The sequence below is a fragment of the Streptomyces sp. NBC_00341 genome, from assembly GCF_041435055.1.
Lineage (GTDB): Bacteria > Actinomycetota > Actinomycetes > Streptomycetales > Streptomycetaceae > Streptomyces.
Genome location: NZ_CP108002.1, coordinates 227,917 through 341,502 on the forward strand (window position 1 = coordinate 227,917; position 113,586 = coordinate 341,502).

Here is a 113,586-nt window from a genome sequence, read left to right on the forward strand (position 1 = left end):
ACGGTCAGCACCCCGTTGTCGAGGACGAATCCGCCGTCCTGTGCGCGGGCCGTGACGGGCTCGCGGGCCTCTGCCGCGCCGCCGGAGGCCAGCGGTCCGGTCTCCGCGAGGACGGCCGTACGCCCGTCGGCGAGGCGCTGTGCGCCGGGGAACCCCGGGTCGCCGGCGAGCACGGCGACCTCGCGGCGCGCGTACGGCCCGGCGTTGAGCAGTGCGGGCCGGCCCGGCAGCCGCTCGGCCGCGTCTGCGATCAGCGTCTCCAGTTCGGCGTGGATCCCGCCGTACTCCCGCTCGGCCTGCTGGTGCACCCAGGCGATGGACGAGCCCGGCAGGATGTCGTGGAACTGGTTGAGCAGGACCCGCTGCCACAGCGATTCGAGCCGTTCGTACGGGTAGGGCGCGCCGGACCGTACGGCGGCGGTGGCCGCCCACAGCTCGGCCTCGCGCAGCAGCGCCTCGCTGCGCCGGTTGCCCCGCTTGGTGCGGGCCTGGCTGGTGTAGGTGCCGCGATGGTTCTCCAGGTACAACTCGCCGCGCCAGACGGGCAGTCGCGCGCCCTCGCGTTCGGCGCGCGCCGCCTCGAAGAAGGCGTCGGGTGATTCGACCACGACCTTCGGTGAGCCTTCGAGGTCGCGCAGTCGGCGCGCCTTCTCCAGCATCGAGCGGCTGGGGCCGCCGCCGCCGTCCCCGTAGCCGAACGGGACGAGGGAGCGGGTGGCGACGCCCTTGTCGCTGAAGTTGCCCTCTGCGTGGGCGTTCTCCCTGGCCGTCAGTGAGGCGTTGTAGCTGTCGACGGGCGGGCAGTGGGTGAAGATGCGCGAGCCGTCGATGCCCTCCCATTCGAAGGTGTGGTGGGGCAGCCGGTTCGTCTCGTTCCAGGAGAGCTTCTGGGTGAGGAACCACTCGGCGCCCGCCAGTCTGGCGAGCTGCGGGTAGGCGGCGGTGTACCCGAACGAGTCGGGCAGCCAGATCCCGGGCTGATCCACGCCGAACTCCTCGGCGAAGAAGCGCCGCCCGTAGACGAGTTGGCGGGCGAGCGCCTCACCGCCCGGCAGGTTTCCGTCCGCCTCGACCCACATGCCGCCGACCGGGACCCAGTTGCCGTCGGCCGCCGCCTTCTTCATCCGGGCGTAGATGTCCGGGCGCTGTTGCTTCATCCACGCGTACTGCTGGGCGGAGGAGCAGGCGAAGACCAGCTCGGGGTATTCCTGGGCGAGGGTGGTCATGTTGGTGAAGGTGCGCGCGCACTTGCGTACGGTCTCGCGCACCGGCCACAGCCATGCCGAGTCGATGTGTGCGTGGCCGACGGCGGAGAGGGTGTGCGCGGAGGCGTGCGCGGGCCGGGACAGCACGTCGGCCAGGAGCCCCCTGGCCCGCGCCGCCGTTCCGGCGACATCCGCCGGGTCCACGGCGTCGGCGGCGTGGCGCAGGGCGTAGAGGATCTCGTGGCGCCTGGTGGAGCTGAGCGGCAGCTCGTGCATCAGCTCGTCGAGCACTTCGATGTCGTGGACGAGGTGCCACACGTCTTCCTCGCGCACCGCGATGTCGGCCTGCTTGAGGTGGTAGAGCGGAGCGTTTCCGGCGGTCTCCAGGGAGCCGTGGTGCAGGTGGAGTCCGGCGCTGCCGACGATCGGCGGGTTGGCGGCCAGCTCGATCAGCAGGTCGACGGTGGCGCCTCCGGCGGCGGAGTCGTCGAGGAGCACGCTGCGGTTGTACGGGTGCAGGCCCTGGAGTGGCGTGCCCAGGCCGTCGTGGACCAGGCCCTCGGCCTGGCCGCCGGGCCCCTTGGACAGGTCGAAGTCGAGGTCGAAGACCGCCTCCACGCGGCGCCCCGACCAGTCGCCGGGAATGTCGGTGCGGGCCCGCATCCAGGTCGTCTGCCAGGGGCTGCCCCAGGCGTCACCGACCGTGAAGGGCTCGTAGTCGGCGCCCAGTGCCTCGGCGACGGGGACGGGCTCGCCGTCCACGCGCCAGGCGCTCAGGGCCAGCGGGCGTACGGCGCTGTAGACGGCGGGGCGAACGACCCGGTCGAGCAGCTTGCGGATCCGGGCCTCGATGATCCGGCGGTCGTCATGCACGGAGCTGGTCCTTCCAGGGGTCGTACGCGGAGTCGTCGGGGGCGGGCAGCCGGATGGTGTCGTGCGCGCCGTCGGCCCAGGTGACGTCCGCGAGCAGGGCGTCGCCCTCGGCGCGGGTGGTGACCTGGGGCAGGGCGCCGGGGCCGGTGCCGCCGAGGTGGACGAGGGCGACGTGGATCGCGCCGTCTGTGACGGGTCCCTCGGTCGCCACGACCGGGGTGGCGGAGGTGCCTCCGAGGGCGTTGGAGCCGGCTCCGGCCACCGAGGCCGCGCGGGGCAGCCCGTGTGCCCCGATGACGACGGAGACCAGCCCGTCGGCTCCCTCGACCCGGGCCGCGGCCCCCTCCACGGTTGCGGCGCCGGCCCCGGAGCGGGGATCGACGGCCAGCGCCCAGCCACCGACACGCAGCCGGTGACCGGCCGCCGCGCCGCCGTCCGCACGGTCCTCGGCACAGCCGTCGACCCGTACGGCGCGCACCTCGACGGACCCCCGCAGGGCCGACCCCGTGGTGATCCAGGGGCCCAGGGTGTAGGGGGTGTCGGGCCCGCCGAAGACGTCCCAGGTCGCATCCTTCGGCCAGTGCGCGCGGGACCGGGAGACGGCCGTGGCCCCGTCGATGGAGATCCTTTCCGCGGGGCGCCGGTGCGAGGCGCGTCCCGCCGCGTCCAGCAGGACGACCGCGTTGTCGAGCGGCTCCGCGTCCGCGCTGCCGCCGGGGACGGTGGGGTCGCCGGGGGTCTCAGGGGCGGTGTGCGTCGAGTAGGCGAAGCGGGCGTAGCCGGGGTCGTCGGCGTGCGGGCGGGCCGGGTCCGCGTGGTCGCCGCCGTGGTTGACGACGCGGACGACCCCGTCGGCGGCGGTGCCGGAGACGAGCCAGCCGGGCGCGGTCAGGGTCCGCGTGAAGTCGCCCTGTTCGACGGGCAGCGGGGGCGCCGCCTCGGTCCACACCGGGTGCTCGGGCGGCAGGGCGAGGCCGATGAACCCCTTGCTCGCCCAGTACGGGGACGCGGGGCCCGAGTACCCCTGCAAAATGCCGCGGAAGGGCCGGTGCCAGCCGAGTGTCAGCAGGCCGTGCTCGTCGGTGGCGCCGTGGTCGGTGAAGTGGTCCAGCATCCGGCCGGCGAGCGCCCGGGTCTCCCCCGGCGCGAGCGGTGTGGCGTCGAACAGTGCGCCGGTCCACAGCGGGGCGAGCGCGGCGTGCCGGTAGGTGAGGGAGCGGCCGTGGACGAGCGGTGAGCCGTTGCCGCCGATCAGGAGCCGCTGGTCCGCCAGGAAGCGGTGCAGCCTGGTCCGGTAGCGGTCGAGGAGTCCGGCGGGCGCGGCGTCGCCGAGGATGCGGCAGAACCACAGCGGGTACAGGTGCATGGCCCAGCCGTTGTAGTGGTCGAAGTTGCGGTGGGCGGCGCCGGTGAGCCCGTCCGAGTACCAGCCCTCGCCCGCGTACCAGCCGTCGGTGAGGGCGATGACCCGGTCGAGGTCCTGCTGGCGCCACTGTCCGCCGGCCGTGCGGGCGAACGCCTCGGTGACGCCCTGGAACCAGATCCAGTTGTTGCCCGGCATCGGGTCGCCCACCATGGGCGCCAGCCAGTCCAGGACCCGCTGCCGGACCCGGTCGTCGAGGCGGTCCCAGATCCACGGCCGGGTCTCGTGCAGGGCGATCGCGATCGACGCGGCCTCGACCTTCGCCTGGCCGCGTTCGGCGAAGGTGGGCCAGCGCTCCGGGTTCGCGGGGTCGGTGCCCGCGGCCAGGCCCGCGGCGTACCAGCCGGCGAGGTCGAGCGGGTCGGCTCCGCCCGCTCCCGCCAGCCGGAATCCGGCCAGCAGGAAGGTGCGGGCGAAGCCTTCGAGCCCGTCGCTGTGCGCGCCGTTGTGGCTCGGGACGCCGGGCAGGCTGATCAGGGCGTGCTCGTCGGTGGCGTACGGCCGTACGGCGAGCAGCATCCGGTCTGCGGTGCGCTCCCAGTGGGCGCGGTCCTCTGCGGGGGTGCGGTTCATGACTGGCGGCTCTCCCATGCCTGTTCGTACTCCGCGCGGATCCGGTCGCCGGCCTGCTTGCGCCAGTTCCGCATCGCCTCGTCCCACTCCTTGAGGGGGACGCGGCCCTGCATGATGCCCTTGCGGGTGTCGTCCAGGGTCTTCTGGAGCAGCGCGGACATCTTGGCGTTGGTCGGCGAGTAGAGGTCCTCGGTCGGATTGGCGAGCAGCCGTTCGACCGCTTCCTTCTGGAACGCGTACTGCGTCTTCACGATCTCCGGCCCGGACGGGTAGTACAGCGTGAAGGGCGCGTCCGTGGCGAAGATCGTCGGCAGGGTGACCTCGGCCTGGCCCTTCGGGGTGAGGATCGGGTCGGTTCCCTTGAGGGTGTGGTCCGCGCCGGGGACGCCGTACTTGCGCAGCAGGTAGCCGTCCGTACCGAAGGGCGAGGCGAGTGCGTTCATCGCGCGCAGGATCTGCTTGATCCGCTCCTTGGGCGCCTTCTTGATGATGAGCATGCCGTAGTAGGACTGGCCCTGCCATTGGACGCCCTCGCCGCCGTCCCAGCCGGGCGCGAGCAGGTAGCCGAGTTCGAAGCCCTTCGTGGCCGGGGCGTACATGGAGTAGTAGTCGTTCCAGGCCACGGGCCCGTCGGGGTTCAGGACAGTCTGTCCGGTGCCGAACCAGTCCTTCACCTTCCCGGTGACGCTGTAGGCGTCCGGGTGCATCACGCCGGCCTTGGTCATCCGGCGGACCGCGTCCAGGGTCTGCCTGGCCTCCTCGGTCTCGAACCACCAGGTGAACTTCCCTCCTTCCTCACGCCACTTGTTGGGTCCCCCGAGCATCTGCATCACGGTGTCGAACGCGGTGATGGGGTCGCCCATGGCGTACTGGCTGTGCTTGCGGTCGGTGACGTCCTTGCACAGCCGGAAGAACTCCTGCCAGCTCTTCGGGTCCGGGTCGAGACCGCGTGCGCGGATCAGGTCGAGCCGGGTGAAGATCGGGCCGCCGGAGAGCGGGCGGGGCATCGGTATCGCGTAGATACCGCCGTTGAGCACGCAGGGCGCCCAGGAGGGGGACGGGATGTTCGCGAGGTACGGGTAGTCCCGGATGCCGTCACCGGAGAGATGCTCGGTCAGGTCCTGGAAGAGCGCGTCCAGCATGCCCGGTGTGGCGGCGGAGTTCTGGCTCGGCGGCAGCATCAGCATGGTGTCGGGCAGATCGCCGCCCGCGACGGTCACGGCGAACTTGTTCGGGTAGTCGCTGACCGGTGAGATCTGGAAGTTGAGATCGCACCCGACGCTCCTGTTCAGGGCCTGCCACATGACGTTGTCCGTGACCGGCGGCGGCACCGGGTTGAAGATCAGCGTCATGATGTCGATGGCCGGGCCCTTGGCGGGCGGGCCGCCCGGCAGTGACTTCACCGGCTTGGCCGGGAAGTTGAGATACCCGGGCGCGACACCGGCGGCGGTGGCCGGCATGGATGTCGGGACGCCGTTGTACGGGATGTAGGCGGGCAGCGGGACCTTGGCGTTGGCGGCCTTGGTCGACACGGGGCGGTAGTCCCCGCAGCCGGCCAGGGTCAGGCCGGCCGTGACACCGGCGGCCGAGGCGAGGAAGCCGCGACGACTGAGTGATGAGTTCATGACAGTTTATCCCCTTATCCCTTCACCGCTCCGACCATCACGCCCTTGTTCATGTGGCGCTGGAGGAAGGGGTAGACGATCACGATGGGCACGATCGACAGCACGAGGATCGCGGCCTGGAGGGACTGGGCGGGCGGCAGCGGCGCCCCGGCGGCGACGTCCACCTGACCGCCGCTGAGCGCCGCGTTGTTGACGACATAGGTACGCAGCACGAGCTGCATGGGCCACTTGGACGCGTCGTTGATGTAGAGCAGCGCGTTGAAGAAGGCGTTCCAGTAGGTCACCGCGTAGAACAGGCCGATGACGGCCACCGCGGCTTTGGAGAGCGGGAGCACGATCCTGGTGAGGATCGTCGTCTCGGAGGCGCCGTCGATGCGCGCGGAGTCCAGGAGCTCCTTGGGGATGCTCATGAAGAAGGACCGCAGCACGATCACGTTGAACGCGTTGATCATGGTCGGCAGGATCAGCGACCAGTAGCTGTTGATCAGGCCGAGCTGTTTGACCATCAGGTAGCTGGGGATGACGCCCGGGGCGAACAGCATGGTCATCAGCAGCATGATGAGGACCGGCCGGTGGCCGAAGGAGCCGGGCCGGCTGAGCCCGTACGCCAGCATGATGGAGCAGACGAGGCTCAGCGCGGTGCCGACCACGGTGATGCCGACGCTGACCAGCATGGCCTTGGACACCAGGCCGCCGGAGAGCAGCGCCGAGTAGGCGGACCAGCTGGGGTTGTCGGGCCACAGGACGTAGCCGCCGGCCCTGGTGACCTGGCCGGTGTCGGCGAGCGAGGTCGAGATGATCGCGAGGAACGGCAGCAGGACCAGCACGACGCAGATCAGCAGGATCAGCGATTTGAGGGTGCGCCACGGCAGGGAGCCCGGCGTTTCCCCGGGGATGGCGCTGTAGGACCTGCGGGGCCTGCGGCGCACCGGGTGTGCGGGCGACAGTGTTGTCATGACTTGTACACTCCTTCCTCGCCGAACAGGTGGGCGATCTTGTTGGCGCCCAGGACGAGCGCGACCCCGATGACTCCCTTGACGAGGCCGACGGCGGCGCTGACGCCCCAATCCCCGCCGATGAGGCCGTGGTTGTAGACGTAGGTGTCCAGGACCTCGCTGTTCTCCAGGCCGACACCTCCCTGTTGCAGCAGGATCTGTTCGAAGCCGACGGACAGGGCGTCACCGAGGCGCAGGATGAGGAGCAGGATCACCAGTCCGCGCAGGGCGGGCAGGGTGACGTGCCAGGTCTGCCGCAGCCGGCTCGCGCCGTCCATGGCCGCCGCCTCGTAGAGGTCGTTGTCGACGCGGGAGAGCGCGGCCAGGAAGAGGATCGTGCCCCAGCCGGTGTCCTTCCAGATGACTTGGGAGGTGAGCAGGGTCTTGAACAGCTCGGGGTTCCCGATGATGTTCCAGGTGCCCATGTCGTGGGCCTGGAGGAACAGGTTGAGCATGCCGCCGTTGCCCAGCAGCTGTTGGAAGAGGGCGACGACGACCACCCAGGACAGGAAGTGCGGCAGGTACAGGACGTTCTGCACCCACTTCTTGACCCGTTCGCTCACCAGGCTGTTCAGCGCCAGGGCCAGCAGAATCGGCACCGGGAAGACGAACACCACCTGGATCAGGGTGAGTTCGAGCGTGTTGACGAGCGCGCGGACGAACTGGTCGTCGCCGTTGAAGAGGACCTCGAAGTTCTTCAGCCCGTTCCACGGACTGTGCAGTATGCCGATGTAGGGCTGATAGTCCTGGAACGCGATGACGTTGCCCAGCAGCGGTATGTAGTGGAACAGCAGCAGGACCACGGTGCCCGGGATCAGGAACCAGAACAGGGCGGTGTCGCGTCGGCGGCGTGGGCGGCCGGGCCGCTCGCGGCCCGCCTGCCCGCCCTCCTCGGCCGCGCGGGCGGCCGGTTGCTCAAGTGTTGTCATGACATCAAGCCCTTTCACCGGGGATCAGGCGTGGTCGGCCGCGTCTCGGGGCCGGCTGCGTGAGGTGGTGCGATGAGTGATGTGACGTCCATGGGGGGGTGGCGAGTGAGCGAGCGGTTCGCGCCGCCGGGTCAGGCCAGCCGCGGGAGTGCTTCGCGGGTGACCTCGCCGAGCAGCGGTTCCCCCGCCACCCAGCGTTCGGTCTCCTCGACCGCGTACTGTCCGAGCCGTCGCACCTCGCTGCCCTGTGCGCCGGCGATGTGCGGAGTGAGCAGCACGTTCGGCAGGGCCGACAGCGGATGGCCCACGGGCAGGGGTTCGGGGTCCGTCACGTCGAGGTAGGCCTCGATGCGGCCGGTCGTGCACTCCCGGGCGAGGGCGTCCGTGTCGACGACGGCGCCCCTGGCGGTGTTGATCAGCGCGCCTCCGTCGGGCAGGAGCGCGAGCATGGCGGCGTCGATCAGGCCCTCCGTCTCCGGCAGCAGCGGGACGTGAACGCTCACCACCCGGGACAGCCGGCACAGCTCGGCGAGGCCGGTCCGCCGCGCGCCGAGCAGGCGCGCGGTCTCATCCGTGACATACGGGTCGTACAGCAGGATCTCGTGGCCCGCGCCGGATCTGGCCAGTTCGGCCATCACCCGGCGGCCGATGCGCGAGGCGCCGACGATGCCCACGGTGAGCCCGTCGGCGCCGGAGCGGTCGGCGGCGCCGGGCCACACGCCGGGGTATCCGGCGGCCATCGTCAGGGTCCGGCGGGCGGCGAGGCCGATGAGGGCGACGGTGTAAGAGGCGACGGGCCCCGCATTGGCGTCGGCGGCCGAGGAGACCACGATGCCGCGTTCCCACACCGCTTCGCTCACCAGGGACTTGACGGTCCCGGCGGCATGGATGACGGCGCGCAGCCGGGGCGCGTGCGCGAGGACTCCGGCGGTGAGCCGGGGGCAGCCCCAGCCGCTGATCAGGATCTCCGCGTCGCCCAGGGCGGCCGCCAGATCGTGTCCGACGGGGGCGGGAGCGAGGCGGACCACGTCGGAGAGGCGGGTGCGCAGGTCTGCGGGGAGTACGGAATCGGCCACGGCGGGGTCCATGACGCAGACCGCTGCCGGCCGCTCGGACGGCTCCGGCGGTCCGGGTGGTTCGGGCCGTTGCTGCGGCTGCGGTGGGGTGGGGGGTTCTGGTGGGCCGGGTGGTTCCTGCGGCTCCGGTGGTCCGGGGTGTGCGGCTCGGGCTGTCATGCGGGGGCCCTCTTTCGGTCCTCTTTCGGTCCTCTTCCGGTACGTACAGGCCGTCCGGCCCACCGGGACGTCGGCGGCGGGTTGTGCGCCGCCGGCGTCCCGGCACGGGTGCCGCCGTCCCGGGCGGCAGGTCGTCAGGCGCGGGGCAGGCGCAGGGTGACCAGTTGGAACGGCCGCAGCGCGAGCACCACGCCGCCGGCGTTCTCCGCCGGCGGTTCGGCGTCGGTGAGCGGGCGCTCCAGGAGGTCCGTCGGGACGGCCCTCGCGGTGGCGAAGCCGTCGGCGCGCACGGTGGCGCGGGCCCGTCCGCCATGCGCTTCGTAGAGGCGTACGACCAGGTCACCGCTGCGGTCGTCGGCCAGCTTCACCGCGCTGACCACGACGGCGTCGTTGTCCACCGTCACCAGTGGCGCGACCTCGGCGGCGGTGCCGGTGACCCGGCGCTCCGGCAGGTTGGCCCGGTGGCCCTCGCGGACCGCGTCACCGATCGTCGCGCCCGGCACCAGTGCGTGGTGGAACCGGTGGACGCCCTGGTCGGTCTCGGGGTCGGGGTAGCGGGGCGCACGCAGCAGCGACGCCCGTACGGTCGTGGTCGTGCCGGCGTCGGTCCCGGTCCGCACGGCACGCGTCACGTCGTGGCCGTACGTCGCGTCGTTCACGATCGCGACACCCCAGCCCGGCTCGTCGACGTGCACGAAACGGTGGTTGCAGGCCTCGAACTTGGCCCACTCCCAGCTCGTGTTCTGGTGGGTGGGCCGGTACACGTGGCCGAACTGGGTCTCGGAGGCGTACCGGTCGGCCTTCACGTCCAGGGGGAAGGCCAGTTTCAGGAAGCGTTCGGTCTCGTGCCAGTCGACCTCGGTGGCGATGTCGAGCCGCTTGGCACGGGCCGGGACCGTCAGGTGCTGGACGACGCGGGAGTCACCGAAGGACCGCTCGACGCGCACCGCCGCTCCCTCGACGCCCAGTTCGGTGACGTCGGTGAGGTCACTGCCGACGTTCCGGTAGAAGGCGTCGACGTCCCAGGCGTCCCACTGGTTGGGGAAGTCGGGGTGCAGTTGGAGGAGGTTGGCCGCCTGGCCCGGCGCGATGGCCTCGCGCTCCGCGCCGTGGTCGTACACGGAGACGACAAGGCCGCGTCCGTCGATCTCGACCCGCAACAGTCCGTTGTCCAGGACGTATCCGCCACCGTCGAGCGGTACGGGAACTACCGCCTCTTTGTGGGCCGGCCGGGGCGAAGCACCACCGGCGGGTACCGAACCACGGTTGTGCGGTGCCGAGTTGAAGGCCAGATCGGTGCCGCCGGACGCGTCACCGGCCAGTGCGCGCTGCGCCCCGCCGATGATGTCCTCCAGCTCGGCGGCGAGCCGGGCGTAGGTCTCGCGCGCCTCGCGGTGCACCCAGGCGATGGACGAGCCGGGCAGGATGTCGTGGAACTGGTGCAGCAGCACCGTCTTCCAGATCCGGTCCAGTTCCTCGTAGGGGTAGGGGAACGCGGTCCGCACCGCAGCGGTCGTGGCCCACAGTTCGGCCTCCGACAGAAGGGACTCGCTGCGCCGGTTGCCGCGCTTCGTCTGCGCCTGGCTGGTCAGGGTGGCGCGGTGCAGTTCGAGGTACAGTTCACCGACCCAGACGGGCGGGTCGGGGTACTCGGCCTCGGCCTTGGTGAAGAAGCCGGCGGGAGTCTCCCACTCCACGGTCGCCGAGCCTTCGAGGCTGCCCATGCGCGCGGCCTTGGCGACCATCTCGCGGGTGGTGCCGCCCCCGCCGTCACCGAATCCGGTCGGTGCGAGCGACCGCGAGGCGACCCCCTTCTCCTTGAAATTCCGTGCGGCGTGGGCGATCTGCCGGCCGTTCATCTCGCAGTTGTACGAGTCGACGGGCGGGAAGTGCGTGAAGATCCGGGTGCCGTCGATGCCCTCCCACTGGAAGGTGTGGTGCGGGAACTTGTTGGTCCTGCTCCAGGAGATCTTCTGCGTCAGCAGCCACTTGGAGCCGGCCGCCTTGATGATCTGCGGCAGCCCGGCCGCGAAGCCGAAGGTGTCGGGCAGCCACGCCTCGTCGTTCTCGATGCCGAACTCGTCGAGGAAGAACCGCTTGCCGTGCACGAACTGACGGGCCATCGCCTCCGAGCCCGGCATGTTCGTGTCCGACTCGACCCACATCCCGCCGGTGGGCACGAACCGGCCCTCCGCGACCGCCTTCTTGACCTTCGTGTACACCTGCGGCCGGTGCTCCTTGATCCAGGCGAACTGCTGCGCCTGCGACATCGCGAAGACGAAGTCCGGCTCCTCCTCCAGGAGGGCCGTCATGTTCGATGTCGTACGGGCGACCTTGCGCACCGTCTCACGCAGCGGCCACAGCCAGGCGGAGTCGATGTGCGCGTGCCCGACCGCGCTGATCCGGTGCGCGGCGGGAGCGGCCGGAGCGGCGAGCACACCGGCCAGTTCCTCGCGCGCGGCCCGCGCCGTACCGTTCACGTCCTGGAGGTCGACGGCGTCCAGCGCCCGGCCGACCGCCCGCAGGATCTCCCAGCGGCGCGCTCCCTCGACCGGCAGTTCCGCCATCAGCCCGCCGAGGACCTCCAGGTCCATGACCAGGTTCCACACCGTCTCGTCGAACACGGCCAGGTTCATCTCGCCCAGGACGTACTGCGGCGCATCGCCGGCGGTGGCCCTGTCGCCCATCGGCGTCGGCTGGAACGGCACCCCGCTCGCGTCGATGTCGGGGTTGGAGGCGGCCTCGATCCGCCAGTCGACCTGCTCCCCGCCGGCCACCGGTGATCCGACCCGTACGTAGGAGTTGCGCGGGTGAAGGCCCTTGACCGGGGTGCCGTCGGGCCGGTGGACGAGGCCCTCGCACTGGAAGCCGGGCGTACGCGGGGTGAAGCCGAGGTCGAGCACGGCCTCGACGGTGCGGCCCGCCCACTCCGCGGGGACCGTCCCGGTGACCTTGAACCAGCTGGTCCCCCATGGCGCACCCCACGCGGTGCCCGGGGTGATGGGACGGTCCGGCGCCGTGAGGCCCTCGGCCACGGGGACGGGCTCGCCCGACGTGGACCAGATCTCCACGTTCAGGGGGGTGGTGACGGGGTGGACGGCCGGCCGAATGCGTTCGTTGAGGACGCGGTCCAGACGTGCTTCGACCAGGTTCCGGTCGTCGTGCATGAAGGGTGTCTCCTGTTGCTGCGGGCGGGCGCGGGGCTCGGTGGGTGGCGCCGGGCGGGATGTCTTCGGCCGAGTGGCGCCGAGCGGGGGTGTTGTCGGGGACGCCGCCGGCGGCGGACGAGGGCCGGTCAGAGGCTGGTGTCCGCCACCGGAGCGGGGCGCTCGCAGGTGGTGGTCACCGGCAGTGCCCGGCCCTCGTCCGCCGCGTCCATGAGCGTGAGCATGACGTCCAGGACATGTGCGGCGAGCTCTGCGGACGCGCGGTGCGGGCGGCCGCTGTGGAGCGCCTCGGCCAGATCCGCGAGACCCGCGCCCCGGCCCGCGCCCCGGTATCCGGCCGACACGGGCAGCGTTTCCCAGCCGTCGCCGCGGTGGATCTCGACGGGGCCGTCGAAGTGGTTCGGGTCCGGCACGGACAGGGAGGCGCCGGTGCCGTGCACCTCGATGCGGGGCAGCCGCGCGGCACGAACGTCGAAGCTCATCACCAGCGTGGACAGGGCCCCGTCCGCGTGCTCCAGGACGCCCGTGATGTGGGTGTCCACCTCGACCTGGAAGGTCTGCCCCGCGCGGGGTCCGCTGCCGATGGTCCGCTCGGCGCGGGGCCGGGAGGACGCACCGGTCACCTTGACCACGGGGCCGAGCAGGTGGACCAGAGCCGACAGGTAGTACGGGCCCATGTCGAGCAGGGGGCCGCCGCCGGGGCGGTAGTAGAACTCCGGATCCGGGTGCCACTTCTCGTGGCCCGCGGTCGTCATGAAGGCGGTGGCCGCGACCGGGCGGCCGATCAGACCGTCGTCAACGGCCTTGCGCGCGGTCTGCGTTCCGGTGCCCAGGACGGTGTCGGGGGCGCAGCAGAGCCGCAGTCCGGCCGCACGAGCCGCGGCGAGCACGGCGTCGGCCTCCTTGCGGTCGGCGGCGAGGGGCTTCTCGCCGTACACGTGCTTGCCCGCGGCGAGTGCCGTCAGCGCGACGTCCGCGTGCGCGGCCGGGACGGTGAGGTTGAGGACGGCGTCCACGTCGTCGCGGGCGACCAGGCCGGCGACGGTCGGCGCGAGGGAGACCCCGTCACCGGCCTGCTCCGCGACGGCCCGCGCGCGGCCGGCGTCGAGGTCGGTGACGGCGGTGAGCCGCACGGACGTCAGCCGTTCCAGCGTGGACAGATACGCGCCGCTGATCTTTCCCGCGCCGACGATGCCGATGTTCAAGGGCTTCAGCGGCACGCCCACAGCAGTCCCCTCTCGGTGAGCGTGCGGACCTGAGGCACCTCGAAATCGTCGGGCTTGTGCCCGATGGTCGAGACGAAGACCCGGCCTGCTCCCCAGGTCCTGGTCCACACGGCGGGCATCACAGCGGGCCCGTCGTGCGGTTCCGCGGCCGGGAAGGTGGTGGTGGCCAGGACGTCGATACGCGGGTCGGTGAGGACCCAGTACTGCTCGGTGTGCACGGAGAAGTCGTCGAGGCCCGCGATGACCGGGTGGTCCGCGCGCTCGGGCAGGAAGTTGTAGGTGTGGTCGTGGTAGCCGGGCGGGTGCATCACGAACTTGCCGCCGGTCAGCAGGTGGTAGCCGTGGTCGTGGAAGCAGTCGACGATGCCACCGTGCCAGCCGGCGAGACCGGTGCCCGCCCGTACGGCCGCGGACAGGTTCTCGCGCTGCTCGGGGGTGATGGTGCCCATCGTCCAGCAGTGCACGATGAGGTCGGTTGCGGCGAGTCTCTCCGCGTCCTCGTACACCGCGAGATCCTCGGAGGTCTCGACGGCGAACCCCTGCTCCTTGAGGAACGGAAGGAATCCGTCGCTGATCGTCACGGGCTGGTGCCCGTTCCAACCGCCGCGGACGACGAGCGCCCGCCTGGTGTGGGTGGTCACGGTGATTGCACGCTCCCATCGGCGCCGCACGTGCGGGGTGCGGCGGTAGGGGTCTGGGCGAGTTCGGCCGGCCGACCGGGGTGAAGCGGGGGTTACCGCTGCTCAGGCCGGTCGTCGGCTGGGTGCGATAAGAACGTACGAACGGCGAACATACTTTGTCAATACACTTTACGAAGTGCGTCGCAGAGGCTTCGGCCGGGCCGCCTCGGCCAGGCGTGATGTCAGTCGGTGATGTGGAACGTGGCCGGGGAATCGTTCCGCAGCGCCACTTGGCCCGGACGGAGATTCGTGACCGTGTTGCCCGCGAACGCTCCGGTGCCGGTGACGCCGGAACCGACCAGGATTCCCTGAGTCTCGGGACTGTCGATGGTGTTGTTCTTCAGCGTCACATCGACCCGCGTCAGGTCGATGAAGAGGCCGGCCCGGAAGGCCCCGCGCATCACGTTGTCGCTCAGGGTGACATGCGTATAGGCGTCGGGGAAGAGCGAGGTGCTGTTCGGGGAACCGATTCGGACCCCGTGCCGGACGCTGTTCCAGCCGCCACCGCCGATCAGGACGTTGCCGCTGATCGTGGCGGACTCCAGGGGGTGTCCGGTGTCCCCGAACACGCCGATGTCCAGGGCACTGTTCGAGGACACGCTGTTCACGAGGTTGTCGCGGACCTCGACGTTCTCGCCGCCGGCCACTCGAAGGCCGTTGGCCCACCAGGGCGCGATCGCGGTGTTGTTGAGGATCTTCGCCCCCGTCACCTGACCGTTGGTGCCGCTCGCGCCCGCGTCGGAGTACGTCGCGAAGGAGTCGTCACCGGTGTTCCGGGCAAAGTTGTTGCGGACGGTGATGTTGTCGCCCAGCTTGTCCGGATCCTTCGTGTTGCCGTTGTTGATGTTGAACCCGTCGCCGTAGCCGTCCGAGGTCCGGCTGTTCTCGATGAGGCCGTTCGATCCGGAGAGCCAGTTCGCGTCGGTGTGCCGCGTCCAGATCCGCTGGACGAGCCATCCGCCGGCACCGCTGGCGTTGATGCCGTAGTCCGCGCCGCCGGTGCCGCCGACCCCGCGCCACACGGCGTTCGAATCGATCTGGATGTCGCGCAGCGTGGTGCCAGAACCCACCAGGGTCTTCGAGCGCCACGACGTGGCCGGCAGCGGGCTCTTGCGGTACAGCGTCGAATACCACATCCCGGCGCCCTCCACCGTCACACCGGTGAAGTCGAGCGGCGTGGGTTCGAGGCTGTTCGTCAGGTATCTGCCGCGCGGGATCCACACCGTCTTCCCCTGCAGGCGGGCGGCGTTCACCGTGTTCTGGATGGCGACCGTGGAGTCCTTCCCGGACTCCGGATCTGCGCCATTACTGACCACGGAGAGGGAGTTCGCAGGCTGGGACCGCGCGGGTCCCACGTTTTCCAGGTCGACGGAGTCGATGTCGTAGACCGAGGCCGTGTTGCCGGTTCCCTTACGGAACGTGACGGCGCTGCCGGCCGGTACCGGGGTGCCCGAGATCCAGACGGGGAAGTCGTTGTAGAAGCGGTAGGGCATCCCGCCGGCCTTGGGGTCGTCCGGGTTCGTGGTCGCCTCGCGGTAGTTCCACGCCTGCGCGGAACTCAGCGTGATCGCCTGACGGAACGTGCCGTTGACGTACAGGTCCAGCGACGCGCTGGTGCCGCCGCCGTCCGGCGCGTCGGGGATCGAGGCACGGACCACGAGGGTGTTGGCGCTCCGGCCCGAGCTGTTCGGCACCGACACGGCGTCACCCGGGTTCGTGAGCTCGACCAGCGCGTTGCCCGACGCCTCGGTCTCCAGGGAGGCCGAGGTCGGGACCGTCGCTCCGGGCCTGATCGAGCGGACGCGGGCGGCGCCGCCGAGCGTCCCGGATTCGGCCTCGACCGTCACGAACGGCGTGGTGGCACCGGCCGTCTCGGCTATCCCGGCGGAGGCCCCCGCGCCGGCCCCCGCAGCGGCCTCCGCGTAGCCTCCGGCGCCGGGAAATACGCCGAACAGCGTTCCGGCGACAACGGCAGCGACGCCACCGAGCCAACGGGAGTGTCCTCGAAGTCTTCTGCGGTGCATGGTTCACCTCGTGTGGGAGTAGGCCATGGGATACGCGGCAGAGCCAGAAGAGCGGGCCGCACGACGCGACCGTGTTCCGTCACCCGACCGGGACCTGAGCACTCATCAGGAACAGCCAACAGCCTTGTGAATCACCGGAGTCGGCGGGACGCGGCAACAGGCGGGATCGCCCGAGAACTTAGGAACGTCGCCACGGTTTGTCAATACGTTGTACTAACGCGGTCGCATTCCGCTCAAGCGGCACCACGCGCACCCCTCGCCGCCTACGATGACCTGATGAAATTCGTCATGGTGCCGGGCGGCTGGCACGGCGGGTGGGTATTCGACTCCGTGGCCGTCGAACTGAACCGAGCCGGTCATCAGGTCGAGGCGGTGACCCTGGCGGGGCTGGAGCCGGACAGCCCGGTCGACGCGGACCGTCCGCCGAACCTCGACACCCATATCGACCAGGTAGCAGAGATCATCGACCGCTGTGACGGGACGCCGCTGGCGCTGTGCGGGCACAGCTACGGCGGGATGGTGATCGCCGGGGTCGCGGACAGGCTCGGCCCCCGCCTGGACCACCTCGTCTTCATCGACGCCTATGTTCCGGACGACGGGGATTCGTGCTGGTCCCTGACCAGCGACAGCTTCCGGGAGTTGTTCATCGCCGGTTCCCGCGCCGACGGCCGATGGGTCACGGTCCCCGACGGGCTCGACCCCCGCGCGCGACCGCACCCGCTGGCGAGCTTCATCCAGTCGGTCAGGCTGCGGGAGGACTCCGGACACACGCCGCCCGCCCGGACGTTCATCAGCGGTGGCGTGTGGCCGGACAGCCCGTTCCTCACCCTGACCGAACGGTTGCGCAACGACTCGGCCTGGCGGGTTCACGAACTTCCCGTCGGTCACAACATCGCCCGCCACGACCCCCATGGCCTCGCGGCCGTTCTGCGCGCACTGCCACCGGCCGGTGGGCGACCATGAATCCGATGCCGAGGCCGCCGAGCCGAGGGAATGATCCGACGGCCCGGCCCCGGCCGACCGGCAAGGCAGGCACGGCGCTTGGTGACAGCGAACCGACCCGTTACGCCTTGCGGGCCACAGCACACCACATGGGCAGGGTGTCGTCCGCGACGTCGGACGGGCCCGGACGCCAGCGGGTCAGCGTGACGAGCCCCGGTTCCAGGATCTCCAGGCCGTCGAAGAAGCGCTGCACCTCGGCGTGGGTGCGGGGAGTGGCCGAGGCGTGGCTGGCGGCGCGCTCGTTGTAGATCCGCATGGACTCGGCGACCTCGGGCGCGGTGACGTCGGCGGCCGGGTGCGACAGCACCAGGTGACTCCCGGGGGCCAGGCGGTCCAGCAGTCGGCGGGTGATGTCCCAGGGGTCCTCGGTGTCCTTGATGTACTGAAGGATCGCCACGAGCATGAGGCCGACCGGCTGGTCGAGGTCCAGGTTCCGGGCGGCCGCTTCGAGGATCGCTTCCACGTCGCGCACGTCGGCCTGCACGTAGTCCGTCTGTCCCTCGGGTCCGCTGACCAGGAGCGCCCGCGCGTGGGTGAGCACGATCGGGTCGTTGTCGACGTAGACGACACGCGATTCGGGGGCTGCCTGCTGCGCTACCTCGTGGGTGTTCGCCGCGGCGGGAATTCCCGTGCCGACGTCGAGGAACTGACGGATACCCAGACCCGTGAGGTGACGTACGGCGCGGCCGAGGAAGGCGCGGTTGGCCCGGACCGACGGCACGATCGTCGGGTTGGCCTGGGCTGCGAGCTCTGCCGCCTCCTGATCCACGACGTAGTGGTCCTTCCCGCCCAGCCAGACGTTGTACACGCGGGCGGGGTGCGCGCTCACGGGATGCGGTGCGGAAAGCGTGTTCTCATTCATTGTTCTGTCTCCTCGTGCGGCCGCCACAGCCAGCTCGAACTCAAGTACGGACACGGTACATCCGTGATCCACCGCTCATCACCCATCAGCCCATGTCACTTGGTTACGGGCGGGCCCGGCCCGGGAGTTGCGCCGCTCGGGCTCCGCCCACGTGGCGCTCCGTCACTCGTACCGGCACTTCGGTGAGTTCGCCTCGAGACGGGGTGAGCCGAAGGATCACATCCGTGAGCGGCAGCAAATCCGGACCGTTCGTGCCCGCCACGGCCCCGAGGTGTCGGCCCGCCGCTTCCCCGCTCTGCCCCGCCTTCTGGATTGAACTGGATCGAATTCGCCTCCTGCACCGCTGCCGCCGTGGGCGAGGTACTCACCGCGGGCAAGGAACTACGGTCATTGCATTTGCTGCCGTACAGGTTGTACTTTGCTCGCGAAAGTGAACTGACGTCCCGGACTCACGGGTTGACGTCTTCGCTCCGTCGCCCTCCGACGGTGTATCCGCATCAGTCCGAAGAAGGAAGAACGTGCCTACCAAAACGCTGTTGATTTCCACCGCCGACGGCCGGGCCGACGCGTTCGCCGCCTTCCCCGACGGTGACGAGCGGCACCCGGGCGTGCTGCTGTACCCGGACGCCTTCGGCGTGCGGCCGGTGCTGGAGGAGATGGCCCGCGAACTGGCCGGGCACGGGTACTACGTGCTCGTCCCCAACATCTTCTACCGGCACGGCGCGGCACCGGTGATCGAGCTTCCCGAGCACATCAGCGGCGAGAACCGGCCCGCGGTCTTCGCCCAGGTGATGCCCTTGATCAAGGCGCACACGAGCGAACGCGCCCTGCGCGACGCCGAGGCCTACCTCGGGTTCCTCACCGGCCAGGCCGAGGTCAGCGCCGGACCGGTCGCCGCGATCGGCTACTGCATGGGCGGGACCCTGGCGATGCGCACCGCGGCCGCACATCCCGATCAGGTGGCGGCCGTCGCCGGATTCCACCCCAGTGCCCTGGTCACCGACGCACCCGACAGCCCGCACCACGGCTTCCCCGAGGTCTCCGCCCAGGTCCACCTCGGCCTGGCCGAGGGCGACATGACCCCGGAGACCCTCAGGGAGCTCGACCAGGCCCTGGACGCCGCGGGCGTCAGCCACACCTGCGAGGTCTACCCGGGCACCACCCATGGCTTCACCATGTCCGACACCGACGCGTTCAGCGCCTCCGGGCTGCAGCGGCATTGGGACCGCCTGCTGCCGCTCCTCGACCGCGCGTTCGCCGGCCGCTGAGGCTCCGGGCCGGCCCCTGCGCTACCAGCGGACGGTCCGGCCCTCGTAGTCCAGGAACCGCAGTCCGCCCCTGGCCCTCTGGGACTCGATCGTATCGACCACGCCGGGGATGCTCTGGTCGGTCGTCAGACGCGCGGCGGGGCCGCCCAGGTCGGTCTTCACCCAGCCGGGGGCCATGAGCAGCAGGGTGCGCGGGTCGTCGGCGTGCCGTGCGGCGAAACTGCGCATCAGCTGGTTCAGGGCGGATTTGCTCGCCCGGTAGACCTCGAAGCCGCCCTTGTCGTTGTTGGCGACGCTCCCCTGGCCCGAGGACATCACCGCGATCGTGCCGTCCGGGGCGACGAGGTCCCGCAGCGCCTCGACCACCCGCATCGGGCTGAGCGCGTTGGTCACCATCAGGTGCACAAAGGTCTCCGTCGGCACGTCGGCAACGGTCTCCTCGGGGTCGTTGGTCACCCCGGCACTGACGAACAGCAGGTCGAAAGTCGTCGGCGCCAGGCGCTCGTGCAACGCCGCGATCTGCTCCGGAACCGTGATGTCGACCCTCTCCACGACCAGTCGGCCGCCTGAGGAGTCGGCCAGGTCATGCAGACCGGTCCGCCCGGTGCCCCGTACCGTCGCGGTCACCCGTCGGCCCCGGGCCAGGTACTCGGCCGCCAGCGCGTACCCGAGCCCGCGTGACGCGCCGATGATCAGAGCGGTCCTACCGTCAGTTACTGTCACGACGATGTGTCCCTCCTCGATGGCGGGTTCGCGGCGCGGCGGCCGTCGTACTCGATCACAGTATGTGATGACCGCGGTGCCGGCCTCATGGCGGTCGCCCACGTGCCGGCGATCCCGTACTCCTTGTACACGCGGCAGGATCGGGCCCAAGGTGTTCGGAGGCCGTGCCGCCTGCCAGGACACCCACGTCACCGCACTCCAGGAGACCCCACCCTCATGCTCGACAGAAACGACCTGCTGGTCATCGGTGAATGCGTCGCCGACATCGTCCGGCTGCCGGGTACGGCCGACCAGGTCCACCCGGGAGGCAGCCCGGCCAATGTCGCGTACGGCCTGGCCAGGCTCGGACACGGTGTCACCCTGCTCACCCAGCTCGGGCCGGACGCCCACGGGCGGCGGATCCGCGGCCATCTGGCCGGTGCCGGGGTCGAGGTCCGCACGGACGGTGCCACTGCCCCGACTCCGTCCGCCGCCGTCACTCTGGACGGTGCCGGGCGGGCCGCGTACACCTTCGAGATCACCTGGACGCTGGGCCCGGTCTCCTTGGAGCAGCCTCCCCGGCACGTCCATACCGGGTCGATCGCGGCCGTGATGGCACCGGGCGCGTCCGCGGTCGTCGCCGCCGTCGAGTCGCTGCGGACGGCGGCGACCGTCAGTTACGACCCCAATGTGCGGCCGGAGCTGATGGGGGACCACGAGGCGGCCGTGCGCGAGGTCGAGCGCTGTGTCGCGCTCAGCGATGTGGTCAAGGCGAGCGACGAGGATCTGGAGTGGCTGTACCCGGGTCAGGAGCCGGGGCGGGTCGCCGAACGGTGGCTCGCCGCCGGGCCGGCCCTGGTACTGGTCACCCGGGGCGGTGACGGGGCCCTGGCCGTACTGCCCGGCGGCCGGGTGTCGGTCGGCGCGCCGCCGGTCGACGTCGCGGACACGGTGGGGGCGGGGGACGCCTTCATGTCGGGCACCCTCCACGCACTCGCCGCGCACGGGCTGCTCGGCGTGGAGGGACGGGAGCGGCTCCGCTCGGTGGACCGGGCCACCGTCACCGATGTCCTGCGCCACGCGGCGGCCTCTGCGGCCGTGACCGTCGCGAGGGCCGGTGCCAACCCGCCCGACGTGCCGGAACTCGCCGTGGCGCTCGGCCGGACCGGCCGCTGACGCCCGCCGCTACCCCCAGCACCACTTCGGTTCCCGGCGGGCGGCGGCGATGAGCGGGCGGGCGGACTTGGGGCGGGGCTGGAGCCGGTTGCGCACGGACGGTCTTCCGGGGGCGGGCGTGCTGCCGGCGGTGAGGCTGCGGATGTGGTCCGTGAAGCCGGGGGCGGGCAGGGGCAGCTCGAAGTCGTCTATGTGGCCGACCGCCGCGGGTACGTAGTCGAGCACGGCTCCGACCATGGCGGGCACCGGGGCCGGGTCGGTCCTGAGCGCGCCGAGGATGCGCAGCGCTGTCGGCAGCAGGCTCGCGTCGCTGGTCGTCACGGCGTTGAGCGCGTCGCTGACGATGCCCGGCACGTCGTCGGCGGTGACGTCGGGCACGGCGTCGGTGAAGTCGTCGGTGGAGGGGGGCGCGCTCTGGATCTGCTCGGTCTGCTCGTACCACCAGCGGGCTTCACCGTGCTCGCCGAGTGCGAGGTGGTGGAGGTAGAGGCAGTAGGAGGCCGCGGGGTCGCCGGCGCCGGCCGCGTACTGCCACCAGAAGCGGGCGTTCTCCTCGGATTCCGCGAGTTGGAGGATGCAGCCGAGGACCCGTGCGCCCGGGGGTTCGGGGAGCTGCGGGGTGAGGAAGGTGTCCAGGGTGCTGAGGGCGGTGTTGCGGGTGACGACGGTCTGGCAGAGGGTCTGAAGGTTCTGGGCCGCTTCGTGCTCCGTCGGCTCCTCCGGTACGGGAACGGTCGACGGCGGCGGCGAGCAGGACGGGCCGGAGGCGTGGAGTCGGGCGAGGAGACGGGTCTCCGCGGCGTTGATGTCCTCCTGGGTGTAGGGGGTGGTGACGAGGCGTGCGCGGGAGAGGAACTCCGTGATGTGGCGTGTCATCGTCGCCCTTCCATGGCGCGGTCCGGTCCCAGGATGTCCCGCAGCCGGCGCGTCGCGTGCCGGACCGTGGAGCGCACGGTGGCGCTGGTGATGCCGAGTACGTCGGCCACTTCGGGTGCGTTGAGCCCGTGGAGGTAGGTCATCACCATGACGTCGAGCTGACGCTCGGTGAGCTGCCGCATGGCCCTCATGAGGGCGAGGGTCTCGGTGATCTGCCCGTACGGATCCACGGCGTCGCGCAGGGCGAAGGTGTTGAAGGCCTCGTCGTCGAGCAACGGGGGCCGGCGCCTGCGCGCGCGGCTGTGATCGTTGACCTTGTTGCGCATGACGGTCCACGCGTAGCCGGACGGGTTCTCGACGAGCAGGACCTTGTCCCAGGTGCGCAGAAGCTGCTCGAAGGCGCTGTCGATCGCTTCTTCGGCATCGTGGCGGTTGTGCAGGAACGTCTCGGCGTAGTGGATGTAGCGCGGCCGGTTCATCTGGTGGAAGGCGGTGAACGAGAGGTCGGGGAGCTGCTGGGCCATCGGCTCTGTGCCCGGACGCGTGCGGCTTCGGTACTCGGTCACCGGCCTTCCTTCCGGTCACGGGGACGGCGGTTCAGCTCGCTCACCCCGACCCGGACTCCCGCGGCCGCCAGGTGGCGCAGCAGGGTGTGGACGTCCTTGCCGAAAACGCGGATCGTGACCGCCAGGATCATCAGGTCACCTACGAGGTGGATCGTCACAGGCGCGAGCCTCTGTTCGTGCGAAGAGCCGGGCGCTTCCTCGAACCCGGGAAGTGCGCGGTCGTGCGCCCTTCACTCTCAACAACACCTGGCAACGAACAACTGTGCAGGCGTAATTCGGAGAAAGTGGCGGACCGGCAGAACCGGTGACGCGCGGACGTTCCCGCTTGCTCATCCGGCGTCATCAGCCACCCCGCGCCACGCACCCGCCGGTACCGTCACCAGCGCACACGCTCCACGGTCACCGCTTTGCATAAATTTGCGCAAATCCAGCAAACTCCGATCGTGACCCAGGTCACATCTCCGGCTGACTGTGCGTACCTGGCGCACAGTCAGGTGACCGCCGCTCGGTGCAGCGCGTCCCGGTCCGGGTTCAGGCGTGGGCCAGGGTCCTGCCCTCGGGCGCGAAGGAGAAGCCGAGCAGTTCCTCGACCGGGGCGTACACCTCGGGCATGTGCATGGTCGACGAGAGCAGCAGGTTCGCCGCCGGGGCGCACAGCACGCTGAGTCCCTTGCCGACCGCGACGTCGGCGGAGGCCAGCGGCGCGCCGTCCGCGTCGAACGTCGTGATCAGGTCGGGGAACGCGGCCCTGCGCTCGCCGCCCAGTTCCAGCGTCATGTACTCGTTGACGAAGTGCAGCGTGGTGCCCTCGGCGTCGTCCAGCACGGCGACGCCGACGTCCAGGCCCTCGCGCTGCTCGCAGCGGTACTCGCGGACGGTGCCGGTGGCGACGATCCCGCCGCCCAGGTGCCGCGCCGCGCCGGCCGGGCCGTCGGCCAGGAACCGGTGGCCGAGTTCGATGGCGGAGCCGATGGCGCCGGGCGCGCCGTGCCGCGTGGCGTAACCGACCTCGATCGCGTTCCGGGCGACGCCCACCCAGCCGCCCGCCTCCACCGACGCACGCCGGACCACGGACGACGTGGCCTCCAGCCCGCCGGCGACGGCGCCCTCGACGTACGTGTACGGCTTGCCGCCCGCATAGCCCTGGACGGACCGGTATCCGTCCTGCTGGTGCAGCCCCATCGCGCCCATCACGCTGGAGGGGTGGGCGCGCCCGTTGCAGGCCAGGTCGATGACGGGCAGTCCGGTCATCGCCGAGTGGAACCAGCCGTTGATGGTGGTCTCGGCGCCGTTCTCGTTCGTGTGGATCGCGGCGAGCGGGCGCGGCAGGTCGCGGCGCAGCAGCTCCAGGGCGCGCAGCAGATGGGTGGGCAGCACCAGCGGGTCCGCCGCCGCGGGCGCTCCCACCAGGGCGACGGTGGCGGTGAGGTCCTCGGGCGCGAACTCGTCGGCGGTCCACAGCTGCGGCGCACCCACCTGGAGGGCGAGTTCGGCGGTGCGCAGCCCGCGCCCGACGAATCCGCCGCCGCCCCCGCCGAGCACGGCGCCGCCGTACACGGCCGCGCGGATGTCTTCGTGGGTCAACTGTCGCTTCATGTTCCTTCTCTTCTTCTCTGAGGGGGCTGGTCGAGGGTTCCCTGAGGGGCTGGTCGAAAGGGCGTCGGGCCGGTGCGGGCGCTGTCCGGCTACTTGCGCAGGGCGTCGAACGCGCCGTGGCCGAAGGAGTAGAGGGCGTCCCCCGCGATGGCGCCGCCGGCGAAGACCTCCAGGTCCTCCTGGACGCGTGGGCCGAGCACCCGTGGCGCGAGCAGGCGGCAGACCAGGCCCGCCGCGACCATCCAGCCCGCCATGGGCGTGGTGATCAGCAGGCCGGTGGCCAGCAGGATGCCGAGCTGTCGGCGCGGCCCGCCCAGGAACTGGACCAGGGCGCCGGGAATCGCCCACAGGGCGAGATCGCGCGCGGTCTCCATGGAGGGACCGGCCTTGATCGCGGCGACATAGGCCGCGTCGATGGGCGGCACCTTCCCGTTGTCGAAGAACATCCGGTACGAGACGAGCACCACGACGACCGCCACACCGAAGCCGATCATGGCGGCGATCAGCTGCTGGCGGCGGCCCTCCAGGTCGAAGGCCGGATCGGCGTCCCCGCCGCGCAGCAGGTGGCCGGTCTTGAGGTCGTAGCCCATGTCGGCGAAGGCCGGTCCGGTGGCGGCGGTGAAGCCGGCCAGCACCACGAGGGCCTCCGGCGGGAATCCGATGAGGATGCCGAGCAGGACGGTGATCAGGGCGACGGCGAAGGCCGGGAACCAGCCGGCGTGCATGGCGGCGATCCCGACCAGCAGCTCGTGGACGAAGGCGGCGGCCGTCGCGTACACGATGAACCCGATCAGCATGCCGGGGCTCATGTGGGTGGCGATGCCCGTGCCGAGGGTCAGCAGCAGGGCGATGACGAGATAGGCGCCGCCGCCGATGCCCAGCGAACGGCCGACGCGGGGTCCGGAGTCCCGGCCGGTGGCCGTCGTCGTAGCGGCCTTCCCGGGGCGGCCGTCGAGGACGACGCGCCCCACCTGGAACAGGGCGACCACACCGGCGCCGATCATCATGCCGTGCGGCAGGTAGATCGCGTTCAGGTCGACGCCGGTCAGGGTGTCCGCGTACGAACTGGTCAGCAGGCCCGCGCCGAACGCGATCATCGCGCCGAGTCCGCCGATCAGGGCGACACCGAAGGCCGACATCGGCAGCGAGAAGGCCGATCCGAGCGCGCCGGCCAGCAGACCGGCCCCGAGCACCTTGGCGCGGCGGCCGCCCCCGTCACCCGCCTTGATGGCCTCGGCCGCGGCGATGCCCGGCGGCCAGGGGTTGTCGGCGGGAAAGGCGGGGGTGTTGAAGAGGCGGTACAGCAGCCAGGCGTCCACCAGCATCGCGGCGGCCACGCCGATCAGCATGGGCAGCACCATGTCGGGCAGTCCGAACAGGAACGGGATGCCGATCGGCAGAAACAGGCTGTTCGCCGCCCCGAAGGTCGCCGAGGAGATGCTGGTCTGGGCGAGGTTCTGGGCGTGCACCGAGCGGTAGCCGCGGAAGGCGGCCAGCGGGATCCGGGCCAGCGTCATCGCGGCGAGCGCGCCGACGAGGGAGGTGCTGGGTGTGATGCCCAGGGTGGCGAGCAGCTGCATGCCGACGACGGCGCCGAAGAGGCTGAGCACCACGGTGAGGATCAGATTGCCCGGTGCGAGGGCGCGCGGATGGCGTCGCGGGGAGGCTGCGAGCCGTTCGACGCGTGTCGTCGTCCCGGGCGACGTGGGGGTGCCGGCGTCGTGGCTCATGGGTGCTCCTGACGGGCCGGTGCGGTGGCGGCACCGCCCCGGTCACTGAAAGTTCTAAAATATGGAACCGAGTCCTATTATCTGGACTACCCATGGATCATCGGATCGAAGGGGCCCCGACGTCAAGAAGTCTCAGAATGTGGGCGGAACGATCACCGTCCCGGGGCGGCATACCATCGGACGCGACACGGCCGGGAGCGGCCGGAGAGGGAGGAAGACGGTGAGCACACTCGCCAATGCCCGGGATGTCCTGCGTCTCATGGCCCGCCTGCGGCGCGATGTCACCGTCACCGACGTGGCCGGCGAACTCGGGCTTCCCAAGAGTTCTGTGTCGCGGACCCTGAGCATGATGGCCGAGTACGGCTTCCTGGAGCGCGACCCCGTCACCCGGGCCTACCGCCCCGGCGAGCTGATCATGGAGGCCTCGTACCACTTCCGCGCCTCGCGCGGCACTCTCTCGCTGCTGGAGGAGGAGGCCGCCCGGCTGGTGTCCGACACCGGGTACACCGGGTACGTCGACGTCCTGGACGGCAGCGAGTCCCTCGTGCTGCACATGCGCGTCAGCGCCATCGGCTCCCTGCACGCCTACACCCCGGCGGGCACCCGGGCTCCCGCGTACGCCAGTTCAATGGGCCGGGCGCTGCTGGCACGGTTGGAGGACACCCAGGTCACGCGCCTCGTCGACGACCGCCTGGAGCACAGCGTGGGACAGGCGCCGAAGACCCGCGCGGAGCTGCTGGCGCAGCTGGCCCGGGTCCGGGCCGACGGGTGGGAGTTCTCGCGGGGCGAGTACGTCCCTGGCGTGGCCGGGATCTCGGGGGCCGTCCTGGACGGTGACACGGGCCAGATCTTCGGGATCGGCATCGCGCTCCCCGCCCAGGAGTTGAGCGACGGCATGCCGGAGCGCTTCGGCAGGGCGGTGCGGGACGCCGCCCTGCGCGTCGGCAAGCGGATCGGTGATCCGTACTGGCTGCGGTTCGCCGCGGACGACAGCTGACGGCTCTGCGGAGCCGTCGGCCCGCCTCGGGACGCCGGATGGTGGAATGGCGCGATGACGACACCGATGCCCCGCCTCCTCGCGGCGCTGGAACGGTTCCACGCCGCCCGCCCGTGGGACCACAACGCCCATTACCACCGCTGGATCATGCGGCAGGTCCCGAAGCGCTTCGGGACCGCGCTCGACATCGGTTCGGGCAGCGGGGACCTGGCCCGGCTGCTGGGCACGCGCGCCGGCACCGTGCGGGGTCTGGACGCCGATCCCGCGATCGTCGCTCGGGCACGCGAGCTCACCGTGCCGGCCGCGCCCGTCACGTTCACCGTCGGAGACGCGCTCACCGACACACCGCCCGGTTCCTACGACGTGATCACCTGTGTCGCCGCCCTCCACCACCTCCCGTTCTCCGACGCCCTCGGTGCGTTTCGCCGGCACCTGGCACCGGGCGGGACGCTGGTTGTCGTGGGCGTGGCCCGCGCGCAGTCGACCGGTGACCGGCTCCTCGGGGCGGCCGCTGTTCCGCTGAACGTCGCCATGGCCTGGATCAAGAACCGGGGGCGCCGCTCGGCGCGGCCGGCGTCGATGACCGCTCCCACCCGGCCCGCCGTGATGAGCTTCGCCGACATCGCGCGTGAGGCCCGGCAGTTGCTGCCGGGTGCCCGGCTCCGCCGCAGGGTCTTCTGGCGGTACACCTTGGTCTGGCACCAGAACTGACACGCCCCGCAGGCGAGTTGCCACGGCGTCGGCAGGCCCGCGCACCCGGGACGGCCCACGCCGCCTCCCAGGCACGCCACCGGTAGGCTGCCCGGGTTCCGGCCCTCCCCCTTGCCGCCCCCCTCGTTGAACGGATCGCCCTCATGAACGTCGTGTTCACCGGCCTCGTGATCGAGTGGCGCGGGCCCTCGCCGTTCTACTTCGTCACCGTGCCCGAGGAGGAGGCGGCCGACATCCGTGAGGTGGCCGGGATGGCCACGTACGGCTGGGGCGTGATCCCCGTCGAGGCCCGCATCGGTGAACTCGCCTTCGCCACCTCGCTGTTCCCCAGGGACGGCGGCTACCTGCTCCCGTTGAAAGGCGCCGTGCGGGGGCCACTGGGCCTCTCGGCGGGGGACCGGGCGAGCGTGGAGATGACCGTGCGCCTTCAGGGCGGGTCGCAGAAGTAGGTTTGCCAAAGCGTTATCCGTACGCCTCTTGAGTCACCCCGGGGCGTGCCGCACAGTCATGTATGCGCTTACGGAATGCGCATACATGAGCTGCCGGAGGAGCCGTATGACCCGCACCGCCAGGACCGTCCGGTCCGCCGTCACCGCTGCCACGATGGTGACGGCGCTCGCTCTGACCGGCTGTGGGGGCAGCGGTTCCGGTCAGGCGAAGGCCGGCTCCGAGCAGACCCTCACCGTGTGGGTCATGGGCGAGGAGGGCAACCGAATCCAGCCGGTCGCCAAGGAGTTCACCGCGAAGCACCCCAACATCACGGTCAAGGTGACCCCGGTCGGCTGGGACGTCGCGCACCAGAAGCTGCTGTCCGCCGCGGCGGCCGGGACGCTGCCGGACATGGCCCAGATGGGCTCCACCATGATGGGCGAGTTCATCGAACTCGGCTCCCTGGAGCCGGTGGACACCAAGGTCTTCGACGAGAACGACTTCTTCCCCGCCACCTGGAAGGGCAATGTGGTGGACGGCACCGCCTACGGCGTCCCCTGGTACGCCGACACCCGGGCCCTCTACTACCGCACCGACCTCGCCGAGAAGGCGGGGACCGACAAGACACCGGCCACCTGGAAGGACATGCGGGCCATGGCGGCCGCGTACAAGAACAGGGCCGGGACGGACTGGGGGCTGTCCCTCCAGCCCGGGGGCGCGGGAGCCTGGCAGGGCTGGGCCCCCTTCCTCTTCTCGGCCGGAGGTTCGCTGCTCGGCAAGGACGGCAGGCCCGCCCTGGACTCCCCCGAGTCGGTGGAGGCGCTGACCGAGTTCCAGCACTACTTCGACGCGGGGCTCGCCAAGAAGAACTTCGTGCCCGGCCAGGACGTCGTGAAGGACTTCGCCGCCGACCGGATGCCGATGTTCGTGTCCGGCCCCTGGATCGTCCAGAACCTCGCCGAGCAGCCCGAGCTGAAGGGCAAGTGGAAGGTCGCGCCGGTGCCGGCCGGCAAGAGCTCCACCTCCTGGGTCGGCGGCGCCTCACTGGTCACCTTCAAGGACAGCGGGCACAGGGCGGCGGCCCAGGAGTTCACGAAGTTCCTGACCACGCCCGAGATGCAGGCCCACTGGTACGAGATCTCCAAGGCGCTGCCCGCCAACAAGGCCGCCTGGGACCAGCCCGCCCTGAAGAACGGTGGTGACTCCCTGGCCGTCTTCGAGAAGTCGCTCGCCACCGCGAAGGACATCCCGCCGTTGCCCAAGTGGGAGGAGTTCACCGCCCAGATCGACAGCGCCCTGGAGAAGGTGTCGGCCGGGGCCGACCCCGCCGCGACGGCCGCGAAGCTCCAGAAGGACACCGAGGGCCTGATGGACTGAGCACGGCACCACCCCGATCGACTGGAGGGGGCCTCGCGCACGGTGTGCGGGAGGCTCCCTCCGACCGTCCGGGCCGGTGTCAGAGCCGGAAGACGCCGTATCCGAAGCCGTCCGCGTGGACACGGCCGCCGCGAACCGTGACGCCCGACGCCTCCAGCGGGGTCGCGGTGTCCGCCGGAGCGTCGGTCTCGGCCGGTTCCCGGCGGGGGTTGATCACCACCAGGTACCGGCCGCCGCGCACATGGACCAGGGGGTAACCGGCGTGCAGTACCTCGGTGCTGCCCGCCGTGCCCAGCTCGGGGGTCTCCTTGCGCAGCGCGATGAGGCGCCGGACCAGGTGCAGCAGGGAGCCGGTGTCGGCGCGCTGCGCGGCGACGGTGGGGCGGTCAGGAGCGGGGTCGACGGGCAGGTAGAGAGCCTCGGCCGGGGCGGTGGAGAAGCCCGCGTTGGGCGAGTCGTCCCACTGCATGGGGGTGCGGGAGCCGGCCCGGTTGTAGCGCGGGCCGAGCCGGCTGCCTTCGCGATCGGGCAGCCCGGGTACGTACCGCATGCCGATCTCGTCACCGTAGTAGATCGCCGGCAGCGTCGGCCAGGTGAGCTGGAACGCGAAGGCGGCCGGGAGCTGTTCGGCGGTACGCGGTCCGCAGGCGAGCCGGGAGAAGTCGTGGTTGGCGGTCGGCAGCGAGATGAATCCGGCGTCACCCATGATCTCCGTCGCCCGGCGCCAGCCGTCCAGGAAGGTCTGGGGGGAGCCCTGTCCCCCGGCGTCGAAGTAGGGGGCGCGTGGCTCCCACTGCTCGCTCACGGTGCCCGCGAAGTTGTTCCACAGGGAGCGCAGCACCAGTCCGTCGTCCTCGGCACCGAACTGCAGGAAGAAGTCCGCGTGGAACCCCGCCGGTACGGAGACCGCCGGGTCACCCCATTCGGAGAGCAGCGCCGCCCCGGGGTGCCCGGCGTCGAGCCGGCCGCGCAGTTCGCGCCAGAGCCGGACCGTCTCCGCGTGGCCCCGGTCGTCCTTGACGAGCGAGGCGGCCATGTCCACCCGGAAGCCGGACAGGCCCAGCGACAGCCAGTGGTCCATGACGTCGTACAGGGCCTGCCGGTTGGCGCGCGGGCCCTCGGCGTCGACGGGCTGCCGCCAGGGCTCTGCGGGGTTCGTGCGCCCGTAGCCGAAGTTGAGGGCGGGCTGCGACTCGAAGAAGTTCGGCAGGTAGGAGCCGGGGCGGGTGCCCGGTGAGGCGACGAACCCCTCCGGCCGCCGGTCCGGGCCGGCCCAGATGTAGCGGTGGTCGCAGGGGTCGTCCGCCGAGGCGGTGAACCAGGGGTGCCGGTCCGAGGTGTGTCCGGCCACCAGATCGAGGAGCACCCGGATGCCGCGCCGGCCGGCCGCGTCGGTCAGCCTGGCGAGGTCGTCGTTGGTGCCGTAGCGCGGGGCGACCGAGGAGTAGTCGCTGACGTCGTACCCCGCGTCGTCGAACGGCGACGCGAAACACGGGTTGAACCAGACGGTGTTGACGCCCAGCCAGGCGAGATGGTCGAGCCTTGCCTCGATTCCGGCGAAGTCGCCGATGCCGTCGCCGTCGGAGTCGGCGAAGCTCTGCGGGTAGATCTGGTAGAGGACGGCGTCGGCCAGCCATTCACGGGCGGGACGGGACGAGGTCATGGGGCGGAATCCTCCGGGACGGCCCGTGCGAGGTGCACGAGCGCTTGGACGGGGAAGTGGTCGCTGGGACAACGGCCCTGTTCGGACTGGGCGTTGATGCTCGCCGAACGGACGCCGGTGCCGCGCGAGGCGAGGATCCAGTCGATCCGGTCGCCGTCCGGGACGGGCGGCCCATGGTCGTGGAACGTGCCGCGGGCCGGCCCGCGCTCCTCGGCCGCACCCCAGGTGTCGACCAGGTCCGCCCCGGAGAGCAGGGTGTCGTACGCGACGCTGCGTTCCGCCGGTGCGTTGAAGTCGCCCGTGACCAGGCGGGGAATGTCCGAGGGCCTGGTGGACAGCCACTCGGCGAGCAGCCGGGCCGAGCGCCGGCGGGCGTCCTCCGCGAGGTGGTCGAAGTGGGTGTTGGCCACGCACAGTTCGCCGCCGGCGACCCGGTCACGGAAGCGGACCCAGGTGACCATGCGGGGGCAGCCGCCGCCCCAGGTGTTGGAGCCGACGACCTTCGGGGTGTCGGAGAGCCAGAAGTGTCCGTGGGCGAGGGGTTCCAGCCGGCGCCGGTCGTGGAACACGGCCATGTACTCGCCGCGCGCGCCGCCCTCGCGACCCTGGCCGGTCCAGCCGTAGTCCGGTCCCAGTCCGGCCTCCAGATCCCTCACCTGGGCGTGAAGCCCCTCCTGCGTGCCGATCAGGTGGGGCCGCTCACGGCGCAGCAGGTCCACGGCCGCACCGCGTCGCCGGGACCAGGGGTGCGGAGCACCGTCCCAGTCGACCTGCAGGTTGAACGTCATGACCCGCAGTCCGTGTCCGGTGTCCGTCACTGTGCTGCCTTCCGTGCCGTGCCCGTGCTGTGCCGCCGCACTGTGCGACGAGCAGCTCCGCCGCCTTCTGTATGCGCTTACATAATCGGGAAGACGGTAACTTCACCGCCCCTGATGTGGCAAGACCCGGAGGGCACCGGGACGGGCGCGACGGAAGCCGGTGCGGCTCGTCGAACGGATCGATTTGCTCGGCGTGTTGAAGGAGACGCGCGTGGAGGGCGTCTCGATCCGCACTGGACCCGGAAGGCCCTTACTCGCTCAAGAGCCCCGGACAGTGACCACTGTCAGCACATCCGGCCTCCGCAGACGGAACACCTAGTGCCCGGACGGGCTCGGCGCCGGGTCCTCGGGGCGTGCGGCGCCGGCGTCCTCCGTCACGCGGGTGCCCGGGTGCCACAGCGAACAGATGAAGGCGAGCACGAGGGCACCGGCCATGGAGTAGAACACCCACTGGTTCGCCTCGGCGAAGTCCAGCCGGACCGCCTGCATCGACTCCCGGGTGAGCTCGGCGGCCCTGCCGTGTCCCGTGGGCTGTCGCGCGTCGGCGTTCCCGGTGACGGCTTCGGCGATGTGCCGGGCGGCGGTGCGGGCGGGCCCGGACGGCACGCCCTCGGCCCGCAGCGTCTCACCGACACGGTTCACCGTGACATGCGTCAGCACCGTGCCGAACACCGCGAGACCGATGCTGGCGGCGAAGTTGCGGACCGTCTGCGTGATGCCGGTGACCTCGCCGTAGGAGGCGCCGATCGACCGGTTGACGGCGTCGGTCGAGGCGGGTGCGAGCAGGAAGCCGATGCCCGCGCCCGCGAGGGCCGCGTACGGCCACTGGTCGTGCATCGAGAGCGTCGTCAGCTTGGCGGCCCAGAGCGCGAAGCCGACCGCGCCGAGTGCGGCACCGATCTTCAGGGCCGGGCGGGCGCCGCGCTTGTCCAGGATGCGGCCGCCCCACTGGGAGGCGAGGGCGAACCCCACGAAGAAGTAGAGGAGGTAGAGCGCCGCCTGGTTGGGCGAGGCGCTCAGGGAGACCTGGGCGTACACCGAGGCGAAGAAGAGCACCGGCACGAAGGCCGTCATGGCGAAGAAGAGCACGAGCATGTCGACGGAGAACGCCCGGTCCCGGAAGACCTGGAGTCTGACGAGCGGGTGGCGCCGGCGCAGTTCGAAGCGGCAGAAGTAGGCCAGGACCACGAGCCCGACCACGATGCACGTCCAGGTCGACCAGGTGTCCCAGCCCCAGGACACGGACTGCTGGAGCCCCAGCACGGTCAGCCCCATGCCGACCGCCATCAGCACGGCGCCCGGCACGTCCAGCGGTTCCCGTCTCGAGCTCTCGGGGATGTGCGCGAGCAGGGCCAGGACGATGGCGACCACGGCGACGGGGACGTTGATCCAGAAGATGGCACGCCAGGTCCATTCGGTGAGCCAGCCGCCCAGCAGCGGGCCGATGGCCGTGAGTCCGCCCGAGACGCCGAAGAACAGCGCCAGCGCGCGCCCGCGCCGTTCCACCGGGAACACCGCGATGACCACGGCGAGCGCCGCCGGGAACATCAGGGCCGCGCCGAAGCCCTGGATCGCCCGGAACCCGATCAGCCACGCCTGGGCGTAGTCCCCCGACGGCACGGCGCCGCAGAGCGCGGAGGCGATGACGAAGACGAGCGTGCCGCAGAGCATGACGCGGCGGTGGCCGAAGATGTCGGAGAGCCGGCCGCCGAGCGCGAAGAACGCGGCGAGCGTGAGCAGGTAGGCGTTGATGACCCACTGCATCTGCGAGGAGGTGAGCCCCAGCTCGTGAATGATGTCGGGTGCGGCGATCGCCACGATGGTCTGGTCGATGAACGTCATCGACACGGCGAACATCATCGCGGCCAGTGCCAGCGTCTGGTTCGGCGGCCCGCTCGCACCGGCCTTCGCGGGGCGGTCCGGACCCTGCGCCCGGGGCGCCGAGTTACTCATGGCCTCATGTTCTCCGCGCCCATCCCCCGGCGCACGCCGGGCGGACCAGCAGGAGGAGTCCGAGGCGCGCAGGGCGGTCGGGAGCGGGCTTCCGGAAGGGGTCTTGTCAGTATCCAGAATCCTGGTTACTGTTTGATTCGTGAACGACTTCGACGACCGCTTCCTCACCCGCAACGGCCTCGCCGCGCGGCAGCTCGCCGTCCTGCTCCTGCACCACGAGCCGGACACCCGCCTGCCCCGTGTGCGCGACTTCGCGCAGGAGCTGGGCTGCGGAAACGGAACCGTTCAGGCCGCCCTCCACCTGCTGGAGGAGGCCGGCGCGATCTCGACGACCGCCCGCGGCCATCTCGGCACCTTCCTCGTCCACTCGGACCGCACCGTCCTGTGGCGGCTGTCCGGCCTGGGAACCCTGCTCGCGGCGATGCCGCTCCCCTACTCACGGCGGTACGAGGGCCTGGCGACCGGGCTGCGCAGCGCGTTCGAGGAGGCGGGCGCGCCGTTCGCGATCACGTTCATGCGAGGCGCCGGGGCCCGGACCGCGGCGCTGCTGGAGGGCAAGGTCGACCTGGTCGTCCTGTCCCGGTTCGCCGCCGACCAGCTGATCGCCGAGCACCCGGTGGAGCTGGTGGCCGATCTCGGCCCCGCCACCTATGTCGGCGCGCACGGCATGCTGGTGCGGCACGGGGTGGACCTGGACACGCCCGGACTGCGGGTGGCGGTCGACCACGCCTCAGAGGATCTGCGGATGCTCGTGGAGCGGGTCTTCGCCGGCCGGGACGACGTCGAGTGGCGGGAGGCGTCGTACATGCAGCTGAGCGATCTGTTCGCGCGGAACGAGGTGGACGCGACCGTCTGGAACCTGGACGAGGCGCAGGACCGGCTCGGGATCGGCGTAGACGTGCTCCCTCTCGGGGACGAGGTCAACCGGGAGCTGGCACTGCGCAACTCCACCGCCGCGGTGATCGGCCGGTCCGAGGGGGCCAAGGCGCTCGCCGCGGTCCGTGACTCGCTCGATCTGTCGCTGGTGACCCGGCTGCAGAGCGAGGTGCTGCGCGGTGAGCGCGTCCCCTCCTACTGACCTGCGGGCTCCGTGACCGGGGTCTCATAACTCCGGGGCGTCGCTCGCCCTCAAAATACAAAATCCTGGTTACTGTTGATTTTAGGAGGATCACCATGGACGACCAGCTCGCACTGCGGATCCAGCTCTTTCGCGAGGGCGGCACGGTCAGGCCAGAGGTGGCCGACTTCGTCACCACCGAGCTGACCGCCCTGGAGGCGGAGGGCCGCACGGTCACCGAAGCGACGGCAGGCATGCTGACCAGCCACCTGATGATGGCGCTCGGCCGGATCCTGGACGGCGAGGCGATCGAGCAGTTCCTCACCGACGACCAGGTCGCCGCCGAGCTGGCCGGACATCCCGACGCCGTCGCCCGCGCCCGTGCCGTATCGGCCCGCGCCGAACGGGAGCTCGGGGCCGCGCTCCCGGAGTCCGAGGTCAACTTCCTCGGGATGCACCTGGCCGTCCTGGCGCAGCAGCCGCCCGCCGCACCCACGTCCTGAGCGTCACGGCAGGCGTCCCGCCCCCTACCCCGCAGCAGAAACCGACGCAGAGAGAAGAACAGCCATGACGAAGATCCTCACCGGTGGAGTCGGCAAGGTCGAGGTCACCGCGGCCATCGGCAAGCTCGGCATCGACTCGCTCGACGTCGTCGCCTCCAGCGACATGGACGCGGCGATGAAGCTCCGGGCCGGTCAGGCCGACTACTACCTGGGCACCTGCCACACGGGCGCCGGCGCCTCGCTGGGCGTGCTCGTCGGCCTCATGGGCAGTGCCGCCTGCCACACCTTCGGGCGCAGCGTTCCGACGGAGGAGCAGGTCACCGCCCTGCTCGCCGAAGGCAAGAAGGTCTTCGGCTTCTCGATGGACCAGATCGACATCATCGCCCCCCTCATGGCGCGCGCCATCGCCGCCCGCGGCTGAACAACAGCCTGTTCTGATCATCCCGGGCACCAAGGAGTGACTCGTGAGCACCACACTCGCCGCCGGCGCCAGCCTCGACTTCACGCTGGCCCAGCAACTGACCGTGATAGCCCTCTGTGCGCTGACGGCCTACATCTCGCACATGGCCCTGGCCGTCTTCAACGACGGGGTACGCCCCTTCATGCTGGACTTCATCCAGGGGCGCACCACCCGTAGCGCGACGACGGCTGTCTCGTTCGGTCTGTCCGCCGGGTTCATCTTCGGACTGGGTGCGCCTATGGCCCTGTCCACGGGTGTGCTGAACCCGTGGCTGGTCTTCCTGCCCACGGACATCCTCGGGATGCTGGCACCGAAGAAGTGGCTCGCCCCCATCCTCGGTGCCGCCTGGGGCGCGGTGGTCGTGTTCGGCCTGAACGGCGCGAACAACGTCGCGCACGATCTGCCGGTCGACTTCCTGACCGCGATGCAGCAGATGTCGACGCCGATCCTCTTCCTGTTCTCGCTGTTCCCGGTGCTCGCCATCACCAAGCAGTTCGGCCGCAAGTGGGGCGGTATCGCGGGCGTCCTCGAACTGGCCCTCGTCGTCATGACGATGAAGCTGTGGCCGAACATGTTCGCCGGAGCGCTGGCCATGGCCGTCGGCGTGCTGATGCTCATCGGCCTCGCGGTCGCCAAGGACGTCCGGCAGCGCAAGGCCGACCGGGCGGCGGGCGTCGAGGAGATCGTCCTGGAGGACGATCCGATGGCGTCGCTGTTCAGCGCGAGCGCGGCCCGGCTGCGCAGGTACCTGCCGCTGTTCATGGTGCTCGGGGCCGGGGTCTGTGTGCTCGCCCAGATGCACATATTCGGCGGCGGTGAGGCCACCAGCTTCCTCATCGCGAAGGGGCAGTACTCGGAGGCCGCCCAGGTCGACTTCTACCGGGTGTTCGGCTTCATCCCGCTGATCGCGACCACCGCGCTCGCCTCCGGGGCGTACGGCATCGCCGGTTTCACGCTGGTGTACCCGATCGGCTACCTCATGCCGAACCCGTTCCTGGCCGCTGTGGTCGGTGCGCTCGTGTTCGCGGCCGAGGTGCTGGCCCTCTCCTGGATCGGCCGGGTCCTCGGCAAGCTGCCCAGCGTCCGGGACTCCTCCGAGCACCTGCGCAGTGCCATCGGTGACACCCTCCAGCTCGCGATCCTCTTCGGTTCGCTGATGGCCGCCAACGCCATGGGCGGCGGGCTCGGCATCCTCGTCGTCGGCGGGCTCTATCTGCTGAACGAGGCGATGGGCCGCCCCGTCGTGAAGATGGCCGCCGCGCCGGCGGCCGTGATCATCGGCGGCATCCTGCTCAACATCCTGTACTGGCTCGATCTGTTCACCCCGGTCAAGGGCTGACACCCCAGCCGCCGGGACCTGTTCACCCCCGCGTCAGGGCCCCAGCGCCCGCTGACCGGACGGGCCCGTACACGAAGAAGGAATCCCCACGATGAATCACCCCGCCCCGCACACCCTGCGCACCGTCACCGGTGATGTCGCGACCGCTTCGGTACGCGGACCGGCCCTCGCCCACGAGCATCTGGTCCTCGATCTGGACCAGCGGGGCGACGGTGCGGCCGTCCTCGACCCGCGACGCCACGCGGCGGCCGTGACCGCCGAGCTGAGCGCGCTGCGGGAGGAGTTCGGGCTCTCCCTCGTCATCGAGCTGACCTGCCGGGGCATGGGACGCGACGTCGGCGCCCTGGCGGCGATCTCCCGGGAGGCGCGGGTCGCGGTGGTCGCCGCGACCGGCTGGTACTACGAGCCGTTCCACACCCCGGAGATCGACACCGCCGACGTGGAACAGCTCACCGCGGTCCTCGTCCGCGAGATCGAGGACGGCATCGGCGCGACCGGCGTCCGGCCCGGCGTCCTCGGTGAGATCGGCAGCCACGGGGACGTTCCCACGGCTCCCGAGGCCAAGGTGCTGCGGGCCGGCGCACGGGCCGCGCGGGCCACCGGGCTCTCCCTCGCCACCCACGCGCAGCTGGGCCGGGGCGGGCTCGCCCAGCTGGAACTGCTCACCGGTGAGGGGCTGCCCGCCCACCGCGTCAGCATCGGCCACCAGGACCTGCTCGACGACCCGGGCGTCCACCGGGAGCTCGCGGCGCGCGGGGCGTACGTCGCCTTCGACACCGTGGGCAAGTCGGCCTACCAGAGCGACCGGACGCGGCTGCGGCTGCTGCTGGCCCTGGTGGAGGCCGGGCACGCCGACCGGGCGCTGCTCAGCTGCGACATCTCCCGCCACGGCTACCTGCTGGACGAGGGCGGCCAGGGCTACGGGCACCTCTTCCGCGGTTTCCTGCCCGAGCTGCGCGCGGCGGGCGCCGACGACGATCTGATCGACCTGCTGACCCGACGCAATCCGCTGCGCTTCCTGACCGGCGCGAACGTGGAGGAGAACTGACATGAGCCCCGTACCTCCCGTGCTTCCCGCCACCTTCCCGCTGGCGACCGTGGATCTGGACGACGCCGTGGCCAGGCAGTTCCGGCTGCTGGAGGCCACCGCCGCCCACTTCGAGGGCCAGCAGCTGTTCTCGTCCGACGCGGGTGTCGTCCCCGGTCTCGGCCGGCCGCGCACCACCGCCCGGGTGGAGGCCGTGCTCGCGGACTTCTTCGGGGCCCAGGACGCCGCCTTCGTCCAGGGCGCGGGCACCGGTGCGATCCGGGCCGCCCTCAACGCGGCCGTCCGGGCGGGCGACCCGCTGCTCATCCACCGCGCCCCGGTCTACCGCACCACAGAGGTCACCCTGCGGGGCATCGGCGTGCAGACCGTCGAGGCCGACTTCAACGACGCCTCGGCGCTCCGCGAGGCGCTGGAGTCCGGACGCTTCCGGTGGGCGTACGTCCAGCACACCAGGCAGCGGCTCGCGGACTCCTACGATCCGGCCGAGGTCATCGCCGCCTGCCGGGCCGCGGGGGTGCGCACGATCGTCGACGACAACTACGCCGTGATGCGCACGCCCGCCGCCGGAGTGGAGCTGGGAGCCGACGCCTCCTGCTTCTCCCTCTTCAAGCTGCACGGGCCGGAGGGCGTCGGCCTCGTCGTCGGCGCGCGCGACCTGGTCGAGCACGTCCGCCGCGACAACTACTCCGGCGGCGGGCAGGTCCAGGGCCACCAGGCGCTCGACGCCCTGCGCTCCCTCACCCACGTTCCCGTCATGTGGTCCGTGCAGTCCCGGGTGGGTGCGGAGGTCGCGGAGCGGCTCGCGGCCGGCGAGGTGGACGGGGTGGCGCAGGTGCGCATCGCCAACGCCCAGGACCGCTGCCTGCTCGTCCGGCTCGACCGGCCCGTCGCGGCGGGACTGCCCGCCGTCGCCGCCCGGTTCGGAGCCGCCCCCTACCCCGTCGGCTCCAACTCCCGGTACGAGATCGCGCCGCTCTTCTACCGGATGTCCAGCTCGGCTCTCGACGACGCCCCCGAACTGGCCGACTGGACCGTACGCATCAACCCGATGCGGGCGGGCGCGGACCTCGTCATCGACATCCTGCGCCGCTCGCTCGCCGCCCTGGACGACCCGAAGGACGACTGACCGTGTTCCTCGACACCGTACTCACCCGCAATCCCGGGCTCGTGGACGCCGCGGCCGCGCTGCACCGGAACGGCGACATCCCGCCGGACACCTACGTCGTCGACCTGGACGCCGTCGAGGCGAACGCCGCGCTGCTGGCGGCCGAGGCCGACCGCCTCGGGATCAGCCTCTGGTTCGTCGTCAAGCAGCTGGGCCGCAACCCGGAGCTGATCCGGGCCATCGCCCGGCACATCCCCCGCTCGGCCGCCATCGACCCGGCGGAGGCCCGCACCCTGCACGCCGCCGGAGCCCGGCCCGGCAACCTGGGACACCTCGTCCAGATCCCCCGGCGCGCGCTGCCCGAGATGCTGGCCTGGCGCCCGGAGACCGTCACGGTCTTCGACCTGGCCAATGCCCGTGCCGTGTCCGACGCGGCCCGCGAACTGGGCTTCGTCCAGCCCGTCCTGATCAGGCTCGAAGGGGCCGAGGGCGACGTCTATCCCGGTCAGGAGGGCGGCGTACCGCTCGACCGCCTGGACGCCTTCGCCAAGGAGGCCGAAGCACTGGACGGCATCCGGATCGCCGGTGTCACCGCCTTCCCCTGCGTGCTGTGCGACCCGGTGACGGGCGTGCCCGCCGCCACCCCCAACTTCGGCCTGGCGCTCAAGGCACGCGAACTCCTGGCCGCACGCGGACACCGCGACCTCAAGCTCAGCGCCCCCAGCGCCACCTCGATGGCGTCCCTCCCGCTGCTCGCCGAACTGGGCGCGACACACGGCGAGCCGGGCCACGCCCTCACCGGCACCACCCCGCTGCACGCCGTCGATCCGGCCCAGCCGGAGAAGCCCGCGTACGTGTACGTGAGCGAGGTCGCCCACACCCTGGACGACGGCCGCCCGGCGATATTCGGCGGCGGCTTCTACCCCCGCGCGCACATCCGCAGCGCCCTCCTGCCGCGCACCGGAACCCGCCTCGGTGTGCAGGACGCGCCCGCCGAGAACATCGACTACTACCGGCTGCTCGACGCGCCCGACCGCGCGGCGGACGCCCGTGCCGGGGACACCGCGCTGCTCGCCTTCCGTACCCAGATCTTCGTCACCCGCTCGACCGTCGCCGTCGTCTCCGGGCTCGCCTCCGGCACCCCCCGGCTGAACGGGCTGTACGACGCCCATGGCCGAGCCCTGTAAGGAGCACCTCATGGCCAAGACCGTCATCGTCGTCATCGACGGATTCGGCGTCGGCGCCATGCCCGACGCGGGCACCCTGCGCCCCGGCGACCTCAACGCCGACACCTGCGGACACGTACTCGACCACTGCCGGGCCGCTTTCGTGCGCCCGTTGCGCCTGCCGGTGCTCGGGGCGCTCGGGCTCGGCCTTGTCCACCCGCACCCGGACCTGGCGCGCCGCACCCATCTGCCCGTTGCCGCGGGCAGGGCCGCGCTCGGCTACCCGGGCGCGGACACCTTCGCGGGGCACCAGACCATGATGGGCGCCGACTTCAGCCGGGTGACGGTGGCCCGGCTCGCCGACCACCTCGACGAGGTGTCCGGCGCTCTCACGGCCGCCGGTCACCGGGTCGAACGCCTGGACGGCAAGCCGCTGCTCGTCGTCGACGGGGCGGTCCTGGTCCACGACAACCTGGAGGCCGATCCGGGGATCAACTGGAACGCGTCCGGCCGCCTCGACGACCTCCCGTTCGACGGGCCCGGTGGCATCCTCGCCATCGCCCGTACCGTGCGTGCCGTCGCCCCGGTCGCGCGGGTCATCGCGGTCGGCGGCCACGCGGACGGCCCGCTCCGCGACTTCGTCCGCCCCGGCGACGGGGAATCGGTCGGTCTTGACACCCCGGCCACCGGCTTCTACCGCAACGGCGGCCTCCAGGTGCAGCACCTGGGCGCCCCCCTCGACCACACCCGCCAGCTCCCCGAGCTGGCGGCTCGGGCCGGAATCCCGGTCACCCTGGTGGGCAAGGCCGCCGACATCCTGGTGTGCGGGGCCGCGACCCGTCATCCGGCCGTCGCCACGGCCGACGTGCTCTCGCACACCCTGGACGCGGTACGCGCGGAGGGCGACGCCCTGGTGGTCGCGAACGTCCAGGAGACGGACCTGGCGGGCCATCAGCAGGACACCGCGCGGTACGGGCAGCTGCTGGAGCAGGTGGACGCCGGGCTGGCCGGGCTCGTGGCACTGCTCGCGGCCCCCGGTGACCGGCTGATCGTCACCGGCGACCACGGCAACGACCCCACGATCGGCCATGCGCACCACACCCGGGAGTACGTCCCGGTGCTGATCCACCGGCCCGGCGCAGATGGCGTGGAACTCCTGCCCGACGCGCACAGCCTGGCGGACGTCGGCGCGACCGCCGCCCTTTCGCTGGCGCTGGACCCGGAGGGCCTCGCCGAAGGCACCCCGCTGCACACGGGCCGCCGCGCGGCCTGAGCCCAGCCCGATCCGAACGAGAGGCTCCGGAACCCGGACGGGTGACTTGGCCTCCAGAGCCTTCCCCGGGGGCGGCGGACCGGCTATGCCTGTTGCCCATGCTCAAGAACCTGCTGCGCGCCGGGGCGCCGGTCGCCCTCGCCGCCCTGACGCTCACACCGACCGGTCCCGCACATGCCGTGGACGGCTCCGCGGCGCACCGGGCGAACCCGTGCGCCACCGTCATCGCACCGCTGGGCTCCGTCTGTGTCCCGGCGCCGAAGCAATGCTTCACGACGCCGTGCTATCAGTACGACATCGTGCCGATCCTGTCCGCCCCCTGGCCGCCGGGCCGGCCCCGCACCGCCTGATACGTCCGGTGGGAACAGCCCGGCCCCTCCGTCAGCCGGTCACAGCCAGCCGGCTCGCTTGATGACCGCTGCGGCGATGTCGGTGACCGAACCCGTGGTCGTGTCGACGGTGAAGTCGTCGACCGTCGAACGGTCGAGGACGGCGTCCAGTTCGCCGCACCGGTCCAGATGCCATCGCAGTACTTCGGGTTCACCGTCATGGCGACGGGTCAGACGCTCACGAAGGACAGCGTGATCGGCCCTGAGACGGCACACCGTGAGTCCGGCACCCACCGCCTCGGCCAGTCGTCGGCGCTCGTCCGGCTGCTCGATCACACCCGCGAGCACGAGACGTGTCGCGCCCGCGTCGAGATAGTTGGCGGCGACGCTCCGCACGTTCCGCAGCAGCATGCCGAAGTTGAAGCGGTCACCGGGCGGAGCGGGCCACGATTGCCGCAGGCTGTCGAGGTCGAGCACCGCGTGGGAGACCCCGGCGTCGGCGAGGAGATCACCCACGGCCTCGGCGGCGGTCGTCTTGCCCACGCCGACGGTGCCGTTGATCAGAAGGGCGGCCGCATCTCCGTTGCCGTGTACACGCATTCGGGCATCCTAACTGTGGCGCTCCCGGCCCTACGCCGCCAGCGGCATCGCCACCATCACCGTGGCCAGCAGTCCGACGTACGCCCAGGCATGGGTACGGTCGGGGATGCGCGGCGGGCGCCGGCGCAGCACCGCGATCACCGGCAGAGCTCCGAGAAGCAGCGCAGAGGCGGCGCGGAGATCGACGAGACCGGCCAGGTGCACGTGCGCGTCCGCGGCGGCCGGGACCGAGGCACCGCACAGGGACACCGCGGTGGCCGGCAGCGCGATGGCGAGGGTCAGCGGGTTGGCCAGGGCGGTCGCCACTCGCATCGGGTGCCCGGCGCGCCGCATCGCGGGGACGGTCATCACGCTGCCGCCCACGCCCAGGAAGGCCGCGACCGCCCCGACCGGTGCGCCCAGGAGCGCGGGCAGCGGGCGCGGAGTGCCGGGGGCCTCCTCGGGCCGCGTGCGCGGGCGCAGGAATCCCGGGCGCAGCAGCAGGTCGACGATGGTGAGGGCGACGTACGCGACGAAGGCCCAGCGCACCGGACCGGCCGGGGCGAGCCTGGCGGCAGCGGCTCCGGCCGAGGCACCGGCCGCCAGGAGGAGGAGCAGCGCGCCGCTGCCGCGGAGCGCGCGGAGCACCTGCCGCGGTGTGACGACCGTCGCGAAGCCCGCGTTCACCACCATCACCAGGGCCGAGGTGGCCGTCGCCACCCGCATCGCGTCCCCGCCGAGTGCGGCGTCCGCCCAGACCACGACCGGCACCGCGACGAATCCGCCGCCGAACCCGAACAACACCGTCGTCATCCCCGTGAGGAGTCCGATCCCTGCCAATGCCACCACGTCCATGGGCACCACTCCACCAGCGCGGGCGGGCTGCTCGCATTCGATGATCAGCACCATTCCTTCGCGTTTCGGCCAGTGGCGTGGAAGGCTGGAACGGTGAAGAACGTTCCCCTGGCCGACGTCGACCACATCGACCGGGCTGTCCTGCCGATCGGCACCGACTACCCGCCCGGTCACGTACTGGACTGGCACGAGCACCGGCGCGCGCAGTTCCTCTACGGCGCCACCGGGGTCATGGTCGTCGACACCGCCGACGGCACCTGGACCGTTCCGCCGGAACGCGCGGTACTGATCCCGGCGGCCACCCGGCACCGGGTCCACATGCTGGGAGTGAGCACCAGAAGTCTGTACATCGAGCCGGACGCGGTCCCGTGGTGGCCGGTGAACTGCACGGTGGTGGACGTCTCCGCCCTGCTGCGCGAACTCCTCCTGGCCGCAGTGGAGTTCGAGGCGGACTACGGGCTGTCCGGCCGGCAGGGGGCCGTCGCCGCGCTCCTCCTCCACGAGATCGCCGAGCGCGCCCCGCTGCCGTTCCACGTCGGGATTCCCGCCTCTGCCGACCTCGCGAGGCTCTGCCGCGAGTATCTGGCCGCCCCTGACGCGACGGTCACCAACACCGTATGGGCGGCGCGGACGGCCATGAGCGAACGGGCCTTCACCCGGCGCTTCCGCTCCGAGACGGGCGACAGCCCCGCTGTCTGGCGGGCCCGCGCCCGGCTGCTCGCGTCCGTTGCGCTGTTGCGGACCGCGTCGGTGAGCGAGGTCGGTGGCCGGCTCGGCTACGCCTCCCCCGCCGCGTTCACCGCCGCCTTCACCCGCACCTTCGGCCGGCCACCGTCCCGCTTCACCGCGAACCGCCGGGGCGCCGGGCGCAGCCGCCGCTCCTGATCGGGGGAACCCTCACCGGACAGGAGGGCCGGTCCGGCGCGCCGCAGCGGGCTTCGCGGCGGCGGGCATCGGCGCGGCGGGCTCGGGCAGTGTGCGGAACAGCAGCCAGCTCAGAGCGGGCATCAGGATCAGCGGGGTCAGGGCGGTGCGCAGGGAGGTCGCGTCGGCGATGCTGCCGATGAGGGGGCTGGCCAGGCCGCCGATGCTGACGGTCAGCCCGAGGGTGATCCCGCTCGCGGTGCCGACGCGGGTGGGCAGGTAGTCCTGGCCGAGCGTGACCTGGAGCGAGAAGGGGACGTACAGGCCGGCGGAGGTCAGCACCACGCATACGTAGACCGCCGGGCCCGGTACGTACACGACCCCCGCGACGGCGGCCACCGAGACGAGGTACGACCAGCGGGCGACCGTGACCCGGTCCCAGCGGTTGGCCAGGCTGCCGCCCAGTACCGAGCCCACCGCGCCGCCGAGATAGAGCACGAACAGCGCCGCGGTGCCCGCCGCGGTACTGCCGCCGAGGCGCTGCTTGACGTAGAGGGAGATGAAGGTGCTCAGGCCGATGAAGGCGATGGACCGGCAGACCACGGCCAGCGACAGCTTCACGAACGACGCCTTGTCGTCGGCGCCCGCCCCGGTCGCGCCGCCTGAGCCGCCCGGTGCCGTCTTCTCCAGGGCACGCAGGACGGGCAGGCACAGCACGCTGCCGACCAGAGCCGGCACCACGAACAGCGGTGCCAGGCGCAGGCCGCCGGAGGCGACGACCGCGGTGACCATGAGCGGGGCGGCGGCGAAGCCGAGGTTGCCGCCGACGGAGAACCAGCCCATCGCGGTATGGCTGCCCCGACTGACGAGCCGCGCGACGCGGGCGGACTCGGGATGGTAGGCGGCGACACCGACCCCGGACACGGCCACGAACGTCAGCGTCAGCGCGTAGGAACCGCTCACACAGCTCAGGGCGATGCCCAGCCCGCCGAGGATCGTGCTCACCGGCAGCAGCCAGGGCATCGCCCAGCGGTCGGTGAGCACACCGAACACCGGCTGGGCCACCGAGGACAGCAGGGACGCGGCGAGCACGACACCCGAGACCGCCGCGTAGCTGTAGGCGCGTTCGGCGACGAAGAACGGCACGAGCGACGCGACGGCGCCCTGGTAGATGTCCACGCAGGCGTGGCCGACCGACAGCATGAGGATGGTTCTGTTCCTTGGCACATCGCCATGTTCATCGCCGAGGGACGTGACGCGCTTCCGATATGCTGCCAAGCAATGACGCGAATCCGCCACGAGCCCGTGGCGCCGACCCGCACTCAGTGGCTGGCGTCCGGAGCGGCCATCGACGCCCACCGCCACGACGGCCACCAGATCGTCTACGCGGGCCGGGGAGTACTGGCCGTGACGACCGGCACGGGCACCTGGATCGCACCGGGCACGCGCGCCATCTGGGTACCGGCCGGCACCGCGCACGCCCACCAGGCCCATGGCGAGCTCGAACTGCACCTGGTCGGCCTGGACGCGGGTGACAACCCGCTCGGCCTGGACGAGCCGACCGTGCTGGCGGTCGGCCCGCTCCTGCGCGAACTGATCCTCGCCCACACGCGTACCCCGTACGACGACGGGCCCGAACGCGGCAGGCTGCGGGCCGTGCTGCTCGACCAGTTGCGGACCTCGCCCCAGGAGCCGCTGCACCTGCCCGCTCCGACCGCCCCTCAGCTGCGGGCGGTGTGCGAGATCCTGCGCACGAATCCGGCCGACGACCGCACGCTGGCCGCACTGGGCAGGGAGGCCGGCGCCAGCGACCGCACGCTCTCCCGCCTCTTCAAGTCCGATCTCGGCATGACGTTCACGCAGTGGCGCACCCAACTGCGCCTGTACCACGCACTGGTCCTGCTCGCCGAGAACATCCCGGTGACCACCGTGGCCCACAGGTGCGGCTGGTCGTCAGCCAGCGCGTTCATCGATGTATTCCGCCGCGCCTTCGGGCACACACCGGGCGCGCACCGGCCCCGCTGACCGCCTCGACACCTACCGGCGTCTTCGTGCGGCCCGTGGCAGGGTGGGCGCATGACCATTGAGGTTCGCCCGGCTTCGGTCTTCGAGGACACCCGTGCTCTGCTCGGCCCGAAGTCACTTGCTTCCACCGTCTGTTGGTGCCTCAGCTACCGCATCCCCGCGAAGCTGAGCAACGAGCTCCGGGGTCCGGCCCGAAGTGAGTACGTGGCCGAGCTGTGCCGTAAGCAGCCCCCTCCGGGGGTGCTGGCCTACGACGGCGGGGAGCCGGTCGGCTGGGCCGCCGTGGCTCCCCGCTCGGACACCTCCTTCGCGCGCAGCCGCAAGATCCCGTACGTAGACGACCTGCCGGTCTGGTCCCTGTGGTGCGTCCGGGTGCGCCCCGGCCACCGGAAGAAGGGGATCTCGCACGCGCTCATCGCGGGTGCGGTGGAGTTCGCCCGCGCCCAGGGCGCACCGGCGATCGAGGCGTATCCGCTCGACAACGGCGACGCCAGGGTCGATCTGACGATGGCGTACGCCGGGATCCGGAAGAACTTCGAGCGTGCCGGGTTCACCCACGCGGCCGACACCACCTCGGTGCTCGCCGGTCATCCCCGCGTCCTGATGCGGCTCGACCTGCGCTGACCGGCGATCGCCCGACGAGCCCGCCCGCACCGATTTCCCGTCGTCCGATGCGCGTGGTTCACCGGCGGCCCAGTGCGGGGTAGTCGTTGTAGCCCTCCGCCCCGTGTACGTGCATCAGCAGTTCCGGGCGGATCTCGTTGAGCGGCGCGCCGGTGCGCAGCCTCTCGACGAAGTCGGGGTTGGCGAGGAAGCCCCGGCCCAGCGCGATCAGGTCGGCGCCCTCGGCCAGCAGGCGTTCGCCCCGCCGCTTGCCGCCGTCGGCCGCACCCTCCGCGCGGGAGAGGACCGGGTTCGCCATCAGGGTGCCGGGCCAGGCCTTGCGGATCCCGGCGAAGAGCGGGCTGTCCGGGTCGGCGTAGATCAGGTGCAGATAGGCCGGGTCGATGCGCGCGAGGGCGGGAAGCAGTGCCCGGTAGATGTCCTCCGTGTCACCCTCCTCGACGCTGTTGACGCCCAGTCCGGGCGAGATCCGTACGCCGACCCGGTCGGGTCCGATGGCTTCGGCGACGGCCCGGACCACCTCGGTGGTGAATCGGATCCGTCCCTCCGCCGGTCCGCCCCAGCCGTCGGTCCGGCGGTTGGTGTTCTTCGCCAGGAACTGGTGGAGCAGATGGCCGTTGGCGGAGTGCACCTCCACACCGGCGAAACCGGCTTCGACGGCGTTGCGCGCGGCGGTGGCGAAGTCCGCGATGGTGGACCTGATGTCCCGGACGCTCATCTCACGGGGCTCGACACCGCTTTGCGGTCCGCCGGGGGTGTGCAGCTCTTCCGGGAACCGTACGGCGGACGGGGCGAGCGGGAGGTGGCCGCTGGTGTCGGGATGGCCGACCCGGCCGCCGTGCTGCAACTGGAGGAACATCCGGGTACCGGAAGCGGCGCGCACCGCGTCGGTGACGCGGCGCCAGCCGGCGATCTGCGCGGAGTTGTGGATGCCGGGGATGTGGGGGTAGGTCTGACCGACGGGGTTCGGCGTCGTGCCCTCCGCGATGATGAGGCCGGCCGAGGAGCGCTGCGCGTAGTGGGTTGCCATGAGCCCGCCGGGGACCCCGTCGGCCCCGGCCCGGTTACGGCTCAGCGGTGCCATCACGAGTCGGCTGGACAGCTCCAGGGCGCCGAGGCGGGCGGGCTCGAACAGCCGGGATACGACGGGGGCCTGCTGTGTGTTCGTCATGCCGGTAACGTAGAACCTGACATTGATGTCACGTTCAAGTCGTGGGGTGGGCATGCGTATCGGGGAACTGGCGTCCCGCACAGGTGTCAGCGAGCGGTCGCTGCGTTATTACGAGCAACAGGGCCTGCTCACGTCCGATCGGACGCCCGGCGGTCACCGGGACTTCTCCGAACGCGCCGTCGATCGCGTCATCCGCATCCAGGAGCTCTACGCGGCAGGGCTCCACAGCTCAGGGATCGCGCGGATCCTGCCCTGCATGCGTGACGACGACGGCGGCCCGGCCGCCAACGCCACCCCGGCACTGGTCACCGAACTCACCACCGAGCGGGACCGGATCGACCGCACCGTCAATGACCTGCTCCGCTCGCGCGACGTCCTGGACCAGGTGATCAGCACCGCGGCGGGCGGGAGCACTCCGGGCCCGGAAGAGAAGGAGCGGTCCCGGCGGTGAGAGGCCGTGGGCGGGCCGGACCGGCAGAGGGGCCCGCTCCCTGGCCTCCCGCCTCCCGGACGAAACAAGCAGGGCCCGGAACCGTATGGTTCCGGGCCCTGCTTCGAAAGTAGCGGGGACAGGATTTGAACCTGCGACCTCTGGGTTATGAGCCCAGCGAGCTACCGAGCTGCTCCACCCCGCGTCGTTGTGATCCCCACCCTACGCCACCCCGGCGGGCGCCCCGACCACCTCTCGGCGCATCCGTAGCAGTCGGTCACCGTTCGAGATGCAGGTGCGCGGGAGCGCTGATTCGCTGGTGGCGTCGGCTCTCCCCCGAGATCCAGGAGTGATCATGAGTGTTGCGGACGAATCCGGAGGCCGCGCCGAGCGTATTCGCGCCAAGGCGCAGGAAATGCAGGAGGCCGCCGAGCGGGCCTCCGACCCACAGGAGCGGGAGCGCCTCAAGGACAAGGCGCGCCGGCTCCAGGAGCGAAGTGATCAGGTGAGCACGAAGGGCGACGGAGGCATGAATCCCCTCTGAGCCCCCCGTGAGATCCCCTCTGAGATCCCCGTCGCCCGCCGTCCGCAGGCGCGGTGGTCACCGGGGAGGGCGGCGGGCGGCCGGGCACGAGCGCCGCGGCGGCCCGGCCGCCGGCCCTACTGGGTGAACCGAGGAAGCCACTTCACCTGGTACTCGGGGTGCCCCGCGTGCTCGGCGGCCATCTGCCGGACCACGAAGCCCAGGCCGAAGGCGCGCCCGGAGGCGAAGTCCCGCTCGGGCCGGTCGGTGTCCAGCGCGGCCACCTCCGCGTACTCGTCCAGGAGCACGCGGCTGGTCTCGATGCGCTGGAGAGTGCGCGCGGGATCCTGCCGGGCGATGTGGTGGTCGTAACCGTGCGTCCGCAGACTGAACGCGATCGCGCCGGTGCGGTCGTGGATCTCACCCGGCACCTCGGCCGGACACCGCCACCCCTCGCCGCCGGCCGCACGCGCGACGTCTTCTTCCTCGTCGAGACGCGCCCGGACGAACGCGACCAGGCGGGCATTGTCTGTCATCAGGTCCTGAATCCTTCCCCATCGGCCCCACACCTCAAGGGGCCGTGCTGGAGAGTATCCCGCCGCGCCGCGTGCCCCGTAGCAGCTCATCGCCCGCCGTGTGTCCGCTGTTGCGCGCGGGGCGCCGGGCGGCTGTTCCCGGCCGATGAGAAGACCGGAGAGACGGCCGGAGGCCCCACGGCTCCCGGGGGAACCGGTGGGGCCTCCGGGGCGCGCTCAGCGATACGGCCGCGCCCCGTTCTCGTACCCGTGCCTGTGCCTGTGCCTGTGCCTGTGCCTGTGTCCGGCCGGTCAGTGGGCGGTCTGCGCCGGTTCCAGGACGAAGACCGGGATCTGCCGGTCGGTCTTCTTCTGGTAGTCGGCGTAGTCGGGGAACGCCTCGACGGCTCGTTCCCACCACAGCGCCTTCTCGTCCCCGGTCACCTCCCGGACGTTCATGTCCTGGCGCACCGGGCCGTCCTGCAGTTCGGCACGCGGGTCGGCGGTGAGGTTGTAGTACCAGACGGGGTGCTCGGGGGCTCCGCCCTTCGAGGCGACCACCGCGTACGCACCGTTGTGCTCGACGCGCATGAGCGGTGTCTTGCGGATCTTCCCGCTCCTGGCTCCCCGGGTGGTCAGGATGATGACGGGCAGGTCCCGCATCGTCGTCCCTTCCGTACCGCCCGAACTCTCGTACTGCTCGACCTGGTCCCGAACCCACTGGGAGGGGCTGGGCTCGTACTCACCCTGCAGAGGCATGATGTCTGTCCCGTCGTCGAAGATCCGGCCGTGACACTTCATCGGCCGCGGTTCCTCATCATCGCTTCAACCACATCGGCCGCCCCGAATCCAGGGCCCGGCCGACGTGTCGCGCCGGGCGGTGTCAGCCGTGGGGCCGGCGCCCGTAGCCGCTGCGCCTGCGGGCGGCCGCCACGAAGCCGCCGACCGCGAACACGGCCAGCCCGGCGGCGCCCCCGATGACCGCGGGCACCAAGGTCCTGGTCCGTCTCGGGGCGAGCGGCTCCCGCGCGCCCCGGAACCGGGCACCGAGGGGGCCGACGGCCTCGCTCCTGCCCGGCCCGAACGCGTCGAGCGGACCGTGCACCAGCACCACCGCGGCCCTGGCGCCTCCGTCCGGGCCCGGTGCGGCGTACGCGACCTCCTCCGCCGCCGCGACCGGCACCCCTCCCGCGCTCACCACCACGGTGAAGGCGGCCGCGAAGGCGTACCCGCGACGCGAACGCGCCCACACCCCGGAGGGACGCGGGCGGCCGGGGCCGAGGAGGTTCGATATGAGCATGCTGATCCCATTTCTGCGGACGCGGTCACGGACTCAGCGTCGCCGTGCCCGGCCGGATCGGCGCGGCCCGCACAGCATGCGGGTGACGGAGCCTGCCATCCGGGTGCCGGCCGGGATCGCGGGTGCCACGCCAAGGACCCCCGCCCGGTACGGGGCAGGGGTCCTTCTCCTACCGGCCCGCCGAAGGTCGCGCCGTGGTCGGCCACAGTGCTCCGGAGCGGCGGGCCGGTGCGTGCGGGATCAGCTGACGTTGACGTCGATGCACGCGTAGAAGGCGTTGGCCGTGTCAGCGATGTTCCAGACCGCGAGGACCTTCTGCTGGCCCTTGAGGCTGCCGAAATCGACCTGGTGGGTGACGGTCGCGCCGGGCTGGGCGCCGTTGTCGTTGAACTCCGCGATCTTCTGGCCGCTCGCGAAGTACTGCCATGTGCTGGTGGAGTGACGAGCCGTCAGCACCCACTGGAACGAGGTGCTGGAACTCACCGGAGTGACCTTCCAGCCCTTGGCGTCGTCGTCGAGCTCGGCGAACGCGCTGTTGCCGCCGCTGCAACTGGTCAGCCCCTTGGGACCTTCCACGCTCTGCGGCTCGTAGGTGATGGAACCGCAGCTGACCGTTCCGGCGGCACACTGCGCCTGCCTGCTCGGCGGTGACGAGATGTAGCCGTGAGCGCTGGCCGACCCTGCCGGGAGGGACAGGGCGAGTACCGGTGCGAGTACGGCACCGACGGCTACGGCGGTCTTCCTTTTCGCGTGCATGCTTCTCCTTCACATGAGGCATCGCTGCGACGCGGGCGGACTGTGGGGAGCCCGATAGCGGCAGTCCAGCCTCTCAGGTGTGGGGCCAAGAGGCGCGAAGGGAACGGCAGGATCCATGACCGGACACACCCGCAAACGCGGATGTCCGGCGCCGTCCCTGCACTTGGACTAGACCATACCCATCGAGGCGTGACCGTCAAGGGTGCTGCACTTCAAGGGAGTTGGGCGAGGGACCGACCCAAGGAGCGAAACCACCGAGCGGACCGGTCAACGGAGACCGGTCCGCTCGGTGGCCGTGCTTACTTTCGGACGTCACCGTAATGGACCGTGACCTGCTCGAAGCCGAGCGAGCCGAGCAGGCCCTGGAGCATGGCGGTGGTGTTCTTCTCGGCGCGCTGTGTCAGCCCGCTCTCCTTCGCCGCCTCACCGATGTGCTGGGCCGCCAGCTTGTTCACCGCCTGCTCGCTGCCGGGGTTGTCGGAGAAGAAGTCCCCGATCCGGTCGAAGAGCCCGCGCTGCTTGGACACCGCGTAGGAGCGGTCGGGATCGAGCGCCGGTTTCCCGAGGACGGCGTGCGGCAGCCGGAGCTCGGCCGTGGTCCGGTCCTCGTTGACGACGACTCCGTTTTCGGCGACGTCGCCCAGGTCTACGGAGGCGCCGACCGTGCCCGCACCGACGTACAGCGTGCGGGAGCCCCGGATCGCGTCCGGGAGGAACTTCGTGTCCTTCTCCAGATCGACGACGACCTGGAAATTGCCCGCCGCCGCCTCGTACCTGCTCATGTCACGAATCGACTTGAGCACGGCGGGACCCGAGCGGTCGTTGGTCTTCTCGCCGAAGATGTCACCCAGCCCCGGCAGCAGACTGAGCCGCGTGCCGAGGAGAAGCAGCGCGACGGCGACCGCGCCGACCGCGACCACCCTCCCCCATCGCCGACTGCGGCGGGGGCCGTTGCCACGGCCGCCGCCCGCCTGCCTGTCGGACTCGCCCGGTGCGTCTGTCGGTAAGTCGGTGGAAGTCATACTCCCCGTGTGACCCGACTGCCCGGATTCACTCCGCCGTCCGCCGCGGTTCCGCTCGATTCCGTACGTTGATACAGACGGCCGACCGGGCGTAGTCCTCGGCGGCGGTGATCGCATCGAGGTGCTCGAAGTCCGAGTCCTCGCCGTCCGCCGGTGCGAACTGCCTCAGGGGCTGTCCATGTCATCGCCCGACCATGCCTGTTGACGGGTGCACGATGCGGCCACTTTGCTGCCGCATCCACATATCGGTGTCGTCGGACGATGACCTGGTGACGGATGTCGTGAGGGCGCTCACGAGCCCGAGGACCAGGAAGAGCACCACAAGCGCCTTGGCCGCGCCGCTCATGACCAGCGGCCGGGTGGCGGAGCGCCCCTGCCGCTCCGGCACGGAGAGCGCGTCCTCACCGAAGAGACGCTTGGGGTAGGCGGGGCTGAGCAACGACATGTAGGCGGACACGCGCATGTCGTAGCGCAGGGTGGCGGCCGTGGCCTGGAAGAGGGGGCGGGGCATACGTCCCAGGATCAGTGTGATCAGCCACCACAGGATCGCCAGGACGTACCAGCCGGATGTGACGAGGCTCTGCACGATCGCGGCGGGGATCACCAGGATCAGCCGGAAGAAGACGGCCAGCCGGTTCAGCCCGGTCGGGCGGACGTCGATCTGAACCGGATAGCCGGACGGCGGGTTCAGCGCGAAGGGCGGATAGCGGTCGACGAGCAGCATGCCGCTCGCGCCGACCCTCGTTCGGTAGCCAAGCACTCCGGCGAGGAAGCGGAAAACGGGCTCCGGCAGTCGTCCCAGTACGAGGGCGGCGAACCAGCCGAACACAGCGGTGAAGAAGGCCGCGATCTCCAGGAAGAACAGCACGACGAAATGCGGGATCAGCAGAAGCAGCCGGACCAGGACGGTGAGCCGGCGCTGACGGATGGGCTCGATGAGGTCCAGCACGGGGAGGAATTCATCCGCGTCCCCCGCCCTTCGCCCCGGGCTCCACTGTGCGTCGGCCATGGCGCTCCCCTCAGGCAGGTGATCGCGTACGCCCTCTGCGCACTCCGCGTCCCCTACGCTCGGGCCCGGGAAAGCGGGCCGCAAACGGCCACGGGCCGATCGGGTGCCCGCCGGCCCGGGCCCGGAGGGTCAGCGACCGCGGAACCGGTCCAGCAGCGCACGGCCCGGGCTGGTGCGCTCCGTGTCCGCACGCGGGGTCTTGCCGCGTGCGGACACGGACTTGGGCTTGGCCGCTGTGGCGCCCGCTTTCGGCGTGGGCTTGGGCTTGGGCTTTGCCGTTGTGGCGGCGGCCTTGGGCTTGTTCGTTGCGACGGACTTGGGCTTGGGCTCGGGCCGGGGCTTCGCGTTCGCCCGGGGCTTCGTCCCGGGCTTCTTCGCCGGTGACTTCGGGGGTTTCGCCCCTTGATTCGTCGTCGGTTTCGTCCGCTCCGCGACCTTCGCCCACGCCCCCTGCCAGGGCCGACGGCGTGTCTCCGTCCCGTGCGCGTCGCGTGCTGCCGACTTCGGCGCGCGGGTGCGTTCATCCACCGGCTCAGGCACCGGCTCCGGCTCCGGTCCGGCCGCGAGCACGTGGTAGCGGTGACTCAGGCGACGGCCCAGCAGCAGATAGCCGAGGAGCGCTCCCGCGGTGTTGAGAATGACGTCGTCGACGTCGAAGGCCCGCCCGGCGACGAGCGCACCCTGCACCAGTTCGACGATCGCTATGACCAGCACGGTCAGCAGGACCATGCGGATCATCCGCAGGCGGCGCGGTACGAGAATGGGCAGAAGCACGCCGAACGGCATGCCCAGTACCAGGTTTCCGCCCGCCTGCTTGCAAGCCGCGAGAAAGGTGTAGTCCTCGGCGTACTGCCGCAGCGAGCGGCCGGGACGCAGATTCGACTTCACGAGTTCCTCCGAGGCCGGCGACGGGGTCAGCGTCACCTTCGCCAGCACAACGGAGAAACCGACCATGGCCACGAAGGCCAGCACCAGGAAAGTCACCTGCAGAAGAACGCTTCCCCACGTTCTGCGCCGCGTTCCGCTCTGCGTACCACTCTCAGCCTCTGCGTTCATGGGCGACAGGTGCCCCCGTCCGGTCGGACCACACCTGGCCGGTGGCGCCGCCGCGGAATTGGCGTGTCCCTCAGGGCCTTTGGAGCTGACCTCCGTACATCGAAGCAGCCGTGGCCGCCCGGTCAGCGCCGGTCCGCGAGAACCTCACGGGCCGCACGTGCCCCGGAGGCGAGTGCTCCCTGCACCGATCCGGTCGCGCGGTGGTCCCCGCACACGTACCGGCCCGGTCCGACGCGTGAGGTGCGGGACAACGGCCACGGCGGCGGCATGGCGGGCAGCGCTCCCGGCACCGAGTAGGTGGCGAGCAGGTCCCAGGCGGCGGTGTCGGTGGCGTGGACCTCCGCGAGGTCCCGCCGGACCCGCGCTTCCCGGCCCGGGGCGTCGGGGCCCGTCACCGAGGTCGAGACCAGCGCGTACCCGGCGGGTGCGCAGCCGGGTACGGCCTCGCTGAGTACCACGGTGTTCAGGAAGCGGCGCCTGCTGTCGACGAGCAGGGTCGGTTCCCGCAACGGGGACGAACGGGCCACGTGGTAGTACGTCGTGACGGTGCGGGTCTCCGGGACCGTCAGGCCGGGCAGCAGCCGCGCGGCCCTTTCCGGACCCGTCGCCACCACTACGACGGGCGCCGGACGCTCCGTCCCGTCCTCGCAGAGCACACCGTCGTCGGTGAGGCTGTGCACGGGGGTGTCCACGGACAGGGTGCGCGGCGGCAGCGCCCCGGCGAGCGCCGCCGGTACGGCTCCGATGCCGGCTGCGGGCAGACAGAGGGTGCCGCGCAGCATGCTGCGCCAGACGAGGTGGAAGACGCGGGACGAGGTCTCCAGTTCCTCCTCCAGGAACACGCCCGACAGGAACGGCTGGAACAGGGTCCGCACCAGCTCCTCGGAGATGCCCGCATCGGCCAGTTCGGTGCGCGTCGTGCGGTCGGCGCGCCGCCTGATAGCGCTCACCGGGCCGAGCATGTCGCGGGCCGAGAGCACCCCGAGCGCCAGCAGATCGCGGCCGGAGGCCAGCCGTCCGGACAGCAGTTCACGGACCGAACCGGGGCGGCGGGTCGGGTCGCCGAACCGGACCCGGCCGGTGGAGCCGGTCCCGGTCTGCACGAGCACGCCCGGCGTGAAGGGGTGCAGCCGCAGATCACGGAGGGTCAGGCGCTTTCTTACCTGGGGGTAGGACGTGTTGAACACCTGGAACCCGCGGTCGAGGAGGAAGCCGTCCCGGCGGTCGGTACGCATGCGGCCGCCCACTTCGTCCGACGCCTCCAGGAGGTGGACGGAGAGTCCGGCAGCGGTCAGATCGGCAGCACAGGCGAGGCCTGCCGCTCCCGCTCCGATCACGAGGACATCGGGCCGGGGCACCGCGGGGTTCGCCATGGGATTCGCCTTTCGTACGGGCTGGAGGCCGCGGCCGGGGCCCGGCGGGGAGCCGGGCCCGTGCGACCGGGTCGGTCCGGGCCGGGCTCATCGCGCATGCTCCCAGCTCAGGGCGGACCGGTCCGGCAGGCGGTGGGCGGCGCGTCCTACCGTGCGCACAGTCCGGTGAGCATCCTGATCGCCTCGGCCAGCTCCCGTGGCCGGTGGGTGCCGGGCATCGGGGGGCCCGCCCAGCCGGGTCCGGCGATCAGCACGGCCGGACGGGTCCTGGCGCCCCGTATCCCCCGTTCGCTGGATGCCACGTGGTGCGCCAGCGGGCGCGCCGCCGTGTTCCGCGACTGGGACCACAGCACCACGGCCGACGGGCCGGTCCTGCGCACGGCCTCGCTCAGCGCCTCGCCCGGCACCGACGCACCGAACATCCGTACGCCCAGGCCCCGTTCGGTGAGGCAGGCGGCGAGCGCCTCCAGGGGAAGCGTGTGCGTCTCGCCCGGCGTGCAGGCCAGCAGGGTGAGCCCGGTGCCGTCCTCGGCGGCGGGCCGCACGGTCACCCGCCGCAGGGCGCTGGAGACGTGCCAGGACAGCAGGTGCTCGACCTCGACGTACCGCTCACCGGACGTCTGCCATTTGCGTCCCACCGCGTGCAGTGTCGGCATGATCACCTGGTCCCAGGCGGCCACCGGCCCGTACCGGTCGATCGCGGCGGTCAGCCGGTCGTCGATGGTCCGCGCGTCCAGTCGGAGTGCCGCGCTCATGAGCCCTCGGCGTTCGTGGCGTGCGGCGTCCGGGGCGAGTGCGTCCGGCTCCGAGTCGGCGGGCTCCGGGAGCGGCGGGAGTGCGGGGAGCACCGAGTGGTGTGCGGCGGCTTGGGTCTGAGTGCCGGGCGCCGCGTTCAGTGCCGTGCGGGCGGCCTCCGCCGGGGGTACGCCGGAACCGGTCAGCTCGCACATGCGTTCCAGTACGGCGATGTCCTCGGCCGTCCACCGGCGGTGCCTGCCTCCCTGCCTGCCGGCGGGGCCGATGCCGTAGCGGCGGTCCCAGGTCCGGAGTGTCGTCGGCGCGACGCCGAGCCGGCGTGCCACTGTGCCGGTGGTCAGGCCGTGCTCGTCGGATCCCGCCTGGGCCCGTTCCGTGGAGGACGGCATGCGTTTGATCATACGACGCAGAATCGACGCAGGTTGTCCGGGCGGGTTCGCTGTTGGAACGCTGCCGCTCACGGGCCCCGGTCGGAGGCCCGGAGAGCACACCGGACGTCTCCGGCCACCGGCCCGAGACGCGGTTCCCGGGCCGGTGGCGCCCGGAGGAAGGAAAGCCATGACCGCGCTCGCACCGCAGGACACGCGGCCCGGCAGGCCGGATCCGCGACCGTGCGCCGCGCAGGACCTCACCGACGAGGAGCTGGGCGCCGGTCTGGTGCGCGGCAGCGAGGACTGCTTCGCCGCCGCCTACCGAAGGTGGGGCGCGCTCGTGCACTCCCTGGCCGCCCGGTCCCTCGGTGACAGCCGCGAGGCGGAGGACGTCACCCAGCAGGTCTTCATGGCCGCCTGGCGCGGCAGGCTCGGCTACCGCCCGGAGCGCGGCCCGCTGCCCGGCTGGCTCGTCGGCATCACCCGGCGCAAGATCGCGGACGCGCTCGCCGCCCGTACCCGCCGTGCCGAGCTGGCCGCCGCGACGGCGGCGCGGCTACGGCTCGTGGAGTCCGGCGCGGCCGGGGGCCCGGACTCGGCGCTGGACCGGGTCCTGGTCGGTACGGAGCTGGGGAAGCTGCCCCAGGTACAGCGCCGCATCCTGCACATGGCCTATTACGACGGCCTCCCCCAGACCCGCATCGCGGAACTGACGGGGCTCCCGCTCGGCACGGTCAAGAGCCATGTGCGCCGCGCGCTGCACCGGATCCGGCGTTCACTGTCAGGCGGTGACGCGGAGCGGTGACCGGGACGGATCGGCGGCAGGGTCGCGGGCGGGGCGACTACCGACGCACAACCGACGCGCAGTGCTCCGAAGCCCCGCGAGTGTGACCATGGGCGGGTGCGTCCGCCGCATCCGGACGCCTCGGGGAGCGTGATGCGTGACGACGAGGCACGGTGAGGCGAGCGGTAACCGGCCGATGCGGAGAGCCCATGACGACCAACAGCACGGAGAAGCCCGAGAAGTCCCTGCACTGCCTAGTGACCGGGGCCACCGGATACATCGGGGGCCGGCTGGTGCCCGAGCTCCTGGAGGCCGGGCACCGGGTGCGGTGCATGGTGCGCACCCCCCGGAAACTGCGGGACTACCCGTGGGCCGCGGACGTCGAGATCGTCCGGGGAGATGTCACCGACGCGGAGTCCGTCGCCGCCGCCATGGCGGACATCGACGTGGCCTACTACCTGGTGCACGCGCTGACGACCGGTGCGGACTTCGAGGAGACGGACCGCAGGGCGGCCACGGTCTTCGCGGAGTCGGCCGCCGGGGAAGGCGTCGGCCGGATCGTCTATCTCGGCGGGCTCACGCCGCCGGGCGTACCCGCGCGGGAGCTCTCGCCGCATCTGCGCTCGCGCGACGAGGTCGGCAGGATCCTGCTGGATTCCGGGGTCCCGACCACGGCCCTGCGGGCCGCGGTCATCATCGGATCCGGTTCGGCCTCGTTCGAGATGCTGCGCTACCTCACGGAACGGCTGCCGGTCATGGTGACGCCGAGCTGGGTGTCGACCCGGATCCAGCCGATCGCGGTCCGGGACGTGCTGCGCTACCTCGTGGGCAGTGCCCGGATGCCCCGGGACGTGAACCGTACGTTCGACATCGGCGGCCCCGACGTCATCACGTACCGCGAGATGATGCAGCGGTACGCGGAGATCGCGGCGCTCCCGCACCGGCTGATCCTGCCCGTCCCGATGCTGACACCACGGCTGTCCAGCCACTGGATCGGGCTGGTCACGCCCGTCCCCAGGTCGATCGCGCGGCCGCTGGCGGAGTCGCTGCGGTACGAGGTGGTGTGCCAGGAGCACGACATCGTGCGGTACGTGCCCGACGGGCCGGGGCAGCCCTTCACGTTCGAGAGGGCCCTGCGGCTGGCCCTCCAGCGGGTGCGCGAGGCCCGGGTCACCACCCGGTGGTCCTCGGCGTCGGTGCCCGGCGTGCCGAGCGACCCGCTGCCCACCGACCCCGACTGGGCCGGCGGCAGCCTCTACACGGATGTGCGGGAACTGGACGTCGAGGCGTCGCAGGAAGCCCTCTGGAAGGTCGTCGAGGGCATCGGCGGCGATCACGGCTGGTATTCGTTCCCGCTGGCGTGGGCCGTGCGCGGCTGGCTCGACCGGCTGGTGGGAGGGGTGGGCCTGCGCCGCGGGCGCCGGGACACCGACCGGCTGCGGGTGGGTGACTCCCTGGACTTCTGGCGGGTCGAGGAGATCGAACCCGGCCGGCTGCTGCGGCTGCGCGCGGAGATGCGGCTGCCCGGCCTGGCCTGGCTGGAGATGTACGCGGAACGGGACGAGCGGGGCCGGGCGCACTACCGGCAGCGGGCGCTCTTCCATCCCCGCGGACTGCTCGGCCACGCGTACTGGTGGAGCGTGTCGCCGTTCCACGCGATCGTGTTCGGCGGCATGGCCCGCAACATCGCACGGGCCGCCGCGGCGCTGCCGTCCTCCCCGGCGGCGGAGGAACACGGCGCGCTGTCCCGGTGACCAGCGCATCCGCCGGGGGCCCGCGGACGGAACAGGAACATGTCCACGCCCCCCACCAGGAGTTGCGCCATGACCGTAGCGGTCGTCCTCTTCACCGCCGATCTCCGTCTGCACGACCATCCACCCATGCATGCCGCGCTCGCGTCCTGCGACGAGGTCGTGCCCCTGTTCGTCCGCGACACGGGAATCGACGCGGCGGGGTTCGGCGCCCCGAACCGCCGCGCCTTCCTTGCCGACTGCCTGCGGGACCTCGACGCGGGACTGCGCGAGCGGGGCGGCCGGCTGGTGATCCGCTCGGGCGACGTGGTCGCCGAGGTGTGCCGGCTCGTCTCCGAGACCGGTGCGGGCGACGTCCATCTGGCCGCGGGGGTCAGCGCCTACGCCCATCGCCGCGAGGAACGGCTGCGGGCGGCCCTGGAGTCCGGCGGGACCCGGCTGCACGTCCACGACGGCGTGGTCACCGCGGTCGCGCCGGGCGCCGTGACCCCCGCGGGCTCTGACCACTTCGCCGTGTTCACCCCGTACTTCAGGCGCTGGTCCGGGGAGCGGATGCGTGACCCCTTCGGTGCGCCGCGAGCGGTACGGGTGCCACCGGGACCGGGGTCGCAGGACGTGCCGGTCCGCGCCGCCGTGTCCGGCGTCTCGGCAGGACTCGCCGAGGGCGGCGAGCGGGAGGCCCGCAAACGGTTCACGGCCTGGCGGCGCCACGGGCTCGCGGCGTACGAGGACCGCCATGACGACCTGCCGGGAGACGCCACGTCCCGCCTCTCGCCGCATCTGCACTTCGGCACCCTCTCCCCCGCGGAACTGATCCACCGGGCGCGCGCGGCCGGTGGCGTGGGAGCCGACGCGTTCGTCCGGCAGCTCTGCTGGCGCGAGTTCCATCATCAGGTCCTCGCGGCCAGGCCCGGCGCGGCCCGCCTCGACTACCGGACCCGGCACGACCACTGGCGGTCCGGGACCGCTGCCGCCGAGGAGACCGAGGCGTGGCGGCAGGGCCGCACCGGCTACCCGGTGGTCGACGCCGCCATGCGCCAGCTGCGCCACGAGGGCTGGATGCACAACCGCGGCCGACTGCTCGCCGCGGGCTTCCTGACCAAGACCCTGTACGTGGACTGGCGCGTCGGCGCCCGGCACTTCCTGGATCTGCTGGTGGACGGAGACGTCGCCAACAACCAGCTGAACTGGCAGTGGATGGCCGGAACGGGGACGGACAGCCGCCCCAACCGGGTGCTCAATCCGGTGCTCCAGGCCAAGCGCTACGACCCGGACGGCGACTACGTCCGACGGTGGGTGCCGGAGCTGGCGGCGCTGGCCGGGCCCGCCGTGCACGAGCCGTGGAAGCTGCGCGGCGCGGAGCGCGCCCGGCTGGACTATCCGGATCCGGTGGTGGACCTGGCCGACGGGCTGGAGCGGTTCAGGCAGGCGCGCGGACTGGAGTGAGCGCCGCGGGCGCGCGCGGGTGTGCCGGACGGCCGGCGCGGCGCCGCACCGCGCGGCACGCCGGTCCGGCGGCAACACACCCCTGCGGGCCCGGCGCCAGCGAAAATGCGGCCATGCCGACTCCCGACGCGCCGTCCGCCCCGGCCGGCCGTGCCACCGCGGACGAGCCGCGCGGCCATACGGCCCTGCTGCTCCTGTCGGCGGCGTCCGGCGCGGCGGACGCGTTCGTCTTCATCTGCGTGGGCCAGGTCTTCGCCGGGGTGATGACGGGGAACCTGGTCCTGCTGGGAGCCTCCGCCGCCGGGGCGGGCGAGGAGGGGGTGGCGCCGCGGGTGGTGGCGGCGCTCGTCTCTTACGGCTTGGGGGTGGCGTGGGGTGCGGTGGCGGGCGAGCGGGTGTGGCGGCGGGTGCCGGTCATGCTGACGGCCGAGGTGGCGCTGCTCGCCGCGGCCGCTGTGCTGTGGGGGCTGGGTCTGATCACGTCGGACGCGGACCGGCTGGGCCTGCTGGCCCTCATGGGGCTCGCGATGGGGATCCAGGCCCGCCTCCGCGCGACACCCACGAACTACTTCACCGGCACGCTGACCTCCCTCGTCGGCAGGCTGGCCGTGGGGTCCTGGCGGCGGGGTGACGGCTGGGTGGCCGGCCGGCTGGCCGCCGTGGTGGCGGGAGCGGCGGCGTCCGCGCTGGCCGTGCGCGAATGGCCGGGCACCGGGGCCGTGGCAGCGGCGGCGCTCGCCGCGGCGGCGCTGCTGATCGAGGCCGCACCGCGCCGGCGGTGAACCGGGGCGGGGCGCCGCGACCCGGCAAAAGGGAAGCCCCGGCCGGATCGGGGGAATCCAGCCGGGGCAGTTCTTGGTGTGTGCGCTCAGCGCGTCATCACATATAGGTGAACGATAAACCATTGGCTCGCGTTCCCGGGAATCCGCACCCCCGACTGTGATCCGAAGCACGGAAACACGGGACCGGACACCGTGAGCCGCTCGGCGGTCAGCGCTCCTCACGGAAGAGGACGTGCTGCCCGGCGGCCGGGTCGTACTTGCGCAGCACCAGCCGGTCGGGGTTGTTGCGGCGGCTCTTGCGCGTCACATAGCGCTGCCCCGTGCCTGCGGTCGAACGGAGCGTGACGACGGGACGGGCTTCACTTCGGGCCATGGGAACCTCCGTACTGGCGGACCGGACCCACCCTTGATGGGAACGGGATTCGTTTTCGTTCTGCCGGTGCAACGCGGTAGCGGGCGGCCGCATTCCCGCCCGGACCGGGCCCGGATTCCGCAGCGGGCGGGCGCAGGTCCGGCACTCGTCCACGACGGGTCCGGCACTCTTCCACGACGCCGTCACGCGAGGCCGTCACGCTCGTTGACCGCAGTACCCGGCACAGCGATCGACCGCCCGAGGAACGTGACCCATGCACCCGAAGAGCCTCCCCTCCCCCGTCGCGACCACCGCGATGGCCCCGCCCGCGCACTGACGGCGACGGGCCCGCCTCCACGGGGACCGCGCCCGCATATGCCCCGACGCGTCACGCCCGCACCGCACGGGTCCGGCACGAAAGGGCGCGCAGGGGGCCTTCGCGCGCCGGATCACTCGCCTCAACAGCCCTTGAAAGAAAGGCTGTTCGAATGATCACCGCGCCGCTCCGCCGCTGACATATGCCAGAAGCAAGAACGCGTCGAGTGTCGCCAAACCGCTTACGGGCCCAAGCCGGCTGTGCGACAGTCGTATTCGGTCCACCCTCAGACCTGGTTGTACCGCGCCTGTATCGGAGTACGTCATGCCGTCCCATCTGTCCGCGGACCGCCCCGCCCCCCAGCCGCCCGAGCGCCATGCCGTCGACGCGTTGATCAACCGGACGCGCCGGCTGCGCGGCGACGTGGACGCGGTGCGGCGCGACGCCGTGGCTGTCGACGAGGACGACCCGCAGCTGCGCTGGCAGCGCGCGCTCTGCGATCTGGCGGTCCATCACCTGGACGATCTCGGCGCGCACCTGGGACAGCTCAGGGAGGGTCTGCCGCCGGAGGCCGCGGAACAGCTCGCGGCCGAATTGTCGCTGGGCACGGGTCCGGTACCCCTCAGCGAGGAGCGGGCGGGTTCGCTGATCGGCCGGGTGGGCAGCGCCGAGTGGGATCTGCTGACGGACGAGGTCAGCTGGTCCGAGGAGCTGCTCCAGATCTTCGGCCGGACCGCGGAGGCCGGACCGCTCTCCCTGGACGATCTGCCCACCGTGCTGTTCCCCGAGGACCAGCCCTTGCTCACCGCTCTGGTGACGGACTGCCTGGTCGACGGAAAGCCGATAGACGGGGAGTTCCGGATCCACCGCCCCGACGGGGAGACCCGGACGCTGCACATGATGGGCGAGCCCGTCCTCGACACGGACGGCTGCACCGCTTCCATGTGGGCGGTCCTGCGCGACGTCAGCGAGCTGCGGCGCAGCCAGCAGACGGTGCGCCTCACCCAAGACACGCTCCGCCGCCAGCAGCACATCGACCGGACCGAGCGCCGGATCGCGGTCGAGCTGCAGGAGGCCGTGCTCCCGCCGTGGCGGGGTTCGCTGCGCCTCCCGGACCAGGGGCCCGGAGTCCTGGACATCGCTGCCCACTACCTGCCCTCCGGATCCGGCGAACTGATCGGCGGCGGCTGGTACGACGCCATGGAGCTGCCGGACGGCCGGACGCTGCTCACGGTCGGTGATCTGACCGGTCACGGCATCCAGGCCACGTCGGCCATGGCGATGATCCTCGGTGCGCTGCGCGGCATGGCGATGGCCGGCATCGACCCGGGAGCCCTGATGGGGCATCTGAACCAGTTGCTGGAGACATCGGTCCAGCCCGCGCTGGGCAGCGCGGTGTGCTGCCGGTTCGACCCCGCGACCCGCACCCTGGACTGGGCGCAGGCCGGGCACCCCGCACCGCTGCTGTTCCGCGACGGAACCGGGCACCCGCTGCCGCAGCCCGACGGCGTGCTGCTCGGTGCGGCCTCCGGCGTCGCCTACGAGCAGGACGAGGCGGCCCTGCTGCCCGGCGATGTGCTGGTGCTCCACACCGACGGACTGGCCCGGACCGACGACGGGCGGGGCGGCCTCCGTCAGGGGACGGAGGCGCTGCTCGGACTCGCGCCGCGTTTCGCCGTGGCCCGTACCGCGCAGGACTGTGTACGCGCCGTCGCCGAGGAGTTCGGCGGCGCGAGCCGGCTGGACGACGCCTGTGTGCTGATCGCCCGCATCGGGGCTTAAGGTCCGTGCCTGGGGTCAGATTTCAGAGCTCCTGGTCCGCTGCTTGATGACGGACCTCTGCGGCAGGGAACGCTCGATCTCCTCGCGCAGGTCCTCGATCTTCCCGTGGCCCGCGAACTGGCCGGTGAGCCGGTACATCTCGCGCAGCCGGTCCCAGGTGCGGTGCGAGGAGGTCTCTCCCATCGACACCAGGGCGAGCCGGGCGTAGCGGTCCGCCTGCTCGGGGTCATCCGCGATGAAGCACGCCGAGGCGAGCGAGATGTAGTCGAAGATCTTCGACCGCTGGCGCCCGTTGACCCGCAGTTCGAGTGCTTGTTTCGCGTGCCGCTGGGCCATGACGGCCGCCGAGGGCTCGTGCTCGGCGAGGGTGCGGAACGCCAGTGCCTGCATACCGTGCAGATCCGCCTCGTCGAACATCTGCATCCAACTGGGCGGTGGGACATCACCCTTGTCCGAGACGAAGAGCTCCTCGGCCAGGCCCAGCGTGCGCCGCATGGCCTGTCCCCGCCCCATGGACGCCTGTGCCCAGGCCTCGATGGTGTGGAGCATCGCCTGGGTGCGCGGCAGGACCATGTCGCCCGAGCCGGACTTGGCGAGCTTCATGAGGTCGAGCGCGTCGTCCGGACGGCCCAGGTGGACCATCTGACGGGCCGCCCTGGACAGCGCCTCGCCCGCGCGGGGGCGGTCGCCGCCCTCGCGCGCCGCGTGCGCCGCGATGACGAAGTACTTCTGGGCCGTGGGTTCGAGGCCGATGTCGTGGGACATCCACCCCGCCAGTACGGCGAGGTTGGCAGCCACGCCCCAGAGGCGTCGCTGCAGATGGTCGGGGTGGCGGTAGGCCAGCATGCCGCCCACCTCGTTGAGCTGGCCCACCACGGCCTTGCGCTGGAGGCCGCCGCCCCGGGAGGCGTCCCAGGCACGGAACACCTCCACGGACCGCTCCAGCGCCTCGATCTCCTGCGAGCCGATGGGCGCGGCCTCGTACCGGTCGAAACCGGCCGGGTCCGCGTGCACGGGATCGTCGATGCGTGGGGCGTCGGCCGCCAGTACGGGGTCGGTGTGCAGCCAGTCGTGCATGGGGCCGGCGATGGTGGAGCCGGCGGCGAGCGCGGCGCCCGCGCTCACCAAGCCGCGTCGGTTGAGCATGAGGTCCATTCCCGTGAATTCGGTGAGGACCGCTGCCGTCCGCTCGGGCGCCCAGGGGAGTTGGTCGGGATTGTGTTCCGTCCCGGTCTCTCGCCGTTTCCCCACACGCCCGCGCCGGCCGAACCCGAGGTCCTCGATGGTCACGACACGACCGAGCCGCTCGGTGAACAGGGCTGCCAGCACTTCAGGGACGGGATCGCGGGGGGACTCCCCCATGTCGATCCAGCGTCTCACCCGCGAGGTGTCGGTGGCGAGCTGGGGGTGGCCCATGGCCGCCGCCTGCCTGTTCACCATTCTCGCGAGTTCGCCCTTGGACCAGCCGGCAAGGCCGAACAGGTCCGACAGACGGGTGTTGGGTTCTCCGGTCACGTCAAGCCCCCAGGTTCTCGGCTGTGTTGACAGTAACCCCCTGTCAGATGCCCTGCGACTATTCGCCAGGGTTCGCCAGGGTCCGCCACATGGTCTGCCACCCGCGCGCCGGTGTCAGGTAGGAAAGCGCCACCCCGCCCGGCAGCCCTAGGTACTCCCCAGGGTGCCGAACGGCCGCCGGTCGGGGCGGCGCACGCAACTTGTCGGCGCACGAAGGGATCTGTCTCGCCCATGTACACAGCATCGTCCTCCGTGTCCGCCCCGCCCCGGCCGCTCCGTCCTCTCGGGTCGGGCGGCGGACCGTATCTCGACCCCCGCGCCGCTGTTCCGGCGCCCGGCATGGGTCGGGCCCGGCGTATGGCAGGGCCGGGTACCCCCTCCCTCAGCGGAAGACTGGACCTGTCCGGCCCGCAGGGCGCGCAGCTGAGGATGGCGATCGCCTCGGTGCACCGGATCTGCCCGGAGTTCAATCCGGTGCAGGTGCTGCGGCGCAGCGGCCGTTCGGTGCTGATCGTCGGCTCGACCGGACGCGCGACCGCGGTCGCCAAGTGCTTACTGGACCACTCCCCGGCGTGGTCGGAGCGGTTCCGCCACGAAATAGCGGCATACCGGGCGTTCGTCCGGCACCGCCCGCCGGTACGGGTTCCCCGGCTCATCGCGGCGGACCCGGAGAACTGCACCCTGGTCATCGAACGGATGCCCGGCCGGGTGGCGGCGCTGACGAGGCATCCGTCGGAGGCTCCGCCGCGGGCCGATCTGCGTGCGGTGCTCGGAGCGGTCAGCCGGGTCAACGCCTGGCGGCCTCCGTCCGGTCTCTTCGAGGCTCCGCTCGACTACGCGGCGCGCATCAACCGCTATCACGAGCTGGGGCTGTTCACCGACCGCGACCTGGGCGACCTGCAGAAGCTCCTGCACGGTCTGGCCCACGCGGGCGGCCGCCAGGGGATGGGGCAGTTCTGCCACGGTGACGCGCTGCTCTCCAACATCCTGTTGTCGCCCACCGGTCCGGTACTGGTCGACTGGGAGCACGCCGGCTGGTATCTGCCGGGGTACGACCTGGCGACGCTGTGGACCGTACTGGGCGACGCACCGGTGGCCCGGCGCCAGATCAGCCAGCTGGCCCAGGTCGCGGGCCCGGCGGCGCGGGACGCCTTCCTCGTCAACCTGATGCTCGTACTGACGCGGGAGATCCGTACGTACGAGACGGCCGTGCAGCGGGCCATGCGGGACACCGCGGGCCCCCGGACCGGTCAGGACCGGCCCGGCGCCCTCTCGTCGGGCGAGGAGCAGCGTCTGCTGCTGCGCCGGCTGCACGACGACTGCGCGATGGCCAGGCGGGCCGTACGGGCCGCGGTGGGCACTCGCTAGACCCTCCAGACCCTCCAGGGGGACGCGCGCTGCGGGTCCGGTGCCGACACACCGGACCCGCAGCGCGCTGTGTTGCGCCCGCCGCCGGACGGGCGCGCTCTCAGTGCGCGCGGACGATGTCCACGTCGGCAGCCTTCACGAAGGCGATGCGGTGACCGATCTGGACGGTCACGTACTTCTCCTTGCCCTTGAAGAAGGAGTGGTCCAGCGGGTAGGAGGCGTCGATCGTCGGCGCGTAGAAGAAGCCGGTGGGTGCCTCGCCGCCGCCGGGGTAGGACTGGCCCGCCTTGATCGTGTACTGGAGCGGCGTGCCCACCCGCTGGTCCGCGAAGTCGGCGGGGTACTCGGACTTCTCCGGGTACGCCACGCCGTACACGGGCACCTCGGTCCTGCCCGCCTTCGGCCTCACGACATATCCCGCGGTGGGGGTGGTGGTGCGGGTGCGGGCCGGGGTCTCGAACCAGGCCTTCTGGCCGTACCACCAGATCGCCGTCCAGCCGGGCGCGTGGCCGGCGACGACGGCCTGCTGGGTCGCGCTGATCTTGCTGCCCCAGTCGGCGGCGCAGTTGGTGCCGGGCGAGCCGTCGGTGTGCAGCCCCGGGTCGGAGAAGAGCGGTGCGTCGGTGGCGGGCCCGGTGTGGAGCGGGACGGCGCTGGAGCCCTGGACGGGCAGGTCTACGTCCTTCTCGCAGTCGCGGAAGGCCTGCTTGTTGTCCTTGAACCGCGGGTTGACGGTGATGAGTTCGCTGTTCTTGCGGGCCGTCGGCACGGTGGGCCTGCCGAGCAGGGCCATGAAGCGGTTCCAGTCCCAGTAGGTACCCGGGTCCCAGTGCATGCTCGCGGCGCCGGCGGCACTGGTGGGCGGTACCCCGTCGTGGCCGATGATGTGCTGGCGGTCGAGCGGGATGTCGTACTTGGCGGCGAGGTAGCGCACCAGTGCGGCGGTCGAGCGGTACATCTCGGGGGTGTACCACTTGGCGCCGTCGACGGCGACGCCCTCCTGCTCGATGCCGATGGAGTTGGAGTTGAGGTACCAGTTCCCGGCCTGCCAGGCGACGTCCTTGTTCTTCACCATCTGGGTCACGTGGCCGTCGCCGGAGCGCACCACGTAGTGGGCGGAGGTCTGCTTCAGCGGGTTCTGGAAGATGTCCAGGGTGGTGTCGAAGTCCTCCTCGGTGTCATGGAGGACGATGAATCTGATCTTGTTTGTGTGCGGCCGGTCCGCGGTGTCGTAGTTGCCGTACGTCTCCTTGTCGGCCGGGTCTCCGGTCTGCTGGTAGGCCGCCGGGACCCAGTCGCATTCGAGGCCGCGCGGGCACTCCGGCCGCACCCCGTCCGCACCGGCCTGCGCCGTGGGACTGAGCAGCGCGAGACTCAGTGCGCCGACGGTGGTGAACGCGACCGCGAGTCCGGTCCTCTGCTTGGACGTCATGACAACCCTTCTTGGAGCTGTGCGCTTTCCAGGCTTTGCGTCGTGCGCGCACACTCTGTGACCTGAGGTGAGAGGACGTCAAGAGCACCGTGGGGGCGATGGTTTGAGCCAGTGGACCAGACCACTGGCAGGGGTGCTGACCTGCGAAGGGCGGTGGGCGACGACTTTCTGACAACATCAAGTTTTGTATGACTATTCAGGACTGTGCGTACCCCGAACGGCCGAAGGGTAGTGCTCGCGCGGACACGACGAACCGCGTGACGCTCACGCGAAGGCTCATCGAAAGGCCGTACGCACATGGCTCAGCCCTTCACCCTGCCGGACTTCTATGTTCCGTATCCGGCGCGGCTCAATCCTCATGTCGAGGAGGCCCGACAGCACACCAAGGGGTGGGCGCGGGCCATAGGGATGCTGGAGGGGTCGGGTATCTGGGAGGAGAAGGACCTCGATTCCCACGACTACGCGCTGCTGTGCGCGTACACCCACCCGGACTGCGCGGCCGAGGTGTTGTCGCTGGTGACCGACTGGTACGTGTGGGTCTTCTTCTTCGACGACCACTTCCTGGAACTGTTCAAGCGCACCCCGGACCGCGAGGGCGGCAAACGGTATCTGGACCGGCTGCCCGCCTTCATGCCGATGGAGCGCGGCGCGCCGACGCCCGAGCCGGAGAACCCGGTGGAGGCGGGGCTGGCCGACCTGTGGGCGCGGACCGTGCCGGCGATGTCCGACGGCTGGCGGACCCGGTTCGCCGAGGCGACGAAGAACCTGCTCAACGAGTCGCTGTGGGAGCTCGCGAACATCAACGAGGGCCGCATCGCGAACCCCGTCGAGTACATCGAGATGCGCCGCAAGGTGGGCGGCGCCCCGTGGTCGGCGGGCCTGGTGGAGTACGCGGCCGGTGCGGAGGTGCCCGACGCGGTGGCCGGCGAGCGGGCGTTGCGGGTGCTGCGCGACGCCTTCTCCGACGCTGTCCATCTGCGCAACGACCTCTTCTCGTACCAGCGAGAGGTCGAGGACGAGGGCGAGAACAGCAACGGCGTGCTGGTCCTCGAACGCTTCCTGGAGTGCTCGACCCAGGAGGCAGCGGAGGCGGTGAACGACCTGCTGACGTCGCGGCTCCAGCAGTTCGAGAACACCGCCCTGACCGAGCTCGGTCCGCTCTGTTCCGAGAAGGCGCTGGATCCCGCGCAGACGACGGCGGTCCTGGCCTACGTCAAGGGCCTCCAGGACTGGCAGTCCGGCGGCCACGAGTGGCACATGCGCTCCAGCCGCTACATGAACGGCGGAGGGGCGGAGCAGGCGACGCCCGGGTTCGGGATGGCGGCCGCGTCGATCCGGTTCACCCCGCGGTCGGAATCGGCCAGGCTGCGCAGTCACACCTACCGGCCCTACCAGCACGTCGGCCCGTCCCTGCTGCCCGATTTCGACCTGCCGTTCGGCACGACGCTCAGCCCGCATCTGGAAGGGGCCCGGCTGCGGCTCGTCGACTGGTCGTCCCGGATGGGCATCCTGGAGGCGCAGCCGGGGGTGCCCGGTTCGCACATCTGGGACGAGCGGCGGCTGCTCGCGATCGACCTGCCGCTGTGCGCGGCGGGGATCCATCCCGACGCCACCCCGGACGAGCTCGATCTCTCGTCGCAGTGGCTTGCCTGGGGGACCTATGGCGACGACTGGTTCCCGGTGGTGCACGGGCGGGCCCGTGACCTCGCGGGGGCGAAGGTGGCCAACGCGCGTCTGTCGCGGTTCATGCCGCTGGACGGGACGGCCGCGCCCGAGCCGGTCAACGCGCTGGAGCGCGGGCTGGCCGATCTGTGGGAGCGCACGGCGGCGCCGATGGACGAGAGCGGTCGGCGCGCCTTCCGTACCTGCATCGAGGACATGACGGCGAGCTGGGTGTGGGAGCTGGCGAACCAGGCGCAGAACCGGATTCCCGATCCGGTGGACTACGTAGAGATGCGGCGGATGACCTTCGGCTCCGACCTGACGATGAGTCTGTGCCGGCTCGGGCACGGCAGGAAGGTTCCTGCGGAGATCTACGACAGCGGCCCGCTGCGCTCCCTGGAGAACGCGGCGGCGGACTACGCCGCGCTGCTCAACGACCTCTTCTCGTACCAGAAGGAGATCGAGTACGAGGGCGAGGTGCACAACGGCGTCCTGGTGGTGCAGAACTTCTTCGGGGTGGACTATCCGACCGGGATGCGGCTCGTGTACGACCTGATGAAGTCGCGGCTGCGGCAGTTCCTGCATGTCGCGGAACACGAACTCCCCGTGCTGTACGACGACTTCGGCCTGGATGACGAGGCTCGCGAGATCCTTGCGGGGTACGTGCTGGAGCTGAAGCACTGGATCGCGGGCATCCTGATCTGGCACCGGGGCTGCCGGCGTTATCGCGAGGAGGATCTGCGCCACGGTGCGGCTGCCCCGTGGCACCTCAGCGGTCCCACGGGGCTCGGCACTTCCTCTGCCCGGGTGTCCTCGCTCTTCGGTCAGCTCTCGGGGGTCAGTGGGTAGCTCTCTCCGGCGAGCGCCCTGAAGGTCTTCGTGCCGCTCGGGAACAGGGTGCTGCTGACCGTCACCTCGCGGGTGCGGCTCGCCGTGATCACCACACGGCGGGCCGTTCCCGAGGCCCATTCGATGTCGACCGTGAACCCGCCCCGGGCGCGCAGGCCTCGCACCGATCCGTCCGGCCAGCCGGCCGGGAGGGCGGGGAGGATCTCGACCGTGCCGTGCTGGCTCTGCAGCAGCATCTCCGCGACGCCGGAGGCCGCACCGAAGTTCCCGTCGATCTGGAACGGCGGGTGGTTGTCCCAGAGGTTGGGCAGGGTGGAGGTCTTCAGCTGCTCCGAGAGCATCTTGTGGGCGTGGTCGCCGTCCCGCAGCCGCGCCCAGAAGTTGATCTTCCAGGCCTTGGACCAGCCGGTGCCGCCGTCACCGCGGGCGCCGAGGGAGACCTTGGCCGCTTCGGCCCACGGGCTCCCGGCCTCGATCTGCCGTCCGGGGTGGAGGCCGAAGAGATGGGAGACGTGACGGTGGTCGTCGGCCGGGTCGTCCCGGTCGGTCTTCCACTCCTGGAGCTGGCCCCACGAACCGGTCCGCAGTCCGGGGTCGATCTGGTCCAGGGCCATCTCCAGCCTGCCCCGGAAGGTCGCGTCGTCACCCAGGGTGCGGGCGGCCTCCAGGGTGCTGGTCAGGAGGTCGTGGACGATCTGCTGGGACATCGCGGCGCCGGCGGTGAAGTCGCCGTGCTCGGGCGAGTAGCTCGGGGTGACGACGAGGAGTCCGTCACGGGGGTCGGTGCGCAGACTGTCCAGCCAGAACTCCGCGGCCTCCTTCATCGCCGGGTAGGCGGTGGCGCGCAGGTAGTCGGTGGAGCCGTTGAACCGGTAGTGCTCGTACATCTGCTGGGTGAGCCAGGCTGCGGCCTCGGGGAACCAGAACGAGGTGGAGTAGTCGTGGACGCCGGTGAAGCCGTAGGGGTTGGTCTCGTTGTGCACGACCCAGCCGGCGCTCCCGAACATCTCCTTCGCCGTGCGGCGGCCCGGCTCGCGCATGGCCTCGACGTATCGGTCGTAGGGCGCGGTGGTCTCGGCGAGGTTGGTGACCTCGGCGAGCCAGTAGTTCATCTGGAGGTTGATGTTGGTGTGGTAATCGGCGGACCAGGGCGGAGTGGTGGAGTTGTTCCACACGCCCTGGAGGTTGGCGGGCAGTGAGCCCTCGCGCGATGAGGCGATCAGCAGGTAGCGCCCGTACTGGAAGAAGAGCACCTCCAGGGCCCGGTCGGCCGGAGCGGTCCCTCCGGTGTACCCGCTGAGCAACTGGTCGGTGGGCAGCTCTGGATCGGGCAGTTGCTGGCCGACGTCGAGTGCCACCCGGTCGAAGAGGGCGCGGTGGTCGGCCGTGTGGGCGTCGCGGACCTGCTCGTAGGTGGCGCCGGCCGCGGCGTCGACGGCGGCGGTGACCTTGTCGTGCGGGTCCGCGCCCCGGTAGTCCGGATAGGTGTCCGCGTAGTCGGTCCCGGCGGCGAGGAAGAACCAGGCGCTGTCGGCGCCGGTGACGGTGAGGCTGCCGTCGCCGCCGGCGGTGACGGTGCCGCCCTTGGTGCGGACCCGGAGCTGGGCTTCGAAGCGGAGCCCGTTGTCCTGGAGCGCTCCGCGTACGGTGAGCCGGTCGCCGGTGGCGGCTGCGGTGAAGTCGCTGCGCGGCGAGGTGTAGCGCAGCGTGAGGGTCACCTGTCCCGGCCGGTCCGCCGTGAACCGTCCGCCGATGACCGCGCCCGGGTACGAGGCGAAGTACTCCCTGGTGTGGGCGGCCCCGTCCCGGGTATAGCCGACGGTCGCGAGCGCGGTACGCAGGTCGAGGGCCCGGCGGTAGGAGGCGTCGGGGGCGGCCGGGGCGCCCGGCACGTCGATCATGAGGTCCCCGAAGACCTGGTAGGCGCCATAGCCGCGGCGCGACTGGCCGAGTTCGGCGGCCACGGCGTCGGGGCCGAGGGCGCCCTCGGCGTCGAGGCGTTGCCGGACGGCGTCGAGGGTGCCGGGTCTGGGTGCGGTCCAGTTCCCGAAGTCGTATCCGTCGGCCGAGCCGGGCCCGCCCGACCACAGGGTCTTCTCGTTGAAGGTGAGGCGTTCGGTGGCGAGCGTGCCGTGGACGCTCGCGCCGAGGGCGCCGCCCCCGATCGGCAGGGATTCGCTCTCCCAGTCGGCGGCCGGGGCGAGGTAGTGGAGCACCGGGTTCGGCAGCTCCCTCGCCTCTCTCACCTTCACCGATTCATCGGAGGTACCGGCGGCGGCCGCCGTACCGGACAGGCCCGGAACTCCCAGTGCCAGAGCCCCAGTTGCGCCGATCGCAGTCTTCATCGTGGTGCGTCGCGTCATCCCGGATGTCATGCCGAACGACGGTAGAGGTCCGACGACTACTTAGACAAGACGAATGACAAAGTCGCCTCTTGGACAGAGGCGGGATGTGTTCGGTGGAAGTGCCCCCGCCGGACCGGACAGCGCGGGCTGCGCGACGGCCCGGCAGACGGCAGGCCCTGAGGGCTGTGGCTCAGCCCTGCTGGAAGAGTTCCGCGGGCAGCGGCTTCAGAAGCGTGTACAGGTCATCGGTGATCGGACGGTCCCAGCTGGCGATCGTGACGAGCACCCCGTCGCTGCGGTCGAACTGGACGCAGGCGATCCGGCTCTCGGAGAGCTTGACGCGGCGGACGATCAGCAGGTTGTCGCCCTGCATCACGGGCATGTCCTCGGTTCCGGTGACCTCGACCGGCTCGTCGTTCTCCAGCGCGAGCAGCAGCTGGGCCACCTCGAAGGGGACCTGGCCCTCCTCGGTCTCGCGGGCGGGCGAGCCCTCCGGGAGGTTACCGATGATCATCGCGGGGCCGCGGCCGCCGAACAGGTCGTAGCGGAGGAAGACGCCCTGACAGCTCCCGTCGGGGGCGGGCAGCAGACCGGCGCCGAGGTTTCCGGGCCAGTCCCCCGGGTCCATGGCCAGGACGTCGAAGTCGGGGCCCGCGGGTGTGGCGGCGCTACGGCGGCGGAGGAAGGACATGCGGACATGTTACGTGGCCGGGCTCACGTCGCGGAGCCCGGTCCCGCAGGGGCCCGGACGGCAGCGGAGGGCACCCGTCCGGCATCCGGTCACCCCGCGTCCGACTCCGCCGCGAGCCTCTCCAGTACGGCGACGGCGACGGCGGCCCGGTCGTGCGGCACGAAGAGGTGGTCGTGGTGGAATCCGGCCACCACGTTGCAGCTGATCCCCGCGTCGGTGAGGGCGAGGGAGACCGCGGCGGTCAGTCCGACGGCGTCCAGCGCCGAGTGCGCACGGAGCGTGATCCAGCCCGCGGGGTAGGAGTGGCTCAGCCCAGCCGCCACGGCCTCCGTCTCCGGCAGCACCAGCGTGAGCCCCTCGGTCTCACTCACCGTGACGGCAGGGGAGGCTCCGGCGGGCACCACGCCGTCGGGCACGGTCGCGAAGACGTACCGCCCCGGGTGCAGCTCCGGGCGCAGGTCGCGCAGCAGGATTCGAAGGTCTCTCTCAGCGGTCACAGCCATCAGGCTACCCACGGTGACCCCGGGCGGACCGCATGTGGCGGCCGCCCGGGGCCGGGCGTGGTCAGCGGGTGGGCGGTTCGGCGCCGACCAGCCACATCGAGAAGAACTGCGCCCCGCCCCCGTAGGCGTGGCCGAGTGCCCGGCGCGCGCCTTCGACCTGGTGCTCCCCCGCGCCTCCGCGCACCTGGAGGGCCGCCTCTGCGAAGCGGATCATGCCGGAGGCGCCGATGGGATTGGTGGAGAGCACTCCGCCCGAGGGGTTCACCGGCAGGTCGCCGTCGAGTTCGGTGACTCCGGCCTCGGTCAGCTTCCACCCCTCGCCCTCGTCCGCGAAGCCGAGGTTCTCCAGCCACATCGGCTCGTACCAGGAGAACGGGACGTACATCTCCACTGCGTCGATCTCCCGGCGCGGGTCGCTGATCCCGGCCTGCCGGTAGACGTCGGCGGCGCAGTCCTTGCCGGCCTGCGGCGAGACGAAGTCCTTGCCGGCGAAGAGGGTCGGTTCGCTGCGCATCGCGCCGCCGTGCACCCAGGCGGGCGGCTGGGGTGACCGCTCCGCGCCCGCCCGGTCGGTGAGGATCATCGCGCAGGCCCCGTCGGAGGACGGGCAGGTCTCCGAGTAGCGGATGGGGTCCCAGAGCATCGGTGCGGACTGGACCTTCTCCAGGCTGATGTCCGGGTCGTGGATGTGCGCGTACGGGTTCTTCAGCGCGTTGCGGCGGTCCTTGTAGGCCACCAGCGAGCCGACCGTGTCGGGCGCTCCGGTCCGGCGCATGTAGGCGCGCACGTGCGGGGCGAAGAATCCGCCCGCGCCGGCCAGCAGGGGCTGCTGGAACGGGATGGGCAGCGAGAGGCCCCACATCGCGTTGGACTCGGACTGTTTCTCGAAGGCGAGGGTGAGGACGGTGCGGTGCACCCGGGCGGCGACGAGGTTCGCGGCGACGAGTGCCGTCGAACCGCCGACCGAACCGGCGGTGTGGACCCGGAGCATGGGTTTGCCGACCGCGCCGAGGGCGTCGGCCAGGTAGAGCTCCGGCATCATCACGCCCTCGAAGAAGTCGGGGGCCTTGCCGATGACGACGGCGTCGATGTCCGCCCAGGTCAGCGCGGCGTCCTTCAGCGCGGCGACGGCGGCCTCGCGGACGAGTCCGGCGAGCGAGACGTCGTGGCGGGCCGCGACGTGCTTGGTCTGGCCGACGCCGACGACGGCCACGGGCTCCTTAGGCATGGGTGCTCTCCCCTTCGAGGACGGCGACCAGGTTCTGCTGGAGGCAGGGGCCGGACGTGGCGTGGGCGACCGCCCGCTCCGACTCGCCGCGGTGGATGCGGGCGGCGGCCTCTCCGAGGCGGATCAGCCCGGCCGCCATCAGCGGGTTGGCGGCGAGCGCGCCGCCGGACGGGTTGACGCTGACCTCGTCACCGAGGCCGAGCGCCTTGCGCAGCACCACTTCCTGGGAGCTGAACGGGGCGTGCAGCTCCGCGGTGTCGACCGGCCGTTCGAAGACCCCGGCCCGTTCGGCGGCGAGCCGGGTCGACGGCGACTCGGTGAGCTCGCGCACCCCGAGCCCGTGGGCCTCGATGCGGTGGTCGATGCCGCGGATCCAGGCGGGCCGCGCGCACAGCGCCCGCGCGGTGTCCCCGGCGGCGAGGATCACGGCGGCGGCGCCGTCGCCGATGGGCGGGCAGTCGCCGGTGCGCAAGGGCCGCACGAGGTAGTCGCCGGCCGGTACGTCTCCGCTGAGCTGGGCGTGCGGGTTGCCCGACGCGGCCTGGCGGCTGCGGGTGGCGATGGCCGTGAGGGCGCTCTCGTCGGTGTCGCCCGCGTCGATGAGCGCCTGGGCCTGGAGGGCGGCGAGTGCGACGGAGTCGGGCCACAGCGGGGCGGTGTAGTAGGGGTCGAGCTGGCGGGTGAGGACATCGCGCACCTGGCCGGGCGAGGACTTCCCGTACGCGTAGACGAGTGCGGTGTCGGCCTCGCCTGTCTGGATCTTCACCCAGGCCTCGTACAGGGCCCAGGCCCCGTCCATCTCCACGTGGGACTCGGAGATCGGCGGGTGCGCGCCCACGCCGTCGAGCGCCATGGTGAAGGAGAAGGCGCGGCCCGCGAGGTAGTCGCTGGAGCCGGAGCAGGTGAAGTCGATGCCGCTGGTGCGCAGACCGGTCGCGTCGAGGACCTCGTGCAGGACCGGCATCAGCATCTCGACTTCGGACAGTTCGTCGGTGCGGCGCAGATGGTCGGTCTGCGCGAAGGCGACGATCGCTACGTCCCGCATCTAGACCAGCTCCTTGTACGCGTCGTAGTCGGCGTCCGGTTCTCCGGTCGGCCGGTAGTGGTCGGGATGGCGGCTTCCCTCGGTCCATACGGGCTCGACGCGCAGGCCCATCCGCACCTGGTCGTACGGGATGCCGCCGATCCGTGCGTGCAGGGCGAGGTCTGCGCCGTCCAGGGCGATGTGCGCGTAGACGTAGGGGACTTCGATGTCGAGGTTCTTGGCCTTGATGTTGACGACGCAGTAGGTGGTGACCGTGCCGCGTGGTCCGACCTCGACCCGTTCGTCGGTGGCGACGCCGCAGGTGGGGCAGGCGCCGCGCGGCGGTACGTACACCTTTCGGCAGGACGGGCAGCGTTCACCGACGACGCGTCGGTCCTCCAGCGCTTCGAGGTAGGAGCTCTGGGCGCGGCCCGGGGTGTAGGTGTAGTCGAGCCGGGCGGGGGTGACGATGCCGGTGACGGGTTCGGTGAACTCCCCGTCGTGCGGCGCGGGTTCACCGGATTCGCCGGGTTCGCTCCCGTACGGCTCGAAGCAGGCGATGTCCGTGATGACTCCGGTGCGGTCCTGCGCCCAGCGGACGCGGACGCGCATGCCGGTGCTGACGGCTTCGGGCCCGGATGCGTCCAGGACGTGCAGGAGCGCGGTGTCGGCCCCGTCCAGCCGTACGAGCACCCAGGCGAAGGGGGTGTCCAGGGGCTGGTCGCGGCGGGGGTGCGGGTTCCAGGCCCAGGTGGTGACCGTACCGGTGGCGGCGACCTCGACCAGCTCGTGGAGCTCCTCCGCGGTGACGGGGTCGTACTCGACAGGCGGGACCAGGACCTTGCCGTCGCCGGTCCGCACGCCGAGCACGGTGCGTTCGCGCAGTCCGGTGAGGAACGCGCTCTGGACCGGGCCGAGGGAGCGGGTGAAGGGGAATTCGACCACCAGCGGTGCGCTGAGGATGTCGGGCACGGGTATCTCCTGATTCAGGCGCGTCGGTAGACGGGCGGACGCTTCTCCGCGAAGGCGCGGGCGCCCTCCTTGGCGTCGGCGGTGGCGAAGACCGGCCAGCCGCGCTTGAGTTCGGCGGCGAGGCCGTCGGTCTCGGTCATCTCTGCGCTCTCGTACACCGATGCCTTGACCTCCTCGACGGCGAGCGGCCCGCAGGCGTTGATCTGCTCGGCGACCGCGAGGGCCGCTTCCAGCGCGGTCCCGTCGGGGACGACCCGGCCGATCAGCCCGATCCGGGCCGCTTCCCCGGCGTCGTAGGGGCGGCCGGTGAGGAGCATTTCGAGGGCGTGGGTCCGGGCGATCTGGCGGGGCAGCCGGACGGTGGAGCCGCCGATGGGGAAGAGGCCGCGTCTGACCTCGAAGAGGCCGAAGGTGGCGCCCTCGCCCGCGATGCGGATGTCGGTGCCCTGGAGGATCTCGGTGCCGCCCGCCACGCAGTGGCCCTCGACCGCGGCGATGACCGGTTTGCGGGGGCGGTGGTGGCGCAGCATGGCCTTCCAGTGCAGGTCGGGGTCGGCCTTCATCCGGTCCCGGTAGCGCTCGCCGTCCATGCCGTCGCCCGCGAGGGCCTTGAGGTCCATGCCGGCGCAGAAGCAGCCGCCGGAGCCGGTGAGGACGACGGAGCGGATCCCGTCGTCCGCGTCGGCGGCCAGCCAGCCGTCGTACAGGCCGACCAGCATCGGCAGCGAGAGCGCGTTCTTGGCTTCCGGCCTGTTCAGGGTGAGCACCAGTGTGGCGCCTTCGCGCTGCACGGTGAGGTGTTCCGTACCGCCCATGGTCTGTCTCCCGTCGTAAGGCTAGAACAGGTTGCAGTAGTTGGGGAGGCAGTTCAATAGTTTTCTGACAGTCAGTCAGTTTTCTTCGCCGGGCCCCCTTCCCACTTGTGCCGGTCGGCGCTCTAATGACCGCCGGGCCACTCAGCAACCGGGGTCAGGAGGAACGGTGGAGTACAACCTTGCCGACCTGTTCGAATCGGTCGTCGACGCTGTCCCGGAACGCGAGGCGCTCGTCTACCTCGACCATCCGGGGACCGGCGCCGAGCGCAGGCTCACCTACGCGGAGCTGGACGCCGCGGCGAACCGCGTCGCCCATCATCTGATCGAGGCCGGCATCGCCCCCGGCGAGCATCTGGGGCTGCACCTGTACAACGGGGTCGAGTACCTCCAGACGGTGCTGGCCTGCCTGAAGGCGCGCATCGTCCCGGTCAACGTCAACTACCGCTACGTGGAGGAGGAGCTGGTCTACCTCTACCAGGACGCGGACCTGGCGGCGCTCGTCTTCGACGCCGAGTTCGACGAACGCGTCGCGGCCGCCGCGCCGCAGGCGCCGAAGCTCCGCCATCTCGTCCGGGTGGGAGCGCCGGCGGAAGGGGTACCGGGTCCACAGGCCGTCGCGTTCGCGGCGGCCGAGGCCGCCGGGGATCCCGGGCGCGGCTTCGCTCCCCGCTCGCCCGACGACCAGTTCATCATCTACACGGGCGGCACCACGGGCATGCCCAAGGGTGTGATGTGGCGCCAGGAGGACCTCTTCTTCTCCGGCCTCGGCGGCGGCGCGCCGACCGGCGAGGCGGTGAAGACCCCGCAGGAGCTGGCCGAGCGGGTCGCGGCGGGCGGGGACGGCATCACCTTCTTCCCCACTCCCCCGCTGATGCACGGCACCTCGACGCTCACGGCGTTCATCGGCTTCAACTTCGGGCAACGGGTCGTACTGCACCGCAAGTTCGTACCGCACGAGGTCCTCCGCACGATCGAGCGGGAGAAGGTCACCAGCGTGTCGCTGGTCGGCGACGCGATGCTGCGGCCCCTGATCGACGCGCTGAAGGGGCCGCTGAAGGGCACCGACTGCTCGTCGATGTTCTCCGTCTCCAGCTCGGGCGCCGTGATGTCCGACTCGGTACGGGCGGAGTTCCAGGCACTGGTGCCCACGGTGATGCTGCTGAACAACTTCGGCTCGTCCGAGTCCGGATTCAACGGCACCGCGACGGCCGACTCCGGGCCGGAGAACGGCTTCCGGCTGCGGATGAACGCGCGTACGGCGGTGGTCGACCCGGCGACCTACGAGCCGGTCTCCCCCGGTGAGCCGGGGCGGATCGCGCAGCGCGGCCACGTACCGCTCGGCTACTACAACGACCCCCGCAAGACCGCCGAGACGTTCTTCCGCAAGGGCGAGGAGCGGTGGGTGCTGCTCGGCGACATGGCGACGGTCGACGCCGAGGGCATCGTGACCGTGCTGGGCCGGGGTTCGCAGTGCATCAACACCGGCGGCGAGAAGGTGTACCCGGAGGAGGTCGAGCAGGCCCTCAAGGCGCATCCGGACGTGTACGACGCGCTGGTCGCCGGCGCGCCCGACGAGCGCTGGGGCAGCCAGGTCGCCGCCGTGGTGCAGCTGCGCGAGGGCGCGACGGAGCCCTCGCTCGACGACGTCCAGGCCCACTGCCGCACCCGGCTGGCCGGCTACAAGATCCCCCGGCACCTGGTGATCACCCCGCAGATCCGGCGCTCCCCCAGCGGCAAGGCGGACTACCGGTGGGCCCGCTCGGTCGTCGCTCCGGTCCGCCCGGCCGACGGCTGAGACGGGCCCGGCGGGCGGCGCCGTTGTCGCCCGGGGCCGATATCACCCGAGTGCGCGGCCCCGCGTCCGTCGCGGACGGGGGCCGCGGGGCACGGCGTAAGCCATTCGGGCACGTCCGGTACCCAACCGCTCACCCTGCGTGGCATCGGGGGGTGATCGCCCATAGCTTCGGCTCATGAGGAAACGACACTTCACATGCCTCGTGAGCATCGCAGCCGCCTCGGCCGCCGGACTGGGCGCGGCCGTTCCGTCCGCCTCGGCCGCTGCCGCCGGCGACCGTGTGGTGTATCCGGGCCAGTCGATCCAGGCAGCCGTGGACGCCGCGCGGACCGGTGACACCATCGTCGTCCGGCCCGGCACCTACCGCGAGAGCGTGCTCATCAGCACGCCGGGCCTGACCCTGCGCGGTTCCGGGGACCGTACGGTCATCGTGCCGGACACCAGCCGCGCGCAGCCGGACAACGCCTGCGCGAAGGCCGGCAACGGCGTCTGCGTCCAGGGCACGGCCCAGCACACCGTGGACCACGTGTCCGTCCGGTCCCTCGCGGTCACCGGATTCGCCAAGAACGGCGTATGGGCCTCCTGGACGGACGGGCTGGAGGTCCGGGACGTGACCGCGGGCTCCAACGGCACCTGGGGCATCGCCCAGCAGCGCTCCACCCGCTCCGACATCCGCGACAACACCGCCCGCGCCAACGGCGACGCGGGAATCTTCGTCGCCAACAGCGTGGACGAGGAGGGCGGCGCCACGGACACCATGGGCACCCGGGTCCGGGGCAACACACTGACCGACAACCGGATCGGGTTCACCGCACGCCGCGTGCGGAACCTGCTCGTCGACGACAACACCCTCACCGCCAACTGCACCGGCGTGTTCGTCGTGGGCGACGAGGGGACGCCGAAGGCCGGCGCCATGACCATCCGGTCCAACCGGATCACCGGGAACAACAAGTTCTGCGCCGCCACCGACCGGCTGCCCGCCCTCCAGGGCTCCGGCATCGTCCTCACGGGCACCGAGACGACCCAGGTGCGCTCCAACGTGATCCGGGACAACGTGGGTGCCACCCCGCTCTCGGGCGGCGTCGTGCTGTTCAAGAGCTTCGTCGGAGCGAAGAACACCGACAACACCATCACCGGCAACCTGGTCACGGGCAACCGGCCGGCCGACCTGGCCAACGAGGACACCGGCACCGGCAACGACTTCACCGGCAACGTCTGCACGACGTCCGCACCGGCCGGAATGTGCTGACCGGTGCGCCCCCGTACGAGGAGAAGCGAGAGCGCATGACCACCGTGAGTACCACCCCCACCACCGCTCCCGACCCGCCCGCCGCCGCAGCCGCCGCACCGCAGCCGGCGATGCGGCTGCGCGAGATCGTGTTCGGCGCCGCCTGCGCAGCCGCCGTGCGTGCCGCGTGCCGGCTCGGTGTCCCGGACGCGCTGGGCGAGACGCCGGCCACCGCCGCCGAGCTGGCCGCGGCGGTGAAGACCGAACCGGTACCGATGGAGCGGCTGCTGCGCGCCCTGTCCTGCTACGGCATCTTCACCGAGACTCCGGACGGCGCGTTCGCCCACACCGAGATGTCGCGGCTGCTGCGCGAGGACGACCCGGACAGCCTCCGGTACATCTCGCTCTGGTGCACCGAGCCCTGGACCTGGGACGTCTGGCCCCGGCTGGACGACGCGGTGCGCTCCGGCCGCAATGTCTTCGAGGACGTGCACGGCAAGGAGTTCTTCGACTACCTCCACCAGAACGCCCATGAGTCGGCCCAGGTCTTCAACCGGGCCATGACCACGTCCAGCGTGCAGTCCGCGCTGGACGTCGCCGCGCTCCTCGACCTCACGGGGGTGTCCGTGGTCGCCGACATCGGCGGCGGTCAGGGGCACGTACTGGCGAGCCTGCTGGAGAAGCACCCCTCGGTGAGCGGCACCCTGATGGACCTGCCGGGTGTGGTGGCACGGGCCGACGAACGGCTGCGGGACGGCGGCCCGCTCGCCGGCCGGACCGCCATCGTGGCCGGGGACTGCCGTGAGGGCATCCCGGTGTCGGCCGATCTCTACATCATCAAGAACATCCTGGAGTGGGACGACGACAGCACCCGCCGGGCGCTGCGCAGCGTCATCGCGGCGGCCCGTCCGGGGGCCCGGCTCGTCGTCATCGAGAACCTCGTCGACGACACCCCCTCGATGCGCTTCACCACCGCCATGGACCTGCTGCTCCTGCTGAACGTCGGCGGCGCAAAGCACACCCGGCAGAGTCTGGTGGACCGGCTGTCGGAGGCCGGACTGCTCATCGGTGAGATCCGGCAGGTCAACCCCTACCTCCACGCGTTCGAATGCGTGGTCCCGGACTGATTCCACCGTTGCGGGGAAGCCCACCGCGGGCGGCACGCGGATCGCCCCGGGCCCGGCCGAGAGGCCGGACCCGGGGCGATCGTCGTCGTCAGGCGGAGGCGTCGCGCTCCCAGCGGTAGAACTCCTGGGCCATCGCGTCCTTGGGGCCCCGCCAGGTCTGCGGGTCGTACGGACTGATGAAGGCGGTGAGCCGGTCACTGAGTCCCCTGAACTCCGGGTGCTCGGTCACCTTGGCGATCTCCGGACCGGGCGGCCGCTCGGACTCGATCATGTGCAGGTAGACGTCGCCGAACTGGAAGAGCTTGCGCCGGGTGACGCCGACCAGATGCGGCAGCTCGCTGCTGTCGGAGGCGGCGAACAGTTCGGCGATGTCCGGCGCCGACTCCGGTGCCATCCGGGCGACGATCAGTGCGTGGTGCATCGGGTGGTGCCTTTCTGATACCCGGCCCGGTACCCGGCGCGGGGGCCGGGTGACCGGACCGTCGGCGGACGGGACGTCAGCCGGCCGTGACGGACGCCGAACGGCGCTCACGGTCGCGCTGCTCGATCTTGTCCCGGATGAGCTCCATCTGGACGCGCGAGTTGCGGTTGATGTTGTCGGTCATCCAGGCGTCGTCGACCGGGGCGTCCGGGCGCATCGCGAAGTCCTGCGCCCAGTGCATGCGCGTGCCGCCGGGGACCTCGGAGTACTCCCAGTGGATGTCCATGTGCTGGAACGGGCCGGGCTCGACGCGACGGGCCCGGACCTTGCGGCCGGGGCGGTCGGTGGTGCGCTCGGAGACCCAGCTCCACACCTTGTCGTTGTCGTCGGGGTGCATGGTCAGGCGGAAGGTCGTCCGCTCGCCGTCGCGCTCGATGATCTCGACCGCGGCGTACTCGCTGAAGAGGTCGGGCCAGTTCGCGAGGTCGTTCGTCATGTCCCAGACGAGGTCCAGGGGGGCGGCGATGACGATCTCGTTCTCGGTGTGTCCGGACACGTCAGGCTCCTGTCACGAGGCTGTTGTTGACGAGGTCGAGGAACTCTCGGGGCGTCTTGCACCGGTCGGCGTCGGCCGGCAGCGGCTGTCCGTGCCGGTTCTCCAGTACGCCGACGATGCCGAGGAGGCCCAGGGAGTCGAGGCCGAACTCGTCGAAGGCGGTGCCGGAGCGGTTCTCCATCTCCCGGGGGTCGACGGTCAGTCCGGCGCCCTTCTTCATCAGGACGGCGAGTTCGTCGTAGGTCAGTCGATCGGTCATGAGGGGCTTCTTCCTTCTCGCGGGGATTTTCTGTGGGCTCTCACGCGCCGTGGGCGGGGCGCCGCAGCACCATCGCCGCGTTGGAGCCCATGAGGCCGCGGCTGAGCACGAGCGCGGTCCGCAGTTCGGCGGCACGGGCCCGTCCGGTGACGACGTCGAGGTCGTGGCAGACCTCGAACACGTTCGGCGTCGGCGGGATCAGACCGTTCTCCATGGCGAGCACGGCGGCGGCCGCGTCGAGGACGGGGGCACCGCAGTACGCCCGCCCGATGCCGGTCTTGGGCGCCGTCACCGGGACCCGCCTGCCGTGCGCACCGAGCGCGTCGGCCAGCGCCAGCGCCTCCGCACGGTCCGCGGCGGGCACGCCGAGGGCGTCCGCGAAGACCACGTCGATCTCCTCGGGCGCGCAGCCGGCCTCCCGCAGCGCCCCCTCGATGGCGTGGGCGAGCCCCTCGCGGGACTCCTCCCAGCGCATCGCGGTGGTGAAGGTGGCCGCGTGACCGGCGATCTCGGCCCTGACCCGGGCGCCGCGCTCCCGCGCCGCGCCCTCCTCCTCGACCACGAACATCGCGCCGCCCTCCGCCGGCACGAATCCGCAGGCGTCCGAGGTGAACGGGCGGTAGGCCCGTGTCGGGTCCTCGCCGGCGCTCAGGTCGCGGTACCCGAGCTGGCAGACGACGGAGTACGGCGCGAGCGGTGCCTCCGCCGCGCCGACGACCACCGCGTCGGTGCCGCGCCGGACGGACCGGGCCGCGTGGGCCAGTGCGTCCAGGCCGCCGGCCTCGTCACTGGCCACCACCGCGCAGGGCCCCTTGAAGCCGCCGCGGATGGAGATCTGGCCGGTGCTCGCGGCGTAGAACCAGGCGATCGACTGGTAGGGGCCGACGTACTTGGATCCCTGGCCCCACAGCCGTTGCAGCTCGCGCTGGCCGAACTCGCCGCCGCCGGACCCGGCGGCGGTCACCACGCCCACGCTGAACGGCTTGTCCTCGTAGTCGGCGCGGCCCAGCCGGGCGTCGTCCAGGGCCATGTCCGCCGCGGCCATCGCGAAGTGCGTGAACCGGTCGGTCTGGACGAGGTAGCGCTCCTCGATCAGGCTGACCGGGTCGAAGCCCCGGACCTCGCCGGCCACGTGCAGCGGAAGCTCCTCGCACCCTTCGCGGGTGACCCGGTCCAGGACGCTCATGCCCTCCTGCGTCCGCTTCCAGAAGGTCTCGGTGGACGTGCCGTTGGGGGCGACGACGCCGATGCCGGTGATGACGGTCTGCCGGGCCTTGTCGGTGCTCATGGTGTCCTCCCACCGGTTCTGGTCAGGGCGACAGCGGACTGGAAGCCACCGAATCCGCTGCCGACGGAGAGAACGCTGCGCAGCTTCAGCGGGCGTGCGGTGCGCGGCACGTAGTCGAGGTCGCACTCGGGGTCCGGCGACTCGTAGTTCGCCGTCGGCGGGACCGTCTGGTGGACCAGCGCGAGTACGCAGGCCGCGATCTCTATCGCCCCGATCGCCCCGAGCGAGTGGCCGACCATCGACTTGATGGAGCTCATCGGTACGTCGTGGGCGTGTGCGCCGAGCGCCCGCTTCACGGCGGCCGTCTCGTGCCGGTCGTTCTGCTTGGTGCCCGAACCGTGCGCGTTGACGTAGTCGATGTCCGACGCGGCGATCCGGGCGTGGCCCAGTGCCCGGTTGATGGCCTCGGCCATCTCCAGGCCCTCCGGGGTCAGCCCGGTCATGTGGTAGGCGTTGCCGAAGGTCGCGTAGCCGGCGATCTCGCAGTACACCGTCGCGCCCCGGGCGCGGGCGTGTTCGAGTTCCTCCAGCACGAGTACGGCCCCGCCCTCGCCCATCACGAAGCCGTCGCGGCGGGAGTCGAAGGGCCGGGAGGCGTGTTCCGGGTCCTCGTTGTTGGCGGAGGTCGCCTTGATCGCGTCGAAGCACGCCACCGTGATCGGGGTGATCGGGGAGTCCGACGCCCCCGCGATGCACACGTCGACGCGGCCGTCCTCGATGGAGTGGAAGGCGTAGCCGATCGCGTCGAGTCCGGAGGTGCAGCCCGTCGAGACGGTCTGCACCGGCCCGTGCGCCCCGACCTGCTCGGCGACGGCGGACGCCAGGGAGCTCGGTGAGAACGCCCGCTCCAGATGGGGCCCGGCCGGACGGTGGTCGACGTCCCAGCGTGCGCCGCTGCCGCTGACCGCGACGTAGTCGTGCTCCAGCCGGGTGGTTCCGCCGACGGCCGTGCCGAGCGAGACGCCCATCCGCCAGGGATCGGTGCGCTCCTGGTCCAGACCCGCGTCCGCGAGTGCCTCGCGGGCGGCCACCATCGCGAACTGGACGTACCGGTCGGAGCGGGCGACCTCGTCCGCGTCGAGGCCGTGGGCCGCCGGGTCGAAGTCGCACTCGGCGGCGATCCGGGACCGGAAGCCGGCCGGGTCGAAGAGCGTGATGCCGCGCGTCGCGGTGCGGCCGTTGGCGAGGAGGTCCCAGAAGGCCGGTGCGCCGATCCCGCCCGGAGCGACGACCCCGACCCCGGTGACCGCCACCCGCCGGGTCATGAGGCCGCCTCCGTTCGTTCTGGCGGCGCGCCCTGCTCGGGAGCCTCCGTCTGCTCGGTGTCGACGTGTCCGAGCTCCGGGCGGGGCGCGAGGGGGCCGAGGTGGAAGACCATGCGGACCTCGGTGTCACCGACGTTGCGGAAGCGGTGGCGTACGTTCAGCGGGATCAGCAGCCCCTGGTCGGGCCGCATCGCGTACGGCTCACCGTCCAGGTCGACCTCCAGGAGCCCGTTCACCACGTACACGAACTCCTCCGAGTACGGGTGGTAGTGCTCCGCGATGCGGTCGCCGGGCTGGATGATGGCCAGTCCCATGAAGCCGCTGGTGGCGCCCACGGCCGTCGGGGTGAGCAGGGCGCGCAGGTCTCCACCGCGCCTGGTGTTGGGCTGGGTCTCACTGAGGTCCACGATGCGTGGCCGGTGCGTGGTCATGAGTGTCTTCCTCCTGGCGCGTTGCGCGTTGTGTCGACGGGTCGAGCGAGAACCCCCCGCTCTGCTGGTACGCGGTTCAGGACTCCGCGGCCCGCCGGTCGGTGATCAGGGTCATCCCGGCGCGGCCGAGGAAGCGCATGGCGTCCTGTTCGCCGGTGGGCACGGGGTTCGCCTCCCCGTCGAGGAGGCGGGCGAGCCTGACCGCCTTGCCGGGGCCGTGGATGCCCAGCGACCGGTCGGGCTGTGCGTCGAGGGGGCCGTCCACTTCCAGGAGCCGGACGACGACGTCGTCGCGCTGGAAGATGGTGCTGCTGTCGATGGGGCTGCCGGTGTCGTCGGCCTCCTCCTCGTCGTGCTCGGCCAGGAGGCGGGCCAGGGCCATCCCGCAGCCCTCCTTGGCCTGGTAGAACAGCGCGTGGCGCTTGAGGTCCCGCTCGGGGTGGCGACCCGTTGTCACGTGGTGGACGGTGGGCAGCGCCGCGCGGGTGAAGAACATCCGGGCGGAGTCGGGGTCGGCCAGGTCGCGGTCCTGCTCCAGGTACGGGTTGAGCGCTTCCTCCACGGCCCGGATCTCCGGCTGCCGGGAGACGTGGCGCAGGGCCGCGAGGAGGTCGCCCTCGACCTCGACCGCGCGCACGACGCGGTTGCCGTGCATGAAGAGCGAGGTGCGGCGCAGCCGGGTGTGCTCGTCGACCCGTGCCTTCGGGGGGGCGTAGTCGGCGAGGATCTTGGCGACCCTCTCCTCCGTGCCCGGCTTCACGGTGAAGGTCAGCGCGTGGCGCACGATCCCGTCCCCGAGGCGGGGCGCGGCCTGCAGGCCGCCCTTGGCGGGCTCGAAGCTCTCCTCGAAGGCGGCGCCGGTCTCGCGCAGGACGCTGAAGCGCAGCGAGCGGGTGTCGCGCACGCAGCTGTGCAGGGGCTGGACCGTGGCCACGTGGTCCTCGCTGTTGACCCAGGCGAGGAAGGGCGGGGCGCTCTCCCACTCGCTGGTGATGAGCCACTGGGAGGGGTTCTCGATGGACTGGCACAGCTGGTCGCTGATGTGGCCGGGAATGGAGGCCACCTGGTTGCGCATGTGCTCGTAGGCTTCCAGGAACTGCTTCTGGGCGCCGTCGTGCAGGTCAAGCAGCAGGATGACCCGCAGCCTTGATCCGTCGAAGGCGGACTGGGAGGTCCGTTCCGAGAGGGTGGTGGTCATCTTTCGAACTCCTTCGAGACGGTGGGGCGGCCCGGCCCGCCGGTTCGCTGGGTAACCGGTGGCTGTCGAGTGGAATCGGAGCGGGGAGTCTCCCGGCAGCTGCGCACGGTCCGCCCCGGACCGCGGGCGTCGTCTCCGTCACCGATCGTGAAACGCTGGTCCGGCTGACGCGAGATTTATGAACCGTTCAGGTGAGCGGGCGTCCGAACCGCTCCGACAGGGCTCCGGCAGGGGCATGGACACTGCATCTGTACGGCGTCCGAGCTGGAGCAACTCATGAACGAGAACGTCGACCTCCACGTACCGGTCCTCATCGTGGGCGGCTCCCTGGTGGGCCTGTCCGCGTCCCTCTTCCTCGGCCGGCTCGGCGTCGAGCATCTGCTGGTCGAGAAGCACGCGGCCACCTCGACGCATCCGCGCGGCCGCGGCAACAACGTCCGCACCATGGAGGTCTTCCGCCGGGCGGGGGTGGAGGAGCGGATCCGGGCGGCCGCGTCGGTGCTGGCGGAGAACCACGGCATCCTCCAGGCCGGTTCGCTGACCGGTGACGACCAGGAGTGGCTGTTCAAGGAGATCGACCCGGGTGGCGCACTCGCCCGCTTCAGCCCGACGGGCTGGTGCCTGTGCAGCCAGAACGACCTGGAGCCCGTGCTGCTGGACCGCGCCCGGGAGCAGGGCGGTGACCTGCGGTTCTCCACCGAACTGCTGTCGTTCGACCCGGACGGCTCAGGTGTCGGGGCGGTTCTGAAGAACCGGGAGACGGGCGAGCACACCACCGTGCGGGCGGACTATCTCATCGCCGCCGACGGTCCGCGCAGCCCGGTCCGTGAGCAGCTGCGCATCGGCCGTTCGGGTGCCGGCGACCTGTTCCACAACGTGAGCGTCACCTTCCGTTCCCGCCGGCTCGCCGATGTGCTCGGTGACCGGCGCTTCATCGTCTGCTATCTGACCAACCCGGAGGCGGACGGCGCCCTGCTGCCGGTGGACAACGAGGAGCAGTGGGTGTTCCACGCGCCGTGGCAGCCCGACCGGGGCGAGACCCTGGAGGACTTCACGGACGAGCGGTGCGCCGAGCACATCCGCAAGGCGGTCGGAGCCCCGGACATCGATGTGGAGATCACCGGCAAGGCGCCGTGGCACGCGGCGGAGCGGGTGGCCGACCGCTACTCACGGGGCCGGGTGTTCCTCGCCGGTGACTCGGCGCACGAGATGTCGCCCACCGGCGCGTTCGGCTCCAACACCGGCATCCAGGACGCGCACAACCTGGCATGGAAGCTGGCCGCCGTGCTGCGCGGTGAGGCGGGGCCGGGTCTGCTGGACACGTACGGCGCGGAGCGGCTTCCGGTGGCGCGGGCGACGAGCGAGCGGGCCTCCGCGCGTTCCGGCGAGCACAGCCACCCGGGGTACGCGCCGCCGCCCACCGTGGGCGGCGGCAAGCGCGGCGGCATGCTGAACGTGGCGCTGGGCTACCGCTACGTGGACGGTGCGGTGCTGGGCGTCGCCCCGGACCAGCCGGTGGTGCCGCAGGGGATGCAGCTGACGGGTGAACCGGGCAGCCGGGCACCGCACCTGTGGGTCCGGCGGGCCGGTGAGCGGATCTCCACCCTGGATCTGTACGAGCGCTCTTTCGTGCTGCTCACCGATGGCGCGGACGTGGCGTGGCGGCGGGCGGCGGCCCGGGTCGGTGACCAGTTGTCGGTGCGGCTGGACGCGTTCGGCATCGGCACCGGTCCCGGCGGCGATCTGGAGCCGGAGGCCGGTGCCGACTGGGCGCAGGCGCACGGGACGAGCACGGAGGGCGCGGTGCTGGTGCGCCCCGACGGGTTCGTCGCCTGGCGTTCACCGGCGGGCGTCGCGGACGCGGAGGCGACGCTGCGCGACGTCATGGTGTCGCTGCTGCGCCGGGACTGACCCGCCGGGCGGCTGCGTCAGGCCACACCGAACGACCGGAGCGCCGCGAGGAATTCCTCCGGTCGTTCGGTGTGGACGAGATGGCCGGCGTCGATGGTGACGAGCCGGCCGCCGGGGATGCGCCGGGCCATCCAGGCGAGGTCGTCCTGATCGATCCGGCTTCGTGGTCCGCCGCCGATGACCAGGGTGGGCGCGGTGATCTCACCGAGGCGTTCCCGGCTCGCCGGATCGGGTTCGTTGAGCTGGGCGTCGATGGACGGCACCACGGGCCAGTCGAAGTCGAGCTCCCCGTCGGGGCGTTGTGCGGGTCCGCGGGGCGGGTCGAGCGGGAAGGGCGGCGGTGCCTCCTCCAGGACGAGCCGGCCGATGAGTCCGGGCTGCCGCCCGGCCAGCAGGTAGGCCGCCGCGCCGCCCATGGAGTGCCCGACGACCGTGGCGCCGGAGAGGTTGCGGGCCTCCAGGAACGCGTGCAGGTCGTCGCGGAACAGCTCGAAGGAGTAGCGGCCGGGCCAGTCGCTGAGGCCGTGGCCGCGGAAGTCGATGGCGTACACCCGGTTCCGGGCGGCCAGCTGTTCGGCGATCCGGGTCCAGGTGCGGCTGTCGTCGCAGCGTCCGTGGACCAGCACGACCGGCGGTGCGGAGGGGTCTCCCCACACCCGGTAGGCGAGCCGTGTCCCGCCGGCCTGCACGCTGTGCACCTGCGGGTCCAGGAAGGCGGCGGCGGTGCGGACGAAGGCCCCGGGGTCGTCCAGCCACGGGAAGTGTCCGGCACCACGCTGTACGGCGAACTCGCCTTCCGGGAAGAGCGCGGCCAGTTCGGCGGCGCGGTCGGGGGTCGTCACGCCGTCGTACTCCCCGGCGAGGACGAGCACCGGGGACGCCAGTTCGTGGAGTGCGGCCACCGTCGCGGCCGGGTCGAAGGCGCCCGGCGCGTAATAGCCCTGTGCGGCAACGGCGTTGATCTGTGCCGCGGACGACGCGGCGTGGGCCTGCGCGGTGGCGTCCCAACGGCCGTAGAGGAACGGCCGGGCGGCGGCGCGCAGTTCGTCGTCGAGCCGTCCGGCCCAGATCTCCTCCAGAGCCGGGAGCGCCTCCTCGTACCACGGTTCCGCGCGACGCAGTTCGGCGGCCTCGCGGGCCTCGCGCTCGGCGAACCCGAGTCCGGCGGCCCGCGTCGTGGGGGCGACGAGGAGCAGCCGGCGCAGCGCGTGCGGGTGGCGTGCGGCGTAGAGCACGGCGAGGTCCGCCGCCGCCGAGTGGGCGAGCAGGTCGATGTGCTCCAGTCCCAGGTGTACGCGCAGTGCCTCGACGTCGTCGACCAGCCGGTCGCAGCGGTAGGTGGAGGTGTCGTCCGGTACGGCGGAGTCCCCGGTGCCCCGCAGATCGAGCAGCACCAGTTGCCGGTGGCCGTCGAGTCCGCCCAGGCGTCCGAGATAGGTACTGGCCCGCATGGCCCCGCCCGGCAGGCAGATCAGGGGTGCGCCCCGTCCTTCGAGGTGATACGCGAGCTCGGTTCCGTCGTACGTGTGGAAAGTCGGCATGGAAACCATCCAAACAGGGCCGACCGGGTGATGCGGCTCTGTTCGGTACGAGCGTATCCGCGAGGGGTGGCCGTTTCGGGGGCGGTCGCGCGACATGCGTCCGGTCCCACCTCTTGTCAGCGGGCACAAGATCCTGAATTACTGCTCCCGGGAGGAGCGACCGAATGATCGGTCGTCTGCACGATGCGCACGGAAGAGGGAGATCCGCATGACGGCTCTGCTGGACGCGGCGGAACGGATGGACCGCGAGGAGCTGCGGGCGCTCCAGCTGGAACGGCTGCGGGCGACACTGCTGCACGCGTACACCCACGTCGGCCACTACAGGGCCGCGTTCGACCGGGCGGGACTGCACCCCGACGACTGCCGCTCGCTCGCCGATCTCGCCCGGTTCCCGTTCACCACCAAGGCGGACCTGCGGGACAACTATCCGTTCGGGATGTTCGCGGTGCCGGAGGAGCGGGTGCGCCGGATCCACGCCTCCAGCGGCACGACGGGCCGCCCGACCGTCGTCGGCTACACCCAGGGGGATCTGGACACCTGGGCGGACGTGGTCGCCCGCTCGATCCGGGCGGCAGGCGGCCGGCCGGGGCAGAAGGTCCATATCGCCTACGGGTACGGGCTGTTCACCGGCGGACTCGGCGCGCACTACGGGGCGGAGCGGCTCGGCTGCACGGTCATTCCCGCCTCCGGCGGCATGACGGCCCGCCAGGTCCAGCTGATCCAGGATTTCCGGCCCGAGATCATCATGGTGACGCCGTCGTACATGCTGACGCTCCTGGACGAGTTCGAGCGTCAGGGCGTCGATCCGCGGTCGACCTCACTGAAGGTGGGGATCTTCGGGGCGGAGCCGTGGACGCAGGAGATGCGGCGCGAGATCGAGGAGCGGTTCGCGATCGACGCGGTCGACATCTACGGGCTGTCCGAGGTGATGGGGCCGGGCGTCGCCCAGGAGTGCGTGGAGACGAAGGACGGGCTGCACATCTGGGAGGACCACTTCTATCCGGAGGTGGTCGACCCGTTCACCGGCGAGGTGCTGCCCGAGGGGGCGGAGGGCGAGCTGGTGTTCACCTCGCTCACCAAGGAAGCCATGCCGGTGATCCGTTACCGGACCCGGGACCTGACCCGGCTGCTGCCGGGGACGGCACGGGTCTTCCGGCGTATGGAGAAGGTCACCGGGCGCAGCGACGACCTGGTGATCCTGCGCGGGGTGAACCTCTTCCCGACGCAGATCGAGGAGATCGTACTCCGTACCCCGGCGGTCTCGCCGCACTTCCAGCTGCGGCTGACCCGCGAGGGCCGGCTGGACGTGCTGACGGTACGCGCGGAGGCCAGGGCCGGGGCGACGCCCGAGCAGCGCGCTGCCGCCGCCGCGTCGGTCGCGGCGGCCGTCAAGGACGGGATCGGGGTCTCGGTCGGGGTGGAGATCCTCGATCCGGAGACGCTGGAGAGGTCGGTCGGCAAGTTCAGGAGGATCGTGGACGAGCGGGACAGGCCGGGCAGTTGACTGCGGCGCCGCGCCGCTCCCGGACCGACGTGCCAGAGTTTCGCGTGAAGTCGCTGTGGCAGGATGCGTCGACGGGGCGACGTCCTGCCTGCTCCCGTGCACCGAGGATTTCTGGAGCTGCCATGACGCCGGATCCGGCCGACACCCCGATCATCGACACCAGCAGGCCGCACCCGGCGCGCGTCTACGACTACCTGCTGGGCGGCAAGGACAACTACCCGGTGGACCAGGAGCTGGGCGAGCAGATGCCGCCCATGGCGAAAGCGGGTGTCGCGCAGAACCGGGCGTTCATGCACCGGGCGGCCGGCTGGGCCGCGCGCACGGGTATCGACCAGTTCCTCGACATCGGAACGGGCATCCCGACCCGGCCGAACCTCCACCAGATAGTCCAGGAGATCAATCCGGCGGCCCGGGTCGTCTACACGGACAACGACCCGATCGTCCTGCGTCACGCCGAGGCGCTGCTCATCAGCACTCCCGAGGGCTCGACGGACTACCTCGACGCCGATGTGCGCGAACCGGAGAGGATTCTCCGTCACGCGCGGAACTCGCTGGACTTCGACCGGCCCGTCGCGCTCTCCCTCATCGCCCTCATGCACTTCGTGCCGGACGAGGAGGACCCGTACGGCATCACCCGCACCCTCCTGGACGCGCTGCCCGTCGGCAGTTGCCTGATCCTCTCGCACTTCACCAGTGAGTTCCTCCCGGCCGAGGAGGACAAGACCGAGACCTACCGGTCGAGCGGCATCAGCCTGCGGCCCCGGACCGGCCCCGAGGTCGCGCGGTTCTTCGACGGACTCGACCTCGTCGATCCCGGCGTGGTCACGGCCCCGCTCTGGTACAAGGACACACCGGCCCCGCAGGGCAGCGGCCATATCGACAGCTTCCACGTCGGAGTCGGCCGCGTCAGGGGGTAGGGCGCGGCAGGGGGTACGCGGCGTCAGGCGAAGCGGTCGCGCAGCTCCCGCTTGAGGATCTTGCCGCTGGCGTTGCGCGGGAGTCCGTCCACGAAAACGATCTTCTTCGGGGCCTTGAAGTGGGCGAGACGCTCACGGGCGTGGTCGATCAGTTCGGCCTCCGTCGCCTCGCCCCGCAGTACGACGACGGCGGTGACGGCCTCGATCCAGCGCTCGTCGGGCAGTCCGACGACCGCCGCCTCCGCGACCGCGGGGTGGGTGTAGAGGGCGTCCTCGACCTGCCGGGAGGCGACGAGGACGCCGCCGGAGTTGATGACGTCCTTCACCCGGTCGACGATGGTGAAGTAGCCCTCCGCATCGCGTACGGCGAGGTCGCCGGAGTGGAACCAGCCCTCGCGGAACGCCTCGGCGCTCTCCTGCGGCTTGTCCCAGTAGCCGCCGCACAGCTGCGGTGAGCGGAACACCACTTCGCCGGCCGTGCCGTCGGGGACGTCCGCGCCGTCCTCGTCGACGACCTTGGCCTCCACGAAGAGGACGGGCCGGCCGCAGGAGTCCATCCGGCCCTCGTGCTCGTCGGGTCCAAGGACGGTGGCGAGCGGGCCGATCTCGCTCTGCCCGAAGCAGTTGTAGAAGGCCAGTCGGGGCAGCCGGTCGCGGAGCCGTTCCAGTACCGGTACGGGCATGACCGACGCGCCGTAGTACGCCTTGCGCAGCCCGCCGAGGTCGCGCCGTTCGAAGTCCGGGTGGTTGGCGAGGCCGATCCAGACGGTGGGCGGAGCGAAGACGCTGTCGGCCCGTCCGGACTCGACGAGGTCGAAGATCCGGCCGGCGTCCGGGGCGTCCAGGACCGTGTTCTCGGCCCCGACCGCGAGGTAGGGCAGCAGGAACACGTGCATCTGCGCGGAGTGGTAGAGCGGCAGGGCGTGGACGGGCCGGTCGTCGGCCCTGAGGTCGAGGGCGGTGACGGCGCTGACGTACTCGTGGACGAGGGCGCCGTGCGTCATCATCGCGCCCTTGGGGAGCGCGGTGGTCCCCGAGGTGTACAGCAGCTGGACCAGGTCGTCCGCGCCCGGTTCGCGCTCCGGCGTGAAAGCGCGCGGCGTGGCCAGTTCCGCGAGCAGGGAGCCCGGGGCGTCGCGCAGTGCGCGTACGGCGTAGCCGTCCGGGACCCGGCCGGCCAGGTCCGGATCGGTGAGGACCAGGGAGCTGCCGGACTGGCTCAGGATGTACGCCAGGTCCTCGCCCGTGAGGTTCTGGTTGACGGGCACGTGGACGAGTCCGGCGCGGGCGCAGGCGAGGAAGCCGATCAGGTACGCGTCGGAGTTGTGGGCGTAGGACGCCACCCGGTCCCCCGGGCTCAGCCCGTGGCCGTCCATCAGGACGGCGGCCGCGGTACTGACGGCCTCCTCCAGTTCCCGGTAGGACCAGGTCCGCTCCGCGTACCGCAGGGCGGTGCGGCCGGGGGTGCGCCGTGCGCTGCGGGTCAGGACGCCGTCGACTGTGCTGCTTCGTACACCTGTCATGGCGTGATCCTGTGCGGGCCGGGCCCGGCGGTCAAGGGTCCGGATACCGCCGGGATGTCGCAGGCGTCCCGCGGGCCCGTTTCGGGGCCGGTGGGCAGCGGCGCGACCACGGCCGGGGCCCGCCCGGCGGACGGGCCCCGGCCGGCCGCGTCAGGTACGCCCCTCCCAGTACGGCTCGCGCAGACGCCGTTTGTACAGCTTGCCGTTGGGGTCGCGGGGCATCGTCGTGATGAAGCCGAGGGTCTTGGGCCGCTTGTACCCGGCGAGCCGCTCCGCGCAGTGGCCGAGGATCTCGGCGGCGAGCGCGTCATCCGCCTCGTACCCCTCGGCGGCTTCGACGACCGCTCTGACCTCCTCGCCCCAGTCGGCGTGCGGGATGCCGAAGACCGCGGCGTCCGCGACAGCGGGATGGGTGAGCAGTTCGCTCTCGATCTCGGCGGGGTAGATGTTGACCCCGCCCGAGATGATCATGTCGATCTTGCGGTCGCGGAGGAACAGGTAGCCGTCCTCGTCGAGGATGCCGAGATCACCCACCGTGAAGAAGTCCCCGATGCGGTTCTTCCGCGTCTTGCCCTCGTCCTTGTGGTAGCTGAATCCGCCGGTGCTCATCTTCATGTAGACGGTGCCGAGTTCGCCGGGTGCGAGGCGGGTGCCCTCGTCGTCGAAGACCGCGAGTTCGCTGATCGGCCAGGCCCGGCCGACGGTGCCCGGTTTCCGCAGCCAGTCCTCGGCGGTGGCGAAGGCGCCGCCGCCCTCGCTGGCCGCGTAGTACTCCTCGACGCACTGGCCCCACCAGTCGATCATGGCCCGTTTGACGTGGTCGGGGCAGGGGGCCGCGCCGTGGATGGCGTGGCGCATCGCGGTGACGTCGTAACCCTGCTTCACCTCGTCGGGGAGGGCGAGGAGGCGGTGGAACTGGGTGGGGACCATGTGCGTGTGGGTGCAGCGGTGGGTGTCCATCGCCCGCAGCATCTCCTCGGGCGACCACTTGTCCATCAGGACCAGCGGGTGGCCGATGTGCAGGGCTGCTCCCGCGAACTGGAGCACCGCGGTGTGGTAGAGCGGTGAGCAGACCAGGTGGACGTTGCCGTCGAACGGTTTGATGCCGAAGATGCCGAGGAAGCCGCCGAGATAGGTCTCCTCGGGAAGCTTTCCGGGCAGCGGGCGCCGGATGCCGCGCGGCCGTCCCGTGGTGCCGGAGGTGTAGTTCATGACCCAGCCGAGGGTGCGCCCCTCCGGGGGCGATACCGGCCGGTTCTCCAGCAGTTCGGCGTACGGGCGGAAGCCCTCGGCCCCGCCGACGCCGAAGCGGTGGCTGGTGGGCAGTTTCGCCTCGTCGGCGGCGGCGGTCGCGGCGTCGGTGAAGCGTTCGTGGGCGATGAGCACCTTGGCGCCGGAGTCGGAGACGATCCAGGCGATCTCGGGGCCCATCAGGTGGTGGTTGACCGGGACGAGGTAGAACCCGGCCTGCGAGGCGGCGAGGTAGGCGGTGAGGAACTCGACCCCGTTGGGCAGCACGACGGCGAAGGAGTCGCCCTCCTCCAGACCGGCGGCGCGCAGTCCGTGGACCATCCGGTTGGCGTCGGCGTGCAGCCGGCCGGCCGTCCAGTTCTCTCCGTCGGGTGCGATCAGGATCGTGCGGTCGGGGTCGGCGGCGGCCTGGGCCCAGAAGCCGTTGGGCGGCTGGTTCATGAGGTGCTCCGTCCGGCTATGCGGTTGATCCGGTCCACGGCGCGTTCAAAGCCCCGGGTGAGGTCGTCGAAGACGGCCTGCACGCTGCGCTCGGTGTTCATCCGGCCGACGATCTGGCCGACGGGGGTGCCGAGCAGCGCTCCCGTCTCGTACTTCTGGATACGCGAGACGGCCTCGGCCACTAGGAGTCCCTGGAGCGGCATGGGCAGCGGGCCGGGGCCCGCCGGGTCGTCCCAGGCGTCGGTCCATTCGGTACGCAGCTGGCGCGCGGGTTTGCCGGTGAGGGCGCGGGAGCGGACGGTGTCGCCGGAGCCCGCGGCGAGGAGTTTGGCGGTCAGGGCGCGGGAGTGCATGTCGGCCTCCTCCGTGGTGAGCCAGAGGGAGCCGAGCCAGACGCCCTGGGCGCCCAGCGCGAGCCCGGCGGCGACCTGTTCGCCGCTGCCGATGCCTCCGGCGGCGAGGACGGGGAGCGGGCCCACCGCGTCGACGACGTCCGGGACGAGGACCATGGAAGCGATCTCCCCGGTGTGGCCGCCCGCTTCGTAGCCCTGGGCGACGACGACGTCGATGCCGGCCTCTGCGTGGTGCCGGGCGTGCCGGGCGCTGCCGGCGAGGGCGGCGACGAGCACGTCCTGCGCGTGGGCGCGGGCGATGACGTCGGCGGGCGGTGAGCCCAGTGCGTTGGCCAGCAGCTTGATGGGGTAGCCGAACGCGACGTCGAGCTGGTTGCGGGCGACCTCCTCCATCCAGCCGGTGATGCGCCAGCCGGAGGCCTCGCCCTCGGCGAGTTCGGGGACGCCGTGCTTGGTGAGGGTGTCCTGGACGAACTGCCGGTGCCCGGCCGGGATCATCGCCTCGACATCGGCCTCGCTGACGCCCTCCACCTTCTTCGCGGGCATCACGACGTCGAGGCCGTAGGGCTTGCCGTCGGTGTGTTCCTGCATCCAGTCGAGGTCGCGTGCGAGGTCGTCGGGGGCGGTGTAGCGGACCGCTCCGAGCACTCCGAATCCGCCGGCCCGGGTGATCGCCGCGGCCACCGCGGGGAACGGCGTGAAGCCGAAGATGGCGTGCTCGATCCCCAGTTTCTTGCTCAGCTCCGTCTCCATGGGCGGCAGGATGCCGCAGTCGGACAGCCGAAGGAAGAGATTTTCTGATGCAGTGTCAGATTCTTTGTGGCTCCAGGGACCTACGGGGCGGCGGAGGGTGACAGTACTCTCTGGTCCGGCAGGAAGTTTCAGGCTCGGAAGAGATTTCGAAAGTTACTTTCACGCAGGGGAAGGGGTTCCGGATGACCGAGGACACGGCGGGCGGAGGCATCAGCCGGCGGAGGCTGGGCGGTGGGATGCTGGCCCTGGGCGGAGCACTCGCCCTGGCGCCGATTCCGTTCGCGGAGCGGGCGTCTGCCACGGAGCCGGAGGCGGGGGTGTCGGACATGCGCGCGGGAACCGCGGCCGGATCAGCGTCCGGGCAGCACCGGCCGACGCTGCGTCGCGGCTCGGCCGCACGGGCCGGGCTGCTCCAGGAGCCGCTGGACCAGCTCGTCACGGAGGCCGAGAGATATCTCGGCGACTCCCCCGAGCACCCCTGGTACGCGGGCGCGGTGCTGCTCGCCGGGCGGGGCGGGACGGTCGCGCTGCACCGGCCGATCGGCAAGGCGGTGCGCTATGCGGCGTACGACGAGAAGACGGACACCGGGGTGGAGTTCCCGCCGGAGCAGCAGATCGCCATGGCCGAGGACACGGTCTTCGACCTGGCGTCGGTCTCGAAGCTGTTCACCTCGATCCTGGCCGTGCAGCAGATCGAACGGGGCACGCTGGAGCTGGAGGCGACGGTCGCCTCGTACCTCCCCGACTTCGCCGGCGGCGGCAAGCAGGACATCACGATCCGTCAGCTCCTCACCCACACCTCGGGCTTCCGCGCCTGGATCCCGCTCTACTCGGCGCCGACCCGGCAGGGGAAGCTGGCGCTGATCTGGAACGAGGTGCCGGCCAGCCCGCCGGGCACGGTGTACCTCTACTCCGACCTCAATCTGATCTCACTCCAGCTGGTGCTGGAGAAGATCACCGGCCGCACCGAGGACGTCCTGCTCCGCGAGCAGATCACCGCTCCGCTCGGGATGCACCGCACCCGTTACAACCCGCCGGCCTCCTGGCGGCCGAACATCGCCGCGACCGAGGACGAGCGGCCGCCGTGGTCCGGCCTCGACCGGGGACTCGTCTGGGGCGAGGTGCACGACGAGAACGCGTACAGCCTCGACGGCGTCGCCGGTCACGCAGGGGTCTTCTCCTGCGCCTGGGACCTGGCGGTCCTCGCCCGCACACTCCTCAACGGCGGGGTCTACGGACGCGCGAGGATCCTCTCCGCCCACTCGGTGGACCTGCTGTTCACCGACTTCAACACGGCGTTCCCCGGCGACGCGCACGGCCTCGGCTTCGAGCTCTACCAGCACTGGTACATGGGGGCGATGGCCACCCCGCGCACCGCGGGCCACACCGGGTTCACCGGCACCAGCCTGGTCCTGGACCCGACGACCGACTCGTTCCTGATCGTGCTCGGCAACTCGGTCCACCCGGTGCGCGACTGGCGCTCCGGCAGCGCGCCGCGCGTCGCCACCGCCAACCAGATGGCGCGCGCCGTCGCGGTCCCGCCCGCCCGGGGCCGTACGGCCTGGTTCTCCGGACTGGCCAGCGCGTCATCGGCCACCCTGGCGCTCCCGCCGCTGGCCCTCGCCTCGTCGCGCGCCCGGCTGAGCTGCGCCCTGTGGTGGGACACCGAGCCGGACTCCGACTTCCTGTTCCTTGAGGGGTCCTCGGACGCCGGGACGAGCTGGCGGCCGGTGCCCTTCAGTACCGTTCCGGCGCCGCAGGACCGGCGGCCCCGGCCGGAACCCCATCCGGCCGGCTCCGTCTCCGGCTGGTCGGGCCGGGTCTGGCACCGGCTGGACGCGGACCTGTCGGCCTGGCACGGCACCGAACTGCGGCTGAGGTGGCGGTACGCCACGGACCAGCTGTACGTCGGCCGCGGGGTCTACGTGGACGCGATCCGCGTCGAGGACGGCGGGCGCACGGTCTTCGACGAGGGCCGGGCGGGCGACGCCCACCGCATCGAGGCGAACGGCTGGGCCCCGTCGGCGAACTGATCCGGTGCGGCCCGCGGCCCGCACCGGGTCCGGGCCGCAGCCGGCCGGATCAGGCGGCGGAGCGCTCGCCGGGCACGCGGCGGCGCAGCGCGGCCTGCCCGATGGCGGGCGGGTCGTAGGCCATGTCGAGCGCCCCGACGTCGGTGCCCGGCGGCACGATGGCGTCGATCCGGTCGAGGACCTCGTCGGTGAGCACGGTCCCCTCACCGGCGAGCAGGTCGTCGAGGTGCTCCATGGTGCGCGGGCCGATGATCGCCGAGGTGACGCCGGGGTGGGCGATGGCGAAGGCCATCGCCAGGTGGGTCAGGGACATCCCCGCCTCTTCGGCGACCGGGATGAGCTGTTCGACCGTGTCGATCCGGCGCTCGTCGCTCAGGTGCTTGTAGCCGCGGGCCGCCCGGACGCTGTCGGTCCCGGCGCCCTTGCGGAAGCGGCCGGTGAGCAGCCCCTGCGCGAGCGGGCTCCAGACCATGGCGCCCATGCCGTAGCGCTCGCAGACGGGCAGCACCTCGCGTTCGATCCCCCGGTTGAGGATCGAGTACGGCGGCTGCTCGGTGCGGAAGCGCTCCAGGCCGCGCCGCTCGGCGGTCCACTGCGCCTCGACGATGTCCGACGCGGGGAAGGTGGAGGAGCCGATGGCGCGGACCTTGCCCGCGCGCACCAGGTCGGTGAGGGCGGAGAGGGTCTCCTCCACGTCGGTGTCGGGGGCGGGCCGGTGGATCTGGAAGAGGTCGACGTGGTCGGTGCCCAGCCTGCGCAGGGAGTCTTCAAGGGCGCGGACCAGCCACCGCCGCGAATTGCCCTGCTGGTTGGGGTCGTCGCCCATCGGGAGGTGGGCCTTCGTGGCCAGCACCACCGTGTCCCGGCGGCCCTTGAGGGCCTTTCCGACGATCTCCTCGGACTCACCGCGCGAGTAGGCGTCGGCGGTGTCGACGAAGTTGACCCCCGCGTCCAGCGCCTTGTGGATGATCCGGACGGATTCGTCGTGATCGCGGTTGCCCGCGGCGCCGAACATCATCGCGCCGAGGCAGTACGGGCTGACCTTGATGCCGGTTCGGCCCAGTGTGCGGTAGTTCATGATTCTCCTCGTACCTTGGCCGGTGCCTGAAAGAGCGCACCCAGGCGCTACGCTGGAACAAACGGAACAGCGTTCGACCTAACGATACGGAACAGCGTTCCGCTTAGCAAGGGGAGCATCGTGCACGAGGACACGGACCGGGAGAGCGGCGCCGGAACGACCGGGGCGCTGCCCGGCAAGCGCCTGCGCGCCGACGCGCGACGCAGCACCGACGCCCTGCTGACGGCGGCCGCGGAGGTCTTCGCCACCTCGGGGGTCGACGCACCCGTACGCCAGATCACCGCCAGGGCGGGCGTGGGGGCCGGCACCCTCTACCGGCACTTCCCGCAGCGCTCCGACCTCATCGCCGCGGTCTTCCGCAACGAGGTCGACGCCTGCGCCGACGCCGCGGAACCCCTCGCGGCGCAGCACAAGCCGGCCGAGGCGCTCGCCGGATGGCTACAGCGCTTCGCGGTCTTCATCGGCACGAAGCGCGGGCTCGGCGCCGCCCTCCACTCGGGCGACCGGGCCTACGACAGCCTGCCCGACTACTTCCAGCAGCGCTTCGTACCCGTACTCGGCGCACTCCTGGACACCGCGGCGCGAGCCGGTGAGATCCGCGCCGACATCGGCCCGGACGACCTGCTGCGCGCCACGGGCAACCTGGCCATGCCCGCCCACGAGGACGGGGAAGGCCATACGCAGCGGATGGTCGCGCTGCTCGTCGACGGGCTGCGCTACGGCGCCCCGCCCCAGGGAGACTGACCGAAGGCCCTTCCCGCCTTCCGGCGCGCGGCGCGGCCGTTCGCAGGCCGCGTCCCGCAAGCCCGCCGGGTCAGCCGCGCGCCCCCGCCGTCGGAGCCGCCGCCTCACCGGTGCGGGCCCGGCTCGCCGGCACCGTCGCTTCCGCGGGCGCCTGCGCGGTCGACTTCCGTACGACGAGCCTCGGCCTGATCAGCAGCGAACGCCCCGCGACCGGCGCGGAGTCGATGCGCGCGCGCAGCTGCTGAAACGTCTCGGCGGCCATCTCCGGCAGCGGCTGGCGGACCGTGGTGAGCGGTGGCTCGAAGAGGTCGGCGAGCAGGATGTCGTCGAACCCGACCACGGAGACGTCCTGCCCGGCGCTGCGCCCGGCGTCCTTCGCGCCCCGGCAGATCCCGATCGCGCACATGTCGTTGATGGCGACGAACGCGGTGGGCGGTCGCGGCCGGCCGAGGAGCTCGCGGGCGGCGTTGCGGCCCAGTTCGGCTGCGTCCTTGTCACCGAACTCGGCGGTGTCGGCGCCGGGCCAGACGATCGCGTCGGCGGGGTCGAGGCCGGCCGACTCCAGGGCGGCCCGGAACCCGCGCAGCCGCTCGCGGCGGTTGACACTGTTGACCGAGCCGGAGACGAACGCCAGCCTGCGGTGTCCCAGCTCAAGCAGGTGACGGGTGGCGAGCTCGGCGCCCATCGCGTTGTCGACGCTGATGGAGGACAGCGAGGGAGGGTCCCCCGCCTGGGCGGTGCGGTCGAACGCGATCATCTTCAGGCCGCGTCCGAGCAGCGGCGCGACATGGTCGAGCGAGGGCAGCGAGGAGCAGAGCACCACGCCGCTCACCCCGTCGGCCAGCAGTTCCTCGCTGTACTTGAGTTCGCGGGCCGGGTCGCGCTCACTGTTGCAGAGCAGTACGTGGTAGCCCTCGGTCAGCGCGATGGCCTCCAGCTCGCGGGCGAGCGACCCCCAGAAGGGGTTGGCGACGGACGGCACGATCAGGCCGATGACCTTGATCCGGCCGGTGCGCAGCATCCGCGCCGCACGGTTGGGCCGGTAGCTGAGCTGCTCGATCACCTGCTCCACGCGGGCCAGGGTGGCCGCCTGCATACGGTCCGTACGCCCGTTGAGGACGTTCGACACGGTGCTCGCGGATACACCCGCGGCCTCCGCGACCTGATGGATCGTTACCCCGCTCATGCCACCTCCGGTTCGGAACGCGTTCAGCCAGACTAGTGTACCGATTTACTGAACTCTCTTCACCGGTACACCTGTTAACTTCCCTGAAAATTGTTGTGCATCAGCTGTTGACGCGCCTCTTGGGGCGTTCCTAGTCTCAGTGCATCGATTTACCAGCGCTTCCCAGCCATGGCCGGGTTGCCATCGCTGGATCGATCCACTGCCTCCACCTCAAAAGGGGTGCCCATGGAACTCAAACGACGGTCGCTGCTCGCCGCCATCGGCGCCGGTACCGCCGCGGCCGCACTCTCCGGCTGCGGCACCGGCTCCTCCGCGGCCGGCTCCGCCGACGGTCCCGCCGAGGGCGAGATCACGCTGCTCACCCCGATCTACGAGGGCGCCGACGGCAAGACGCTGTTGGAGAAGCAGATCCTCGGCGGCTTCCGGAAGAAGTATCCGGACGTCAAGGTGAACGTGGACTACACCACGTACGCGCAGCTCAACGAGAAGATCACCACGGGACTCGCGGGCGGACTGCTGCCCGACGTGCTGATGATGGGCGTCGGCTGGATCCCGCCGTTCGCGGCCAAGAAGGCGATAGCCCCGCTGCCCGAGAAGTTCGCCACCGCGCACGACTACGAGAAGCGGGTGCTGGAGCCCTCCCGCTACGACGGCAAGCTGTACGCCCTGCCGGTGGTGCTCGACACCCGCATCGTCGTCTACCGCAAGGACCACTTCGCCGAGGCCGGGATCAAGAAGACACCGGCCAACTGGGCGGAGCTGCGGGCCATCGCCAAGCAGCTGACGAAGAGCGGCCGGATCGGTTTCGACCCGTTCTCCATCGATCTGCGGCAGTGCTGGGAGACCTTCCTCTTCGCCAACGGCGGTCAGCTGTTCAGCGAGGACGGCAAGAAGGTGCTGTTCACCGACAGCCGGGGCGTCGAGGCGCTGCAGTTCTTCAAGGACCTGTCGAAGGACGGTTCCGCCGACTACACGAAGAAGACGGACGCCGGTGCACCGTCGAACGTCCAGACCGGCAAGGCGTCGATGATGATGACGACCAGCGCCCTGTGGGAACAGTGCCGTGAGCAGTCGCCGGACCTCCTGAAGAACGACACGCTCGGCTGCTTCGTCCTCGCCAACCGCAAACCCGCGATGCTCCAGGGCGGCACCCTGGTCTCGCAGTCGGCGACTTCCAAGCACCCCGCGGCGGCCCGTGCGCTGGTGGAGTACCTCTCCACCCCGGAGTCGATCCTGGGCGCGGCCAAGCAGCGCGGTTCCGTGCCGGGGCTCAAGGACCTCAACGAATCCGGCTATGTGAAGGAGAACAAGTTCGTCGATCTCTCGCTGCAGAACATGAGCGCCGCGCGCTCGGAGGGCGGCACGGCCGCGTGGATGGAGATCCGCGAGAAGATCAAGCCGACCCTTGAGCCCGCGATCGTGGGCGGACAGTCCGCGAAGGACGCCATCGCGGAACTCGGCCGGCTGGCCGAGGCCGCCATCGGCCGGATGTGAGGCGTCACTGTGGGAGCTGTATCCGTACTGAAGGCACGGCCCGCGCGGCCTCCTTCCCCGACTGAGCACAGCGCACCGGCGACCCGGCGGTCGCGCAGGACCCCGACGGGCCCCGGGCGTCGCAGGCGACGGGCCGGCATGCTCATGGTGGCGCCCGCCCTGCTGCACGCCTCCCTCTGGATCGGGCTGCCGGTCATCGCCGCGGTCGTCCTGGCCTTCACCAAGTACGACGTGCTGACGCCGCCGCAGTTCGTGGGGTTCGACAACTTCCGGGACATGCTGGACGACGCGGTGTTCCGCAAGTCCATCGTGAACACCGTCATCTACACCTTCTTCACCGTGCCGTTCGGCATGGCGCTGGGGCTGCTGATGGCGCTCGCCCTGCACACGGGGCTCAAGGCGCGGGGTGTCTTCCGCACCGCGATCTTCCTGCCGCAGGTCACCGCGACGGTCGCCATCGCCCTGGTCTGGCTGTGGATCTACAACCCGGGCAACGGGCTGTTCAACACCCTGCTGTCGTTCGTGGGCATCCAGGGGCCGGCCTGGCTCTCCTCGACCTCATGGGCGATGCCGTCGGTGATCCTGGTCGGCATCTGGCAGGGCATCGGCATGAAGATGCTCATCTACTTGGCCGCGCTGCAGTCCCTGCCGAAGGAGCTGTACGAAGCGGCCTCGGTGGACGGCGCCTCGAAGGTCCGGCAGTTCTTCTCGATCACCCTGCCGCTGCTGAAACCGGCGACGTTCTTCGTGCTCATCACCTCGATGATCAACGCGTTCCAGTCCTTCGACCAGATCTACATCCTGACCGACGGCGGACCGGCCAACAGCACCACGATGATGACGTATGAGATCTACAAGTCCGCCTTCCGGGAGTTCCGCGTCGGCTACGCCTGCGCCCAGTCCCTGGTGCTGTTCGTCCTGCTGATGGGCTTCACCCTGGTCAACCGGCGGATCATGGGAGGCACCCGTGGCCACAGCTGAGCTGCACAAGTCCGGGGCCCTGCGTCCGCCCCGGCCCGCCGCGAAGGGCAACCGCCGCTCCGCCGGCCGGATCGCGCTGTTCCTGACGCTCTGCGTCGTCTCGCTGCTGATGGTGGTGCCGTTCGTCTGGATGGTGCTGACCTCACTCAAGACGCCCGTGGAGATCGCGTCGCAGGACGCCGGACTGCTGCCGGAGCACTGGGAGTTCGGCAACTACGTCGACGCGCTGAAGGCCGCGCCCTTCGCCACGTACGCCCGCAACAGTTTCATCATCGCGTTCAGCCACACCCTCATCAACGTCCTGGTGGCGTCGATGGCGGGGTACTCACTGGCCCGGATCAGGTTCCGGGGCAGCGAGGTCATCTTCTACCTGTTCATCGCGGCGCTGATGATCCCGACGTACACCAAGGTGCTGCCGGAGTTCCTGATCGTCCGCTTCATGCCGCTGGCCGGTGGCAACGACCTCTTCGGCCAGGGCGGCAGCGGCTGGCTGGACTCCTGGTGGGCGCTCATCGTGCCCGGCGCGGTCACCCCGTTCGCCGTCTTCCTCTTCCGGCAGTTCTACCTGGACCTTCCGGTGGAGCTGGAGGAGGCCGCCCGGCTCGACGGGCTCGGAGAGTTCCGGATCTACTCCAGGATCATGTCCCCGCAGGTCAAGCCGGCCTTCATCACCGTGGCGCTGCTGACCTTCGAGTCCTCCTGGAACAACTTCCTGTGGCCGTTGCTGGTGACCCATTCGGACAACCTCCGGGTGATCCAGGTCGGGCTCTCCGTCTTCAAGACCGAGAACGGCACCCAGTGGCACTTCCTGATGGCGGGCACCACGCTCGCCACCCTGCCCATGGTCGTTCTCTTCCTCATCGGCCAGCGCTATTTCGTGCAGGGCTTCGCAACCGCCGGTCTCAAGTGACCGGTCCCGGTCCCGAGTGGCCGGATATCGAAAGGTTTACCCCCCATGTCTGCTGATCTCCAAGGTTCCCGCGCGCTGGTGACCGGAGCGGGCCACGGCATCGGCCGTGCCATCGCCGTCGCCCTCGCGGAGGCCGGCGCCGATGTCGCCGTCCACTACCACTCCTCCGCGGAGGAGGCCGCGAAGACGGTCTCCGAGATCGAGGCGCTGGGCCGCCGGGCCAAGGCGTTCCAGGCCGATGTGACGGTGACGTCCGAGGTGGACCGGTTCGTCGAGGAGGCGACCGGATTCCTCGGCGGCCTGGACGTCCTGGTCTGCAACGCCGGCCATCTGATCGGCCGGGAGAAGATCGCCGAGATGTCGGACGACCACTTCGACCAGGTCATCTCGACCAATCTGACCTCGACGTTCCGCACCGTGCGGGCCGCCCTGCCGCATCTCACGAAGTCGTCGGCCGGGCGCGTCATCACCATGGCCTCGCTGGCCGCGCACAACGGCGGCGGCCCCGGCTCGGTCGCCTACGCGGCGGCCAAGGCCGGAGTCGTCGGCTTCACCAAGGGCCTGGCCAAGGAGCTGGGCGGCACCGGCATCACGGTGAACGCCGTGGCCCCCGGCTTCATCAAGGGCACCGCCTTCCACGACACGTTCACCGCGCCCCAGGCGCAGCAGGCGATGGAGGCGGGCATCCCGGTGGGCCGGGCCGGCACTCCGCAGGACGTCGGCTCTGCCGTCGTCCACCTCGCGTCGCCCGCGTCCGGCTTCCTGACCGCCACCACGGTGGACATCGACGGTGGCGTGTGGCCGCGTTGAGGCGGATCGCCCGGGAGCGGGGCGGCTGGTGGCACGCGTACGTGTGCCCGGCGCACGGGGTGGAGCTGGATCACGGCGATGTGCTCGGCGGGGTGTTCCCCGAGGGCGGCGCGCGCTGCGCGTACGGCTGCCGGGTGGACGACGAGGCGGTGCGCGGTGCCTGGCTGGTGCTGTCGCACCAGGCGTGGGCGCGGCATCTGCGGGTGCTCGCCCACCGCGGCGAGCGCGCGGAGGCGGTGGCCCGGCTCGTCGAGTACGCGGGTCTGTACGAGGAGCTGGCCACCGCCCAGCACGGCGAGGCGCAGGGCTGGATGCTGCGCGGCCGGCTCTTCCACCAGGCGCTGACCGACGCGATCTGGGCGGTGAACATCGGCCACGCGGTCAGCACGCTGGCCGAGCACGGCACGGTTGATCTGGCTGAAGTGCTGCCGCTGCTGGACGCGTTGGAGCGGTCGGCTCTGGACGCCCGGAACGTGCTGACCGGAAAGGGGCAGCTCGCCTCGAACTACACCGCGTGGCTCAATGCCGCGGGGGTGGCCGCCGGTCGCGGCGCCGCCGCGGCACGCGGGCAGGAGTGGGACGGCGGCAAGGAGTGGCTGGAGGGCGAGCACGGCCTGTACGCGCATCTGCGGGTCGCGGTCGCGCAGGACGGCTGGGAGTGGGAGGGCAGCACCTACTACCACGGGTTCGTGCTGCGGGCGGCGCTGCTCGCGCTGCGCGGGACCGATCCGGCGGCCGTCCCGGCCGATGTGGTGGGTGTGCTGGCCGGGATGACGGACGTGCTGGCGACGATCGCGACACCTGGCGGCATTCTGCCGGCGCTGCACGACGGCCCGTATCTGCGCGGCCCGCTCGCGCTGGAGTGGCTCGAACTGGTGGCGCTGGCGCAGCAGTTGGTGCCTTCCGCCGCACTGGAGGCGGTGGCCGGGCGGGCCCGTGCCGAGCTCGGTGACGCGGACGACGGTCTCGACCGGGAGCTGGGCGGCTGGTTCACCGGCCCGCCGCTGCCGGAGCGGGCCGCGCCCGGCGCGCTGACGGTGTTCGGCTCCGCGGGGTACGGGGTGCTGCGGGTCGCGGGCATCCACGCGCTGCTGGACTTCGGCCCGCACGGCGGTTCGCACGGCCACCGGGACAAGCTGTCTCTTTATCTCTACGGCGATACGACTCCGTGGCAGCCCGACCCGGGTCAGGTGCCCTACGCCCACGCCGAGTTCCGTGATCTGTACGCATCGACCGAGGCGCATCCGGCGTTCCGGGTGGACGGCGGCGAGCAGACCGAGTGCACGGGCACGCTGCTGCACTCGGACGACCGCTCGGTGACCGCGGAGGTGACCACCGCGTACGAGGGGGTGCGCGCGGTCCGGCGGATCGTGGCGGGCGACGGCTTCCTGGTGGACCTGCTGACCGTGACCGCCGGCCAGGACCGGCGCATCACCGCGCAACTGCGCCCCGGTACCGCCCTGGACGTCCAGTCTCAGGGGGCCGGCCCGGTGCGCACCACCTGGTACGGCGACGAGACGCTGCACGGCTGGCACACGCACCTCGCCGGGGTGCCGGTGCGCCCGGTGAGCACCCCGGGTCCCGGCCCGGCCGACGACCCCCAGCGGGTGCGGACCCGGGTCGACTTCACGGCCGTCACCGACCGGGTCACCTTCGCCTCGGTGTACCAGGCCGGGTCCGCCGGTCCCGCCGTCACCGACGTGACACTGGCGCAGGACGGGCTGACGGTCCGGCTCGCGGACGGCAGCACCACACGGTTCCGATCGGAGGACTGACCCTTGTTGCTCTCGGCGACCCCGCCGACAGGCCCGCGCCCCGCACAGGAGGCCCGGCTGTACGAGGAGGCTGCCCGTCACCGCGGGCTGACCCCGCCCCGTACGCACCCGCTGGCCAGCATCACCTGGCTGGGCCCCGCGGCGTCCAACCCGGCGCTGGCCTACCGGGTGGGCGGCGATCCGGCCCATCTGGCGGAGAGCCGGCGGTGGATCGAGGCCGCGGTGCGGCTGCCCCACTGGGGCAAGGCCCATATGCCGGACCACGATCTGGACGCCGGCTGGCTGCTGCACCACCTGGCCCTCGCGTACAAGTGGATCGGGGACGAGCTGCCGGACGGGGTACGGGCGCTGCTGCGGTACAAGCTGCTGCTCCAGGGGCGGCGGATGTACGAGTACGCGGTGGCGAGCGAGGGCAGCTGGTGGTCCTCCTCGTACTGGCAGAACCACAACTGGATCTGCTACGCGGGGCTGGCGACGGCCGGGTACGTGCTGGGCAAGGAGGAGTGGACCGAGCGCGCGAAGGACAACCTCGGGACCGTGCTCGACCTGATGCCGGAGGACGGCTCGCACGCGGAGGGCGTCGTGTACTGGCGCTACGGCGTGCCCTTCCTAGCCATCCACCTCGACCTCCTGAAGGAGGCCGAGGGCATCGACTGGTGGGACCGCGGCGGGTTCATGTCCCACACGTTCCGCTACCGGCTGCACCAGACCGCGCCCGGCTTCGCGTTCAACGTCGACCACGGTGACTGCCACGACCGGCGCAGCGGCCACAGCGCCGGTCTGTACTACCGCCTCGGGGCGCAGTACGGCATCCCGGAGGCCCAGTGGATGGGTGATCTGGCCTCGGGCGAGCTGCTGTGGAAGGAGGCGGCCGAGAGCGGTGTGCGGCCGGGCATCCTGCCGGAGGCCTACCTCGAATACCTCTGGTACGACCCGTCCGTGGCGGCCGCGAGGCCCACCGAGACCCGGGCGTTCTTCCCGGACCTGGGGCTGCTGGCCGCGCGTACCGGATGGGACGAGGACGCCACCCTGGTCTCGTTCAAGGCGAGCCCCGGCGGGGGCCACCGGGCCTGGGAGACGGCCGCGAAACACCGGGCAGAGAAGGGCTGGGAGACCCTCAACCAGGGCCACCACCACCCCGATTCGGGCTCGTTCGTGCTGGTCTCGCAGGGCGCGTTCCTCGCGGTGGACGAGGGCTACAGCAACCGCAAGAAGGCCGCGCACCACAATCTGCTGCTGGTGGACGGGCAGGGGTACGCGGACGAGGACCGGTACCACGTGTACCGCGACATCCCCTTCGAACGGCAGGCCAGGCAGCGCGATGTGCTGGTGTCCCCCGACTGCGGATGGGCGCACGCGACGGCGGAGATCGCCGCGATGTACGACCCCGCGCTCGGGGTGCGGAGGCTGGACCGGACGCTGGTGTTCACCCCGTCGGGCCGGCTGGTGCTGCTCGACCTCGCGGAGGCGGACGCGGCACGTGAGTGGACGTTCCTGCTCCAGACCGACGGGCCCACACAGGCCCAGCCCGACGGCAGCCGGCTGATCCGGTCGGGGGACGCCTGCGCGCGGGTGCGGCAGTTCGCGCCCGCCGACGGCCGGACCGTCAGCGAGGTCACCGAGGTGGTGGCCAATCCGACGTCCAGCACGCCGGAGCTCAGCCTCACCCGGACCCTGCACACGCTGCGTTCGACGACCGCCAGGTCCGCCGAGGGGCTGTTCCTCACGGCGATCGGCCCGCAGACGGGGGCGGACGCCGCTCAGGTCCCCTGTGCGGCGGGGCACGGGGTGACGTTCGGTACGGAGACCGTGCTGCTCTCCCCCGTCGCCCGCCGGATCCGTACCGAAGGCGTCGGCGCCGACGCCGCGGCCGTACTGCTCACCGCGGACGGCGCCCCGTACGTGGTGGCGGCCACCCGGCTCGAACTGGACGGCGAGGTCGTCCTCGACGTGGCGGAACCGTACACAGGAAAGGTCGGCTGACCCATGCAGGCAACTCTCTCGTCCAACTGGCCGACGCTGCTGCGGCGGCTGGAGTTCGTGGCCTACCCGGCCGCCGCCGGCGCCGCGTTCATCGTGCTGTCGCTGGGGGTGGTCACCTGGCTGCCCGCGCTCGCCGCGATGGCGCACGGTCTCCAGCGGTGGCGGGCCGAGGGAGACAGCCACTGCTTCGCCAACACCTTCGCGTCCTTCCCCCGGTACTGGCGCTCCCTGTGGCGGCACGGACTGGCCTCAACTGCGGCGGCCACCGTCCTGACCGCCAACATCGTCTACCTGCTGGGCCGTTCGGAGCCGTGGACGTTTGTGCTGCTCGCCGCCCAGGCGGGCATCGCGGCCGCCCTGGTCATCCACCACGTGGCGCTCGCGGCCGAGGCCGGCCGGACGCCCGGCGGGACCCTCCGCGACTGGACCCGCCGCGCGCTGGCGCTCGGCTTCGGCTCGGCCGCCCGGGGCACCGCCCTGCTCGGTGCGGTGGTCTCCGCCGTACTGCTCTCTCTCGTCGTACCGCTCGGGCCACTGCTTCTCGGCCCGAGCATCCCCGTACTGCTCGCTCTGTCCTTCGCTGATCCCAGGAGGCACACCTCATGAGCCACGCACTGCGCACCACCCTCGTCGCCGCACTCGCGGTCGGTACCCCGCTCGCCCTCGCCCCGCCGTCGGTGGCCGCTACGACCGCCACCTCCTACTACGTGTCACCGTCCGGCAGCGACACCAACTCCGGTACGTCGGCGGGGTCCCCGTTCGCCACGATCCAGAAGGCCCTCGACCTGGCGCCAACGGGCGCGGTGGTCAACCTCGCCGCCGGCACGTACAAGCAGGACGTCGTCACCAAGCGCGCCGGGGTCACCCTCACCGGACCGTCGAACGCGGTGGTGAAGGGCGCCGGAGACACCCGGATCATCCAGGTGCAGCACGACTCGACGACGCTCAGCGGATTCACCGTGGACGGGCTGCACGGCTCGTCCACCGATGTGTCGGGGTACCGCCTCAAGCTCATCTATGTCATGAGCACGACTCCGGGGAACGGGGTGGGCGGTCTGCGCATCACCGATATGACCCTCAAGAACGCGGCGGACGAATGCCTGCGGGTGCGCTACCTGGTGACCGGCGCCGAGATCTCCGGCAACACGATCACGGACTGCGGTGTCGCGGACTTCAAGTTCGGCGGCGGCGGCAAGAACGGCGAGGGGATCTACCTCGGCACGGCCCCCGAGCAGCAGGGCGCGAACGGCGCCCCGGACGCGGCCCCCGACATCAGCCGCGACAACCGCATCCACCACAACACGATCGCTACCCGGGGCAACGAGTGCGTCGACGTGAAGGAGAACTCGACCAACAACTACGTCGAGTACAACGACTGCAGCGAGCAGCAGGACCCCAGCTCCGGCGGGCTCGACGCACGCGGCAGCGGCAACATCTTCCGCTACAACACCATCCACGACAACGTCGGCTCGGGCATCCGGCTCGGCGGTGACACGGCGACCGACGGCACCGCGACCAGCATCTACGGCAATACCATCACCGGCAACGCGGGCGGCGGCATCAAGTTCATGCGCACCCCGCAGGGCCCCGTCTGCACCAACACGATGAGCGGTAACACCGGTGGCGACGCGGTCGGCACCTACGGCAGCGAGTACGCCCCGACCGGCGCGTGCCCGCAGTGAGCGGCCGGGGGCCCGCGAGACGCGGGGTACTGACGGCCGCGGCCGGACTGGCCGTCGTCGCGGTGGCGGCGCCGGGTGCGCACGCCGCCGAAGGCACGGGCGGGGACGCGCGCCGCTCACGCTGGACGACCTCCTGGGCAACGGCTCAGACCGCGCCGACCGACACCGACCCGGTGGCGAGCGCCGGGCTGACCGGCGGCACGTTCACCGCGCACGTGCGGCTGTCTGCGGGCGGGCAGGTGCGGCTGCGCTACGGGCACGCCTTCGGCACGGTACCCGTACTCATCGGCCCGGTGACGGCGGGCGGCAGGCCCGTGACGTTCGGCGGGCAGCGGCAGGCG

Annotated in this window: 100 protein-coding genes, 1 tRNA gene and 1 pseudogene (2 of these 102 cut by a window edge); 45 read left to right on the forward strand and 57 right to left on the reverse strand. The window is 71.3% G+C overall.

All coding sequences use genetic code 11. From position 1 onward, the window contains the following. The 10 genes from OG892_RS01050 to OG892_RS01095 form a co-directional block, all read right to left on the reverse strand. A protein-coding gene (locus OG892_RS01050) for an alpha-mannosidase (RefSeq protein WP_371628138.1) crosses the window boundary here: on the reverse strand, positions 1-2,078 show its 5' portion. Its footprint begins 1,015 nt before the window's first position; 2,078 of the gene's 3,093 nt are visible here — the first part of the coding sequence; the start codon lies at positions 2,076-2,078; its stop codon lies beyond the left edge, outside the window. Beyond that, positions 2,071-4,074, reverse strand: coding sequence for a DUF2264 domain-containing protein (locus OG892_RS01055; protein WP_371628137.1), 2,004 nt, complete (start codon positions 4,072-4,074; stop codon positions 2,071-2,073). The genes OG892_RS01050 and OG892_RS01055 overlap by 8 nt, the downstream gene beginning before the upstream one ends. Then, positions 4,071-5,699, reverse strand: coding sequence for a substrate-binding domain-containing protein (locus tag OG892_RS01060; protein ID WP_371628136.1), 1,629 nt, complete (start codon positions 5,697-5,699; stop codon positions 4,071-4,073). The genes OG892_RS01055 and OG892_RS01060 overlap by 4 nt, the downstream gene beginning before the upstream one ends. Positions 5,700-5,713: 14 nt before the next feature. After that, complete coding sequence (locus OG892_RS01065; RefSeq protein ID WP_073738854.1) at positions 5,714-6,655, reverse strand: carbohydrate ABC transporter permease; 942 nt, start codon at positions 6,653-6,655, stop codon at positions 5,714-5,716. Next, positions 6,652-7,623, reverse strand: a complete 972-nt coding sequence (locus tag OG892_RS01070; RefSeq protein WP_328868198.1) for an ABC transporter permease subunit — start codon at positions 7,621-7,623, stop codon at positions 6,652-6,654. The genes OG892_RS01065 and OG892_RS01070 overlap by 4 nt, the downstream gene beginning before the upstream one ends. Before the next feature lie 131 nt (positions 7,624-7,754). After that, on the reverse strand, positions 7,755-8,711 hold the full coding sequence (locus OG892_RS01075) for a hydroxyacid dehydrogenase (protein ID WP_371628135.1): 957 nt from the start codon (positions 8,709-8,711) through the stop codon (positions 7,755-7,757). A 281-nt stretch (positions 8,712-8,992) separates the two neighbouring features. Further along, on the reverse strand, positions 8,993-12,025 hold the full coding sequence (locus OG892_RS01080) for an alpha-mannosidase (RefSeq protein ID WP_371628195.1): 3,033 nt from the start codon (positions 12,023-12,025) through the stop codon (positions 8,993-8,995). A 128-nt stretch (positions 12,026-12,153) separates the two neighbouring features. Next, entirely contained in the window at positions 12,154-13,251 is a 1,098-nt protein-coding gene (locus OG892_RS01085; protein WP_371628196.1) for a Gfo/Idh/MocA family protein, read from the reverse strand. After that, complete coding sequence (locus OG892_RS01090; protein WP_371628197.1) at positions 13,236-13,892, reverse strand: ThuA domain-containing protein; 657 nt, start codon at positions 13,890-13,892, stop codon at positions 13,236-13,238. The genes OG892_RS01085 and OG892_RS01090 overlap by 16 nt, the downstream gene beginning before the upstream one ends. A 221-nt stretch (positions 13,893-14,113) precedes the next feature. Continuing rightward, positions 14,114-15,955 (reverse strand): right-handed parallel beta-helix repeat-containing protein, encoded by a 1,842-nt coding sequence (locus OG892_RS01095; protein WP_371628198.1) that lies wholly within the window; start codon positions 15,953-15,955, stop codon positions 14,114-14,116. 276 nt (positions 15,956-16,231) lie between these two features. On the opposite strand from OG892_RS01095, the gene OG892_RS01100 reads away from it, so the two are divergent. After that, positions 16,232-16,918, forward strand: a complete 687-nt coding sequence (locus OG892_RS01100; RefSeq protein WP_371628199.1) for an alpha/beta fold hydrolase — start codon at positions 16,232-16,234, stop codon at positions 16,916-16,918. Positions 16,919-17,018: 100 nt separating this feature from the next. Here OG892_RS01100 and OG892_RS01105 read toward each other — a convergent pair whose 3' ends face one another. Next, positions 17,019-17,819 (reverse strand): SAM-dependent methyltransferase, encoded by an 801-nt coding sequence (locus OG892_RS01105; protein WP_328868192.1) that lies wholly within the window; start codon positions 17,817-17,819, stop codon positions 17,019-17,021. A gap of 518 nt (positions 17,820-18,337) precedes the next feature. Here OG892_RS01105 and OG892_RS01110 point away from each other — a divergent pair. After that, positions 18,338-19,087, forward strand: a complete 750-nt coding sequence (locus tag OG892_RS01110; RefSeq protein ID WP_371628200.1) for a dienelactone hydrolase family protein — start codon at positions 18,338-18,340, stop codon at positions 19,085-19,087. A 21-nt stretch (positions 19,088-19,108) separates the two neighbouring features. On the opposite strand, the gene OG892_RS01115 is transcribed toward OG892_RS01110, so the two are convergent. Further along, the gene (locus OG892_RS01115; protein ID WP_371628201.1) at positions 19,109-19,810 is read right to left on the reverse strand and encodes an SDR family oxidoreductase; all 702 of its coding nucleotides are present in this window, start codon (positions 19,808-19,810) and stop codon (positions 19,109-19,111) included. 216 nt (positions 19,811-20,026) lie between these two features. Between OG892_RS01115 and OG892_RS01120 the strand changes: the two genes are divergently transcribed. Further along, positions 20,027-20,965, forward strand: coding sequence for a carbohydrate kinase (locus OG892_RS01120; protein ID WP_371628202.1), 939 nt, complete (start codon positions 20,027-20,029; stop codon positions 20,963-20,965). A gap of 9 nt (positions 20,966-20,974) precedes the next feature. On the opposite strand, the gene OG892_RS01125 is transcribed toward OG892_RS01120, so the two are convergent. From OG892_RS01125 to OG892_RS01145, 5 genes are all read right to left on the reverse strand, one after another. Next, positions 20,975-21,841, reverse strand: a complete 867-nt coding sequence (locus tag OG892_RS01125) for a hypothetical protein (protein ID WP_073738864.1) — start codon at positions 21,839-21,841, stop codon at positions 20,975-20,977. Then, complete coding sequence (locus tag OG892_RS01130) at positions 21,838-22,407, reverse strand: sigma-70 family RNA polymerase sigma factor (protein ID WP_242436888.1); 570 nt, start codon at positions 22,405-22,407, stop codon at positions 21,838-21,840. The genes OG892_RS01125 and OG892_RS01130 overlap by 4 nt, the downstream gene beginning before the upstream one ends. After that, entirely contained in the window at positions 22,404-22,565 is a 162-nt protein-coding gene (locus OG892_RS01135) for a hypothetical protein (protein WP_328868189.1), read from the reverse strand. The genes OG892_RS01130 and OG892_RS01135 overlap by 4 nt, the downstream gene beginning before the upstream one ends. A 373-nt stretch (positions 22,566-22,938) precedes the next feature. Then, on the reverse strand, positions 22,939-24,003 hold the full coding sequence (locus OG892_RS01140) for a DUF917 family protein (RefSeq protein WP_371628203.1): 1,065 nt from the start codon (positions 24,001-24,003) through the stop codon (positions 22,939-22,941). Positions 24,004-24,092: 89 nt separating this feature from the next. Beyond that, positions 24,093-25,733 carry an OPT/YSL family transporter gene (locus OG892_RS01145; protein WP_371628204.1) on the reverse strand — a complete coding sequence of 547 codons (1,641 nt, stop codon included), beginning with the start codon at positions 25,731-25,733 and terminating at the stop codon, positions 24,093-24,095. 220 nt (positions 25,734-25,953) lie between these two features. On the opposite strand from OG892_RS01145, the gene OG892_RS01150 reads away from it, so the two are divergent. From OG892_RS01150 to OG892_RS01165, 4 genes are all read left to right on the forward strand, one after another. Next, entirely contained in the window at positions 25,954-26,730 is a 777-nt protein-coding gene (locus tag OG892_RS01150) for an IclR family transcriptional regulator (protein WP_073738867.1), read from the forward strand. A gap of 54 nt (positions 26,731-26,784) precedes the next feature. Beyond that, positions 26,785-27,441 (forward strand): bifunctional 2-polyprenyl-6-hydroxyphenol methylase/3-demethylubiquinol 3-O-methyltransferase UbiG, encoded by a 657-nt coding sequence (locus OG892_RS01155; protein ID WP_073738868.1) that lies wholly within the window; start codon positions 26,785-26,787, stop codon positions 27,439-27,441. Between the two features lie 143 nt (positions 27,442-27,584). After that, on the forward strand, positions 27,585-27,890 hold the full coding sequence (locus OG892_RS01160) for a DUF1905 domain-containing protein (protein WP_328868185.1): 306 nt from the start codon (positions 27,585-27,587) through the stop codon (positions 27,888-27,890). A 106-nt stretch (positions 27,891-27,996) separates the two neighbouring features. Next, positions 27,997-29,247, forward strand: coding sequence for a sugar ABC transporter substrate-binding protein (locus OG892_RS01165; protein WP_371628205.1), 1,251 nt, complete (start codon positions 27,997-27,999; stop codon positions 29,245-29,247). 79 nt (positions 29,248-29,326) lie between these two features. Here the strand turns inward: OG892_RS01165 and OG892_RS01170 are convergent, their stop codons facing one another. The 3 genes from OG892_RS01170 to OG892_RS01180 all read right to left on the reverse strand — a co-directional run bounded on the left by OG892_RS01170 (position 29,327) and on the right by OG892_RS01180 (position 33,681). Further along, entirely contained in the window at positions 29,327-30,910 is a 1,584-nt protein-coding gene (locus OG892_RS01170; RefSeq protein WP_371628206.1) for an alpha-amylase family glycosyl hydrolase, read from the reverse strand. Beyond that, a complete protein-coding gene (locus OG892_RS01175; RefSeq protein ID WP_371628207.1) occupies positions 30,907-31,698 on the reverse strand; it encodes an endonuclease/exonuclease/phosphatase family protein in 792 nt (263 codons plus the stop codon). Before OG892_RS01175 ends, OG892_RS01170 begins: the two co-directional genes overlap by 4 nt. Positions 31,699-32,043: 345 nt before the next feature. Continuing rightward, a complete protein-coding gene (locus OG892_RS01180) occupies positions 32,044-33,681 on the reverse strand; it encodes an MFS transporter (protein ID WP_371628208.1) in 1,638 nt (545 codons plus the stop codon). Positions 33,682-33,820: 139 nt separating this feature from the next. Between OG892_RS01180 and yhfZ the strand changes: the two genes are divergently transcribed. The 9 genes from yhfZ (at position 33,821) to OG892_RS01225 (ending at position 41,982) form a co-directional block, all read left to right on the forward strand. Beyond that, the gene (yhfZ, locus tag OG892_RS01185) at positions 33,821-34,759 is read left to right on the forward strand and encodes a GntR family transcriptional regulator YhfZ (RefSeq protein ID WP_073738874.1); all 939 of its coding nucleotides are present in this window, start codon (positions 33,821-33,823) and stop codon (positions 34,757-34,759) included. Between the two features lie 95 nt (positions 34,760-34,854). Beyond that, positions 34,855-35,241, forward strand: a complete 387-nt coding sequence (locus tag OG892_RS01190) for a transcriptional antiterminator (RefSeq protein ID WP_328868180.1) — start codon at positions 34,855-34,857, stop codon at positions 35,239-35,241. 64 nt (positions 35,242-35,305) lie between these two features. Then, positions 35,306-35,662 carry a DUF2620 domain-containing protein gene (locus OG892_RS01195; protein WP_024491812.1) on the forward strand — a complete coding sequence of 119 codons (357 nt, stop codon included), beginning with the start codon at positions 35,306-35,308 and terminating at the stop codon, positions 35,660-35,662. 43 nt (positions 35,663-35,705) lie between these two features. Further along, on the forward strand, positions 35,706-37,040 hold the full coding sequence (locus OG892_RS01200; protein ID WP_073738876.1) for a YhfT family protein: 1,335 nt from the start codon (positions 35,706-35,708) through the stop codon (positions 37,038-37,040). 91 nt (positions 37,041-37,131) lie between these two features. After that, entirely contained in the window at positions 37,132-38,088 is a 957-nt protein-coding gene (locus OG892_RS01205; protein ID WP_371628209.1) for a phosphotriesterase, read from the forward strand. A 1-nt stretch (position 38,089) separates the two neighbouring features. Continuing rightward, positions 38,090-39,214: an aminotransferase class V-fold PLP-dependent enzyme gene (locus tag OG892_RS01210; RefSeq protein ID WP_073738878.1), complete on the forward strand. Its 1,125-nt coding sequence runs from the start codon at positions 38,090-38,092 to the stop codon at positions 39,212-39,214. 2 nt (positions 39,215-39,216) lie between these two features. Continuing rightward, positions 39,217-40,380 (forward strand): alanine racemase, encoded by a 1,164-nt coding sequence (locus tag OG892_RS01215; protein WP_328868178.1) that lies wholly within the window; start codon positions 39,217-39,219, stop codon positions 40,378-40,380. Between the two features lie 10 nt (positions 40,381-40,390). Beyond that, entirely contained in the window at positions 40,391-41,632 is a 1,242-nt protein-coding gene (locus OG892_RS01220; protein WP_371628210.1) for a phosphopentomutase, read from the forward strand. A gap of 98 nt (positions 41,633-41,730) precedes the next feature. Next, on the forward strand, positions 41,731-41,982 hold the full coding sequence (locus tag OG892_RS01225) for a hypothetical protein (RefSeq protein WP_073738881.1): 252 nt from the start codon (positions 41,731-41,733) through the stop codon (positions 41,980-41,982). Positions 41,983-42,021: 39 nt separating this feature from the next. Here OG892_RS01225 and OG892_RS01230 read toward each other — a convergent pair whose 3' ends face one another. Further along, on the reverse strand, positions 42,022-42,561 hold the full coding sequence (locus OG892_RS01230) for an AAA family ATPase (protein ID WP_371628211.1): 540 nt from the start codon (positions 42,559-42,561) through the stop codon (positions 42,022-42,024). A 30-nt stretch (positions 42,562-42,591) separates the two neighbouring features. Continuing rightward, the gene (locus OG892_RS01235; RefSeq protein WP_371631552.1) at positions 42,592-43,395 is read right to left on the reverse strand and encodes a sulfite exporter TauE/SafE family protein; all 804 of its coding nucleotides are present in this window, start codon (positions 43,393-43,395) and stop codon (positions 42,592-42,594) included. Between the two features lie 93 nt (positions 43,396-43,488). Between OG892_RS01235 and OG892_RS01240 the strand changes: the two genes are divergently transcribed. Then, positions 43,489-44,280, forward strand: coding sequence for a helix-turn-helix domain-containing protein (locus tag OG892_RS01240; RefSeq protein WP_073738884.1), 792 nt, complete (start codon positions 43,489-43,491; stop codon positions 44,278-44,280). A gap of 12 nt (positions 44,281-44,292) precedes the next feature. Here OG892_RS01240 and OG892_RS01245 read toward each other — a convergent pair whose 3' ends face one another. Then, a complete protein-coding gene (locus OG892_RS01245; protein ID WP_371628212.1) occupies positions 44,293-45,486 on the reverse strand; it encodes an MFS transporter in 1,194 nt (397 codons plus the stop codon). A gap of 54 nt (positions 45,487-45,540) precedes the next feature. Between OG892_RS01245 and OG892_RS01250 the strand changes: the two genes are divergently transcribed. Continuing rightward, positions 45,541-46,284 carry a helix-turn-helix domain-containing protein gene (locus OG892_RS01250; protein ID WP_073738885.1) on the forward strand — a complete coding sequence of 248 codons (744 nt, stop codon included), beginning with the start codon at positions 45,541-45,543 and terminating at the stop codon, positions 46,282-46,284. Positions 46,285-46,335: 51 nt separating this feature from the next. Continuing rightward, complete coding sequence (locus OG892_RS01255; RefSeq protein WP_328868171.1) at positions 46,336-46,908, forward strand: GNAT family N-acetyltransferase; 573 nt, start codon at positions 46,336-46,338, stop codon at positions 46,906-46,908. 58 nt (positions 46,909-46,966) lie between these two features. On the opposite strand, the gene OG892_RS01260 is transcribed toward OG892_RS01255, so the two are convergent. Further along, positions 46,967-48,079 carry an alkene reductase gene (locus tag OG892_RS01260; RefSeq protein ID WP_073738887.1) on the reverse strand — a complete coding sequence of 371 codons (1,113 nt, stop codon included), beginning with the start codon at positions 48,077-48,079 and terminating at the stop codon, positions 46,967-46,969. Positions 48,080-48,131: 52 nt separating this feature from the next. Between OG892_RS01260 and OG892_RS01265 the strand changes: the two genes are divergently transcribed. Further along, positions 48,132-48,530 carry a MerR family transcriptional regulator gene (locus OG892_RS01265; RefSeq protein WP_073738888.1) on the forward strand — a complete coding sequence of 133 codons (399 nt, stop codon included), beginning with the start codon at positions 48,132-48,134 and terminating at the stop codon, positions 48,528-48,530. A gap of 110 nt (positions 48,531-48,640) precedes the next feature. Here OG892_RS01265 and OG892_RS01270 read toward each other — a convergent pair. Then, positions 48,641-48,714 (reverse strand) — tRNA-Met (locus OG892_RS01270). Positions 48,715-48,864: 150 nt separating this feature from the next. On the opposite strand from OG892_RS01270, the gene OG892_RS01275 reads away from it, so the two are divergent. Beyond that, on the forward strand, positions 48,865-49,053 hold the full coding sequence (locus tag OG892_RS01275) for a DUF6381 family protein (RefSeq protein WP_073738889.1): 189 nt from the start codon (positions 48,865-48,867) through the stop codon (positions 49,051-49,053). A 116-nt stretch (positions 49,054-49,169) separates the two neighbouring features. Here the strand turns inward: OG892_RS01275 and OG892_RS01280 are convergent, their stop codons facing one another. The 9 genes from OG892_RS01280 to OG892_RS01320 all read right to left on the reverse strand — a co-directional run bounded on the left by OG892_RS01280 (position 49,170) and on the right by OG892_RS01320 (position 57,208). Then, positions 49,170-49,568, reverse strand: a complete 399-nt coding sequence (locus tag OG892_RS01280; protein WP_073738890.1) for a DUF6221 family protein — start codon at positions 49,566-49,568, stop codon at positions 49,170-49,172. Between the two features lie 291 nt (positions 49,569-49,859). Continuing rightward, complete coding sequence (locus OG892_RS01285; protein WP_073738955.1) at positions 49,860-50,306, reverse strand: nitroreductase family deazaflavin-dependent oxidoreductase; 447 nt, start codon at positions 50,304-50,306, stop codon at positions 49,860-49,862. Positions 50,307-50,430: 124 nt separating this feature from the next. Continuing rightward, positions 50,431-50,847, reverse strand: a complete 417-nt coding sequence (locus OG892_RS01290; RefSeq protein ID WP_371628213.1) for a hypothetical protein — start codon at positions 50,845-50,847, stop codon at positions 50,431-50,433. Between the two features lie 240 nt (positions 50,848-51,087). Continuing rightward, a complete protein-coding gene (locus OG892_RS01295) occupies positions 51,088-51,603 on the reverse strand; it encodes a lytic polysaccharide monooxygenase auxiliary activity family 9 protein (protein WP_073738892.1) in 516 nt (171 codons plus the stop codon). 299 nt (positions 51,604-51,902) lie between these two features. Continuing rightward, a complete protein-coding gene (locus tag OG892_RS01300) occupies positions 51,903-52,625 on the reverse strand; it encodes a DUF4230 domain-containing protein (protein ID WP_371628214.1) in 723 nt (240 codons plus the stop codon). Between the two features lie 181 nt (positions 52,626-52,806). Continuing rightward, the gene (locus OG892_RS01305) at positions 52,807-53,634 is read right to left on the reverse strand and encodes a DUF4389 domain-containing protein (RefSeq protein ID WP_073738894.1); all 828 of its coding nucleotides are present in this window, start codon (positions 53,632-53,634) and stop codon (positions 52,807-52,809) included. Between the two features lie 129 nt (positions 53,635-53,763). Further along, entirely contained in the window at positions 53,764-54,690 is a 927-nt protein-coding gene (locus OG892_RS01310) for a VanZ family protein (RefSeq protein ID WP_371628215.1), read from the reverse strand. A gap of 122 nt (positions 54,691-54,812) precedes the next feature. Then, positions 54,813-56,063: an NAD(P)/FAD-dependent oxidoreductase gene (locus OG892_RS01315; RefSeq protein WP_371628216.1), complete on the reverse strand. Its 1,251-nt coding sequence runs from the start codon at positions 56,061-56,063 to the stop codon at positions 54,813-54,815. Between the two features lie 146 nt (positions 56,064-56,209). Then, entirely contained in the window at positions 56,210-57,208 is a 999-nt protein-coding gene (locus tag OG892_RS01320) for a MerR family transcriptional regulator (protein WP_107421883.1), read from the reverse strand. A 169-nt stretch (positions 57,209-57,377) separates the two neighbouring features. On the opposite strand from OG892_RS01320, the gene OG892_RS01325 reads away from it, so the two are divergent. The 4 genes and pseudogenes from OG892_RS01325 (at position 57,378) to OG892_RS01340 (ending at position 62,064) form a co-directional block, all read left to right on the forward strand. After that, positions 57,378-57,995, forward strand: coding sequence for a sigma-70 family RNA polymerase sigma factor (locus OG892_RS01325; RefSeq protein WP_073738897.1), 618 nt, complete (start codon positions 57,378-57,380; stop codon positions 57,993-57,995). A gap of 188 nt (positions 57,996-58,183) precedes the next feature. Beyond that, a complete protein-coding gene (locus tag OG892_RS01330; protein WP_073738898.1) occupies positions 58,184-59,728 on the forward strand; it encodes an SDR family oxidoreductase in 1,545 nt (514 codons plus the stop codon). A 69-nt stretch (positions 59,729-59,797) separates the two neighbouring features. Then, a complete protein-coding gene (locus OG892_RS01335; RefSeq protein ID WP_371628217.1) occupies positions 59,798-61,171 on the forward strand; it encodes a deoxyribodipyrimidine photo-lyase in 1,374 nt (457 codons plus the stop codon). Between the two features lie 188 nt (positions 61,172-61,359). Beyond that, a pseudogene (locus OG892_RS01340) lies at positions 61,360-62,064 on the forward strand (YoaK family protein). A gap of 97 nt (positions 62,065-62,161) precedes the next feature. Here OG892_RS01340 and rpmG read toward each other — a convergent pair. Beyond that, positions 62,162-62,326 carry a 50S ribosomal protein L33 gene (gene rpmG / locus OG892_RS01345; protein WP_073738901.1) on the reverse strand — a complete coding sequence of 55 codons (165 nt, stop codon included), beginning with the start codon at positions 62,324-62,326 and terminating at the stop codon, positions 62,162-62,164. Positions 62,327-62,945: 619 nt separating this feature from the next. Between rpmG and OG892_RS01350 the strand changes: the two genes are divergently transcribed. After that, complete coding sequence (locus OG892_RS01350; RefSeq protein WP_371628218.1) at positions 62,946-64,403, forward strand: PP2C family protein-serine/threonine phosphatase; 1,458 nt, start codon at positions 62,946-62,948, stop codon at positions 64,401-64,403. Between the two features lie 15 nt (positions 64,404-64,418). On the opposite strand, the gene OG892_RS01355 is transcribed toward OG892_RS01350, so the two are convergent. Beyond that, entirely contained in the window at positions 64,419-65,918 is a 1,500-nt protein-coding gene (locus OG892_RS01355) for a hypothetical protein (protein ID WP_073738903.1), read from the reverse strand. A gap of 231 nt (positions 65,919-66,149) precedes the next feature. Between OG892_RS01355 and OG892_RS01360 the strand changes: the two genes are divergently transcribed. Next, entirely contained in the window at positions 66,150-67,286 is a 1,137-nt protein-coding gene (locus OG892_RS01360) for an aminoglycoside phosphotransferase family protein (protein ID WP_073738904.1), read from the forward strand. Positions 67,287-67,386: 100 nt separating this feature from the next. On the opposite strand, the gene OG892_RS01365 is transcribed toward OG892_RS01360, so the two are convergent. Next, positions 67,387-68,718, reverse strand: coding sequence for an N-acetylmuramoyl-L-alanine amidase (locus OG892_RS01365; RefSeq protein ID WP_371628219.1), 1,332 nt, complete (start codon positions 68,716-68,718; stop codon positions 67,387-67,389). A 297-nt stretch (positions 68,719-69,015) separates the two neighbouring features. Between OG892_RS01365 and OG892_RS01370 the strand changes: the two genes are divergently transcribed. Next, positions 69,016-71,229: a terpene synthase family protein gene (locus OG892_RS01370; protein ID WP_073738906.1), complete on the forward strand. Its 2,214-nt coding sequence runs from the start codon at positions 69,016-69,018 to the stop codon at positions 71,227-71,229. Here the strand turns inward: OG892_RS01370 and OG892_RS01375 are convergent. The 7 genes from OG892_RS01375 to OG892_RS01405 all read right to left on the reverse strand — a co-directional run bounded on the left by OG892_RS01375 (position 71,205) and on the right by OG892_RS01405 (position 78,807). Beyond that, a complete protein-coding gene (locus OG892_RS01375) occupies positions 71,205-73,445 on the reverse strand; it encodes a glycoside hydrolase N-terminal domain-containing protein (protein WP_371631553.1) in 2,241 nt (746 codons plus the stop codon). The two genes, OG892_RS01370 and OG892_RS01375, sit on opposite strands and share 25 nt — an antisense overlap. 319 nt (positions 73,446-73,764) lie before the next feature. Next, positions 73,765-74,265 carry a hypothetical protein gene (locus OG892_RS01380; protein WP_073738907.1) on the reverse strand — a complete coding sequence of 167 codons (501 nt, stop codon included), beginning with the start codon at positions 74,263-74,265 and terminating at the stop codon, positions 73,765-73,767. 89 nt (positions 74,266-74,354) lie between these two features. Then, positions 74,355-74,762, reverse strand: coding sequence for an ACT domain-containing protein (locus tag OG892_RS01385; protein ID WP_327335225.1), 408 nt, complete (start codon positions 74,760-74,762; stop codon positions 74,355-74,357). 67 nt (positions 74,763-74,829) lie between these two features. Then, a complete protein-coding gene (locus tag OG892_RS01390) occupies positions 74,830-75,996 on the reverse strand; it encodes a thiolase domain-containing protein (RefSeq protein ID WP_371628220.1) in 1,167 nt (388 codons plus the stop codon). Beyond that, positions 75,989-77,041, reverse strand: coding sequence for a thiolase domain-containing protein (locus tag OG892_RS01395; protein WP_073738910.1), 1,053 nt, complete (start codon positions 77,039-77,041; stop codon positions 75,989-75,991). Before OG892_RS01395 ends, OG892_RS01390 begins: the two co-directional genes overlap by 8 nt. Beyond that, positions 77,042-77,992 (reverse strand): Zn-ribbon domain-containing OB-fold protein, encoded by a 951-nt coding sequence (locus OG892_RS01400; protein ID WP_371628221.1) that lies wholly within the window; start codon positions 77,990-77,992, stop codon positions 77,042-77,044. Positions 77,993-78,006: 14 nt separating this feature from the next. Continuing rightward, complete coding sequence (locus OG892_RS01405) at positions 78,007-78,807, reverse strand: crotonase/enoyl-CoA hydratase family protein (protein WP_073738912.1); 801 nt, start codon at positions 78,805-78,807, stop codon at positions 78,007-78,009. Positions 78,808-78,973: 166 nt separating this feature from the next. Here OG892_RS01405 and OG892_RS01410 point away from each other — a divergent pair, with 166 nt between their 5' ends. The 3 genes from OG892_RS01410 to OG892_RS01420 all read left to right on the forward strand — a co-directional run bounded on the left by OG892_RS01410 (position 78,974) and on the right by OG892_RS01420 (position 82,957). Next, positions 78,974-80,602: an acyl-CoA synthetase gene (locus OG892_RS01410; RefSeq protein WP_328868158.1), complete on the forward strand. Its 1,629-nt coding sequence runs from the start codon at positions 78,974-78,976 to the stop codon at positions 80,600-80,602. A 175-nt stretch (positions 80,603-80,777) separates the two neighbouring features. Next, positions 80,778-81,851: a nitrous oxide reductase family maturation protein NosD gene (locus tag OG892_RS01415; RefSeq protein ID WP_371628222.1), complete on the forward strand. Its 1,074-nt coding sequence runs from the start codon at positions 80,778-80,780 to the stop codon at positions 81,849-81,851. Positions 81,852-81,886: 35 nt separating this feature from the next. Continuing rightward, a complete protein-coding gene (locus OG892_RS01420) occupies positions 81,887-82,957 on the forward strand; it encodes a methyltransferase (protein ID WP_371628223.1) in 1,071 nt (356 codons plus the stop codon). Positions 82,958-83,045: 88 nt separating this feature from the next. Here the strand turns inward: OG892_RS01420 and OG892_RS01425 are convergent, their stop codons facing one another. The 7 genes from OG892_RS01425 to OG892_RS01455 form a co-directional block, all read right to left on the reverse strand. Further along, the gene (locus OG892_RS01425) at positions 83,046-83,378 is read right to left on the reverse strand and encodes a TcmI family type II polyketide cyclase (protein WP_073738915.1); all 333 of its coding nucleotides are present in this window, start codon (positions 83,376-83,378) and stop codon (positions 83,046-83,048) included. 76 nt (positions 83,379-83,454) lie between these two features. Beyond that, a complete protein-coding gene (locus tag OG892_RS01430) occupies positions 83,455-83,934 on the reverse strand; it encodes an SRPBCC family protein (protein ID WP_073738916.1) in 480 nt (159 codons plus the stop codon). Position 83,935: 1 nt separating this feature from the next. Next, positions 83,936-84,193 (reverse strand): acyl carrier protein, encoded by a 258-nt coding sequence (locus tag OG892_RS01435; RefSeq protein ID WP_073738917.1) that lies wholly within the window; start codon positions 84,191-84,193, stop codon positions 83,936-83,938. A gap of 40 nt (positions 84,194-84,233) precedes the next feature. Beyond that, positions 84,234-85,481 (reverse strand): beta-ketoacyl synthase N-terminal-like domain-containing protein, encoded by a 1,248-nt coding sequence (locus OG892_RS01440; RefSeq protein WP_073738918.1) that lies wholly within the window; start codon positions 85,479-85,481, stop codon positions 84,234-84,236. Beyond that, positions 85,478-86,746: a beta-ketoacyl synthase gene (locus OG892_RS01445; RefSeq protein WP_073738919.1), complete on the reverse strand. Its 1,269-nt coding sequence runs from the start codon at positions 86,744-86,746 to the stop codon at positions 85,478-85,480. Before OG892_RS01445 ends, OG892_RS01440 begins: the two co-directional genes overlap by 4 nt. Then, a complete protein-coding gene (locus OG892_RS01450; protein ID WP_073738920.1) occupies positions 86,743-87,177 on the reverse strand; it encodes a cupin domain-containing protein in 435 nt (144 codons plus the stop codon). The genes OG892_RS01445 and OG892_RS01450 overlap by 4 nt, the downstream gene beginning before the upstream one ends. 76 nt (positions 87,178-87,253) lie before the next feature. Further along, positions 87,254-88,375: a SchA/CurD-like domain-containing protein gene (locus tag OG892_RS01455; RefSeq protein ID WP_073738921.1), complete on the reverse strand. Its 1,122-nt coding sequence runs from the start codon at positions 88,373-88,375 to the stop codon at positions 87,254-87,256. A 276-nt stretch (positions 88,376-88,651) separates the two neighbouring features. Here OG892_RS01455 and OG892_RS01460 point away from each other — a divergent pair, with 276 nt between their 5' ends. Continuing rightward, entirely contained in the window at positions 88,652-90,286 is a 1,635-nt protein-coding gene (locus OG892_RS01460; RefSeq protein WP_371628224.1) for an FAD-dependent oxidoreductase, read from the forward strand. Between the two features lie 17 nt (positions 90,287-90,303). Here the strand turns inward: OG892_RS01460 and OG892_RS01465 are convergent, their stop codons facing one another. After that, positions 90,304-91,827, reverse strand: coding sequence for an alpha/beta fold hydrolase (locus tag OG892_RS01465; protein WP_073738923.1), 1,524 nt, complete (start codon positions 91,825-91,827; stop codon positions 90,304-90,306). Positions 91,828-92,035: 208 nt separating this feature from the next. On the opposite strand from OG892_RS01465, the gene paaK reads away from it, so the two are divergent. Both paaK and OG892_RS01475 read left to right on the forward strand, forming a co-directional pair. Beyond that, a complete protein-coding gene (gene paaK, locus OG892_RS01470) occupies positions 92,036-93,331 on the forward strand; it encodes a phenylacetate--CoA ligase PaaK (RefSeq protein ID WP_327335236.1) in 1,296 nt (431 codons plus the stop codon). A gap of 122 nt (positions 93,332-93,453) precedes the next feature. Then, on the forward strand, positions 93,454-94,248 hold the full coding sequence (locus OG892_RS01475; RefSeq protein WP_073738925.1) for an SAM-dependent methyltransferase: 795 nt from the start codon (positions 93,454-93,456) through the stop codon (positions 94,246-94,248). Between the two features lie 23 nt (positions 94,249-94,271). On the opposite strand, the gene OG892_RS01480 is transcribed toward OG892_RS01475, so the two are convergent. The 3 genes from OG892_RS01480 to OG892_RS01490 form a co-directional block, all read right to left on the reverse strand. Then, a complete protein-coding gene (locus OG892_RS01480) occupies positions 94,272-95,771 on the reverse strand; it encodes an acyl-CoA synthetase (protein ID WP_371628225.1) in 1,500 nt (499 codons plus the stop codon). A 150-nt stretch (positions 95,772-95,921) separates the two neighbouring features. Further along, complete coding sequence (locus OG892_RS01485) at positions 95,922-97,463, reverse strand: acyl-CoA synthetase (RefSeq protein WP_371628226.1); 1,542 nt, start codon at positions 97,461-97,463, stop codon at positions 95,922-95,924. Beyond that, a complete protein-coding gene (locus tag OG892_RS01490; protein WP_371628227.1) occupies positions 97,460-98,569 on the reverse strand; it encodes an NAD(P)H-dependent flavin oxidoreductase in 1,110 nt (369 codons plus the stop codon). Before OG892_RS01490 ends, OG892_RS01485 begins: the two co-directional genes overlap by 4 nt. Before the next feature lie 182 nt (positions 98,570-98,751). Here OG892_RS01490 and OG892_RS01495 point away from each other — a divergent pair, with 182 nt between their 5' ends. After that, positions 98,752-100,602 carry a serine hydrolase gene (locus OG892_RS01495; RefSeq protein WP_371628228.1) on the forward strand — a complete coding sequence of 617 codons (1,851 nt, stop codon included), beginning with the start codon at positions 98,752-98,754 and terminating at the stop codon, positions 100,600-100,602. Positions 100,603-100,651: 49 nt separating this feature from the next. Here the strand turns inward: OG892_RS01495 and OG892_RS01500 are convergent, their stop codons facing one another. Next, positions 100,652-101,680, reverse strand: a complete 1,029-nt coding sequence (locus tag OG892_RS01500; protein ID WP_073738930.1) for an aldo/keto reductase — start codon at positions 101,678-101,680, stop codon at positions 100,652-100,654. A 120-nt stretch (positions 101,681-101,800) separates the two neighbouring features. Here OG892_RS01500 and OG892_RS01505 point away from each other — a divergent pair, with 120 nt between their 5' ends. After that, on the forward strand, positions 101,801-102,424 hold the full coding sequence (locus tag OG892_RS01505) for a TetR/AcrR family transcriptional regulator (RefSeq protein WP_371628229.1): 624 nt from the start codon (positions 101,801-101,803) through the stop codon (positions 102,422-102,424). A gap of 70 nt (positions 102,425-102,494) precedes the next feature. On the opposite strand, the gene OG892_RS01510 is transcribed toward OG892_RS01505, so the two are convergent. Continuing rightward, the gene (locus OG892_RS01510; RefSeq protein ID WP_371628230.1) at positions 102,495-103,610 is read right to left on the reverse strand and encodes a LacI family DNA-binding transcriptional regulator; all 1,116 of its coding nucleotides are present in this window, start codon (positions 103,608-103,610) and stop codon (positions 102,495-102,497) included. 225 nt (positions 103,611-103,835) lie between these two features. On the opposite strand from OG892_RS01510, the gene OG892_RS01515 reads away from it, so the two are divergent. The 9 genes from OG892_RS01515 to OG892_RS01555 all read left to right on the forward strand — a co-directional run. Next, complete coding sequence (locus OG892_RS01515; RefSeq protein ID WP_073738933.1) at positions 103,836-105,104, forward strand: ABC transporter substrate-binding protein; 1,269 nt, start codon at positions 103,836-103,838, stop codon at positions 105,102-105,104. A gap of 138 nt (positions 105,105-105,242) precedes the next feature. Continuing rightward, the gene (locus OG892_RS01520) at positions 105,243-106,085 is read left to right on the forward strand and encodes a carbohydrate ABC transporter permease (RefSeq protein WP_079193663.1); all 843 of its coding nucleotides are present in this window, start codon (positions 105,243-105,245) and stop codon (positions 106,083-106,085) included. Beyond that, a complete protein-coding gene (locus OG892_RS01525) occupies positions 106,072-106,995 on the forward strand; it encodes a carbohydrate ABC transporter permease (protein ID WP_079193664.1) in 924 nt (307 codons plus the stop codon). The genes OG892_RS01520 and OG892_RS01525 overlap by 14 nt, the downstream gene beginning before the upstream one ends. A gap of 45 nt (positions 106,996-107,040) precedes the next feature. After that, complete coding sequence (locus OG892_RS01530; protein WP_073738935.1) at positions 107,041-107,805, forward strand: SDR family NAD(P)-dependent oxidoreductase; 765 nt, start codon at positions 107,041-107,043, stop codon at positions 107,803-107,805. Next, entirely contained in the window at positions 107,793-109,580 is a 1,788-nt protein-coding gene (locus tag OG892_RS01535) for a heparinase II/III family protein (protein ID WP_371628231.1), read from the forward strand. Before OG892_RS01530 ends, OG892_RS01535 begins: the two co-directional genes overlap by 13 nt. Before the next feature lie 3 nt (positions 109,581-109,583). Beyond that, entirely contained in the window at positions 109,584-111,563 is a 1,980-nt protein-coding gene (locus OG892_RS01540; protein ID WP_371628232.1) for a hypothetical protein, read from the forward strand. Positions 111,564-111,566: 3 nt separating this feature from the next. Continuing rightward, the gene (locus tag OG892_RS01545; RefSeq protein ID WP_371628233.1) at positions 111,567-112,169 is read left to right on the forward strand and encodes a hypothetical protein; all 603 of its coding nucleotides are present in this window, start codon (positions 111,567-111,569) and stop codon (positions 112,167-112,169) included. Then, entirely contained in the window at positions 112,166-113,245 is a 1,080-nt protein-coding gene (locus tag OG892_RS01550; RefSeq protein ID WP_371628234.1) for a DUF1565 domain-containing protein, read from the forward strand. Before OG892_RS01545 ends, OG892_RS01550 begins: the two co-directional genes overlap by 4 nt. Further along, a protein-coding gene (locus OG892_RS01555; RefSeq protein WP_371628235.1) for a GDSL-type esterase/lipase family protein crosses the window boundary here: on the forward strand, positions 113,233-113,586 show its 5' end (the start). Its footprint extends 807 nt past the window's final position; 354 of the gene's 1,161 nt are visible here — the first part of the coding sequence; its start codon is at positions 113,233-113,235; its stop codon lies off the right edge, out of view. Before OG892_RS01550 ends, OG892_RS01555 begins: the two co-directional genes overlap by 13 nt.

Bases quoted from the DNA above. Each gene is read 5' to 3' on its own strand.
- OG892_RS01435 (WP_073738917.1), bottom strand. From the start codon at position 84,193: ATGACCGATCGACTGACCTACGACGAACTCGCCGTCCTGATGAAGAAG.
- OG892_RS01225 (WP_073738881.1), top strand. From the start codon at position 41,731: ATGCTCAAGAACCTGCTGCGCGCCGGGGCGCCGGTCGCCCTCGCCGCC.
- OG892_RS01070 (WP_328868198.1), bottom strand. From the start codon at position 7,623: ATGACAACACTTGAGCAACCGGCCGCCCGCGCGGCCGAGGAGGGCGGG.
- OG892_RS01190 (WP_328868180.1), top strand. From the start codon at position 34,855: ATGGACGACCAGCTCGCACTGCGGATCCAGCTCTTTCGCGAGGGCGGC.
- OG892_RS01065 (WP_073738854.1), bottom strand. From the start codon at position 6,655: ATGACAACACTGTCGCCCGCACACCCGGTGCGCCGCAGGCCCCGCAGG.
- OG892_RS01105 (WP_328868192.1), bottom strand. From the start codon at position 17,819: ATGAATGAGAACACGCTTTCCGCACCGCATCCCGTGAGCGCGCACCCC.
- OG892_RS01260 (WP_073738887.1), bottom strand. From the start codon at position 48,079: ATGACGAACACACAGCAGGCCCCCGTCGTATCCCGGCTGTTCGAGCCC.
- paaK (WP_327335236.1), top strand. From the start codon at position 92,036: ATGACGGCTCTGCTGGACGCGGCGGAACGGATGGACCGCGAGGAGCTG.
- OG892_RS01450 (WP_073738920.1), bottom strand. From the start codon at position 87,177: ATGACCACGCACCGGCCACGCATCGTGGACCTCAGTGAGACCCAGCCC.
- OG892_RS01320 (WP_107421883.1), bottom strand. From the start codon at position 57,208: ATGCCGTCCTCCACGGAACGGGCCCAGGCGGGATCCGACGAGCACGGC.
- OG892_RS01280 (WP_073738890.1), bottom strand. From the start codon at position 49,568: ATGACAGACAATGCCCGCCTGGTCGCGTTCGTCCGGGCGCGTCTCGAC.
- OG892_RS01210 (WP_073738878.1), top strand. From the start codon at position 38,090: ATGAGCCCCGTACCTCCCGTGCTTCCCGCCACCTTCCCGCTGGCGACC.
- OG892_RS01285 (WP_073738955.1), bottom strand. From the start codon at position 50,306: ATGCCTCTGCAGGGTGAGTACGAGCCCAGCCCCTCCCAGTGGGTTCGG.
- OG892_RS01490 (WP_371628227.1), bottom strand. From the start codon at position 98,569: ATGGAGACGGAGCTGAGCAAGAAACTGGGGATCGAGCACGCCATCTTC.
- OG892_RS01395 (WP_073738910.1), bottom strand. From the start codon at position 77,041: ATGCGGGACGTAGCGATCGTCGCCTTCGCGCAGACCGACCATCTGCGC.
- OG892_RS01265 (WP_073738888.1), top strand. From the start codon at position 48,132: ATGCGTATCGGGGAACTGGCGTCCCGCACAGGTGTCAGCGAGCGGTCG.
- OG892_RS01100 (WP_371628199.1), top strand. From the start codon at position 16,232: ATGAAATTCGTCATGGTGCCGGGCGGCTGGCACGGCGGGTGGGTATTC.
- OG892_RS01145 (WP_371628204.1), bottom strand. From the start codon at position 25,733: ATGAGCCACGACGCCGGCACCCCCACGTCGCCCGGGACGACGACACGC.
- OG892_RS01550 (WP_371628234.1), top strand. From the start codon at position 112,166: ATGAGCCACGCACTGCGCACCACCCTCGTCGCCGCACTCGCGGTCGGT.
- OG892_RS01205 (WP_371628209.1), top strand. From the start codon at position 37,132: ATGAATCACCCCGCCCCGCACACCCTGCGCACCGTCACCGGTGATGTC.
- OG892_RS01220 (WP_371628210.1), top strand. From the start codon at position 40,391: ATGGCCAAGACCGTCATCGTCGTCATCGACGGATTCGGCGTCGGCGCC.
- OG892_RS01360 (WP_073738904.1), top strand. From the start codon at position 66,150: ATGTACACAGCATCGTCCTCCGTGTCCGCCCCGCCCCGGCCGCTCCGT.
- OG892_RS01180 (WP_371628208.1), bottom strand. From the start codon at position 33,681: ATGAGTAACTCGGCGCCCCGGGCGCAGGGTCCGGACCGCCCCGCGAAG.
- OG892_RS01330 (WP_073738898.1), top strand. From the start codon at position 58,184: ATGACGACCAACAGCACGGAGAAGCCCGAGAAGTCCCTGCACTGCCTA.
- OG892_RS01390 (WP_371628220.1), bottom strand. From the start codon at position 75,996: ATGCCTAAGGAGCCCGTGGCCGTCGTCGGCGTCGGCCAGACCAAGCAC.
- OG892_RS01350 (WP_371628218.1), top strand. From the start codon at position 62,946: ATGCCGTCCCATCTGTCCGCGGACCGCCCCGCCCCCCAGCCGCCCGAG.
- OG892_RS01370 (WP_073738906.1), top strand. From the start codon at position 69,016: ATGGCTCAGCCCTTCACCCTGCCGGACTTCTATGTTCCGTATCCGGCG.
- OG892_RS01420 (WP_371628223.1), top strand. From the start codon at position 81,887: ATGACCACCGTGAGTACCACCCCCACCACCGCTCCCGACCCGCCCGCC.
- OG892_RS01500 (WP_073738930.1), bottom strand. From the start codon at position 101,680: ATGAACTACCGCACACTGGGCCGAACCGGCATCAAGGTCAGCCCGTAC.
- OG892_RS01155 (WP_073738868.1), top strand. From the start codon at position 26,785: ATGACGACACCGATGCCCCGCCTCCTCGCGGCGCTGGAACGGTTCCAC.
- OG892_RS01275 (WP_073738889.1), top strand. From the start codon at position 48,865: ATGAGTGTTGCGGACGAATCCGGAGGCCGCGCCGAGCGTATTCGCGCC.
- OG892_RS01405 (WP_073738912.1), bottom strand. From the start codon at position 78,807: ATGGGCGGTACGGAACACCTCACCGTGCAGCGCGAAGGCGCCACACTG.
- OG892_RS01445 (WP_073738919.1), bottom strand. From the start codon at position 86,746: ATGACCCGGCGGGTGGCGGTCACCGGGGTCGGGGTCGTCGCTCCGGGC.
- OG892_RS01515 (WP_073738933.1), top strand. From the start codon at position 103,836: ATGGAACTCAAACGACGGTCGCTGCTCGCCGCCATCGGCGCCGGTACC.
- OG892_RS01140 (WP_371628203.1), bottom strand. From the start codon at position 24,003: ATGAAGCGACAGTTGACCCACGAAGACATCCGCGCGGCCGTGTACGGC.
- OG892_RS01455 (WP_073738921.1), bottom strand. From the start codon at position 88,375: ATGACCACCACCCTCTCGGAACGGACCTCCCAGTCCGCCTTCGACGGA.
- OG892_RS01365 (WP_371628219.1), bottom strand. From the start codon at position 68,718: ATGACGTCCAAGCAGAGGACCGGACTCGCGGTCGCGTTCACCACCGTC.
- OG892_RS01160 (WP_328868185.1), top strand. From the start codon at position 27,585: ATGAACGTCGTGTTCACCGGCCTCGTGATCGAGTGGCGCGGGCCCTCG.
- OG892_RS01310 (WP_371628215.1), bottom strand. From the start codon at position 54,690: ATGAACGCAGAGGCTGAGAGTGGTACGCAGAGCGGAACGCGGCGCAGA.
- OG892_RS01195 (WP_024491812.1), top strand. From the start codon at position 35,306: ATGACGAAGATCCTCACCGGTGGAGTCGGCAAGGTCGAGGTCACCGCG.
- OG892_RS01465 (WP_073738923.1), bottom strand. From the start codon at position 91,827: ATGCCGACTTTCCACACGTACGACGGAACCGAGCTCGCGTATCACCTC.
- OG892_RS01335 (WP_371628217.1), top strand. From the start codon at position 59,798: ATGACCGTAGCGGTCGTCCTCTTCACCGCCGATCTCCGTCTGCACGAC.
- OG892_RS01460 (WP_371628224.1), top strand. From the start codon at position 88,652: ATGAACGAGAACGTCGACCTCCACGTACCGGTCCTCATCGTGGGCGGC.
- OG892_RS01095 (WP_371628198.1), bottom strand. From the start codon at position 15,955: ATGCACCGCAGAAGACTTCGAGGACACTCCCGTTGGCTCGGTGGCGTC.
- OG892_RS01425 (WP_073738915.1), bottom strand. From the start codon at position 83,378: ATGCACCACGCACTGATCGTCGCCCGGATGGCACCGGAGTCGGCGCCG.
- OG892_RS01075 (WP_371628135.1), bottom strand. From the start codon at position 8,711: ATGGACCCCGCCGTGGCCGATTCCGTACTCCCCGCAGACCTGCGCACC.
- OG892_RS01440 (WP_073738918.1), bottom strand. From the start codon at position 85,481: ATGAGCACCGACAAGGCCCGGCAGACCGTCATCACCGGCATCGGCGTC.
- OG892_RS01055 (WP_371628137.1), bottom strand. From the start codon at position 4,074: ATGAACCGCACCCCCGCAGAGGACCGCGCCCACTGGGAGCGCACCGCA.
- OG892_RS01175 (WP_371628207.1), bottom strand. From the start codon at position 31,698: ATGACGTTCAACCTGCAGGTCGACTGGGACGGTGCTCCGCACCCCTGG.
- OG892_RS01520 (WP_079193663.1), top strand. From the start codon at position 105,243: ATGCTCATGGTGGCGCCCGCCCTGCTGCACGCCTCCCTCTGGATCGGG.
- OG892_RS01325 (WP_073738897.1), top strand. From the start codon at position 57,378: ATGACCGCGCTCGCACCGCAGGACACGCGGCCCGGCAGGCCGGATCCG.
- OG892_RS01170 (WP_371628206.1), bottom strand. From the start codon at position 30,910: ATGACCTCGTCCCGTCCCGCCCGTGAATGGCTGGCCGACGCCGTCCTC.
- OG892_RS01380 (WP_073738907.1), bottom strand. From the start codon at position 74,265: ATGTCCTTCCTCCGCCGCCGTAGCGCCGCCACACCCGCGGGCCCCGAC.
- OG892_RS01495 (WP_371628228.1), top strand. From the start codon at position 98,752: ATGACCGAGGACACGGCGGGCGGAGGCATCAGCCGGCGGAGGCTGGGC.
- OG892_RS01485 (WP_371628226.1), bottom strand. From the start codon at position 97,463: ATGAACCAGCCGCCCAACGGCTTCTGGGCCCAGGCCGCCGCCGACCCC.
- OG892_RS01255 (WP_328868171.1), top strand. From the start codon at position 46,336: ATGACCATTGAGGTTCGCCCGGCTTCGGTCTTCGAGGACACCCGTGCT.
- OG892_RS01305 (WP_073738894.1), bottom strand. From the start codon at position 53,634: ATGGCCGACGCACAGTGGAGCCCGGGGCGAAGGGCGGGGGACGCGGAT.
- OG892_RS01290 (WP_371628213.1), bottom strand. From the start codon at position 50,847: ATGCTCATATCGAACCTCCTCGGCCCCGGCCGCCCGCGTCCCTCCGGG.
- OG892_RS01120 (WP_371628202.1), top strand. From the start codon at position 20,027: ATGCTCGACAGAAACGACCTGCTGGTCATCGGTGAATGCGTCGCCGAC.
- OG892_RS01415 (WP_371628222.1), top strand. From the start codon at position 80,778: ATGAGGAAACGACACTTCACATGCCTCGTGAGCATCGCAGCCGCCTCG.
- OG892_RS01480 (WP_371628225.1), bottom strand. From the start codon at position 95,771: ATGACAGGTGTACGAAGCAGCACAGTCGACGGCGTCCTGACCCGCAGC.
- OG892_RS01165 (WP_371628205.1), top strand. From the start codon at position 27,997: ATGACCCGCACCGCCAGGACCGTCCGGTCCGCCGTCACCGCTGCCACG.
- OG892_RS01295 (WP_073738892.1), bottom strand. From the start codon at position 51,603: ATGCACGCGAAAAGGAAGACCGCCGTAGCCGTCGGTGCCGTACTCGCA.
- OG892_RS01545 (WP_371628233.1), top strand. From the start codon at position 111,567: ATGCAGGCAACTCTCTCGTCCAACTGGCCGACGCTGCTGCGGCGGCTG.
- OG892_RS01300 (WP_371628214.1), bottom strand. From the start codon at position 52,625: ATGACTTCCACCGACTTACCGACAGACGCACCGGGCGAGTCCGACAGG.
- OG892_RS01080 (WP_371628195.1), bottom strand. From the start codon at position 12,025: ATGCACGACGACCGGAACCTGGTCGAAGCACGTCTGGACCGCGTCCTC.
- OG892_RS01475 (WP_073738925.1), top strand. From the start codon at position 93,454: ATGACGCCGGATCCGGCCGACACCCCGATCATCGACACCAGCAGGCCG.
- rpmG (WP_073738901.1), bottom strand. From the start codon at position 62,326: ATGGCCCGAAGTGAAGCCCGTCCCGTCGTCACGCTCCGTTCGACCGCA.
- OG892_RS01250 (WP_073738885.1), top strand. From the start codon at position 45,541: ATGACGCGAATCCGCCACGAGCCCGTGGCGCCGACCCGCACTCAGTGG.
- OG892_RS01510 (WP_371628230.1), bottom strand. From the start codon at position 103,610: ATGAGCGGGGTAACGATCCATCAGGTCGCGGAGGCCGCGGGTGTATCC.
- OG892_RS01230 (WP_371628211.1), bottom strand. From the start codon at position 42,561: ATGCGTGTACACGGCAACGGAGATGCGGCCGCCCTTCTGATCAACGGC.
- OG892_RS01060 (WP_371628136.1), bottom strand. From the start codon at position 5,699: ATGAACTCATCACTCAGTCGTCGCGGCTTCCTCGCCTCGGCCGCCGGT.
- OG892_RS01235 (WP_371631552.1), bottom strand. From the start codon at position 43,395: ATGGACGTGGTGGCATTGGCAGGGATCGGACTCCTCACGGGGATGACG.
- OG892_RS01530 (WP_073738935.1), top strand. From the start codon at position 107,041: ATGTCTGCTGATCTCCAAGGTTCCCGCGCGCTGGTGACCGGAGCGGGC.
- OG892_RS01315 (WP_371628216.1), bottom strand. From the start codon at position 56,063: ATGGCGAACCCCGCGGTGCCCCGGCCCGATGTCCTCGTGATCGGAGCG.
- OG892_RS01125 (WP_073738864.1), bottom strand. From the start codon at position 21,841: ATGACACGCCACATCACGGAGTTCCTCTCCCGCGCACGCCTCGTCACC.